96 protein-coding genes and 1 pseudogene are annotated in these 99,192 nt (G+C 26.6%); 65 read left to right on the forward strand and 32 right to left on the reverse strand.

The features are described 5' to 3' along the window. The 10 genes and pseudogenes from KMP12_RS02390 to ptsP form a co-directional block, all read left to right on the forward strand. A pseudogene (locus KMP12_RS02390) lies at positions 1 to 461 on the forward strand (hypothetical protein); the annotation flags it as partial. A gap of 69 nt (positions 462 to 530) precedes the next feature. After that, positions 531 to 1,817, forward strand: a complete 1,287-nt coding sequence (asnS, locus tag KMP12_RS02395) for an asparagine--tRNA ligase (protein WP_215756145.1) — start codon at positions 531 to 533, stop codon at positions 1,815 to 1,817. A 1-nt stretch (position 1,818) separates the two neighbouring features. After that, entirely contained in the window at positions 1,819 to 2,343 is a 525-nt protein-coding gene (locus tag KMP12_RS02400; RefSeq protein WP_215756146.1) for a DnaD domain protein, read from the forward strand. Next, positions 2,324 to 2,980 (forward strand): endonuclease III, encoded by a 657-nt coding sequence (nth, locus tag KMP12_RS02405; protein WP_215756147.1) that lies wholly within the window; start codon positions 2,324 to 2,326, stop codon positions 2,978 to 2,980. The genes KMP12_RS02400 and nth overlap by 20 nt, the downstream gene beginning before the upstream one ends. After that, positions 2,977 to 3,426 carry a signal peptidase II gene (gene lspA, locus KMP12_RS02410; RefSeq protein WP_252344671.1) on the forward strand — a complete coding sequence of 150 codons (450 nt, stop codon included), beginning with the start codon at positions 2,977 to 2,979 and terminating at the stop codon, positions 3,424 to 3,426. The genes nth and lspA overlap by 4 nt, the downstream gene beginning before the upstream one ends. Before the next feature lie 89 nt (positions 3,427 to 3,515). Next, entirely contained in the window at positions 3,516 to 4,094 is a 579-nt protein-coding gene (gene ruvA / locus KMP12_RS02415) for a Holliday junction branch migration protein RuvA (RefSeq protein ID WP_215756148.1), read from the forward strand. 24 nt (positions 4,095 to 4,118) lie between these two features. Continuing rightward, on the forward strand, positions 4,119 to 5,120 hold the full coding sequence (gene ruvB, locus KMP12_RS02420) for a Holliday junction branch migration DNA helicase RuvB (RefSeq protein ID WP_215756149.1): 1,002 nt from the start codon (positions 4,119 to 4,121) through the stop codon (positions 5,118 to 5,120). Then, positions 5,117 to 5,863 (forward strand): epoxyqueuosine reductase QueH, encoded by a 747-nt coding sequence (locus tag KMP12_RS02425; protein ID WP_215756150.1) that lies wholly within the window; start codon positions 5,117 to 5,119, stop codon positions 5,861 to 5,863. The genes ruvB and KMP12_RS02425 overlap by 4 nt, the downstream gene beginning before the upstream one ends. A gap of 274 nt (positions 5,864 to 6,137) precedes the next feature. After that, positions 6,138 to 6,401 (forward strand): phosphocarrier protein HPr, encoded by a 264-nt coding sequence (locus KMP12_RS02430; RefSeq protein WP_215756151.1) that lies wholly within the window; start codon positions 6,138 to 6,140, stop codon positions 6,399 to 6,401. A 1-nt stretch (position 6,402) separates the two neighbouring features. Further along, positions 6,403 to 8,115, forward strand: coding sequence for a phosphoenolpyruvate--protein phosphotransferase (gene ptsP, locus KMP12_RS02435; RefSeq protein ID WP_215756152.1), 1,713 nt, complete (start codon positions 6,403 to 6,405; stop codon positions 8,113 to 8,115). 27 nt (positions 8,116 to 8,142) lie between these two features. Here ptsP and KMP12_RS02440 read toward each other — a convergent pair whose 3' ends face one another. Beyond that, the gene (locus tag KMP12_RS02440) at positions 8,143 to 8,589 is read right to left on the reverse strand and encodes a nucleoside 2-deoxyribosyltransferase (RefSeq protein ID WP_215756153.1); all 447 of its coding nucleotides are present in this window, start codon (positions 8,587 to 8,589) and stop codon (positions 8,143 to 8,145) included. Positions 8,590 to 8,721: 132 nt separating this feature from the next. On the opposite strand from KMP12_RS02440, the gene phnC reads away from it, so the two are divergent. The 23 genes from phnC (at position 8,722) to KMP12_RS02555 (ending at position 34,693) form a co-directional block, all read left to right on the forward strand. After that, a complete protein-coding gene (gene phnC / locus KMP12_RS02445; RefSeq protein WP_215756154.1) occupies positions 8,722 to 9,459 on the forward strand; it encodes a phosphonate ABC transporter ATP-binding protein in 738 nt (245 codons plus the stop codon). Beyond that, positions 9,434 to 10,990: a PhnE/PtxC family ABC transporter permease gene (locus KMP12_RS02450; RefSeq protein ID WP_215756155.1), complete on the forward strand. Its 1,557-nt coding sequence runs from the start codon at positions 9,434 to 9,436 to the stop codon at positions 10,988 to 10,990. Before phnC ends, KMP12_RS02450 begins: the two co-directional genes overlap by 26 nt. A 9-nt stretch (positions 10,991 to 10,999) precedes the next feature. Next, complete coding sequence (rimM, locus tag KMP12_RS02455; protein WP_215756156.1) at positions 11,000 to 11,509, forward strand: ribosome maturation factor RimM; 510 nt, start codon at positions 11,000 to 11,002, stop codon at positions 11,507 to 11,509. Further along, the gene (trmD, locus tag KMP12_RS02460; RefSeq protein WP_215756157.1) at positions 11,509 to 12,237 is read left to right on the forward strand and encodes a tRNA (guanosine(37)-N1)-methyltransferase TrmD; all 729 of its coding nucleotides are present in this window, start codon (positions 11,509 to 11,511) and stop codon (positions 12,235 to 12,237) included. Before rimM ends, trmD begins: the two co-directional genes overlap by 1 nt. Positions 12,238 to 12,319: 82 nt before the next feature. After that, entirely contained in the window at positions 12,320 to 13,522 is a 1,203-nt protein-coding gene (gene rpsA, locus KMP12_RS02465) for a 30S ribosomal protein S1 (protein ID WP_215756158.1), read from the forward strand. Positions 13,523 to 13,609: 87 nt separating this feature from the next. Beyond that, positions 13,610 to 14,929, forward strand: a complete 1,320-nt coding sequence (gene der, locus KMP12_RS02470; protein ID WP_215756159.1) for a ribosome biogenesis GTPase Der — start codon at positions 13,610 to 13,612, stop codon at positions 14,927 to 14,929. An 84-nt stretch (positions 14,930 to 15,013) separates the two neighbouring features. Beyond that, the gene (locus KMP12_RS02475; protein WP_215756233.1) at positions 15,014 to 16,027 is read left to right on the forward strand and encodes an NAD(P)H-dependent glycerol-3-phosphate dehydrogenase; all 1,014 of its coding nucleotides are present in this window, start codon (positions 15,014 to 15,016) and stop codon (positions 16,025 to 16,027) included. A 110-nt stretch (positions 16,028 to 16,137) separates the two neighbouring features. Continuing rightward, complete coding sequence (locus KMP12_RS02480) at positions 16,138 to 16,410, forward strand: HU family DNA-binding protein (protein WP_215756160.1); 273 nt, start codon at positions 16,138 to 16,140, stop codon at positions 16,408 to 16,410. Positions 16,411 to 16,465: 55 nt separating this feature from the next. Further along, on the forward strand, positions 16,466 to 17,026 hold the full coding sequence (folE, locus tag KMP12_RS02485; protein ID WP_215756161.1) for a GTP cyclohydrolase I FolE: 561 nt from the start codon (positions 16,466 to 16,468) through the stop codon (positions 17,024 to 17,026). 14 nt (positions 17,027 to 17,040) lie between these two features. Then, positions 17,041 to 17,244 (forward strand): trp RNA-binding attenuation protein MtrB, encoded by a 204-nt coding sequence (gene mtrB, locus KMP12_RS02490; protein WP_215756162.1) that lies wholly within the window; start codon positions 17,041 to 17,043, stop codon positions 17,242 to 17,244. A 97-nt stretch (positions 17,245 to 17,341) separates the two neighbouring features. Next, positions 17,342 to 17,617, forward strand: coding sequence for a GroES family chaperonin (locus KMP12_RS02495; protein WP_215756163.1), 276 nt, complete (start codon positions 17,342 to 17,344; stop codon positions 17,615 to 17,617). Between the two features lie 14 nt (positions 17,618 to 17,631). Continuing rightward, complete coding sequence (gene groL, locus KMP12_RS02500) at positions 17,632 to 19,239, forward strand: chaperonin GroEL (protein WP_215756164.1); 1,608 nt, start codon at positions 17,632 to 17,634, stop codon at positions 19,237 to 19,239. A gap of 124 nt (positions 19,240 to 19,363) precedes the next feature. Continuing rightward, a complete protein-coding gene (gene uvrA, locus KMP12_RS02505) occupies positions 19,364 to 22,189 on the forward strand; it encodes an excinuclease ABC subunit UvrA (RefSeq protein WP_215756165.1) in 2,826 nt (941 codons plus the stop codon). 112 nt (positions 22,190 to 22,301) lie between these two features. Next, a complete protein-coding gene (locus KMP12_RS02510; RefSeq protein WP_215756166.1) occupies positions 22,302 to 22,664 on the forward strand; it encodes an Asp23/Gls24 family envelope stress response protein in 363 nt (120 codons plus the stop codon). Between the two features lie 10 nt (positions 22,665 to 22,674). Beyond that, on the forward strand, positions 22,675 to 24,330 hold the full coding sequence (locus tag KMP12_RS02515; protein WP_253195974.1) for a DAK2 domain-containing protein: 1,656 nt from the start codon (positions 22,675 to 22,677) through the stop codon (positions 24,328 to 24,330). Positions 24,331 to 24,391: 61 nt separating this feature from the next. After that, positions 24,392 to 24,925 carry a CvpA family protein gene (locus KMP12_RS02520; protein ID WP_215756167.1) on the forward strand — a complete coding sequence of 178 codons (534 nt, stop codon included), beginning with the start codon at positions 24,392 to 24,394 and terminating at the stop codon, positions 24,923 to 24,925. A 42-nt stretch (positions 24,926 to 24,967) separates the two neighbouring features. Continuing rightward, on the forward strand, positions 24,968 to 27,301 hold the full coding sequence (locus KMP12_RS02525) for an endonuclease MutS2 (protein WP_215756168.1): 2,334 nt from the start codon (positions 24,968 to 24,970) through the stop codon (positions 27,299 to 27,301). Positions 27,302 to 27,347: 46 nt separating this feature from the next. Then, positions 27,348 to 27,656 carry a thioredoxin gene (gene trxA, locus KMP12_RS02530; protein ID WP_215756169.1) on the forward strand — a complete coding sequence of 103 codons (309 nt, stop codon included), beginning with the start codon at positions 27,348 to 27,350 and terminating at the stop codon, positions 27,654 to 27,656. A gap of 131 nt (positions 27,657 to 27,787) precedes the next feature. Further along, entirely contained in the window at positions 27,788 to 28,741 is a 954-nt protein-coding gene (locus KMP12_RS02535; protein WP_215756170.1) for a ribose-phosphate diphosphokinase, read from the forward strand. A 330-nt stretch (positions 28,742 to 29,071) separates the two neighbouring features. Beyond that, entirely contained in the window at positions 29,072 to 29,629 is a 558-nt protein-coding gene (gene pth / locus KMP12_RS02540) for an aminoacyl-tRNA hydrolase (RefSeq protein WP_215756171.1), read from the forward strand. A 10-nt stretch (positions 29,630 to 29,639) separates the two neighbouring features. Beyond that, complete coding sequence (gene mfd, locus KMP12_RS02545; RefSeq protein WP_252344673.1) at positions 29,640 to 33,200, forward strand: transcription-repair coupling factor; 3,561 nt, start codon at positions 29,640 to 29,642, stop codon at positions 33,198 to 33,200. Next, the gene (locus KMP12_RS02550; protein WP_215756172.1) at positions 33,193 to 33,768 is read left to right on the forward strand and encodes a DNA-3-methyladenine glycosylase I; all 576 of its coding nucleotides are present in this window, start codon (positions 33,193 to 33,195) and stop codon (positions 33,766 to 33,768) included. Before mfd ends, KMP12_RS02550 begins: the two co-directional genes overlap by 8 nt. A gap of 148 nt (positions 33,769 to 33,916) precedes the next feature. Further along, positions 33,917 to 34,693, forward strand: a complete 777-nt coding sequence (locus KMP12_RS02555; RefSeq protein ID WP_215756173.1) for a formate/nitrite transporter family protein — start codon at positions 33,917 to 33,919, stop codon at positions 34,691 to 34,693. Positions 34,694 to 34,927: 234 nt separating this feature from the next. Here KMP12_RS02555 and KMP12_RS02560 read toward each other — a convergent pair whose 3' ends face one another. Continuing rightward, complete coding sequence (locus KMP12_RS02560; RefSeq protein ID WP_215756174.1) at positions 34,928 to 35,311, reverse strand: rhodanese-like domain-containing protein; 384 nt, start codon at positions 35,309 to 35,311, stop codon at positions 34,928 to 34,930. Positions 35,312 to 35,404: 93 nt separating this feature from the next. Here KMP12_RS02560 and KMP12_RS02565 point away from each other — a divergent pair, with 93 nt between their 5' ends. From KMP12_RS02565 to KMP12_RS02575, 3 genes are read left to right on the forward strand one after another with little or no spacing between them, the layout of a single operon-like run. After that, a complete protein-coding gene (locus KMP12_RS02565) occupies positions 35,405 to 36,163 on the forward strand; it encodes a TrmH family RNA methyltransferase (protein ID WP_252344674.1) in 759 nt (252 codons plus the stop codon). A gap of 58 nt (positions 36,164 to 36,221) precedes the next feature. Then, positions 36,222 to 37,172 (forward strand): magnesium/cobalt transporter CorA, encoded by a 951-nt coding sequence (gene corA, locus KMP12_RS02570; RefSeq protein WP_215756175.1) that lies wholly within the window; start codon positions 36,222 to 36,224, stop codon positions 37,170 to 37,172. A gap of 12 nt (positions 37,173 to 37,184) precedes the next feature. After that, on the forward strand, positions 37,185 to 37,391 hold the full coding sequence (locus tag KMP12_RS02575) for a DUF1146 family protein (RefSeq protein WP_215756176.1): 207 nt from the start codon (positions 37,185 to 37,187) through the stop codon (positions 37,389 to 37,391). Positions 37,392 to 37,528: 137 nt separating this feature from the next. Here the strand turns inward: KMP12_RS02575 and KMP12_RS02580 are convergent, their stop codons facing one another. Then, positions 37,529 to 37,951, reverse strand: coding sequence for a S24 family peptidase (locus KMP12_RS02580; RefSeq protein ID WP_252344675.1), 423 nt, complete (start codon positions 37,949 to 37,951; stop codon positions 37,529 to 37,531). Between the two features lie 365 nt (positions 37,952 to 38,316). On the opposite strand from KMP12_RS02580, the gene gpmA reads away from it, so the two are divergent. The 26 genes from gpmA (at position 38,317) to xerS (ending at position 69,672) form a co-directional block, all read left to right on the forward strand. Next, entirely contained in the window at positions 38,317 to 39,003 is a 687-nt protein-coding gene (gene gpmA / locus KMP12_RS02585; RefSeq protein WP_215756177.1) for a 2,3-diphosphoglycerate-dependent phosphoglycerate mutase, read from the forward strand. 100 nt (positions 39,004 to 39,103) lie between these two features. Continuing rightward, positions 39,104 to 39,262, forward strand: coding sequence for a hypothetical protein (locus KMP12_RS02590; RefSeq protein WP_215756178.1), 159 nt, complete (start codon positions 39,104 to 39,106; stop codon positions 39,260 to 39,262). A gap of 514 nt (positions 39,263 to 39,776) precedes the next feature. After that, the gene (gene fmt / locus KMP12_RS02595; RefSeq protein ID WP_215756179.1) at positions 39,777 to 40,736 is read left to right on the forward strand and encodes a methionyl-tRNA formyltransferase; all 960 of its coding nucleotides are present in this window, start codon (positions 39,777 to 39,779) and stop codon (positions 40,734 to 40,736) included. Next, the gene (gene rsmB, locus KMP12_RS02600; RefSeq protein ID WP_215756180.1) at positions 40,729 to 42,054 is read left to right on the forward strand and encodes a 16S rRNA (cytosine(967)-C(5))-methyltransferase RsmB; all 1,326 of its coding nucleotides are present in this window, start codon (positions 40,729 to 40,731) and stop codon (positions 42,052 to 42,054) included. Before fmt ends, rsmB begins: the two co-directional genes overlap by 8 nt. Beyond that, complete coding sequence (gene rlmN, locus KMP12_RS02605; protein ID WP_215756181.1) at positions 42,054 to 43,187, forward strand: dual-specificity RNA methyltransferase RlmN; 1,134 nt, start codon at positions 42,054 to 42,056, stop codon at positions 43,185 to 43,187. The genes rsmB and rlmN overlap by 1 nt, the downstream gene beginning before the upstream one ends. After that, a complete protein-coding gene (locus KMP12_RS02610; RefSeq protein ID WP_215756182.1) occupies positions 43,165 to 43,911 on the forward strand; it encodes a protein phosphatase 2C domain-containing protein in 747 nt (248 codons plus the stop codon). The genes rlmN and KMP12_RS02610 overlap by 23 nt, the downstream gene beginning before the upstream one ends. Next, the gene (gene pknB, locus KMP12_RS02615) at positions 43,901 to 45,817 is read left to right on the forward strand and encodes a Stk1 family PASTA domain-containing Ser/Thr kinase (RefSeq protein ID WP_215756183.1); all 1,917 of its coding nucleotides are present in this window, start codon (positions 43,901 to 43,903) and stop codon (positions 45,815 to 45,817) included. Before KMP12_RS02610 ends, pknB begins: the two co-directional genes overlap by 11 nt. A gap of 60 nt (positions 45,818 to 45,877) precedes the next feature. Continuing rightward, positions 45,878 to 47,644 (forward strand): excinuclease ABC subunit UvrC, encoded by a 1,767-nt coding sequence (uvrC, locus tag KMP12_RS02620; protein WP_215756184.1) that lies wholly within the window; start codon positions 45,878 to 45,880, stop codon positions 47,642 to 47,644. 116 nt (positions 47,645 to 47,760) lie between these two features. Continuing rightward, positions 47,761 to 48,945 carry an acetate/propionate family kinase gene (locus KMP12_RS02625; protein WP_215756185.1) on the forward strand — a complete coding sequence of 395 codons (1,185 nt, stop codon included), beginning with the start codon at positions 47,761 to 47,763 and terminating at the stop codon, positions 48,943 to 48,945. A gap of 173 nt (positions 48,946 to 49,118) precedes the next feature. After that, complete coding sequence (sufC, locus tag KMP12_RS02630) at positions 49,119 to 49,859, forward strand: Fe-S cluster assembly ATPase SufC (RefSeq protein ID WP_215756186.1); 741 nt, start codon at positions 49,119 to 49,121, stop codon at positions 49,857 to 49,859. A 1-nt stretch (position 49,860) separates the two neighbouring features. After that, positions 49,861 to 51,153, forward strand: coding sequence for a Fe-S cluster assembly protein SufD (sufD, locus tag KMP12_RS02635; protein WP_215756187.1), 1,293 nt, complete (start codon positions 49,861 to 49,863; stop codon positions 51,151 to 51,153). Then, on the forward strand, positions 51,153 to 52,382 hold the full coding sequence (locus tag KMP12_RS02640) for an aminotransferase class V-fold PLP-dependent enzyme (RefSeq protein ID WP_215756188.1): 1,230 nt from the start codon (positions 51,153 to 51,155) through the stop codon (positions 52,380 to 52,382). Before sufD ends, KMP12_RS02640 begins: the two co-directional genes overlap by 1 nt. Beyond that, entirely contained in the window at positions 52,369 to 52,809 is a 441-nt protein-coding gene (sufU, locus tag KMP12_RS02645; RefSeq protein WP_215756189.1) for a Fe-S cluster assembly sulfur transfer protein SufU, read from the forward strand. The genes KMP12_RS02640 and sufU overlap by 14 nt, the downstream gene beginning before the upstream one ends. Positions 52,810 to 52,819: 10 nt before the next feature. Then, entirely contained in the window at positions 52,820 to 54,199 is a 1,380-nt protein-coding gene (gene sufB / locus KMP12_RS02650) for a Fe-S cluster assembly protein SufB (RefSeq protein WP_215756237.1), read from the forward strand. Positions 54,200 to 54,307: 108 nt separating this feature from the next. Further along, positions 54,308 to 55,222: a fumarylacetoacetate hydrolase family protein gene (locus KMP12_RS02655; RefSeq protein ID WP_215756190.1), complete on the forward strand. Its 915-nt coding sequence runs from the start codon at positions 54,308 to 54,310 to the stop codon at positions 55,220 to 55,222. A 14-nt stretch (positions 55,223 to 55,236) separates the two neighbouring features. Next, on the forward strand, positions 55,237 to 56,322 hold the full coding sequence (recA, locus tag KMP12_RS02660) for a recombinase RecA (RefSeq protein WP_215756191.1): 1,086 nt from the start codon (positions 55,237 to 55,239) through the stop codon (positions 56,320 to 56,322). 196 nt (positions 56,323 to 56,518) lie between these two features. Continuing rightward, entirely contained in the window at positions 56,519 to 58,693 is a 2,175-nt protein-coding gene (locus KMP12_RS02665; protein ID WP_215756192.1) for an ATP-dependent helicase, read from the forward strand. Between the two features lie 3 nt (positions 58,694 to 58,696). Continuing rightward, positions 58,697 to 60,682, forward strand: coding sequence for an NAD-dependent DNA ligase LigA (gene ligA / locus KMP12_RS02670; RefSeq protein WP_215756193.1), 1,986 nt, complete (start codon positions 58,697 to 58,699; stop codon positions 60,680 to 60,682). Between the two features lie 5 nt (positions 60,683 to 60,687). Next, positions 60,688 to 60,969: a LapA family protein gene (locus KMP12_RS02675; protein ID WP_215756194.1), complete on the forward strand. Its 282-nt coding sequence runs from the start codon at positions 60,688 to 60,690 to the stop codon at positions 60,967 to 60,969. 18 nt (positions 60,970 to 60,987) lie between these two features. After that, positions 60,988 to 63,240 (forward strand): single-stranded-DNA-specific exonuclease RecJ, encoded by a 2,253-nt coding sequence (gene recJ / locus KMP12_RS02680; protein ID WP_215756195.1) that lies wholly within the window; start codon positions 60,988 to 60,990, stop codon positions 63,238 to 63,240. A gap of 105 nt (positions 63,241 to 63,345) precedes the next feature. Further along, entirely contained in the window at positions 63,346 to 63,858 is a 513-nt protein-coding gene (locus tag KMP12_RS02685; RefSeq protein ID WP_215756196.1) for an adenine phosphoribosyltransferase, read from the forward strand. A 16-nt stretch (positions 63,859 to 63,874) separates the two neighbouring features. Beyond that, positions 63,875 to 66,742 (forward strand): insulinase family protein, encoded by a 2,868-nt coding sequence (locus KMP12_RS02690; protein ID WP_215756197.1) that lies wholly within the window; start codon positions 63,875 to 63,877, stop codon positions 66,740 to 66,742. A gap of 20 nt (positions 66,743 to 66,762) precedes the next feature. After that, positions 66,763 to 67,407 (forward strand): tRNA (guanosine(46)-N7)-methyltransferase TrmB, encoded by a 645-nt coding sequence (gene trmB / locus KMP12_RS02695; RefSeq protein ID WP_215756198.1) that lies wholly within the window; start codon positions 66,763 to 66,765, stop codon positions 67,405 to 67,407. A 63-nt stretch (positions 67,408 to 67,470) separates the two neighbouring features. Continuing rightward, the gene (efp, locus tag KMP12_RS02700) at positions 67,471 to 68,028 is read left to right on the forward strand and encodes an elongation factor P (RefSeq protein WP_215756199.1); all 558 of its coding nucleotides are present in this window, start codon (positions 67,471 to 67,473) and stop codon (positions 68,026 to 68,028) included. A gap of 198 nt (positions 68,029 to 68,226) precedes the next feature. Further along, positions 68,227 to 68,415: a 50S ribosomal protein L28 gene (gene rpmB, locus KMP12_RS02705; protein ID WP_215756200.1), complete on the forward strand. Its 189-nt coding sequence runs from the start codon at positions 68,227 to 68,229 to the stop codon at positions 68,413 to 68,415. A 210-nt stretch (positions 68,416 to 68,625) separates the two neighbouring features. Further along, the gene (gene xerS, locus KMP12_RS02710; protein WP_215756201.1) at positions 68,626 to 69,672 is read left to right on the forward strand and encodes a tyrosine recombinase XerS; all 1,047 of its coding nucleotides are present in this window, start codon (positions 68,626 to 68,628) and stop codon (positions 69,670 to 69,672) included. A 193-nt stretch (positions 69,673 to 69,865) separates the two neighbouring features. On the opposite strand, the gene pgsA is transcribed toward xerS, so the two are convergent. The 29 genes from pgsA to rny all read right to left on the reverse strand — a co-directional run bounded on the left by pgsA (position 69,866) and on the right by rny (position 96,912). Continuing rightward, complete coding sequence (gene pgsA / locus KMP12_RS02715) at positions 69,866 to 70,441, reverse strand: CDP-diacylglycerol--glycerol-3-phosphate 3-phosphatidyltransferase (protein WP_215756202.1); 576 nt, start codon at positions 70,439 to 70,441, stop codon at positions 69,866 to 69,868. 108 nt (positions 70,442 to 70,549) lie between these two features. After that, the gene (locus tag KMP12_RS02720) at positions 70,550 to 72,760 is read right to left on the reverse strand and encodes a DNA translocase FtsK (RefSeq protein WP_371821651.1); all 2,211 of its coding nucleotides are present in this window, start codon (positions 72,758 to 72,760) and stop codon (positions 70,550 to 70,552) included. Positions 72,761 to 72,764: 4 nt separating this feature from the next. Beyond that, positions 72,765 to 72,986: a ferredoxin gene (locus KMP12_RS02725; protein WP_215756203.1), complete on the reverse strand. Its 222-nt coding sequence runs from the start codon at positions 72,984 to 72,986 to the stop codon at positions 72,765 to 72,767. A 2-nt stretch (positions 72,987 to 72,988) separates the two neighbouring features. Further along, positions 72,989 to 73,564: an RdgB/HAM1 family non-canonical purine NTP pyrophosphatase gene (gene rdgB, locus KMP12_RS02730; protein WP_215756204.1), complete on the reverse strand. Its 576-nt coding sequence runs from the start codon at positions 73,562 to 73,564 to the stop codon at positions 72,989 to 72,991. Between the two features lie 14 nt (positions 73,565 to 73,578). Next, a complete protein-coding gene (gene racE, locus KMP12_RS02735; RefSeq protein ID WP_215756205.1) occupies positions 73,579 to 74,370 on the reverse strand; it encodes a glutamate racemase in 792 nt (263 codons plus the stop codon). Further along, positions 74,363 to 75,118: a DNA repair protein RecO gene (gene recO / locus KMP12_RS02740; RefSeq protein WP_215756206.1), complete on the reverse strand. Its 756-nt coding sequence runs from the start codon at positions 75,116 to 75,118 to the stop codon at positions 74,363 to 74,365. The genes racE and recO overlap by 8 nt, the downstream gene beginning before the upstream one ends. Next, a complete protein-coding gene (gene era, locus KMP12_RS02745) occupies positions 75,102 to 76,010 on the reverse strand; it encodes a GTPase Era (RefSeq protein ID WP_215756207.1) in 909 nt (302 codons plus the stop codon). Before era ends, recO begins: the two co-directional genes overlap by 17 nt. Positions 76,011 to 76,022: 12 nt before the next feature. Continuing rightward, complete coding sequence (ybeY, locus tag KMP12_RS02750; protein ID WP_215756208.1) at positions 76,023 to 76,493, reverse strand: rRNA maturation RNase YbeY; 471 nt, start codon at positions 76,491 to 76,493, stop codon at positions 76,023 to 76,025. 103 nt (positions 76,494 to 76,596) lie between these two features. After that, positions 76,597 to 78,246: a formate--tetrahydrofolate ligase gene (locus KMP12_RS02755; protein ID WP_215756209.1), complete on the reverse strand. Its 1,650-nt coding sequence runs from the start codon at positions 78,244 to 78,246 to the stop codon at positions 76,597 to 76,599. Positions 78,247 to 78,268: 22 nt separating this feature from the next. After that, on the reverse strand, positions 78,269 to 78,742 hold the full coding sequence (gene trmL / locus KMP12_RS02760) for a tRNA (uridine(34)/cytosine(34)/5-carboxymethylaminomethyluridine(34)-2'-O)-methyltransferase TrmL (protein WP_215756210.1): 474 nt from the start codon (positions 78,740 to 78,742) through the stop codon (positions 78,269 to 78,271). A 6-nt stretch (positions 78,743 to 78,748) separates the two neighbouring features. Further along, the gene (ffh, locus tag KMP12_RS02765; protein ID WP_215756211.1) at positions 78,749 to 80,101 is read right to left on the reverse strand and encodes a signal recognition particle protein; all 1,353 of its coding nucleotides are present in this window, start codon (positions 80,099 to 80,101) and stop codon (positions 78,749 to 78,751) included. A gap of 10 nt (positions 80,102 to 80,111) precedes the next feature. Then, positions 80,112 to 80,435: a YlxM family DNA-binding protein gene (gene ylxM / locus KMP12_RS02770; protein ID WP_215756212.1), complete on the reverse strand. Its 324-nt coding sequence runs from the start codon at positions 80,433 to 80,435 to the stop codon at positions 80,112 to 80,114. A gap of 121 nt (positions 80,436 to 80,556) precedes the next feature. After that, complete coding sequence (locus KMP12_RS02775) at positions 80,557 to 82,158, reverse strand: ABC-F family ATP-binding cassette domain-containing protein (RefSeq protein ID WP_215756213.1); 1,602 nt, start codon at positions 82,156 to 82,158, stop codon at positions 80,557 to 80,559. After that, complete coding sequence (gene rbfA, locus KMP12_RS02780) at positions 82,158 to 82,508, reverse strand: 30S ribosome-binding factor RbfA (RefSeq protein ID WP_215756214.1); 351 nt, start codon at positions 82,506 to 82,508, stop codon at positions 82,158 to 82,160. The genes KMP12_RS02775 and rbfA overlap by 1 nt, the downstream gene beginning before the upstream one ends. Before the next feature lie 11 nt (positions 82,509 to 82,519). Continuing rightward, positions 82,520 to 84,649, reverse strand: coding sequence for a translation initiation factor IF-2 (infB, locus tag KMP12_RS02785; RefSeq protein WP_215756215.1), 2,130 nt, complete (start codon positions 84,647 to 84,649; stop codon positions 82,520 to 82,522). After that, positions 84,636 to 84,965: a L7Ae/L30e/S12e/Gadd45 family ribosomal protein gene (locus KMP12_RS02790; protein WP_215756216.1), complete on the reverse strand. Its 330-nt coding sequence runs from the start codon at positions 84,963 to 84,965 to the stop codon at positions 84,636 to 84,638. The genes infB and KMP12_RS02790 overlap by 14 nt, the downstream gene beginning before the upstream one ends. After that, complete coding sequence (rnpM, locus tag KMP12_RS02795; RefSeq protein WP_215756217.1) at positions 84,965 to 85,252, reverse strand: RNase P modulator RnpM; 288 nt, start codon at positions 85,250 to 85,252, stop codon at positions 84,965 to 84,967. The genes KMP12_RS02790 and rnpM overlap by 1 nt, the downstream gene beginning before the upstream one ends. A 12-nt stretch (positions 85,253 to 85,264) precedes the next feature. Further along, entirely contained in the window at positions 85,265 to 86,299 is a 1,035-nt protein-coding gene (gene nusA, locus KMP12_RS02800) for a transcription termination factor NusA (RefSeq protein WP_215756218.1), read from the reverse strand. 28 nt (positions 86,300 to 86,327) lie between these two features. Next, entirely contained in the window at positions 86,328 to 86,792 is a 465-nt protein-coding gene (rimP, locus tag KMP12_RS02805) for a ribosome maturation factor RimP (RefSeq protein WP_215756219.1), read from the reverse strand. Positions 86,793 to 86,906: 114 nt separating this feature from the next. Continuing rightward, a complete protein-coding gene (locus tag KMP12_RS07495; protein WP_252344676.1) occupies positions 86,907 to 87,056 on the reverse strand; it encodes a hypothetical protein in 150 nt (49 codons plus the stop codon). 172 nt (positions 87,057 to 87,228) lie between these two features. Next, the gene (gene rsmI, locus KMP12_RS02815) at positions 87,229 to 88,059 is read right to left on the reverse strand and encodes a 16S rRNA (cytidine(1402)-2'-O)-methyltransferase (protein ID WP_215756221.1); all 831 of its coding nucleotides are present in this window, start codon (positions 88,057 to 88,059) and stop codon (positions 87,229 to 87,231) included. Between the two features lie 4 nt (positions 88,060 to 88,063). Continuing rightward, positions 88,064 to 88,369 carry a GIY-YIG nuclease family protein gene (locus KMP12_RS02820; RefSeq protein ID WP_215756222.1) on the reverse strand — a complete coding sequence of 102 codons (306 nt, stop codon included), beginning with the start codon at positions 88,367 to 88,369 and terminating at the stop codon, positions 88,064 to 88,066. Continuing rightward, on the reverse strand, positions 88,362 to 89,096 hold the full coding sequence (locus KMP12_RS02825) for a tRNA1(Val) (adenine(37)-N6)-methyltransferase (RefSeq protein ID WP_215756223.1): 735 nt from the start codon (positions 89,094 to 89,096) through the stop codon (positions 88,362 to 88,364). Before KMP12_RS02825 ends, KMP12_RS02820 begins: the two co-directional genes overlap by 8 nt. Before the next feature lies 1 nt (position 89,097). Beyond that, positions 89,098 to 89,907 carry a DNA polymerase III subunit delta' gene (locus KMP12_RS02830; protein ID WP_215756224.1) on the reverse strand — a complete coding sequence of 270 codons (810 nt, stop codon included), beginning with the start codon at positions 89,905 to 89,907 and terminating at the stop codon, positions 89,098 to 89,100. Further along, positions 89,892 to 90,518 carry a dTMP kinase gene (gene tmk, locus KMP12_RS02835; protein ID WP_215756225.1) on the reverse strand — a complete coding sequence of 209 codons (627 nt, stop codon included), beginning with the start codon at positions 90,516 to 90,518 and terminating at the stop codon, positions 89,892 to 89,894. Before tmk ends, KMP12_RS02830 begins: the two co-directional genes overlap by 16 nt. 55 nt (positions 90,519 to 90,573) lie before the next feature. Beyond that, entirely contained in the window at positions 90,574 to 91,227 is a 654-nt protein-coding gene (gene fsa / locus KMP12_RS02840; RefSeq protein WP_215756226.1) for a fructose-6-phosphate aldolase, read from the reverse strand. 556 nt (positions 91,228 to 91,783) lie between these two features. Then, on the reverse strand, positions 91,784 to 93,136 hold the full coding sequence (gene gorA / locus KMP12_RS02845) for a glutathione-disulfide reductase (protein WP_215756227.1): 1,353 nt from the start codon (positions 93,134 to 93,136) through the stop codon (positions 91,784 to 91,786). A 23-nt stretch (positions 93,137 to 93,159) separates the two neighbouring features. Then, positions 93,160 to 95,262, reverse strand: a complete 2,103-nt coding sequence (locus KMP12_RS02850; protein ID WP_215756228.1) for a DNA topoisomerase 3 — start codon at positions 95,260 to 95,262, stop codon at positions 93,160 to 93,162. 99 nt (positions 95,263 to 95,361) lie between these two features. After that, positions 95,362 to 96,912 carry a ribonuclease Y gene (gene rny / locus KMP12_RS02855; protein WP_215756239.1) on the reverse strand — a complete coding sequence of 517 codons (1,551 nt, stop codon included), beginning with the start codon at positions 96,910 to 96,912 and terminating at the stop codon, positions 95,362 to 95,364. A gap of 251 nt (positions 96,913 to 97,163) precedes the next feature. Here rny and rplK point away from each other — a divergent pair, with 251 nt between their 5' ends. The 3 genes from rplK to KMP12_RS02870 form a co-directional block, all read left to right on the forward strand. Next, the gene (rplK, locus tag KMP12_RS02860) at positions 97,164 to 97,589 is read left to right on the forward strand and encodes a 50S ribosomal protein L11 (protein WP_215756229.1); all 426 of its coding nucleotides are present in this window, start codon (positions 97,164 to 97,166) and stop codon (positions 97,587 to 97,589) included. Between the two features lie 12 nt (positions 97,590 to 97,601). After that, positions 97,602 to 98,294 (forward strand): 50S ribosomal protein L1, encoded by a 693-nt coding sequence (gene rplA, locus KMP12_RS02865; protein WP_215756230.1) that lies wholly within the window; start codon positions 97,602 to 97,604, stop codon positions 98,292 to 98,294. Positions 98,295 to 98,515: 221 nt separating this feature from the next. Then, positions 98,516 to 99,192: restriction endonuclease subunit S (locus KMP12_RS02870; protein ID WP_215756231.1), on the forward strand; the 677-nt coding region annotated here is incomplete at its 3' end.

The raw sequence follows: 99,192 nt of genomic DNA on the forward strand, positions 1-99,192 counted from the left end.
TATATTTTATTTTAAATTTTTCTAATATGGGATATTATAAATTTGAAATAATAAATAATCCTAATTCTTTTTATTTAAAATATAATAACCTAAAAAAAGAAAAATTAATCATAAATAAATTTTATAACAAAAAAATATACTTTATAAAAAATACAGATAATATATTAAAAATAAAAAAAATAAATAGTGTAAAAGAAATAGCAAATTCAAAAAACTTTTCTAGAAAAAAATTATATGTATTTAATAATGAAATTAGTAAAGATATTGCTTATTCTTTTAGGAATAAAAAAAGTAGTGTTAGATACAAAAATTATTCTTATTATAGTAGTTTCCATGATTTATATAAAGATTTAGAAAAAAATACTAATTTAGACTATATATGTTATGCTGATAATTCTATAATATACTATAAAAAATATATAGAAAATTTATTTGATGAAATATATGAAATAAATAATTGAAAATATTAATTGTAATTTAAAATTTGATATATTATAATTAATTTAGTTTACAAAGAAGGAGAAAATGTTGTGAATATCAATAATTTGAATGAAAAAATTGGTGAAGAAGTAAAACTTGGTGCTTGGATAGCAAATAAAAGAAGTAGTGGTAAAATTGCTTTCTTCCAGTTGAGATACGGAGCTGGATTTATACAAGGAGTTGCTTTAAAAGAAACTTTAGGTGAGCAAAAATATCAAGAATTAAGACACTTAACACAAGAAACATCACTAGAAGTTACAGGAATAATTAAAGAAAATGTTAGAGAGTTATCAGGTATAGAGCTTGAAATATCTGATTTCAAAGTTATTAGTATTGCTACGGATTATCCTATAACTCCTAAAGAGCATGGTGTAGACTTTTTAGCAGATAGTCGCCACTTGTGGATTAGGTCTAAAAAGCAACACACTATTTTAAAAATAAGAAATCAAATTATAAAATCTACTTATGATTTTTTTGAAAAAGAAGGATTTTTAAAACTAGATCCACCTATTTTAACATCTTTAGCCCCAGAAGGAACAACAGAATTATTTAATACTAAATATTTTGAAGAAGAAGCATATCTTTCTCAATCTGGTCAGCTTTACATGGAGGCGTGTGCTATGTCATTTGGAAAAGTTTATTCTTTTGGTCCAACTTTTCGTGCTGAAAAATCTAAAACTCGTCGTCATTTAATAGAGTTTTGGATGATAGAACCTGAAATGGCATTTTGTAATCATGATGAAAGTTTACAAGTTCAAGAAAAATATGTTAATTATTTAATTAACGATGTTATTAACAAAAATGAAAAAGAATTAAAAATTTTAGGAAGAGATATTGAATCGCTTAAATCTGCAACTGGAGCCTTCCCTCGTATTAAGTATAAAGATGCGATAGCACTTTTAAAAGAAAACGGTTTTGATGATATAGAATATGGAGAAGATTTCGGCTCTCCTCATGAAACATTTATAGCTAATTCATATAAAAAGCCAGTTTTTATTACGCATTGGCCTAAAGATATAAAACCTTTTTATATGAAAGAAGACAAAGTAAATAAAGGAACTGTTCTTTGTGCCGATTTAATTGCACCTGAAGGATACGGAGAGATTATAGGTGGTTCTCAGCGTGAAGATAATTATGATGTCTTATTAGAAAATATAAAAAATCATAATTTGAATTTAGATGCTTATAGTTGGTATTTAGACTTGAGAAAATACGGTTCAGTAGAACATTCAGGATTTGGTCTTGGATTAGAAAGAACAGTTGCTTGGATTACTGGCAACGGTCATGTTCGAGAAACAATTCCATTCCCTAGATTGTTAAATAGGTTGTTACCATAAAATGCAAAATGTTGATTTTAAAGGATTGTTTGTTGAACAGGATTTTTTACTTAATTACTCTAAATACAATTTAACTAAAGAAGAAGCATTTTTCTTACTACAACTAAATTATATTTCTCAACAAGGAACAAGACAATTTAATGTTAAAAATTTTTCCGCAGAATTGTCAATTCCAGAAGAAGTTTTTATGAACAATATCCACAAGCTTTATTCTAAAAATATAGTTTCGCTTAGCTCTAATAAGTACATAGTTTTTAATATAGGTAGTCAAAATAAAAAATATTACACCTTGAAAGAACTTTGCTTACTAGCAGAAAAAATAGTTAATAAATTATTAACTTCAAAAGAAATGGATATTATTTCTTCTTGGATTGATAAAAAATTCACAAAAGAAGAAATAAATGAGGCATTTAGAATATCTAAAAATATTAGTTATGTAAATGGTATTTTGAATAATAAACCCGTAGAAATTAGCAAAGATTTAGATGAGGACGATATTTTAAATTATGACTGGCTCAATAAATAAGAAAGACAAACTAAAATTTTTTCAAGAATACTTAGATGAAATTTTTCCTGATGTTGATTGTGAATTAAACTTTTCTAATAATTTAGAACTTTTAATAGCAGTTTTATTGTCAGCCCAATGCAAAGATGAATATGTAAATAGAGCAACACCAGAATTATTTAATAGATTTAAAACCATAGATGATTATGCTGATGCAGATGTTGCTGAGATAGAAAACTATATAAAAACATTAGGTCTATACAAGGCAAAATCTAAAAATATAAAAAATATGGCTATAATGTTAAGAGAAGATTTTAACTATTCGATACCAAATGATTTAGAAAATTTAATAAAATTACCTGGTGTCGGAAGAAAAACAGCCAATGTTGTTATGTCAGTAGGATTTAATATTCCAGCAATAGCGGTTGATACTCATGTTGAGAGAGTGTCAAAAAGATTAAAATTTGCAAGAAAATCGGATTCTCCTTTACAAGTAGAATATAAGCTAATGAAATTATTTCCTAAAGATAAATGGAGTAAATTACATCATCAACTAATACATTTTGGGCGATATAAGTGCAAGGCAAAAAAACCAGAATGTAGTAGCTGTGAACTATATAAAATTTGTAGCTACAAAATAAATAGGAGAAAAGAATGATAATAGTAAGTATAATATCAATAATTTTAATTTTACTAGACCAAGTTTCTAAATATTTAATTTTAACAAAATTTAATTTAGGAGAAAGTGTAGAAATTATAAATAATTTTTTCTATATAACTTCACATAGAAATAGGGGAGCAGCTTGGGGAATATTAGAAAATAGTAGAATATTCTTTATATCAATTACTATAATATTTTTAATTAGTATATTTTATTATTTATTTAAAAATTTAAAAAAATTTAAAAAAATTGATTATATAATATTTTCTCTTATAGTAGGTGGAGCTATTGGTAATTTTATAGATAGAATTAGGACAGGAGAAGTTGTTGATTTTTTAGATTTTAATTTATTTGGTTATGATTTTCCAATTTTTAATTTTGCAGATACTTTTATATGTATAGGCGTTTTGTTATTAGCTATAAAAATTTATAATGAAGATTAAAATAGTTACGCAATTGCGTAACTATTTTTGTATTTAAAAAATAATATGTTATAATTTAAAAATGTAATATTTTAAATTAGGAGAAAGTAATGTACGCATATATAAAAGGTACTGTAACAGAAATAAGCCCCAAAAATATAATTTTAGAAAATAATTATATAGGATATGATATTTTAGTTCCTAATCCTTATGAGTATACTATATCTGAAGAAGTAACTATTTTTATCAGCCAACAAATACGTGAAGATTCAAATACACTATATGGATTTAAAACAAAAGAACAAAAGGAAGTTTTTTTACTTTTGTTAAAGGTAAAAGGCGTTGGTCCTAAAAGTGCTTTAGCTATTTTAGCTGGAGCAAAAAGTGATGAAATAATTGAAGCAATAGATAAATCTGATGTTAATTACATGACTAAATTTCCTGGTATAGGTAAAAAATCAGCTCAACAAATTATTTTAGATTTAAAAGGTAAAATTGATTTTATAAACGATAATAATTTCAATACAAATAAAAATCAAGAATTAATAGATGCAATTTTAGCCTTAGAAGCTTTAGGGTATAATAAAAAAGAATTATCAAAAATAGAAAAACAATTATCTTTATACGAATATAAAACAGCAGATGAATTTGTAAAACAAGGATTAAAATTATTAATAAGTGTTAAATAATATAATGAAAGGATAAATTTTGTAATGGATGATAGATTGCTTTCAAGTCAATCAAATACTTATGAAGAAGAAAATGAACAATCACTAAGACCAAAATTTTTAAAACAATATATAGGTCAAGATAAAATAAAAGAAAATCTTGAAATTTTTATAAAAGCGGCAAAAATTAGAAATGAAGTTTTAGACCATTGTTTAATTTATGGACCTCCAGGACTGGGTAAAACAACTTTAGCAACAGTAATAGCAAATGAAATGGAAGTAAATATTAAATACACATCTGGCCCTAGTATAGAAAAATCTGGCGACCTTGCAACAATATTAACAACATTAGAACCAGGAGATGTTTTATTTATTGATGAAATTCATAGAATAACTAGGTCAATAGAAGAAATTTTATATTCAGCAATGGAAGATTTTTATCTAGATATAGTTATAGGAAAAGGAGAAGACTCAAGAAGTGTCAGGATAGAATTACCTCCATTTACTTTAATAGGTGCAACTACTAGAGCTGGATCTTTGACTGCTCCTTTAAGAGATAGGTTTGGAGTCCACTGTCGATTAGAATTTTATAATAGTGATGATTTACAAAAAATATTAAAAAGAAGTGCCAATATATATGATTGCCAAATTGATGATATGAGTACCTATCAAATTGCTAAAAGGTCAAGAGGAACTCCTCGTATAGCAAATAGACTTTTAAAGAGGGTAAGAGATTTTGCACAAGTAAAAAATGAGGGAATTATCACAAAAGAATTAGCAATTAATTCATTAGATTTATTACAGGTAGATTCAAGTGGACTTGACAATATTGATTATAAAATACTTGAGTGTTTAGTAAAAAGATATGAAGGTAAACCAGTAGGACTAGAAACTATAGCGATAACTATTGGAGAAGAAAGTATAACGATAGAAGATGTTTATGAACCTTATTTGGTAAAAGAAGGATTTATTGAAAGAACTCTTAGAGGAAGAAAAGCAACTTTTAAAGCCTATAAACATTTAGGAGAAGAGGACAATTTTAAATGATAGATAGTAAACAATTTATAAATACAAGACATAAAAATCAAAAAATAAATTATGATAATGTTTTAAAAGAATTAATAAAAGAATGGGAAAGAAAAAATATAAGACCAAAATTATTAATACATTCATGTTGTGCACCATGTAGCACCTATGTTTTAGAATATTTATCAAAATTTTCGGATATTACAATATTTTTTTCAAATTCTAATATTCATCCCAAAGAAGAATATATTAAAAGAATGCTTGTTCAAAAAGATTTTATTGATAATTTTAATAAAAAAACAGGAAATAATGTTTCATTTATTTTTGATGAATACAAGCCAAGTAAATTTTTAAAGGCAGTAAGAGGTTATGAAGAAGAAAAAGAGGGTGGAGAAAGATGTCATATATGTTATGAAATGCGTTTAAACAGTACAGCAGAAAAAGCACAAGAATTAAATTTTGATTATTTTGCTTCAGCCCTTACTCTAAGTCCCAAAAAAAACGCACAAGTAATCAATGAAAGTGGCTACGAACTACAAGAAAAAATTTCTATATATTATCTACCATCTGATTTTAAAAAAAATAATGGTTATAAAAGGTCTATTGAAATGTGTGATGAATATAATATTTATAGACAATGTTATTGTGGTTGTGTGTTTGCAGCTATAAAGCAAGGAGTAGACTTAAAAGAAATTAATAAAAGTGCTAAAGCATTTAATGAAAATCATGAAAAATATCTTGAATACAAATCATTAATTAAGTAAAAAATATTTTTAAGTTTATAGAGTGTAAAATAATTATTTTGCATTCTATTTTAATTTTATTTTAAATACTTTAATATTTAAAATAAAATTTAATTATAAATAAAGGCTGGGATAATATTTTATAATATATATCTCGATAAAGATTTAAAATATATAAAAAATTACTTAAAAAAAATTATTTTTTCTTTTTATGACTTGTAAAAGACTTGTAAATATTAAAGGTATGTGCTATTATAATCATGTAAAATATATAATATATAAGGAGAATTTTATTATGTTACAAAGAGAATATAAAATTGTTGATGAAACAGGAATACACGCCAGACCAGCTACACTCTTGGTGCAAGCAGCTTCTAAATTTGAATCTAATATCGAATTAGAATTTAAAGGAAGAAGAGTTAATTTAAAATCAATAATGGGTGTTATGAGTCTTGGTGTTGGTAAAGATGCAGTTGTTACAATCTATGCTGATGGTTCAGATGAAGAAGTAGCACTGAATACTATTGAAGAAACATTGAAGAAAGAAGGATTAATATAGTATGTTACAATTAAAAGGTATTGCCGCATCACAAGGTATATCTTTTGCTAAAGCATACATCTTTGTTGAACCAAATTTAACAGTAATCGAAAGAAAAATTCAAGATACTGAAGAAGAAATTTCTCGTTTCGATGCAGCGATAGAATTATCAAAAAAAGAATTAGAAATAATTAGAGATAAAGCCTTGGTTAATCTTGGAGAAGATAAGGCGGCTATCTTTGAAGCCCATTTACTGATTTTAGATGACCCAGAATTTATGGGAACAGTTAGAACGGATATTGTTTCTAAAGAGATAAATGCAGAATATGCTTTAAAAGAAACTTCCGATATGTTTATTCATATGTTTGAATCGATGGATAATGATTATATGAGAGAACGTGCAGCCGATATAAGAGATGTTTCTAAGAGATTACTTGCTTATTTGTTGGGTGTTAATTTACCAAACCCAAGTTTAATTGAAGAAGAAGTTATTGTTATAGCCGAAGACTTAACTCCGTCTGATACTGCTCAATTAAATAGAAATTTTGTAAAAGGTTTTGCAACTAATATTGGAGGGCGCACATCTCATTCAGCTATAATGGCTCGTTCTTTAGAAATACCTGCAGTAGTAGGTACGGGAAATATAACGGAGCAAGTAAAGAATGGAGATTTTCTAATAATAGATGGTCTTAACGGAATAGTAGAAATTAATCCTTCAGAAGAATTAATTTCTAATTATAAAGTAAAAGAAACTGATTTTGAATCTAAAAAGGCAGAATGGGCTAAATTATTAAATGAAAAAACTGTTAGTAAAGATGATCATGAAGTAATTTTAGCTGCAAATATAGGAACTCCTGCTGACCTAGATGGTGTTAAAAATAACGGTGGCGAAGCTGTTGGTTTATACCGTACAGAATTTTTATACATGGGACGTGATTCACTGCCAACAGAAGAAGAACAATTTGAAGCCTATAAAGCAGTTTTAGAAGGAATGGGAGATAAACCTGTTGTTGTTCGTACTTTAGATATTGGCGGAGATAAGGAGTTACCTTATTTAGATTTACCTAAAGAGATGAATCCATTTTTAGGATATAGAGCCATAAGACTTTGTTTAGATAATACTGATTTATTTAGAACACAATTAAGAGCATTATTAAGAGCTTCGGTTTTTGGTAAACTGTGTTTAATGTTTCCTATGATTGCAACTGTTCAAGAATTCCGTAATGCAAAAGCACTATTCTTAGAAGAAAAAGAAAAATTGATTTCAGAAGGTGTAGGAGTAAGTGATGAAATTGAATTAGGAATAATGGTAGAGATACCATCAACAGCGGTTATTGCAGATTTATTTGCAAAAGAAGTTGATTTCTTCTCAATAGGAACTAATGACCTTGTTCAATATACTATGGCAGCTGATCGTATGAGTGAAAAAGTATCATACCTATACCAACCATACAATCCTGCAATTTTAAGATTAGTTAAAAGTGTGATAGAAGCCTCTCATAAAGAAGGTAAATGGACTGGAATGTGTGGAGAAATGGGAGGAGATCCTCTTGCAATTCCTTTACTTTTGGGAATGGGATTAGATGAATTTTCTATGTCAGCAACTTCAATCTTACAAGCAAGAAGTCAAATTAAAAATCTTGAAGTAACGAAAATGAAAGAACTAGCAGAAAAAGCAATTCAATGTTCTACTACCGAAGAAGTTTTAGATTTAGTAGAAGAATATACAAAATAAGAATATGGGAAAATATTTCCTATATTCTTATTTTTTAAATATATTTTCAATTTCTTTAAGAGCCTCTTCAAATGAAAAAACAATTTTTCCCTTTGTCAATATTCCTCCCAAAACATAATGATTAATTGCATAACTAGGTATAGAATATTTATTTGCAGATTTTAGTCTAATGTCAGAGTTAATTGCGATTATTTTTTTATTGTTAGCTATGGCAATACCTAATTCTACCATAACTCCACTATCTTCATTAGTTATATCTGCTAGAAAAATATCACAATTATTTACTGCTAATGTATCTACCTTAAATATTTCTTCAGGGCTTGGTAGTGATTGTTTATTTTCATTAAAAGGTTGTTCTATTGGATTAAATATTTCTAAATTATTTCCAAATTTTTCTTTTAATATCTTTCCTTCTTTTAATCTTTGCATAATTTCCGCTTCATTAAATAAAGCTCCAGCTAAATATAATTTCATAAATTCCTCCTAAAATATTTTCTAAGTAAATTATAATATTAATATTTATTTTTTACAATATTCGTAAATAAATTCAGTGTAAATTATTTAATTAAATGTTATAATATATTTTAAGATTTTGGAGGTGTTTTTTTGAATAAAAATAAACTAATTGTTAAAAATTTATCAGTTAATTATAATAATAAAAAAGTTTTAAACAACTTGAATTTTAATGTTACTGAGGGTGATTTTGTTGTAATTTTAGGAAAAAGTGGAGCAGGGAAAACTACACTTCTAAGATGTATTAATAAATTAAATAATTTTACAGGTTATATAAGTATTGATGAAATAAATATAAATACTTTAAATAATCGTAACTTAAATGAAATTAGAAAAAAAATAGCTTTTATATTTCAAGATTATAACATCTTAGATAATTTATATACCATAGAAAATGTTATGCTTCCATTTTTATCAGATAAAAATATTGTAGAAATCTTGTTTAATATTTATAAAAAAGATGAGTACAATTTAGCCTTAAAATATTTAGACAAGGTTGGCTTAACAAATGAAGCATTTATAAAATCTAAATATCTATCTGGAGGTCAAAAACAAAGAGTGGCCATAGCAAAAGCTATATGTCAAAAACCATCAATATTATTAGCGGACGAACCTGTTAGTAGTTTAGATATAAAAAATACGGAAGAAATTATGAATTTATTTGCAACTTTGAATAATAAAAAAAATATGACTATTCTTATGAATTTACATGATGTAGAGATAGCTAAAAAATATAGTCATAAAATAATAGGTATTAAATCTGGAAATATTTTATTTTATAAAAATACTGAGGATGTAACTGATAATGAAATTACAGAATTATATAGATAAGAAAAAAACAAATTATATTAAAATTACTTCTTTTTTTGCTATAACACTAATTACAATTATAAGTTTTTTTGATTTTAATAATTTTGTTAATAGTTTATTAAGACTTAATAGTTTTTTTTCTAAACTTTATCCTATGGATTTATATTTTGTATCAGCTATTTATGAGCCAATACTTAATACTATACTCATAGCTTTGCTATCTACAATATTGGGTGTTGCTACAACCTTATTACTACTTCCATTACAAAATAATTTGCTTTATGAAAACAAAACAATACCAAAAATAACTTCTGCAATTTTTTCTATTTTTAGAACTATTCCATCATTAATCATCGCCTCTATATTGGTTAGTGTTTTTAGTGTTGGGAATTTTAGTGGATTCTTATGCTTATACATAATAAGCATCTTAATATCTTCAAAAATTTTAAAAGAATATTCAGAAGAAATTAATAAAAAACATATAGATTCTTTAGTTAGTTTAGGATTTGGTCGCTTTAAAATTTATAAGGTTGGCATTTTTGAAAATTTAAAACCTAATATTTTAAGTGTATTTTTTTTAGTTTTAGAATCTAATATAAGAGGTGCAAGTATTTTAGGTCTTGTAGGTGCTGGAGGAATAGGTCAATTGCTATGGAAAGAATTGAATCATCTCAGATATGATAGGGTTTCTTTAATAATTTTAATTTTAATTTTAATAATAGTTTTAATAGACTTAATTAGCTATTTATTTAGAAGTAAAAAATTTAATTTTGTAAATAAAAATAATTATTATAGAAGAAATATTCAAATAAATTTTATTTTTCTTCTAATTTTATTTATAAGTATATATTTAAGTACAAATTACTTAAATATAGGTTTAGATAGAATAAAAATTGGACTAGTAAATTTAAAAAATATGTTATTTGGATTATTACAACCAGATTTTTCATATTTGATAAAAGCTTTACGAGCTTTGTTGGATAGTTTTATAGTCGCTTTTTCTTCAACAGCTTTGGCTGCAACTACAACAGTATTGATAACTTATTTTTATGTAGCAAGATTATCAAACATATTTTCTTCCTTGATTTTTAAAATTATAATAAATATATTCAGAACAATACCGCCAATAATTGTAGCAATAATATTTTTTAGGGGATTTGGGCCTGGTTATTTAAGTAGTTTTTTTGCACTTTATTTTTACACAGTAGGAATAATGACTAAAATGTTTGGAGAAGTCTTAGAAAATATTGATAACAATATTTTTCTGTCGATTAAAAGTATGGGAATATCAAAATTTTCAGGTTATAAAAATATTATATTAAAAGGCTGCTTCCCAGAATTTTTATCAATATATCTGTATAGGTTTGAAATGAATATAAAAAATTCAACTATTTTAGGTATGGTAGGTGCTGGAGGCATAGGTCAATTACTTATAAATAATATAGAATTTAGGAATTGGAATAAAACTTCAACAATATTAATTGTACTTTGCTTATCTATTATTATTGTTGAAAATTTATCAAATATAATAAGAGAAAGGATAAAAACATAGAAGTAAATAATGAGATTAAAAGTAGGGAAAATAGTAAATACACATGCCTTGAAAGGAGAATTAAAAATAATATCTAGCAGTGACTTTATAGAGAATAGATTAAAGCCGGGTTCTAAGTTAGTAATAACAAAGAGTAATCAAACTATAAAAGAGGTAGTAGTAGAAGTAGCAAGAGAACACAAGGGAGCTTATCTAGTTAAATTTGAAGGAATTAATAGTATAGAAGAAGCAGAAAAATTTAAAAACTTACAACTAAAAATAGATGAGGAATTTTTAGAAGATTTAGAAGATGGCGAATATTATTTTTATGAAATAATAGGCTGTAAAGTTTATCGAGATGATAATAATGAAATAGGAGAAATCATTGAAATATTGCAAACAGGAGCAAATGATGTTTGGGTTGTTAGTAATAATTTAGGAAAAGAATATTTAATTCCTTATATTGATGATGTTGTTAAAGAAATTGATATAAATAATAAAAAAATTTTTATAGAAGTAATGGAAGGGCTATTAGATTAATGAAAATAGATATTTTAACTCTTTTTCCTGATATGTTTGACAGTCTTAACCATTCAATTTTAGGAAGAGCAAAAAATAAAAATATATTAGAAATTAATACTCTTGATTTTAGAAATTATGCAAATAATAAACACAAACAGGTAGATGATTATCCTTTTGGGGGAGGAGAAGGAATGGTTTTAAAACCAGAACCAATATTTAATGCTGTTGAAAGTTTAAATAAATCAAAAAACAGTAGAATAATATTACTTTGCCCTCAAGGAGATAGGTTTGACCAAAAAAAAGCAGAAGAATTATCAAAAGAAGAACATTTGATTTTTATTTGTGGACATTATGAAGGGTATGATGAAAGAATAAGAGAATTTTTAGTTACAGATGAATTATCTATTGGAGATTTTATTTTAACTGGAGGAGAATTAGCTGCAATGACTATGATAGACAGTATATCACGATTAATTCCAAATGTGTTAGGGAAAGAAGAATCACATAAAAATGATTCATTTTCTACTGGTTTATTAGAATATCCTCAGTACACAAGACCACAAAATTTTAAAGGGATGGAAGTTCCAGAAATATTATTATCTGGGCACCATAAAAATATTGAAAAATATAGAATGTATGAAAGTCTTAAAAGAACATATCTAAGAAGACCTGATTTATTAAAAAATTATAGATTAGATGAAGATCAGATAAAAATGCTTGAAGAAATAAAAAAATATAAGCAATAAAATGCTAAAATTAGTGACATTATAATTAATTTATTGTATAATATATTTTAGTATTGGAGTAACAGGAGGACAAAGAAGTAACATGACGGCTTCATTTGAGGAATTATTAAATAGTACAGAAATGTTAAAGAAAGGTGATAGAGTAAGAGGAACTATATATAGGATAGATGCTGATAAGGCTTATGTTGATGTAAAAGGGGCTCAATATGACTGTGTTATATTAAAAAATCAAGTTTCTAGAAAATTTGTTCAAGAAATAGCAGAAGTTCTTTCAGTTGGTCAAGAAGTAGAGACTATTGTAACAGGTGTAAGAATAGATAGAGAAAAAAGAGAAGAAGAAGTTCCAGGAATTATATATCTTTCAAGAAAAGCTATTGAAAATCAAGAATATAAAAAATTACTTGAATTAAATTGGGAAGAAATAATTGAAAAATTTGAAAAAGGTGAATTTGTTAATGCTGAAATATCAGCATTAACAAAAGGTGGATTAATCTCAAACTTAAAAGGTATAAGAGCATTTGTACCAGCTTCACTAATAGATACTAAATTCACTAAAAACTTATCAAATCATTTAAACAAAGAATATACTTTTAAAATTGAAGTAGTTGATAAGTCAAAAGGAAGAATAATTTTAAATAGAAAAGTTATTTTAGAAGAAGAAAAAACTAAAAAATTAGACAAGATATTTTCAGAAATAAATGTTGGAGATGTTTTAGAAGGAAAAGTTAGAAGAATTACTAACTTTGGTGTATTTGTAAATATTGGAGAAATAGACGGTTTAGTTCATATTTCAGAAATTTCACATACTAGATTTGAAAATATAACTGACGTGCTAAATATCGGCGACACTGTAAAAGTTATTGTTATAGATTTAGATAGAGAAAATGTTAAAGTAGCTTTATCAATAAAAGCATTATTACCTACACAATGGGAAATTGCTCGTGCAAATATTTCAGTTGGAGATGCTTTAGAAGGAAAAGTTAGAAACATTACTGATTTTGGTGTTTTTGTAGAAGTTGCTTCAGGTGTAGAAGGCTTGGTACATATATCTCAAATTTCACATGAAAGAGTAGAAAAAGTTTCTAACGTTCTAAAACAAGATGATATTGTTAAAGTAAAAGTATTAGATGTTGACTTTGATAAAGAAAGATTATCTTTATCAATAAAAGCACTACAAGAAAAACCTGTTAAAGTAGAAGATAAAGAAGAAGAATTTGATACTACTTATCTAAAAACAGAAGATACAGAATATAGTTTAGCTGATAAATTTAATGTTTTGCAATAATTCATTAATAAATAAAATTAATAGTAATAGATTAATCCTACTCTATTACTATTATTTTTTGTTAATATTAGAATAGGAGGTAAAATTATGACAAAACCAACAGTTGCAATAATAGGAAGACCAAATGTGGGGAAATCTACAATTTTTAATAGAATTATAGGTGATAGACTTTCTATAGTTGAAGACGTGGCAGGCGTAACTAGAGATAGGATATATTCTAAGGCTGAATGGTTAAACTATTCTTTCTTTTTAATAGATACAGGAGGAATAGAAATAGAAAATAAACCTTTCCAAAAACAAATTAGGGCTCAAGCTGAACTAGCTATTGACGAAGCAGACCTTATAATATTTTTAACAAATGGTAGAGATGGGATAACCCCTGATGACGAAGAAGTTGCAAAATTATTATATAAAACAGATAAGCCAGTAATTTTAGCAGTAAACAAAATTGATAATTTTGATATGAACTATATGATTTATGACTTTTATTCTTTAGGTTTTGGTGACCCATATCCAATATCTGGTTCGCATGGTTTAGGGTTGGGTGATTTACTAGATGCTGTTTGTAAAATTCTTTATAAAAATAATTTGAATATGGAAGAAGATGAAGAAGATAATAAAATAAGATTTTCACTTATAGGAAGACCAAATGTCGGAAAATCAAGTTTAATAAATGCTATACTAGGTAAAGATAGAGTTATCGCTTCAGAAATAGCAGGAACAACAAGAGATGCCATTGATAGTGATTTTAAATATAATGGTGAAGAATATGTAGTAATTGATACTGCTGGAATTAGAAAAAGAGGAAAAGTATATGAATCATGTGAAAAATATTCAGTTCTTAGGTCTTTAAAAGCTATTGAAAGGTCAGATATCGTCTTGGTTGTCATAAATGCAGAAGAAGGAATAATCGAGCAAGACAAAAAAATAGCAGGTTACGCTCACGAATCTGGTAAGGGAGTAATAATAGTTGTAAATAAATGGGATGCTATAAAAAAAGATGATAAAACAATGAAAGAATTTGAGGAAAAGATTAGAGATAATTTCTCTTATTTAGACTATGCAAAAATAATTTTTGTTTCTGCAAAAACAAAACAAAGAGTATTTAATTTATTTTCATTAATAAAAGAATCTTATGAAAATCGACACAGAAGAATACAATCATCAACATTAAATGAAGTAGTTGTAGATGCTGTAACTATGAATCCTACTCCGCAAGATAAGGGCAAAAGATTAAATATATTTTATGCTTCTCAAGTTGCTATTAATCCACCTACTTTTGTATTTTTTGTCAATTATCCTGAATTAATGCATTTCTCATACGAGAGATTCCTTGAAAATAGGATAAGAGACGCTTTCTGTTTTGAAGGGACACCAATAAAATTATTAACAAGAAAAAGAAATTAAAATCAATAACTTAATATTTTTAGTGAATTAAGATTAAAAATTTGCTATAATATTTTTAGATTATATTATTAAGTTGGGAGCAAAATAATGAAAGTTTCAGTAATAGGTTCTGGAAGTTGGGGTACTGCTTTATCCCAAGCTATAATCGATAATAATCACGAATGCTTAATTTATTCTCGTGATAAAAATACAGAAAATGAAATTAATATACATAATACAAATAAAAGATATCTTAAAAATATAAAATTACCAGCTTCTCTTAAAGCAAGCTCAAACATTAAAGAAGTAGTTGAGTTTGGTGAAGTGATTGTTGTTGCAGTTCCAACAAAAGCAATGAGAGAAATTTGCAAGCAAATTAACAAATATTTAAATAATCCAAAATATATAATTCACGTTTCAAAAGGATTAGAAATTGAAACCAATTATAGAATGTCTGAAGTTATAAAAGAAGTTATAGATAAAAATAAGCTAAAAGGAGTTGGAGTTTTAAGTGGTCCTTCTCATGCTGAAGAATTAATATTAAGACATCCAACAGTAGTTGCCATAGCCTCAAGTGATAAAAATTTAACTTCCTTAGCTCAAAAAATATTTCAAAATGAATATTTTAGAATATATGTAAATGAAGATACAGTGGGTGTTGAAATCGGAGGAGCCTTAAAAAATATAATAGCTGTTGGTTGTGGAATAATTGATGGTTTGAATTTAGGAGATAATGCTAAAGCCGCACTGCTAACAAGAGGTTTAATAGAAATAACAAGAATGGGGAAAAAACTTGGCGCTAAAGAATTAACGTTTTTAGGTTTAAGTGGAATAGGAGATCTTGTTGTAACTTGTACCTCTAAACACTCTCGAAATTACAATTGTGGCTTATTAATAGGTAGAGGTTTTTCACTAGAAGAAGCTATTAAAAAATTAGATATGGTAGCAGAGGGAGTTTTAACTACAAAAGTTTGTTACCTTTTATCAAAAAAATATGATGTCTATATGCCTATAACAGAAAATATTTATAAAGTCTTATATGAAGGGCTTGACGTTAAAGAATGTTCAAAAAATTTAATGTCAGGAATTACTTCTTTAGAATTAAATAAATTCGAATAAAAATTTGTAATATTTTAAAATAAAGACTTGCTAAAATAATATTATTGTGGTAATATTTAATAAGTAAAATGGCAAGCACCATTATATCAATACATGGAGGATATTTATTAATGAATAAATCGGAATTAATCGCAAAAGTTGCTGAAAAATCAGGATTGCAAAAAAAACAAGTTGCTGTAGCTATTGAAGCTTTTGTATCTACGGTAGAAGAAACTTTAGCAAAGGGTGAAAAAATTCAAATTATTGGATTTGGTAACTTTGAAGTTAGAGAAAGAGCAGCTCGTAAAGGTCGCAACCCACAAACTAATGAAGTTATAGAGATAGCACCAAGCAAAGCACCTGCATTTAAAGCAGGTAAATCACTTAAAGACGCTGTAAAATAATAAAATTAAAGTTACTAATATTTTTATTGGTAACTTTTTTTATAAGGAGATTGATTTGAAAAAGAAAGAAGAATCAATAAAATTAATAAAAAAACTTCTTGAAAATATAGGAGAAGATACTGAAAGAGCTGGACTGTTAGATACTCCTAAAAGATGTATAAATATGTATGAAGAATTATTATCACACACAGGAGTAGACCCAAAATTAGAAATAAATACTTTTTTTGAATCTGATAATGATGAAGCAATTTTAGTTAAAGATATAGGTTTTTACTCTTTATGCGAGCATCACATGTTACCATTTTTTGGTGTTTGCCACATAGCCTATATACCCAACAATAAAAAAATAACGGGCTTAAGTAAATTAGCAAGATTAGTAGAAAGTGCAAGCAAAAGATTGCAAATACAAGAAGATATGACTCTTATGATTGCAAATGCAATAGAAGAACAATTAAAGCCTAAAGGCGTATATGTTATAATAGAAGCAGAGCATATGTGTATGGCAATGAGGGGTATAAAAAAAATAGGTTCTAAGACAGTTACAAGTAAAAAAACAGGAATTTTTAAAGAAAATTTATCTTTAACTAAAGATATAGAGTATAAAATAAAATTATAAACTGGTAATTTAAAATGGAAAAATTTAATTATATTATTATAAGAGCAGAAGAAAATAATGTTAAAGTAATTACAAAAAAAGTTAATAATGAAGAAATTTTAGAAATTATTAACAAGGGAGAAGTTTTATTGTTGAACTTACAAGAAAACATAGTGAATTTTAAAATTTCAGGAAAAGCTAGAATAATATCTAACTTAGACCCAATTATTTCAGATTAATGCATTGCATAGACAATGCTTTTTTGTTTTCTGTTAAATTGACTTTTTAAAATAATTGATTTATTATATTATTTATGAAAATCTAAAGGAGAAAATTATGATAAAACCAATATTTGACAATGTTATATTAAAAAAATTTGAAGAAGAAGAAAAAACACAGAATGGAATTATAGTGTCGTTTCAAAAAAATTCACAAGTTAATATAGGAGAAGTTTTTGCAATAGGTGAAGCGAGTGTTTTATCGGTAGAAAACGGAGGAGAATTAAAAATAGGAGATAAAGTAATATTTTCAGATAATTTTAAAGAAGTTGATTATAAAAACGAAAAATATTATGTATTAAACGAAGAAGAATTATTAGCAATAATAGAATAATTTAGAGGTGAAGAATGGTTAAAGAAATAAAATTTTCAGAAGATGCTCGTCAAAGTATGAAAAAAGGTGTAGATAAATTAGCTAATACAGTTAAAATAACATTGGGACCAAAAGGAAGAAATGTTGTTTTAGATAAAAAATTCGGAACACCTTTAATAACAAATGATGGTGTATCAATAGCAAAAGAAATTGAATTAGAAGATCCCTATGAAAATATGGGGGCAAAATTAGTAGCAGAAGTAGCTAATAAAACAAATGAAATTGCTGGTGATGGAACTACTACGGCTACAATTTTGGCACAGGCTATGATAACAGAAGGGTTAAAAAATGTTACTGCTGGTGCAAATCCGATTGGTATAAGAAAAGGAATGGAAATAGCTGTAAAAGCAGCAGTAAAAAAATTAAAAGAAATAAGTGTTATTGTAGACTCCAAAGAAAAAATAGCCCAAGTTGCATCTATATCATCAGCAGATGAAGAAATAGGAAAATATATTTCAGATGCAATGGAAAAAGTTGGTACTGATGGCGTGATAACTATAGAAGAATCTCAAAGCTTAGAAACTACTTTAGAAATTGTAGAAGGTATGAAATTTGATAGGGGTTATATTTCTCCTTACATGGTTACAGATACAGAAAAAATGATTGCAAATTTAGAAAATCCATATATATTAGTAACCGATAAAAAAATTAATAATATTTCAGAAATATTACCTGTATTGGAAGATGTAGTGCAAGCCGCCAAACCTATGTTGATAATTGCTGATGATTTTGAAACTGAAGCTACTCAACAATTAGTTGTAAATAAATTAAGAGGAGTTTTTAATGTTATAGCTGTAAAAGCACCTGGCTTTGGTGAGCGTAGGAAAGCTATATTAGAAGATATTGCTATTTTAACAGGAGCAACTCTAATAACTGCTGATTTAGGTTTAGAACTTAAAGATACAAATATTAATATGCTAGGAAAATCAAATAAAGTTACAGTTACAAAAGATAGCACCGTAATTGTAGACGGTAAAGGTGATAAAGATAAAATTATTGCTCGTACAGAACAAATTAAATCTTTATACAAAACTTCAAATTCTGAATTTGATAAGGAAAAATATCAAGAAAGATTATCTAAATTATCTGGAGGAGTGGCAATAATAAAAGTTGGAGCCGCAACAGAAACAGAATTAAAAGAAAGAAAGTTGAGAATAGAAGATGCTTTAAATGCAACTAAGGCTGCTGTTGAAGAAGGTATAGTTGCTGGAGGAGGAACAGCCTTAGTTCAAATTATTACAGAATTAGAAAAATTATCAGAAAATGGTGATATTCAAACGGGTATAAATATTATAAAAAAATCTCTTGAAACACCAGTAAGGCAAATAGCAGAAAATGCTGGAGTAGAAAGTAGTATAATTGTTTCAAAACTAAAAAATTCAGAAGTTGGTTTTGGTTACAATGCAGCAACAGAAGAATGGGTTGATATGATAAAAGCAGGAATAGTTGACCCAACTAAAGTAACACGTTCAGCATTACAAAATGCAGCAAGTGTAGCAAGTTTATTCTTATCAACAGAAGCAGTGGTAGCGGATATTACTAAAGAAGATAATACTTTACCTCCTCAAATGCCTATGGTTTAATAAATAAAACAACTAGAGATAATTCTTTAGTTGTTTTTATATTTTTTAAACTAATATTTTATTAAATAATAAAAAATAGTGTATAATTAAATAAAATTTTATTAAAATAGATAGGAATTTTGAAATGAAAAAAGATAAGATAATTATTCAAGGAGCAAGAGAAAATAATTTAAAAAATATAGATTTAGAAATTCCAAGAGACAAATTTGTAGTAATAACAGGAGTTAGTGGAAGCGGGAAAAGTTCTCTTGCCTTTGATACTATATATGCAGAGGGACAAAGAAGATATGTAGAAAGTCTTAGTGCCTATGCCAGACAATTTTTAGGTAATATAGAAAAACCAGATGTAGATTTAATGGAAGGATTATCGCCAGCTATTTCTATAAATCAAAAAACAACTTCAAAAAATCCTAGGTCAACAGTAGCAACAGTTACGGAAATTTATGATTATTTAAGATTATTATATTCAAGAATAGGAGAAATATACTGTCCTAATCATAAAGAAAAAATTTCTAGTAGTTCTATTAGTGAAATAGTAGATGCAGTAATTAAATTACCAGAAAAAACTAGAATACAGATTATTGCTCCTATTATAAAAGAGCAAAAAGGAACTCACAAAAAATTAATAGAAAAATTAATTAAAGAAGGCTATGTTAGATTTAAAATAGATTCTGAAAATTATGAATCTGACGACATACCAGAATTAGAAAAAAATAAAAAACATAGTATCAGTGTAGTAGTTGATAGAATAATAATAAAAGAAAATATAAAAGGTAGACTAGAAGATTCTTTAGAAAGTTCTTTAAATTTATCTAATAATGGTTTAGTAAAAATAGAAGATATAACTAATAATAAAGTATATTTATATTCTACAAAACACAGTTGTAAATATTGTGATTTTTCTTTAGGAGATTTAGAGCCTAGAATATTCTCTTTCAATAATCCCCAAGGTGCTTGTGCTGAATGTGATGGTTTAGGTATGCACGAAACTGTCGATACAAAAAAAATTATTGGTTATGATTTGTCAATAGAAAATGGAGCAATAAAAATATTTAATAATGCTACTTCTGTTTACTATCCAACTTTAATAGAATGTGTGTGTAAAACATTTCAAATAAATATGACTATTCCTTTTAAAGATTTGCCTGATGAGCATAAAGATATATTATTTTACGGAAATAAAGAAAAAGAAGTTACCCATAAATATACTAATGATGAAGGAATTACTAAAACTAGAGTTATATATTTTGAAGGTTTAACGAATACAGTATATAGAAGATATACAATGGGAATGACAAGAGCTTCTAGGGAAGCAATGGCTAAGTATATAAAAGAAGACACATGTAAAAGTTGTAAGGGTAAAAGATTAAAACCAGAAATACTTTCAGTATATGTAGACAATAAAAATATTGCTGATATTTGTGAAATGTCAATTAAAGATAGCTATAAATTTTTTACAACTATAAATCTTAGTGAGAAAGATTACAAAATAGCTAATTTAGTATTAAAAGAAATTATAGCAAGATTGCAATTTTTAAATGATGTAGGATTAGATTATCTTACATTAAATAGGTCGTCTGGAACTTTGTCAGGAGGAGAAGCACAGAGAATAAGACTTGCAACACAGATAGGTTCAAAACTTATGGGTGTAACATATATATTAGATGAACCTTCTATTGGTTTACATCAAAAAGATAATGAAAAATTAATTTCTACTATGAAGTCCATGAGAGATTTGGGAAATACTGTCTTAGTAGTTGAGCATGATGAGGATACCATGCTATCTTGCGATTATATTATAGATATAGGTCCAAAAGCTGGAGAGTTCGGAGGAGAAGTAGTTGCTATAGGAAGTCCAAAAGATATAATGAAAAATAAAAATTCTATTACAGGAGACTACTTATCTCGCAGAAAAAAAATAGAAGTACCAGAAAATAGAAGAGCAGGTAATGGAAATTATATAGAAATAAAAAATGCAAAAAAAAATAATTTAAAAAATATTTCTGCTAAATTTCCTCTAGGAAAATTTATCGGTGTAACTGGAGTATCGGGTTCTGGAAAATCTACTTTAGTTAATGAAATTCTATTTAAGTCTGTTAAAAATATTTTAAATAAGGAAGAAATAAAAAAAGAATTTGTTAAAGAAGTAAATGGCGTAAAGGAAAATATTGATAAAGTAATCGACATAGACCAAAGTCCAATTGGTAGAACGCCTAGAAGTAATCCAGCAACATATATTGGAGTTTTTGATGATATAAGAGATTTATATGCCACTACCAATGAAGCAAAATTAAGAGGATACAAAAAAGGTAGATTTAGTTTTAATGTAAAAGGTGGAAGATGTGAAGCCTGCACAGGAGATGGTATTTTAAAAATTGAAATGCACTTTTTACCAGATGTGTATGTACCTTGTGAAGTTTGTAATGGAAAAAGATATAATAGGGAAACTTTAGAAGTTAAATATAAGGGAAAAACCATATCTGATGTTTTAGATATGACAGTAAAAGAAGCCTACGAATTTTTCTCAAATATACCTAAAATAAAAAATAAAATTGAAACAATGTTAGAAGTAGGTTTAGATTATATAAGATTGGGTCAAAGTGCCACAACACTTTCTGGAGGAGAAGCTCAGCGTGTTAAATTAGCAAGTGAATTATATAAAAAATCTACTGGTAAAACACTGTATATTTTAGATGAACCAACAACTGGATTGCATATTCATGATATTAGTAAATTAATTAATATAATAAATAAACTTGTTGACAGTGGGAATACAGTGATAGTAATCGAACATAATTTAGATGTGATAAAATGTTGTGATTATTTAATAGATTTAGGCCCAGACGGAGGAGTCAATGGAGGAAATATTTTAGCACAATGCACACCAGAAAAATTAGTTGATGTTTCTAATAGTTATACAGGTGAATTTTTGAAAAAATTATTAAAATAATATAATTAGTATATTTATTTGATTACTATTCACTTGTAATTTACTAATAAAAATTGTATAATTTTACGTATGCCGATACATAAATTGTGTTACTATTTTAGGAGGAACAAATATGGCAATTGAAATTAAAAATAATTTAGGAACTATACTAATTAATGATGAAGTTATTTCATCTGTTGCTGGTGGAGCTGCTGTTAGCTGCTACGGAATAGTAGGTATGGCTAGTAAAAATCAAGTAAAAGATGGTATTACTGATATATTAGGTAAAGAAAATTATTCAAAAGGAATAATTATCAATAGAAGTGAAAATAAACTAGAAGTTGATATGTATATTATTGTTATGTATGGTACAAAAATATCTGTAATTGCAAACAATGTTCAATCAACAGTAAAATATCAAATCGAAAAAACACTTGGAATAAAAATAGATGCTATAAATATTCATATCCAAGGAATAAAAGTTGTGGAAAAATAGGGGGGGTAAAGTGAAAAAGATTAATGGACTAAATTTTGCACAAATGATTGATTTAGGTGCAAAAAACTTATCAAAAAATGCAGAAAAAATTAATGCACTGAATGTTTTCCCAGTACCAGACGGAGATACTGGAACTAATATGAATTTATCTATGACTTCTGGGGCTTTAGAAGCTAAAAATAATATTACAGAAAACATAGGAAAACTTGGTAAAGCATTCTCAAAAGGTTTACTAATGGGAGCAAGAGGGAACTCTGGTGTTATTTTATCACAATTATTTAGAGGTTTATCGCAACATATTGAAGAAAAAGATGAAATAGATGCTCAAGAATTTGCTGAAGCAATAAAAAATGGTGTTAATATTGCTTATAAGGCTGTTATGAAACCAGTAGAAGGTACTATACTTACAGTTGCAAGAGAATCTGCTGATGCTGGACTACTATCTGCTAAAAACACTAATTCTATTATAGAAGTAATGGAAAGTATTTTAAATGCAGCACAAATTTCCTTACAAAATACCCCTGAATTATTACCAATATTAAAAGAAGTAGGAGTTGTTGATTCAGGCGGTCAAGGTTTAGTATGTGTATATCAAGGTTTTTTAGCTGCCCTAAAAGGTGAAGAAATTGAAGGATTAGATAGTGTTAAAACTGACATTGTTAATATGAAATTTGAAGATGACCATGCTAGCATGGACTTTATGTCGCCAGAAGATATAGTATACGGGTTTTGTACAGAATTTACTGTAAGATTGGATAAAAATAAAAAAGAATTTAATGAAGAAAAATTTAGAGAAGATTTAAGTCAATTTGGAGATTCTTTATTAGTTATTGCAGATAATGAATTTGCCAAAACTCACATTCATACTGAAAGACCAGGTGATGTTTTTAACTATGGTCAAGAATATGGTGAATTAATTAAAATAAAATCTGAAAATATGAGAGAACAACATAGAGAAGTTCTTAGAAAACAAGAAGCAGTAAATCAAAAAAATCTGTCAAAAGAAAAAGTAAAATATGCTAATATTGCCGTTTCTATGGGTTCAGGACTTAGCGAATTGTTCAAATCATTAGGAGTTTCTTACATAGTTGAAGGTGGACAAACAATGAATCCATCAACAGAAGATATGATAAAAGCTATTGCTTCTGTTAATGCTGAAAATATTTATATTTTCCCAAATAACAAAAATATACAATTAGCTGCAAAACAAGCTGCAGATTTAGTAGAAGAAAATATTTATGTTATCGAAAGTAAAACTGCACCACAAGGAATATCTGCCCTTATGGTATTTAATCCTGACGCAGAGCCTGAACAAAACTTCCAAAATATGCAAAGTGTTTTATCTTCTGTTAAGACATTAGAAGTTACTTATGCTGTTAGAGATACTAATATAGATGGTATAGAAATTAAAGAATCACAATATATGGGCATATTAAATGGTAAAATTAAATGTTCTTATGAAGATATAAGAAAAACTATTTCAGAATTACTAGAAAAATCAATAGATGAAGATTCTGAAATAATAACTCTTTATTTAGGTCAAGACAGTACAGAAGAAACAACAGACTTTATTGAAAATTTAATAGAAGATAAGTATTCTAGTTTAGAATTAGAAATAGTAAAATCACAACAACCAGTATATCCATATATTATAGGAATAGAATAAAAATTTGGTGTTAATCATAAAATTTGATTAACACCAATTAATTTATAAAGGAGATATTTTCATGATAGATATAATAATAATTTTATTATTATTTTTAGGATTTTATGTAGGTTATAAAAGAGGTTTATTAAAAACTTTATTTAGTATTATAAGTTCAATATTAAGTTATGCCATATCTTTTATATTAAGTAGTAGATTAGCTTTTTTACTTGTTGAATTTATTCCCTTAAAAGAAAAATTAAACTATAATAATTCTAATTTACCTAACTTAAACATATCTGAAGCCTACTATAAAGTTATAATATTTTTTATTGTATTTTTTCTTATAAAATACATACTAAGAGTAATATTTAGAACTCTTAATGTAATTACAAAAATACCTATTATTAAGGTTACAAATAAAATATTTGGTGGTCTTTTAGGATTTTTAGAAATATACATAATAATTTTTGTCTTTATATATCTTATATATGTACTACCGTTAAATGAAGAATTAAGAAATATGCTATCTTCATCAGTATTAGCAAACAATATTTTTGAAAAAACACCTATTTTATCAAAAATGTTATTAGAAAACTTTTTTTATTATAAGTAAATAGTTTATAATAAAATTAATTAATAAGGGGAGGACTAGATATTGCAAACCTCAATAAAAAAAAAGATTAATTTAGATTTAATTTTAGATGATGCAGAAAACTATTGTTTTTCAGATTTATCAGTTAATAGATTTAAAAATATAGAGTATGTAAATTCTTTTAAAGATTTGATTTTACTTCACAAAGAAAATGAAGAAGTAGAAGAATTGTGGATTAAGCACAAGGATACTTTTAAGTTAAAAATATATGATTATTTCGAGAGTTTGAAAAAAGCAAAAAAAGAAAGTCTTTTGTATGAAAAAGAATTATTTTATATTTTATTTAATTTATTAACATACAGAAGATTTAAAAATAAATTTGAAGAAATAAAAAGATTGGATAATAAAGAATATTATCATCTTTCAAATTATGTTTCTAACATAGCAAATTTTGATTTTTTAATAGACTACTTAAATAAAATTATTGATGAAGATGGGTACATACGACCAACTGCTTCAGAAGAATTAAAAAATATAAAAGATAATATAAAGAAATTACAGTTAAAATCAGATAAGTTATTAAAAGATATTATTAAATCAAATATTAATAAGTTATCTGAAGCCATAGTTACTAAAAGAAATGATAGAGATGTTATCCTAGTAAAACCAGAATATAAAAATGATTTTGGTGGTATAATTCATGACCAATCAGCTTCTGGAAACACATTTTATGTTGAACCCAAGGAAAATGTAATAATAAATAATGAAATAAGTATTTTAAAAAGAAAAGAAAAAGAAGAGATACAAAAAATTTTAAAAGAAGCTACAAAAGAAATAGGAATTTATGCAAATGATTTGAATATATCTCTTAAAAATTTTGCTAATATTGAATTTATATTTTCAAAAATTAATTTTTCTGTATCAAAAGGATTTATTAAACCTTTAGTAGAAGATAAACAAAAAATATTTCTTAAAAATACTTATAACCCACTTATCCCAAAAGATGAAGTTGTAAAAAATAATGTTATCTTAGACAATAAAGAAAATTCATTAATTATAACAGGGCCGAATACTGGTGGAAAAACTGTAATATTAAAAACTGTTAGTTTGTGTGTAGCTTTAACTCATTTAGGTTTATACATTCCTGCTGATATAGGTTCTAAAATAGGTTATTATGAAAATATATTTATTGATATTGGAGATAACCAGTCAATAGAAAATAATTTATCTACTTTTTCATCACACATGACTAATATCATAGATATATTAAATAAAGTTAATAATAAAAGTTTAGTTTTGTTGGATGAGTTATGCTCGGGAACAGACCCAAGTGAAGGAGCTGTTTTATCTATGGCTCTTTTAAATAAATTTAAAGAAAAAGAAGCTACGGTTTTATGTACGACCCACTATCCTGAAATAAAAGATTACTGTTTCAAATCTAATTATTATAAAAATTCTTCTTTAGAATTTGATTTTGAAAATTTGAAACCTACATATAAATTTATTATAGGACTACCCGGAAAATCAAATGCCATAAATATTTCTTATAAATTAGGTTTAAGTCAGGATATAGTTTCACAAGCAAGTATTTATTTGAATAAAACAGAAAAAGAAAATTCTATACTTATAGACCAACTTGCAGAAAATATTAAAGAATATGACAGTAAAATTAATAAAATAAATTCTAAACTAAAAAAAGTGGAAGAAATAAAAGAAAGCTTGAAAGAAAATTTATTAAATTTTTATAAGTATAGAGATAGTTTATACGAAAAAACTTATCAAGACTTGAATTATGAAATTGAAAATCGTAAAGCTGATATTTTAAATATATATAAAAACTTTAAAACTAAATCAGAAAGTATTAAACAACATGAAATTAATGAGATTATTGATGAAGTAAATTCTTATAAACTAAGGACAGAAAGTAATAAGTTTAATAAGGTATTAGAAAAAGATACTACTGATATTAAAGTAGGAGATGATGTTTTAGTAATAAGATATAATCAAAGAGCTAGTGTATTAGCTATTAAGGATAATATATTAAATATAAAATTAGGTTCTTTAAAATTATTAGTAAAAAGAGATGAAGTAAAATATATAGAAAAAGAATTAAATATTAGAGAACAAAAATTCATTAAAAATAATATTAGTAACGTTTCTTTAGATATTAATGTTATAGGAAAAAATACAGAAGAAGCCATAGCAGAAATTGAAAATTATATTGATAAAGTTCTTCTAATAGGCTATGATTCTTTTTCTATAATTCACGGTGTTGGAGCAGGAATTTTAAAAAGAAATATAGCAGAGTATTTAAAAAAAAATAGATTTGTTTATAGTTACCGTAGTGGAAATCAGGCAGAAGGTGGTTTAGGAGTCACAATAGTTGAAATGAAATAAATATAGGAGTAGTATATAGATATATTAATTTTAAGGAGTAATAAAAATGAGAGAAATTAATGATAAAGAATTTTATGAATTAACAAAAAATGATTCAGTAGCATTGGTTGATTTTTGGGCACCATGGTGTGGTCCTTGTAAAATGTTAGCTCCGGTTTTAGAAGAATTGGATGCGGAATTAGGAAATATTGATTTCTTAAAAATAAATATTGATGACAATCAAGAAGCAGCAGGTCAACATGGAATTATGTCTATTCCTACATTACTTGTTATGAAAAATGGAGAAGTTTTAGAAGAATTAACTGGTTTTAAACCAAAAGAAGATTTAAAATCAATCTTAGAAAAATATAATTAAGATAATAAAATGTGTATCATAAAATATGATGCACATTTTTTATAATTTTATATAGAAAAGAAAATTCTTTTATGATAAAATAGATTGAGGTACTTATGTATATAATATATTATTTATCAAGGAGAATAAAAATGCTTATTGAAGAAAAACCACTTATGTTGTTTTCATTAGATTCTAATTTACCATTAGCAGAAAAAGTTGCCGCTTCTTTAGGGATAAAGTTGAGTAAGTGTAGCGTTAAAAAATTCAGCGATGGAGAAGTTTCAATAAATATCGAAGAAAGTGTAAGAGGAAGTGAAGTTTTCGTTATTCAGTCTACGAGTAATCCTGTAAACGAAAGTTTAGTAACTTTATTAATAATGATTGATGCCTTAAAGAGAGCTTCTGTTGAAACAATAAATGTTGTCATACCTTATTACGCTTATGCAAGACAAGATAGAAAAGCAAGAAGTAGAGAACCTATTACAGCTAAATTAGTAGCAAATTTATTAGAAACTGCTGGTGCTGATAGAGTAGTTGCCCTTGACTTACACGCTTTACAAATTCAAGGATTTTTCGATATACCTGTTGACCATTTAATGTGTGTTCCGATTATTGCTAATTATTTTAAAAATAAACTACCAAACATGGAAGATGTAGTAGTTGTTTCTCCTGACCATGGTGGAGTTACGAGAGCAAGAAAATTAGCTGACATGTTAAATACTCCAATAGCTATAATAGATAAACGTAGACCAAAACCTAATGTTGCAGAAGTAATGAATATAGTAGGGAATATAGAAGGAAAAACTTGTATATTAATTGATGACATTATAGACACTGCCGGTACTATTACATTAGGGGCAAAAGCACTTATTGAAAAAGGGGCTAAAGAAGTTTATGCAAGTTGCTCTCACGCAGTGTTAAGTGGTCCAGCACTAGAAAGAATAAAAAATTCTCCGATAAAAGAATTAGTTTACGCTAATACAATAAATATTCCAGAAGAGAAAAAATTAGATAATATGATTCCTCTTTGTGTAGGTGAATTAATAGGAAAAGCTATTTATAGAATTCATCATAATGAACCTGTAAGTGTTCTTTTTGAATAATAAAAAATCAAAAGACAACTATTTTTAGTTGTCTTTTTTTTGTAATAAATTTTCAAACAAATAATTTTATTTATAAAATTTTTCAAATTTAGTAAATAAATACCTTTAAAACTTAAATTTATAAAATGAAATAATTTGACTTAATCTAAAAAAGATATTATCATTAATACAAGAATATTTAAACCTATAAAGAGTTTAAAATCTTAATTTAAGATAAATATTTTTTAAATTTTTGTATGAATTTAAAATTAAAAACAGTGAATTTAATTTTTTAATAATAAAAAAGACAACTGGTCTTAGTTGTCTTTTTTGGTGTTTAAGGAGAAATAGATGAAATTAATAGTAGGATTAGGAAATCCAGGAAAAAATTATGAAAATACTAGACATAATGTAGGCTTTATGATTGTCGATGAATTTGCTAAAAAAAATAATTTGAATTTTGATAAAAGTAAATTTAATTCAGATTATGCTGTTGGTTTTATTAATAATGAAAAATATTTATTGGTAAAACCTAAGACTTATATGAATTTATCAGGTGAAGCAGTTAGAAAATTTTATGATTATTTTAATTTAGAAATTGAAGATGTTTTAATAATATATGATGATTTAGATACTAAAACAGCTAATTTCAGATTAAGAAATAGGGGAAGTAGTGGAGGGCATAATGGCATAAAAAGTATAATGACCCATCTTAATACTGATAAATTTAATAGATTAAAGATAGGTATAGACAGACCTAAGGAAAAAATTAGTGTAATTAATTATGTTTTGGGTAAATTTTCAAAAGAAGAATTATTAGAAATAAATAAAATATATTCTAAATGCAATAATTGTATTGAAGATTTTTCAAATTTATCATTTACAGAACTAATGAATAAATATAATTAGGAGTAATATTTTGTTAAATAGATTATTAGAAATTACAAAATTTCAAGATGAAAATTTATACAAGGATATTGAATATTATGGAAATAATATATCAACAAAAATTTTGTTAATATATAGAAAATTTTTACAGGAAAATAAAAGTATAGTTCTTATAACGCACTCAAAAAAAGAAGCAGAAACTTTTCAAGAAAAATTATTATATTTTACTCAAGATGTTTTTATATATCCAGAAATAGATATTTTAAAAAGGTTTGCAAATAAAAGTAATGATTTAGAAAATATTTCTTTAAATATTCTAGCAAATCTAAAAAATAATAAAAAGATGATATTAATTTTAACGGCGTCTTCTCTTTTTAGAACTATAAAAAACCCTAAAGAATTTTTTAACAATAATTTGTCTATTTCATTAGATAATTATATAGAATTTAGTAATTTTCCTAAATTATTAATTAATATGGGCTATAAAAAATCATATATTGTAGAAAATATTGGAGATTTTTCTGTTAGAGGAAGTATTATTGATATTTATAGTCCGCTTCAAAATAAGCCAATAAGATTAGATTTTTTTGATGAAGATTTGGATACAATAAAAGAATTTGACCTAGAAACTCAAAAATCAGAAAAAGAAATAAAGTCTGTAAATATTTATCCAACAAGTGATTTTTTCTTAACCCAGCAAGAAAAAGAAAAAATAGTTGATGTTCTGAGTAAAGAATTAAATAACAAAAAATTAGAAGACTTAGATAATTTTAAAGATATTAAATATTATTTAGAAAATAAAATTAATTTATTTAAAGAAAGTTCAATATTCGATGGTTTAGAAAGTTTTTCTAATTATATATATGATGATGTAGTCTATTCTATATATGATTATTTAGACAATAATATAATTATCTATGATAACTTTTTAAAAATTAAGGAAAAAATTAATAGTTTAAAAGAATATTTTACGGTTAATTTTTCTGAAATAAGTGATAATTATATTTTTCAAAATATTATAGACTATGAAGGCTTTAATAAATTTTTAAATTCTAAGGCTAATAAAATATACCTATCCACATTAAAATCAAGGGAAAATTTTATAGATAAATACTATAATATATCGGTTCAAGACTTAGCATATTTTTCAAATAGTGATTACTTAATAAGTGAACTAAGAGAAAAATTAAAAAATAAGTATGAAATTGTAATAGCAATAAAAAATGAAAAGCAAAAAGAATATATAGAAAAAGTATTAATAGAAAATAACTTGATAGATGAAGTATTTTTGGGAATAAAAGCTGGAAAAATCCATATAGAAAAAACAAATTATGACTTAAAAGGTTTTGAAAGTGAAAAAAACAAATTTTTATTAATCACACCTACCGAAATATTTAGAGAAAATGTTAAAAAGAAAAAAAGATTATCATTCAAATACACAAATTCAGAAAAAATAAGAAATTACCAAGAACTAAATATAGGTGATTATATAGTTCATATTCATCATGGTATCGGAATATATCAAGGAATTGAAAATATAGAAGTCAATGGTATTAATAAAGATTATTTAAAAGTTGTATATGACGGTGGGGATAAAATTTATGTAGATATAGAAAACATGAAATATATTCAAAAATACACCTCATCTGCTGATGATAAAAACCCTTTACTTAATAAATTGGGTACAAAAAAATGGAATCAAGTTAAAAATCGTGTAAAAAAAGAAATTGAAGATATATCAGACGAATTAATAAAACTATATATTGCTAGGGAACTTAATAAGGGCTATGCCTTTAGTCAAGACGGTCTAATGCAAAAAGAATTTGAAAATAACTTTATGTTTAATGCTACCCATGACCAAGAAATAGCAACCGCAGAAATTAAAAAAGATATGGAAAAATCAAGACCCATGGATAGATTGCTATGCGGGGATGTCGGTTTTGGTAAAACAGAAGTAGCCATGCGTGTAGCCTTTAAAGCTATAATGGATAATAAGCAAGTTGCCGTTTTAGTTCCTACAACGCTATTAGCTAATCAGCATTATGAAACTTTTGTTGATAGATTTTCTAATTTTCCTATAAATATTGAAGTTGTTACAAGATTTACCAGCCAAAATAAAATAAATGAAATTTCTAAAAAATTATTATCTGGCAATGTTGATATCATAATTGGAACTCATAAATTATTAAATGATAAATTTAAATACAAAGATTTAGGATTATTAGTAATTGATGAAGAACAACGTTTTGGAGTTAAGCATAAAGAAAAAATAAAACACATAAAAAACACAATAGACGTTTTAACGCTTAGTGCCACACCAATACCTAGAACTTTACACATGAGTTTGGTAGGTATAAGAGATATTTCAATAATAGAAACTCCACCTTTAAATAGGCAACCAATTCAAACTTTTGTGATGAGTGAAAATCCTAAAATAATTAGAGAAGCCGTACTTAATGAAGTTGAAAGAGGTGGACAAATATTCTATGTTTATAACAGAGTTGAAGATATTGAAAATAAATATTTTGAACTAAAAAAATTACTGCCAGAAGTAAATATAGCTTATGCACATGGTAGAATGACCAAACAAGAACTAGAATATGTTATGACAGATATTATAAACAAAGAATATGATATGCTCATAACAACGACTATTATAGAAACTGGTATAGATATTTCTAATGTGAATACTTTAATAATAGAAGATGCTGACAGGTTTGGACTTAGTCAACTATATCAGATAAGAGGACGAGTAGGTAGAAGTAGCAGGGAATCCTATGCTTATTTTATGTATAAAGCCTTTAAATCATTAACGGAAAATTCCGAAAAAAGATTAGCTGCAATAAAAAATTTCACATCTTTGGGAAGTGGCTTTAAGATAGCCATGCAAGATTTATCCATAAGAGGTGCTGGCAATGTTTTGGGTGGTAAGCAACATGGATTTATAGATTCTGTGGGGTATACCTTGTATTCACAAATGTTAGAAAAAGAAATAATTAATAAAAAAGAAATTTTAGAACCGATTTTAGAAGAAGATAGTACTAAAGAAATAGAATATTACCAAAATATTTTAAAAGAGAAAAAATTACATAAAAATAATGAATTATTTGATATTCCAGAAGAACAATTAGAAATAAAATTAAATATTGATGCCTATCTTCCTAAAGAATACATAAATAATGACGCGGATAAATTATGTTTTTATAAATCTTTAATTAATGCAGATACTGAAAATCTTATTTATGATATAGTAGACGAAATGATTGACAGATTTTCTGAATTTGGCAAAGAGGTAGAAAATTTAATTGATATTAGTATTCTAAGAATAATAGCTAAAACTATTAAAATAGAAAGTATCAAAGAAGTAGCCAATAATGTAGTAATTACTTTTAAACCTGAAATTTTAAATCAACTAAATGGAAAGAAATTTTTTGAATTAATGCAAAAATATCCAGAAGCTAAAATTATTGTAAAAAATACATTAATTATAAATATAGAAAATAAATTACATAATGATTTATTAGTAAAAAAAATAATTAAATTATTAAAAGATATTTCACCTAGCTTATCGAAAGGAAATAATCATGAATAAAAAAAGATGTACTTGGGCTAAAACAGATATAGATATTAAATATCACGACAAAGAGTGGGGAAGAGTAGTAAATGATGATAGAATGTTATTTGAATTACTAATATTAGAAGGAATGCAAGCAGGGTTGAGTTGGAATATTGTATTAAAAAAGAGGGAAGAATTAAGAAAGGCATTTGATAATTTTAATTATAATATTTGTGCAAAATATGAAGATGGCTACTTAGAAAAACAACTTACTAATGACAAAATAATAAGAAGCAAATTAAAAATATACAGTATAAGAAAAAACGCCCTAGCCTTTATAAAAGTTCAAAAAGAATTTGGTTCATTTTTTAATTATATGTGGTCTTTTACTAATTATAAACAAATAAATAATATTAACTTAACAGCTTCTGATGTAGCTAGTAAATCAGAACTATCATCTCTAATTAGTAAAGATTTGAAAAGAAGAGAATTTACTTTTGTTGGAGAAACCATAATATATAGTTACTTGCAAGCCATAGGTATTATTAACGACCATTTATTTGATTGTTATTGCTATGAGAAGTGTAAAATTAACAACATATAATTGTAATATAATATTTAATTCTATAAAATTAATCGTATGTCTAAACTAATAATTTCATCTTATAAAAATGTACCATTACAATATTGAAATTGTTTTTACTGTATTGTATAATGTTAGTAAATAAATTTTTAATAAGGAGTAATATAGTATGTCTAAATTGTATTTAGAGCCGTATGAAATATATGCATATTCAGCAGAAAAAGGTAAAACTAAAGCAAATGCTGATTTATTATATAAAATAATATTAGGCTTTTTAGGTGGAGCATTTATAAGTGTAGGTTACCTAGCTTACATAAGAATAGCTGGAACTTTCCCTCATGAGTGGGGAGGGTTTGGTGCTTTTATAGGAGCAGCTGTTTTCCCAGTGGGTCTAGCCTGTATTCTAATTGGTGGTGGAGAATTAATAACGAGTAATATGATGGCTGTCGGTGCCGCTTATTTTTCTAAAAAAATCCCCTTATCTAAATTAATTAATAACTATGTAATTATTACTCTAGCTAATATTGTTGGTAGTTTATTTGTAGCCTACTTTTTTGGTCATATAGTTGGTCTTACTGAAGGAGTAGTTTTAGAAAAAACTATTCATACAGCAGAAGCAAAAATCACAGCAACATCAATTCAAATGATTATTTCTGGTATAGGTTGTAACTGGCTAGTTAGTATGGGAGCATGGCTTTCATTTTGTGCTAAAGATGTTACAGGTAAAATTTTAGGTGCATGGTTTCCTGTAATGACTTTTGTTGCAATAGGATTTCAGCACGTTGTAGCTAATATGTTCGTAATCCCAGCAGCTATGTTTGCAGGAGCAGATATAACATTTATAGAATTTTTAAAAAATATGGTTTTTGTTTGGATAGGAAATGTTTTAGGAGGTACTGTCTTAGTAGCTGGTATGTACTACCTAGCTTACGCAAGAAAAAAATAAATTTTATATATTAAGAAATTAACATAAAATTTATTTAATATAAAACCTTATAAAAAAATTAATTATATAAATAATAAATACAAAAAATTTAATCTGGATAAAAATCTGCACTAATTTTTTTACAATAATATAACAAATTATTATTTTTTATTTTAATTATTAAATTTAGGATTCATAAACTATTTATTCGACATGCTCTAAAGATAAAAAAATAAAACTAGGACTTCCCTAATTTTATTTTTTTGTTTTTAAATTTTCTTCCCATGCTTGAAGTCCATTTTTCAACATATAAATATTTGTATATCCATATTTTTTAAGAGCTAGTGCAGCTCTTGGGGCAACAGTTCCATTTTTATCACATAGATAGATAGGTTTATCTTTTAATAATGATGAATATTTGAAAGAAAGTTGCGACAGGGGAATATTTCTTGCTCCGTTAATGTGGGCATATTGAAATTCATCTTTTTCCCTCACATCTACAAGTTGAACACTCCTAATATTTTTTTTAAATTCAATATATGGCAATTTTGTTACTGCTTTAGAAACTCTTAAATAATTATAGCCACCAACTATTGCAAAAATTAAGATAATTATTAGCAAACTAATTAAAAATTGCATAACATCCTCCTTTAAAATATGATATAATGGATAAGATAAATTATAGCATATTAATAAAAAATTTACAATAAGAGTAATATTAGGAGAACAATTTTGAAAATTACTTCATTAAATAATAAAAAAATAAAAGAAATATTGAAACTGAAAAATATAAAACAAATAAAAAAAAGCAAAAAATATCTTGTTGAGGGATTACATTTAGTTGAAGAAGCTATTAAAAGTAATAGTATAGAAGAAGTATTTATATCAGAAAATTTTTCTAAAAATATAGATTTTAACAATAATATTAAAGTTACTATAATTGAAGATGATATCAGAAAACAATTAGGAGAAACTGTAAATAATCAGGGGATTTTTGCAGTTTGTAAGATAGAAGAAAAAGAATTAGATATAAAAAAATATAAAAATATAGTTATTCTTGATAAAATTCAAGACCCTGGTAATTTAGGAACAATAATTAGAACGGCAGATGCTTTTTCATTTGATTGTGTAATTTTAGGAAAAGAAACAACAAGTTTATACTCACAAAAAGTTATAAGAAGTATGCAGGGCAGTCATTTTCACATTGACTGTTTTGAAAATGTTGATATCTTATCTTTTCTATCAGAAATGAAGGATTTTGATATATTTGCTACTTCTTTAGATGATAGTAGTAAATTTTTAGAAGGAATTTCTAAAATAAATGATAAGTATGCCATAATTTTAGGTAACGAAGCAAATGGTGTTTCTAGTGAAATACTTTCTAAGGTTACGAATAAGATAAAAATAAAAATGGATGGACAGGCTGAAAGTTTAAATGTAGGAGTATCTTCTGCAATAATAATGCACTATATAAAAAATATTATAAAATAATTTTACTATTAATTTTTTATGTGATATTATAAATTTATGTTAATTTGGAGGTGAAATCATGATAAAAATTGTCGCATTAGATAAACAAGGAAATTTAGTTACAGACCTTCCTTTAGAAGATGTAAGAAATGAAAATATTTCGTGGTATTGGGTTGATTTCAACTCCCCGACAAAAAAAGAGATTGACCTTTTAACAACATTTTTTAAATTTCATGAACTTTTGGTTGAAGACTGTTTAACACTTTTAGAAAGACCAAAAATAGAAATTACAAGACAACAAATATTTTTAGTATCTCATGTTTTAAGAAATATTGATACTGAATATGAAACATTAAATATGTTTATCGGTAAAAATTATATAGTTACTTTCCACTTATCACATATTAGGTACATTAGCAAGGTAACATCTAAAGTATTATTTAAGGGAAAAGATTATACACCTTTACACATAATGCACATGCTTATATCAGAAATAGTAGAAGGATATAGTCCTTTAATATCTAAAATAGAAAATAGGTTAGATGAATTGGAAGAGAGCGATGCTCATACTAAGGGCAGTAAAATAATGAATGAGGTGTTTGACTTAAGAAGTGATTTGTTAAAATTACGCAGAGGATTGCTACCAATGAGAGAATTAATACATAGGTTCTTAGTATCTCGCAGGGTAGAAATGACAGAAAATGATAGAAAATATTTTCATGATATATATGACGAACTAGTTCAACAAACAGAAATAGTAGAAGCAAGTCGTGAATTAGCAAGTGATATTAGGGAAAATTATATGACTTACAACTCATTCAGGTCAAATAATATAATGATGACACTTACCGTAATATCTACAATTTTTCTTCCCTTAACCTTCTTAGCGGGTGTTTATGGAATGAATTTTACCAATATGCCAGAATTAAATACAAAATATGGCTATTACATTCTTTGGCTAATAATGTTTATTATAGCTGGTGGAATGCTTTGGTACTTCAAGAGAAAAGGTTGGTTCGATATGTTTTAGGTGGGTGCAAGAATGAATATTGTAAAACTTTTTATTTTATTTATTTTTATTTTAACTGTTAATAAAATTTTATTAAAAATTAATTACGAGAAAATATTTAAAAAAAATAGCAGTAATGAAATATTTATTATTAATATGCTATTATCAATTATAATAGGTTATTTATTGTATATGTCATTTTTTGAAATATATAATTTATCCACAAACTTAGTTAAATAAAAAAAGATTTCACTTAATTGTTGAAATCTTTTTTATTAAAATATTTTTTAAAAACTTCTATATACCCACAGATTCTCCTATAATCATTACATTTCTAGTAATAATAGGTTCTTAATTAGAATTGCAGGCTTGTAAAACTACATGGTCTTGTTTTTTATAAATACAATATCTCCATCAAAAATTCCAGCGTCAATCATACTATCTCCCTTAACTCTTAGAGCAACAAATTCAGCTCTTGTTGCTTGGTCAACATACATATAATCTTCTAAATTTTCTTCTGCATAAACACCATCACCAGAACATATTGTTCCAATAAGAGGAATTTTTGAAATATTATTATAGATATCATCATCTGCTACTTCATAATAATTAGTTTTATTATTAAAATTTTCATCAGAGTAGCCAAGTAGCCACATAGCATCAACATTTAAACAGTCAGCAATTTTATTTATTTTATCTTGTTTGGGTAGATATTTTCCTTTTAACCAATCACTGATTGATGATAGAGTTATATTTGTTAAACGTACCAATTCAACTTGTTTAATATTTGATGTTTTCATAGCACATTTTAATATTTTAATAAATAAATCTTTGTTAATAATATTACCTCTATACAAATATATTTAAAATTATAAAATAAACTTTTAAAAAATCAAGTTTTCTTAATTTTTATACTTGATTTACGGATTACCGTATGTCAAAATATAAATACGAGAAACTTAACGGAGATTGTAAATATGTTTATATATTGGCTAGTAATGATTATAATAATAGTGAAAATTAGAATATTTTTTCAAAACAATAAGATAAAAATAGAGAAAAAAGTAAATAAAAGAAATATTAGAAAAATAAAATCTGTTTATAATATTGAAAAAATACCTACTAAAGTATATAATTATTATATGAATTTATAGGAGGATTTTAAATGAAATTAGTTTTAACAAGACATGGAGAAAGCCAATGGAATTTAGAAAATAAATTTACAGGTTGGGTTGATGTTGATATTACGGAAAAAGGACAAGCAGAAGCTGTATCAGGTGGAAAAAAACTTAAAGAATTAGGTTTAGAATTTGATGTTGCCTATACTTCTTACCAAAAAAGAGCCATAAAAACACTTAACATCATACTTGAAGAAATGGATCAATTATGGATACCAGTAAATAAGAGCTGGAGACTTAATGAAAGACATTATGGTGGATTACAGGGTTTAAATAAGGCAGAAACAGCTGAAAAATACGGAGATGAGCAAGTTCATATCTGGAGAAGAAGTTTCGATGTGGCACCACCACAAGTTACAGAAAGTGATGAAAATTATCCTGGTAATGAAAAAAGATATGCTGATATTCCTAAAGAAGAGTTGCCTACTGGAGAGAGTTTACAACTTACTATTGATAGAGTATTACCTTACTGGGAAAGCACTATTTCAAAAGATATTAAAGATGGGAAAAATGTTATAATTTCTGCTCACGGAAATAGTTTAAGAGCACTTATTAAATATTTACTAAAAATTTCAGATGAGAAGATATTAGACTTAAATCTTCCAACGGGAACTCCACTAATTTTTGAAATTGATGAGAATTTAGAAATTATTTCAGCTCCTGAATTATTCTAATAATATGAAAAAATTAATAAGTTTCTTACTATTATTCTCATTTGTTTTTATCTTACAAGATCGTAGTTTAACAAGTAAAGATAATATAAATTACTCATAATTGAATAATATTATTGATAATGTAAAGATTGACAGTTTAACTAAGCTAGATTTTGAAACAAAAGAGCAAAAAATGATTTTTCATATTAATGAAGATTTAATAAATGAAGATGATTTTAAAAATTTATTGTCTACTTTTAATATTAAAGGAAATTATTGATTTTACGCTTTTTTAGAAGATAATTTTTCAAAAATAATAAAAAAAAATAGAATTTATATCTATTAATGAAAATAAATTTTTAGTTGATTTATCAAAACCTGATACTCTTATTAGTGATATAAAAATTAATAAATATTCGAATGAATTTTTTAAAAATAAAATAAATAAATTTTCTGATAATATTATTAAATTTAATGATATAGTTGGTAGACTTTAAATTGATTTTAAAACAGCAAAAATTGATGAAAACAGAATTAATGATTTCTATATTATTTCAGAAAACTTGAATAGTCAAATAGCAAATTTAAAAGAATTAAATTCTGAAAATCTCGATAAAAAAGATATTGAGTTAATTTTGGATAAGATAGCCAGAGATATAATTAAATTGTAAATAAATATAAAATACCAAATTTTAAAATGAATTTGGTATTTTTCTTTTTATAAGAGCATTTTTTGATTTTTTTTTAATAGCATAGTATAATTGTTATGATTAAATTTTAGGAGAATATTTGTAATGAAAAATAAAAAAATAGTATTTATGGGAACACCTAATTTTTCAGTTCCAATACTGAAAATGTTGATAAATGATTTTGGTGTCAATTTAGTAATAACACAACCAGATAAAAAAATAGGAAGAAAAAAAATATTAACTCCTTCTCCTGTAAAAGTATTAGCAGAAGAACATAATATAAAAGTTTTACAACCTATTAATATTAGCCATGATGAAGAAGTATTTAATGAATTAAAACTTTTAAATCCAGATATTATAATAACCGCTGCCTATGGACAATTAATACCAGAAAAAATTTTAAATTTACCTGAATATAAGTGTGTCAATGTTCATGGTTCTTTACTTCCAGAACTTAGAGGCGGCGCTCCTATACAATATTCTATTTTAAAAGATTTTAAAGAAACTGGAGTTACAATAATGTATATGGAGAAAAGTTTAGATTCTGGTGATATGATTTCTAAAGCATCTTTTCCTATATTAGATAGCGACAACTACCAAAGTGTTCATGATAAAATGTCATTACTTGGAAGAGACTTATTAAAAGAAACATTACCAAATATTTTTTCAAAAAATATAAATCCAGTAAAACAAGACCATAGTCAAGCAACTTTTGCCCCTAATATCAGTCGCAAAGATGAACAAATAAATTGGAATGAAAATGCTAGAACTATCTTCAATAAAATTCGAGCTTTTGACCCAGCACCTGGCGCTTTTACTTATTTAGATAAAGATATATTTAAAATTTGGAAGGCACAAGAAGTTTTTGATATTGAAAATAACGACAAATCTGTTGGAACTATAATAAAACAAGAAAATAACGCATTATTCATAAAATGTGGAGATAATACTGTATTAAAATTATTAGAAGTTCAAATGTCGGGTAAAAAAAGAGTGGATATTAAATCTTTCTTATCAAATAAAAAAGATTATTTGGGAATAAGACTTGGTGATTTGAATGAATAAAAAATCTTCCAGAGAATCAGCCTATGAAGTCTTATATGAAATTATCTTAAATGACGCATACAGTAATATAAGTTTAAATAAATTTTTTTCAAAATACTCATTAGAAAATAAGGATAAAAGATATATTACGGAAGTAGTCTATGGAACAATAAAAAATAAAATTTATTTAGAATACATATTAAATAAATACTCTAAAACTCGAATAAAATCAAAAATTAAAGTTTTATTACTAATGGCTATATATCAACTAATATTTATGGATAAAACTCCAAATTTTGCCATAGTAAATGAAATTGTAAATATATCAAAAAAAATTGGTGGTACTTATACTAGCAAATTTGTAAATGGAATTTTAAGAAATATTGCTCAAAATTTTTCTGAAGATAACTTGCAATTTGAAAACGAAGAAGAAAAATTTTGTATAGAAAATTCATGTCCAAAAGAATTATATGATATTTTGACCAAACAATACGGTTTAGAAAAAGGACAAAGCATAATAAAATCTTTCATTTATAAAACTAAGAATAGTATAAGAATTAATAAAAGAAAAACAAATATTGAAGAAGTGATAAAATATTTTTCTAGTAAAAAAATAGAAGTTAAGCGAAGTAAAATTTCAACAGACTGCCTTGTAGTTGATAAATTAACAATGAATGATGAAAAATTTTTAGCAGGTGAATATATTATTCAAGATGAAGCTAGTGCCCTTGTAGCACACACAATCAATGAAGATAAAAGTAAAAATTATAATATTTTAGATGTTTGTGCTGCCCCTGGGGGAAAAAGTCTTCATGTAGCTACTGAATATTTTAATTCTAATTTAATTTCATGTGATAAATATATACATAAACTAAAATTAATTGAAGATAATGTAAAAAAACTAGGCATAAATAATATAAAAATACTAGAACAAGACGCTACAATATATAATTCTCAATTTAAAGAAAAGTTTGATATAATAATATGTGATGTACCTTGTTCTGGAATTGGTGTTATAAAAAATAAACCAGAAATAAAATATAAAATAAATGATAACTATATAAATGATATATCGCAATTACAGCTTAAAATACTGGAAAATAGTATAAAATATCTAAAAAAAAATGGAATAATTATTTATTCTACATGTGCAATAGACAAGAGAGAAAATGAATACAATATAGATAAATTTTTAGAAAAAAATAAAAATTTTAAATTAGAAAAAATTACTACGGATAGTATTGTAAAAGAGTACAAAACAGGAATGATTTCTATTTTACCAGATGAGTATAATTGTGATGGATTTTTTATATGTAAAATGAGGAAGTTGGGGGATTAATGTTAATTACTGAATTAAAAAATTATAAAAAAAGTAGATGGCTAAAAGATTTTGAAAAAATGTCTATCTATTCTCTAAAATTAGAGCAATTGGAAAAATATTTAGTATCTATTGGAGAGAAGAAATTTAGGGCTAAACAAATATATGATTGGCTTTATAAAAAAAGAATAAATAGTTTTTTTGAAATGAGAAATATACCAAAATCATTACAAGAAAAATTAGATAGTGAATTTGATATAACTACACTAAAAACTCTTATAAAGCAAGAATCAAAAGACGGAACTATTAAATTTTTATTTGAATTACAGGACAAATACACAATAGAAAGCGTCCTTATGAGAAATAAATATGGTAATTCCTTATGTGTTACTACTCAGGTTGGTTGTAGAATAGGTTGTACATTCTGTGCCTCAACTTTGGGAGGGCTTAAAAGAAATCTTGAAGCAGGTGAGATTGTTACTCAAGTTTTAAAAGTTCAGCAAGAGTTAGACAAGGTAGGAGAACGTATTTCTAGTATAGTTATAATGGGTATAGGTGAACCTTTTGAAAATTATGATGAAATGATGGATTTTATTAGAATAGTAAATAGTGATGAGTCATTTAATATTGGAGCTAGGCATATTACAGTTTCTACATCTGGAATAGTACCTAAGATTTATGATTTTGCTAATGAGAATATTCAAATTAATTTTGCAGTTTCCCTACACGCACCTACAAATGAATTAAGAAGTAGAATAATGCCTGTTAATAGAGCCTATAATATAAATAAATTAATGGCATCATTAAAGTATTATCAAAAAATTACTAACCGTCGTATAACCTTTGAATATGGTTTGATGGGCTTGGTCAATGACCAAGCAAAACATGCAGAAAAATTAGCAGAAATAATAAAAGATTTAAACTGTCATGTTAATTTAATTCCTATCAATTATGTTCCAGAAAGAAATTATGTCAGAACTAGCAAATCGGATATTTTTAATTTTGAAAAAATATTAAAAAGAAATAAAGTAAATGTTACAATAAGAAGAACACAGGGTGATGATATAGATGCAGCCTGTGGTCAATTAAGAGCAAAAGAAAGAAAAGACGAGGTTAAGGGAGGAATTCCAGATGCCAGTAGTATATTCGTATAGTTATAATAAGGGCTTAAAAAAGAAAAAAAATGAAGATGCTATTAATGTTGTAAAAAATAAACAGGGCAACATTATAAGTATTATTTGTGATGGAGTCAGTAGTCATAAAGATTCTGCATTTTCTAGTGATTATATAGTTAATAATTTCTCTAAAAAGTGGAAAAAAACTAAATTTGATCACTATGACACAATGAAAAATTGGGTTATTGATAATATTAAATTACTTAATTTGGATATTATAAAAAAATCAGCAGAAACAAATAAAAAAATGGCAACAACTTTGTTAGTTACAGTAGTTTTCGAAGAACAAATCCTTGTTGCTAATGTGGGAGATAGTTTAGCTTTTGGAATAAATAATAATAGAATTACAGAAATGTTAAGTAAAGATGATTCTTTTGTTGGTGTATTATTAGAAGCTGGTGTCATTACTGAAGAAGAAGCTAAAGTTCACCCAAAGAGACACGCACTTACACAAGCTATTGGTATATCAGAAAATATAAATATACACATAAGAGAAGAAGAATTAAAATTTGATTATATACTTAGTTGTTCGGACGGCTTGACAACTATGCTTACAGAAGAAGAAATTACAGATATATTAATGAATGATGATTTATCAGTAGCAGTAAATAACCTTATTAGCGAAGCAAATAATAAGGGAGGAATTGATAATATATCTATTTCTGTATTTAAAGTATTGAGAGGAGATAATGATGATAAATAATACAATATGCAACAGATATAAAATTATTTCTCACTTAGGTACAGGAGGAATGGCAACAGTTTGGCTTGCAGAGGATACAATTTTAAATAGAAAAGTTGCTGTAAAAACATTTAAAATTGATTCTAATGATGAAGAAGCTATTAAAAGATTTAATAGGGAAGCAAATGCTGTAACTACTTTATATCATAATAATATAGTTTCTATATATGATGTAGAAAATGAGGATAATTTTTATTATTTAATTTTAGAATATGTAGAAGGAATGACACTAAAAGATTATATGATTAAAAATCCTAATATTCCTTTAGATACTGCTATACATATAATGAAACAAATAGCAGAAGGTTTATCTCACGCCCACAAAAACGGAATTATCCATAGGGATATAAAACCACAAAATATTTTAATGGATAAAAATTTAACTTGTAAAATAACTGATTTTGGAATATCAAGAGCATATGGAGATACAACTCTGACGCAAACAAATCAAATGTTAGGTACTGTTTATTACTTATCTCCTGAACAAGCAAGAGGAAATGTAGCCACTGCACAAAGCGATATATACTCACTTGGAATTTTAATGTTTGAACTACTTACAGGAAAAATTCCTTTTAAGGGGGAATCCGCTGTTGCTATTGCCTTAAAACATTTGCAAGAAGATATACCTAATATTGATAAATATAGAAGTGATATACCTAAGAGCGTTAAAAATATTATCATTAAAGCTACTATGAAAAATCCAAACGAAAGATATATTAGTTCAAAAGAATTATCCGAAGACTTAAAAACTTGTTTAAACTACGAAAGATTAAACGAAACTTTATACACTGGGTTTTCAGCACTAAATAATAAAAATGATGATAATTACGAAAGAACAGTTATTCAAACTTATTCTAATTCTGAGTTTTATAATAATTATAATGAACCTAAAGAAAAAAATAATGCTTATAAAAAAGTTTATATAAAAAATGAAGATGAACTAGAAAAGAAAAAGAAATCATCTATATTAAAAATTTTTATTGCAATATTTTTAATAATTTCAGCAATAGGCATAACAGCATATTCATATAATTATTATATGAATGTATCTAGGGTATCTGTTCCCGACCTTAAAAACTTGACTCTAGAAGAAGCAAAAAGTCAAATATTAAAGGCAGAATTAGTCGTTGGAGAAATTACTGAAGTTGCTAATGATAATGTAAAAGAAAATACTGTAATAAGTAGCGACCCTTCAAATGGAAAAAAAGTTGCAAAGGGTAGTGTCATCAATTTAAAAGTATCTTCAGGTAAAAATACAATAGATATGCCAAATTATTTAGGAATGACAGAATTACAAGTTAGAAATGCAATAGAAAAATTAGGATTTAAAAATGTTACTTATGAAAAAGCAAATTCTGACGAATATGAAGAAGGCAAAGTAATGTATCAGAGTATAGATTCTGGTAAAAAAGTTAATCCAAAAGATACATCATTAGTTATAAAAATTTCAACTGGTGCTAAAGAAATACTGATACCTAATTTTATCGGTAAAACTTTGAATGAAACATATTCTCTAGCAGAAAAATTAGGAGTAAAAATTAGAGTATCCGCCAATGAATATAGCTCTGAATATAAAGAAAATACTATTATTAGCCAATCACAGTCTGAAAATTCAAAATTAAAAAAAGGTGATGAAATTTCTGTAGTAGTATCTAAGGGAGAAAATCCAGCAACATCTAATGTAACAGTAACTAACTTTGTTGAAAAAGATGTAGAAAGTTTGAAAACTTGGGCTGAAAAAAATGATTTAATATTAAAAATAACTTATCAAGAATCAAATATTCCTTCTGGTACAGTTATTTCTCAAAGCCCTAAAAATGGAACAATTAAAAAAGGGTCATCAATTTCGGTTACAGTTGCTAGATAAAAAATAAGTAAAAAAAGATAAAGTTAATTATTAACTTTATCTTTTTTATAAGGACATAATATGAATGAAATAATTAATAAAAAATTAGAATTATTACCAGATAAACCTGGTTGCTACATCTACAAAGATGATTTGGATAATATAATATATGTAGGAAAGGCAAAAAATTTAAAAAATAGAGTTAGAAGTTATTTTAATGGAACTCATAACAAAAAAACTCAACTTCTTATTAATAAGATAAATGATATGGAATTTATCATAGTTAATTCTGAAAAAGAGGCTTTAATTTTAGAAAATAATTTAATAAAAAAACATAAACCTTACTACAATATAAAACTTAAAGATGATAAGTCTTATCCCTACTTAGTTATAACTAATGAAAGTCATCCTAGAATAATGTTGACAAGAAAATACAAAAAAAATTCAAAAAATATTTATTTTGGACCCTATGTGAATATAAGATATGCTAATAATTTAAAAGAAATTATTGATAAAATATACCCCTTAAGAAAATGCAATCCGGTAGAAAAAAGACCCTGCATGTATTATCAAATTCGTGAATGCTTAGGCCCATGTGCTAAAAATTTAACTAAGAATGACTATAAAGAAAATATAAATAATATTAAAATATTTTTAAATGGAGATACAAGAAAAGTTTTAGATATTTTAAATGAAAAAATGAATACTTATGTTAATAATTTAGAATTTGAATTGGCAGCCAAAACACATGAGTATATAAAATCAATTAATGTATCGCTAGAAAAACAAACTATAGCTTCTAATACACATATAGACAGAGATTACATAGGTTATTTCTATGATGATAATTATATTTGTATTCAAATTTTTCTGGCAAGATTTGGTGGAATTATTGAAAGGAAAATTGAATATTTTGATTTATATGATAATCCAGAAGAAATATTATCTTCTTATCTAAATCAATATTATAGTTTTAATAAAAAACCTAAAGAACTCTATATAGAAACTAATAATACTGATTTTTTAGAAAAATTATTAGATGTAAAAGTAATTTCTCCTCAAAAAGGAAATAATAAAAAAATTATTGATACAGTAAAAAACAATGCTGAATTTTATTTGAAAAATGAAATTATTATTGAAGAGGAAAAAGAGAAACAAAATTTACAAATACTAGATGAATTAGCACAAAAAATAGGTGTTAATAGCATAAATAATATAGATGCTTTTGATAATTCTAATATAATGGGGCAGAGTGCTGTTTCTGTAAAAGTTAATTTTGTAAATGGTAAAAAAAATACATACGGTTATCGAAAATTTAGAATAAATAATTCAAACATAGATGATGTAGCTACAATGAAAGAAGTATTATTAAAATGCTATAATGAAAATAATTTAAAACCAGATTTAATTATAGTAGATGGCAGTAAAAATCATGTTGTAGCTGCTGTTGAAATTATTCATCAAAAATTAAATTTAGATATAAAAATTATAGGTTTGGTAAAAAATAATAGACACATTACAGAATATATAATTACTGACGATTTTGAAGTTATTAATCTTGCTAAAAACTCAGATTACTATCTATTTTTAAAAAGAATACAAGATGAAGTCCATAGATTTGCTATAACTTATCATCGAAGTTTACGAACAAAAAATATGTTTAATAGTCCACTAGATAGTATTAAGGGGATAGGAAAGACTAGAAAAAAATTATTATTAGAAAAATTTTCTAGTTTGAATGAAATATTATTATCTGAAGATAGCAAATTAATTGCTTTGGGAATACCGAAAGCAACAGTAACTGAATTAAAAAAGGAATTAGCTTTAAAAATTAAAAACCAAGAATAATATTTATACGATAGCAATAAAAAAGCTAACATTTTTTTTGAAAACTATTGAATTTATTTTAAAATAGTGAGATAATGAAAAATAAATATTTTATACTTAAGGAGATATTTTATATTATGACAAAAATATTGGCTATTAATTCAGGAAGTTCATCTTTAAAATTTCAATTATTTAAAATGCCAGAAGAAAAAGTTATTGCAAAAGGTCTTGTAGAAAGAATAGGGATAGAAAATGGAATATTCACTATCGAATTTAATGGAGAGAAAATTAAAGACGAATTAGATATACCGAACCATAACTTTGCAATAGAAAGATTAGTCAACAAATTGACAGAAATGAAAATAGTTGAGAAAGTAGAAGAAATAGAGGGTGTTGGACACCGTGTAGTTCATGGTGGAGAATTTTTTGACTCTTCAGTTTTAGTAACAGATGAAGTTTTAAAACAATTAGACTCAATACAAGATTTAGCACCTTTACATAATCCAGCTAATATTATGGGAGTAAAAGCATTTCAAAAAGTGCTTCCCGGGGTGCCAAACGTCTTAACATTTGACACTGCATTCCACCAATCAATGCCTAAATCAACATATATGTATGCAGTACCGAGAGAATATTATGAAAAATATGGCGTTCGTAAATACGGAGCTCACGGAACTAGCCATAGATATATAGCTCAAATGGTAGCAGAAGTTACTGATAAAAAAGTAGAAGAACTTAAAACAATTTCATGCCACATAGGAAATGGTGCGTCAATCTGTGCAATTAAAGAAGGAAAATCACTTGATACATCAATGGGATTCACACCACTTTCAGGTTTAGTTATGGGAACTAGAACTGGAGATATAGACCCAGCTACTATTCCTTATATTTCATTAAAAACAGGTTTAGATTTAAAAGAAATAATCCATGTATTTAATAATGAATCTGGATTAAAAGGTTTGTCAGGAGTATCTTCTGACTTGCGTGATGTAGAAGATATTAGATATACAAATGCTAATGCAGCTGAAGCAATTGATATTTATATAAGTAGAATTAAAGAATATGTTGGCTCTTATGCTGCAATTATGAACGGAGTAGACGTGATAGTATTTACTGCAGGTGTTGGCGAAAATGCTGCTTGGGTTCGTGAAGAAGTATTAGAAGGATTATCTTTCTTAGGAATAGAAGTTGATAAAGAAGCAAATAATGTTCGTGGAAAAATTGCTGAAATAACAAAACCTACTTCTAAAGTTAGAGCTTTCGTTATTCCTACAAATGAAGAATTAATGATTTCAAGAGATACATTTGAATTATCAAAATAAAAATCAATAAAGTATAAAAATGTAATATTTAGTGTGTAAAAATTCACACTAAATATTTTTTTATTAAACCCTATTTACTATGTAGTGTTTATAATTTTTTGTGCAAAACATTAGGAATATAAATTTTCTTTTGTTATAATTTATACTGTTAAAAAATCTAAAGGAGAAAATACATGTCTGTACTTGATATAAAAAATTTAGAAGTTTCTATACATAATAAGAAAATTTTAAAAGGTTTGAATTTAAAAATTAATTCTGGAGAAATTCATGCAATCATGGGACCTAATGGAGCTGGGAAATCAACACTAGCTTCTGCGATAATGGGACATCCAAAGTATGAAGTTGACGGTGGTAGTGTCTTACTTGATAATGAAGAAATACTTGAAATGGAAGTTGACGAAAGAGCAAAAGCTGGTTTGTTTTTAGCTATGCAATACCCTTCAGAAATTCCTGGAGTACCTACTTCAGAATTTATTAAATCTGCAATTAATGTTCACAGAGAAGACAATATTCCAGTTATGGAATATATCAAAAAATTAGATAAAACAATGGAATTTTTGGATATGGATTTAAACATGTCACAACGTTATGTTAATGATGGTTTTTCTGGTGGAGAGAAAAAACGTAATGAAATTTTACAAATGATGATGTTAGAACCTAAATTTGCTATTTTAGATGAAATAGATTCAGGTTTGGATATTGACGCTTTAAAAGTTGTATCTAAGGGTGTAAACGAAATGCGTGGAGAAAATTTTGCTTGCTTAATCATCACTCATTATCAAAGATTACTAGATTATATAATTCCTGATTTCGTTCATGTTTTAATGGACGGTAAAATTGTTAAATCGGGTGGTCCTGAATTAGCTTTACGCTTGGAAAAAGAAGGTTACGACTGGTTAAAAGAAGAGGTCTAAAATGGATAAAAACAAATTAAAAATTAGCACCAAATCATTAAGAAATATTTCAGACAATACTAAAGAAGCAGAGTGGTATCATTTACTTAGAAAAAAAGCTATGTATGAAAATTACTCTTTAAATTTTCCTAAATTAGAATCAATGAATTTAGAAGAGTGGTCATTACTAGATTTTAATATTAATAACTTCTTTAACGAAACAGAAAATAATTTTAACAAAGACGACTATGCAGAAGAAATTGATTTTAATGACGAAAGTATAATTATTATTCAAAAAAATAATAAATTAGCTTACTTAAACATTCCAGAAGTATATAAAAATAAAATATTAGTTCAAAATATATTTGAAGCTATAAATGATAATAAAAACTTCAAAAATATTTTTGCTCAGATAACTAGACCTAACAAGGATAAACTAACATCTCTACACTATTTATTACTAAATTCTGGTATTTATGTAGAAGTATTTGCTAATGAAATAGATATACCACTTCAATATTATGTTATAACAGAAAATGATTATTCATTATTTAATCACGTTACAATAAATATTAAAAATAATTCTAACTTAAATTTTGTTGAAAATTATATATCTAAAAACAATAAAAAAGCATTCAATATAATTTCAGAAGTTTTAGTCGGTGAAAATTCTAATATAAACTACACTTCTATAACAAACTTTGAAGAAAATGCTAGAGGAACAATATTAAGAAACGGTGAAACAGGAAGAAACGCTACATTAAATTGGAATGTTGCCGCTATGGATAGTGCAGATGTTTACCAAGATAATACGACTAATATTTTAGGAGATGGTGCAGAAAGTAATCTTAAAATAGTAACTCTAGGTAGTGGCAATCAAAAACTTTACTTTAATAGTGAGTTGGTAAATCAAGGTCTTAATACTAACGGAGACATTTTACAACATGGAGTATTGTTAGATTCTTCTCATGTAGTATTTAATGGAATAGGATTTATCGTCAAAGGAGCTACTGGTTCAAATGCTTATCAAAGTTCCAGATTGTTATCATTATCAGAAAATGCAAAATCAGATGCAAATCCAATGCTATTAATTGATGAAAATGATGTTGCAGCAGGGCATGGAGCATCTTTAGGTAAGATTGACGAAGAACAAATATATTATCTGAAAAGTAGGGGGCTTTCTGAAAAAGAAGCTAGCAGATTACTTGTTCATGGTTTCCTATCACCAGTAATTGAACAATTAAGTTTAGAAAAAGTTAAAAATAAAACTACACAATTAATTGATAAAAAAATTACAAAGCGGGTGAGTAAGTAATGAATATAGAGAATATCAGAAAAGAATTTCCTATATTAAATAAAGAAATCAATGAAAATAAAATAATATTTTTTGATAATGCTGCCACTACACAAAAACCAAAGTGTGTTGTGGATAAAATAGTAGATTTTTATAGTAATTATAATTCTAATATTCATCGTTCAGTATACACACTAGGGACAGAAGCAGAAGATTTATATTATAAATCAAAAGAAACAGTTAGAAGATTTATTAATGCTAAGTATCAAGAAGAAATTATTTATACAAGTGGCACAACAGAAAGTATTAATAATTTAGCCAGAATGTTAGAAAATAATATTGCTAGTGATGATGAAATTATTATAAGTTCAATAGAACATCATGCTAATTTTATACCATGGCAAGAATTGTGTAACCGAACAGGTGCAAAACTTAATATCTTAGAAGTTAATGAAAATTACGAAATTGAAGTAGAAGAACTGGAAAAATTATTGACTGAAAAAACTAAAATAGTTTCAATAACTTATGCTTCTAACGTCTTAGGTAACATTTCACCAGTAGAAAAAATTGGTAACTTATTAGAAGATAAAAATATATTTTATATTATTGACGCAGCCCAAGCAGTACCTCATCTGTCTGTTGATGTACAAAAAATAAAATGTGATTTTTTAGTTTTTTCTGGTCATAAAATGCTAGCTCCTACTGGTATAGGAGTTTTATACGGTAAGAAAAAACATTTAGAAAATTTAGCACCAGCTAAATTTGGTGGAGGAATGATTAGTATAGTAGAAGATTTTTCTTCAACTTGGGCAGATATACCAAATAAATATGAAGCGGGTACGCCACTTTTAGAACAAGCAGTAGGGCTTATGGCTGCAATAGACTATATTGAAAAAATAGGCATTGACAATATTGAAAAATATACAAAAGAACTTACTAAATATCTATATAAAAATTTATCTGAAATAGATGGTATCACAATATATGGAACTAAGAATATAAATAATAGGGTATCCCTTATTTCATTCAATTTAGATTCTATACACCCTCATGACATAGCTTCATTTTTAGATACAAAAGGAATATGTGTTCGTGCAGGACATCAGTGTACACAACCATTATTAAATAGATTAAACACTTTTTCAGTAGTCAGAGCAAGCTTATATTTCTATAATACAATTAGTGAGATTGATATATTCATACAGACTTTAAAAGAAATAAAGGAGTTTTTCAATAATGAGCTTTCTTAATTTGCAAGATATCTATAAACAAGTCATCTTAGACCATAGTAAATATCCTCATAATATGGGAGAGTTGAATACTGATTATAAACTTGAAATGCTTAACCCTTCATGTGGTGATAAAATTACAATATACATGAATATAGAAAACTACACAATAAAAGATATTAAATTTGTTGGTAGTGGCTGTTCAATCTCGATAGCTTCTGCATCTATGTTGACAGATGAATTAAGGGGTGCAACATTAGATGAAGCTAACAATAAAATAAATAATTTTTTAAATATGATAATGGGCAAAGAATATGATAATCATATATTAGAAGATAGTAATTCATTAGAAAATATATCCAAATTACCAGCAAGAGTAAAATGTGCTACTCTTGCTTGGAAAATTTCAGAAAAAATAATAAATAAGGAGCGTGATAATTTTGAATAAAAATGAAGCAATGTTTACCGATTATAAATATGGTTTTTCTGATGTTGATATTTCCATTTTTAAAACAGAAAAAGGATTAACAAAAGAAATAGTAGAAACAATATCTAAGAAGAAAAATGAACCTAAGTGGATGTTAGATTATAGATTAAACGCGCTAAAAGAATTTTATCGTTTACCTATGCCAACATGGGGTGGAGATTTATCAGAAATAGATTTTGAAGATATGACCTACTATGTAAAACCCTCAGAAAAAACTGAGCGAAGCTGGGATGAAGTACCGAATGAGATTAAAAAAACTTTTGAAAGATTAGGAATACCAGAAGCAGAACAAAAATATTTAGCAGGAGTTTCTGCTCAATATGAATCAGAAGTAGTTTATCATAATATGCACAAAAAATTTGAAGAATTAGGTATTATATTTGAAGATACAGATACAGCTTTGAAAAATCATGAAGAACTGTTTAAAAAATATTTTTCAAAATGCGTAGAATCAAATGATAATAAATTTTCTGCTTTAAATTCTGCTGTTTGGTCTGGAGGTTCTTTTATTTACTGCCCTCCTAATGTTTCCATAGAAGCACCACTACAAGCATATTTTAGAATTAATACAGAAAAAATGGGGCAGTTTGAACGTACCTTAATAATAATAGATGAAAATTCATCTATAAATTATGTAGAGGGCTGTACAGCTCCAACTTATTCTGCAAGTTCTTTACATGCTGCAGTTGTAGAAATATTTGTCAAAAAAAATGCAAGATTTAGATATACAACTATACAAAATTGGTCTACTAATGTTTACAACTTAGTAACTAAGAGAGCCATTGTAGAGGAAAATGCAACAATGGAATGGGTTGACGGAAATCTAGGTTCTAAATTAACAATGAAATATCCTGCTTGCGTGCTTGTAGGAGAGGGAGCTAGCGGTAATACACTTTCTATTGCCCTAGCAAGTGAAGGACAAGTTCTTGATGCTGGTTGTAAAATGATTCATTTAGCACCTAGAACATCATCTTCTGTTGTTTCTAAATCTATGTCAAGAAAAGGTGGAAAAGTTAATTATAGAGGTTGGATTAATTTTGGAAAAAATTCTGAGAGTTCTCGTTCAAATATAGAATGTGATACTTTAATTTTAGATGAATTTTCAACATCAGATACAATACCTTACAATATTATCAAAAATTCAAATGTTTCTTTGGAACATGAAGCAAAAGTTTCAAAAGTTTCAGAAGAACAACTTTTCTATTTAATGAGTAGAGGCTTAGATGAAACGCAAGCTACAGAAATGATAGTAATGGGCTTTATCGAACCATTTACAAAAGAATTACCAATGGAATATGCAGTTGAATTAAATAGATTAATTTCTTTCGAAATGGAAGGTTCAATAGGATAATAAATGAATAGTTGATTTTTTTTATCAACTATTCATTTATTTATAGCCTTAATACTATATATATGATATAATTTATTAAAATGAAACGATTTTATAAGGAGGTAAAAGATGAAATTTTTATCTTTTAAGCATAAGGAACTTGAATTATATGGTGTAAAAGTTAAAAGAGAAGAAAAGGCTTGGAATTTAATAGAAATTTTAAAAGATTTTGATAAAGATGATTTTATACCTGCAACTCTACGAGAAGCAATAGAAGTTTATGGAGTTAATTTTATAGAAAAAGTTAGAAATATTATTTCTATTGTGGAAAAACGTGAAGATGCAGAAAAATATAAAATTAATCTTAATGATATTATATGGAGGGCACCTATCACACGTACTCCTAAAAATATATTTTGTGTAGGTCATAATTATCCATCTCTTATTAAAGAAATAAAAAATGTAAATATCAAAACTCCAAAAGATGTTGTTATTTTTACAAAAGCTGCTACAACTATATCTGCAAATAATGAAGTTATACCCTCTCATAAAGATTTAACTAAACAACTTGACTATGAGGGAGAGTTAGCTATTGTTATTGCTAAAAATTCTAGAAATATATTAAAACCTCTAGCCTTAGATTATGTTTTTGGTTATACAATAATGAATGATATTACTGCCCACGATATGCAATATAAACACGGTCAATTTTTCTTAGGAAAATCTTTGGAAAAATCTGCAGCATTGGGACCTTATTTAGTTACAAAAGATGAAGTTCGTTCACCAGAATCTATGAATATAGTAACTAAGGTAAATGGAGAGATTAGACAAAATGCTTCTACATCAGAAATGTTATTTAGAATTGATGACTTATTAGCTGAGATAAGCAAAATTATCCCATTGGAAGCTGGTGATATAATAGCTACTGGGACACCAGCAGGTATAGGTTCTGCAATGACACCACAGCAATTTTTAAAAACAGGTGATGAAATAAAAATAACTATAGACGGTATAGGAACACTAACAAATATTATTGGTGACTAAAAAGGAGAATACTGATGGTTAAAGAAAAAAAAACAAAAGATAGTTCAGAGAGTTTAAGTAGAGAAGAAGCTTTAGCTAGAGCTATCAAAGAAATTGAAAAAAATTATGGTAAAGGCGCTATAATGGATTTAGAGGGTAACACTTCTGTTAAAGTAGAAGCTGTTTCTTCTGGTTCTCTTGCAATAGACAAAGCCTTAGGAATTGGTGGTTACCCTAGAGGAAGAATTATTGAAATATTTGGCCCAGAGTCTTCAGGTAAAACTACTGTAGCTTTACACGCCATAGCCGAAGTTCAAAAACAAGGAGGAGTTGCAGCCTTTATTGATGCAGAGAATGCTTTAGACCCTGAATATGCAAAAGCACTAGGAGTTAATTTTACTAAAGGAAGATTTTTCTTATCACAACCAGACTCAGGAGAGCAAGCTCTTGATATAACAGAAAAACTTGTTCAATCAGGAGCTATTGACATAGTAGTAATTGACTCTGTTGCAGCTCTAGTACCAAGAACTGAGATTGAAGGAGAAATTGGTGATGCACATATAGGTTTACAAGCTAGACTGATGTCTCAAGCACTAAGAAAATTAACAAGTATTATAAACAAATCAAATGTTATAGCAATTTTTATAAATCAACTTAGAGAAAAAGTAGGAGTAATATATGGAAATCCTGAAGTTACAACAGGAGGTAGAGCCCTTAAATTTTACTCTACTATAAGAATGGAAGTAAGAAAAGGCGACCAAATAAAAGAAGGTTCAGACGTCTTAGGTAATAGAACTAAAATTAAAATTTTAAAAAATAAAGTTGCTCCTCCATTTAAGCTAGCAGAAGTAGATATAATGTACGGAGAAGGAATTTCCCCTGTTGGTGAAACTCTTGATATAGCTGCTGAATATGATATTATAAAAAAAGCAGGTTCATGGTACTCTTATCAAGGTGAAAAACTTGGACAAGGTAGAGAAGCATCTAAAAAAGTATTAAAAGAAAATAAAGAATTGTATGATGAAATATATGCAAAAATAAGACAAGTTTTCTTAAACGGAAGTAATCACGAAGAAAAAAATACTCAATCAGGAGAAGAAATTTTAGAAAATAATGAATAAAAAAATATTTAAATTAGTTATTTGGCTTATGATATTTTCAATATTAGCAAGTGGATTTATAGCCAGTATATATATGTTTCTATAAAAAATAAAACTCATTAATTTGAGTTTTATTTTTTTTTCAAAAGTGCTATGAAGCAAAAAAATCTTATTTATGATAAAATATTAAAGAACAACTAACTTTTAGGAGAATTTTATGACTAAACTTATCGAAAATATGAATGAAAATCAAAAAAAGGCAATATTGACGACAGAAGGACCTTTAATGATAATTGCAGGTGCTGGTAGTGGTAAAACAAGAGTTATTACCCAAAGAATAGCTTATTTAATATACGAGAAAAAAGTATACGAAAATAATATATTAGCCATAACATTCACTAATAAAGCTGCAAAAGAAATGAAAGAACGTATTTATAATATAGTAGGCGAAACTTCTAAATATATTTGGATAAATACTTTCCACTCTATGTGTGTTAGAATTTTAAGAGAACATATTGAAAATTTAGGTTATAATAAAAATTTTACTATATTAGATTCCAGTGAACAAAAGTCAATAATAAAAAATATATTAAAAAATCTTAATTATTCAGAAAATGACTATGAACCAAAATCTATATTAAAGATTATATCAAATTCAAAAAATGAATATAAAAAAGCAAAAGATGTAGCAGAAGCTTCAAGATTTGGTTTCATGAAAGTAGTAGCTGAAGTTTATTCTGAATATGAAAAATATCTAAAAAAAAATGCTGTTCTTGATTTTGATGATTTACTTATAAAAGTAATAGAATTATTTGAAAAATATCCAGAAATATTAGCAATATATCAAAATAAATTTAAGTATATCCATGTAGACGAATATCAAGATACTAATTTAATTCAGTATAAATTAATTACCATGCTAGCAGCTTTACATAATAATATTTGTATAGTGGGTGATGATGACCAAAGTATCTATTCTTGGAGAGGTGCGTGTATAGATAATATAAAGAACTTTGAAAAAGACTTTAAAAATGTAGAAGTTGTATTTTTAGACCAAAATTATAGGTCAAATTCTATTATTTTAACAGCTGCTAATTCAGTAATTAAAAATAATGTAGATAGAAAAGATAAAAATTTATGGTCTGAAAATAAGGGTGGCTCAAAAATTAATTTATATCATGCCTTTAATGATTTAGATGAAGCTGAAAATATATCAAGAAAAATTAAATCATTAGTAAAAACAGGTAAAGAATATAAAGATATAGCTATTTTATATAGGGCAAACTACTTATCAAGAACTTTGGAAAATTTATTACTTACTAACTCTATACCATATAAAATTATAGGTTCGTTAAAATTCTTACAAAGACAGGAAGTAAAAGATTTACTATCTTATATTAATGTTCTTGTAAATAATAATGATGAATTAAGCTTGAGAAGAATTATTAATGTTCCTAGAAGAGGAATAGGCCAAGGTGCTTTAGAAAAAATAGAAAATTATATGGCAATTAATAACACTACTATGTATAATACTTTGGCTAATATAGAAAAAGTAGGCTTATCTAAAAAATCTGTTAAAGACTTACAATCCTTGTATAATACATTTGAAAAATATTCTGATGGTGATAATTTTTCTATTGACCAAATAATAATGGGTATTTATGTTGATAGTGGTTATGAAGAAATGCTTAAAAATTCTAAAGATGAGTATTCTGAAAGTAGAATGGAAAATATTTCAGAATTAGTTACATCTGCTAAGGAATACTCAGAAATAAATAACAATATTATGGATTATATAACAGAAATGTCTTTAGCCTCTGATTCTGATGACGAAAATTTAGATAATGCTGTTACCTTATCTACTATACACGCTTCAAAAGGACTAGAATACGATACAGTATTTATAGTAGCACTTGAAGAAAATATTTTCCCATCTGTTATGAATAGTGATGACTTAACTGATGAACAAAATAAAATGGAAGAAGAAAGAAGACTAGCTTATGTAGCTATAACTAGGGCTAAAAATAATTTATACCTATCTAATGCAAATCGTCGTATGCAATTTGGAAATACAAAATTTAATGAAATATCAAGATTTATAAAAGAAATACCCGAAGATCTATTATTAGAAGAAAGAAGTCTGCAATTATCAAGTTTAAATAAAATAAATTCTGATAATAATAATATTACATACATAAGTAAATACAGTCCGAAAATAAAAGAAAAAAAATTATCAAAAGCATATAATTTTAATATATATGATAAAGTATCTCATAAAAAATTTGGAAAAGGAATTGTAAAAAATATTATAGAAGATAGCATAATTATAAAATTTGAAGAATATGGAGAAAAAACTTTATTACTTGAATATGCAAATTTAATTAAGGAGTAAATAATGAGTAGTAATGAGATAAAACAAGAAATCTACAACTTAGTAGACCTATTAAATAAATATTCATATAAATATTATGTAGAAGATATATCAGAAATAACTGATACTCAGTATGATTTACTTTACAAAAAATTAGAAAAATTAGAAGAGGATTTTCCTGAATTAATATTAAAAAATTCTCCAACTCAAAGGGTGGGCGATGTTACACTAAGTGAATTTTCAAAAGTTAGACATACTACTCCTATGTTGAGTTTATCAAATACTTTTTCTAAAGAAGAACTTAAAGATTTTGATAATAGAATAAAAAGTACATTAAATATAAAATATTTAACCTATATTTGTGAATTAAAAATAGACGGTTTAGCAGTTTCAATTACTTATAAAAATGGAGATTTAGTTTCTGCAGCAACTAGAGGTGATGGTACAATAGGAGAAGATGTTACAGAAAATATAAAGACAATATTTTCAATTCCTAAAGAATTAAATTCAAAAGTTGATATAGAGGTAAGAGGAGAGGTATATCTACCAAGAAAATCTTTTGAAATTTTAAACAAAAAAAGATTGGAAAATAAGGAACCAGTCTTTGCCAATCCTAGAAATGCAGCTTCTGGTTCTATTAGACAGCTAGATTCAAAAATTACGGCACAAAGAAAATTATCAGCATTTATTTATAGTATGGTTAATTCTAATGAAAGTACTCAAGAAGATAACTTGATAAATTCTAAAAAATATGGCTTACCAGTAAATGAAAATTATAAAATTTGTAACAATATTAATGAAGTAATTGAATATATCGAATATTGGGATAAAAACAAGGCTAATCTGCCTTACGATATAGATGGTATAGTTATAAAAGTAAATGATGTTTCTTATCAAGAAAAACTAGGCTATACACAAAAAAGTCCTAAGTGGGCTACTTCTTTTAAATTTCCAGAAGAAGAATTAGCTACTAAATTATTAGATATAGAATTAAGTGTAGGTAGAACTGGAGTAGTTACACCGGTTGCAATATTAGAACCTCTAACTATATCGGGGTCAACAGTTTCAAAAGCTACTTTACATAATAAAGATGTAATCGAAGAATTAGAAATTTGTATAGGAGATACTGTTGTTGTTAAAAAAGCAGGAGAAATTATACCTAAAATCACCAAAGTTATAAAGGAACTTCGTCTCCCTAACAGCAAACCCTATAAATTTCCTGACTATTGTCCTTCATGTAATTCAAAATTAATATGGGAAAAAGAAAATCCTTTTGTTAAATGCGAAAATTTTGACTGCAAGGAACAAACTATTAAAAAAATTATTCATTTTGCGAGTAGAGATGCTTTGAATATTGAAGGTTTAGGAGATAAACAAATAATTTCTCTATATGAAAATAAAATAATATCTGGCATTATAGACTTATATAGTCTAAATAAAGAAAATTTATTAAATATGGATAGAATGGGAGAAAAATCCGCTACAAATCTTTTAAATTCTATTGAAAATTCAAAAATATCTTCTTTAGATAAAGTTATTTATGCTTTAGGAATTTTAAACGTTGGAAAAAAAGCAGCTAATATAATAGCAAAAAAATACGAAAATTTAACAAATTTAAAAGAAGCAAAATTAGAAGAATTAATAGAATTAGAAGATATAGGTCATATAACTGCTTTATCAGTCATAGAATTTTTAAGTTATAAAAAAAATACAGATTTAATAGATAATTTGATTGAAATTGGTATAAATCCTACACATTTACATCAGGATAAAAAAGAAAATATTTTTACAAATAAAGTAGTAGTTCTTACTGGAAAACTTACAAAATTAACAAGAAACGAATCAAAATCATACTTAGAAAATTTCGGAGCCAAAGTTACTAGTTCTGTTACATCAAAAACAGATTATTTAATTTGTGGTGAAAAAACTGGTTCAAAATTAGAAAAAGCTAATGAATTAAATATAAAAATACTTACTGAAGAAGACTTTATAAATATTATGAAAGGATAGTGGATATGATAAATAAAAAAAATAAAATACCCTATAAATTATTTTTTATAGTAGTTTTTATCGTAGCGTTCTTAACTTTTTTAATTATGAATTATAACCCTGTTTCTATCACTTTTATTTTCTTTACAGTAAAAATTCCCCTAACAATACTATTTTTTATTTTAACATTTCTCGGTATAATTTCATCTCATATTTATTGGAAAAATAAATATTCAAAATTAAAACAAAAGCTAGAAAGAACAGAAAAATTACTTTTCAAAAAAGAAGAATTAGAAGAAAAAATATAATAGATGAGGACTTTGATAATGGGTTTGAAATTTAATTGGGTAAGCCCAAGTTATTCTGAAGAAGAAATAAAAAATTTAAAAAATACTTATAATTTAACGGATATGCAAGCTAAATTTCTTTTAGCAAGAAATATAAAAAAAGTAAATCAAATTAAAGAATACTTAATTGGCGACTACGATGAGGGCTTTGACCCATTTTTAATGAGTGATATGCAAATCGCAGTTGAAAGAATACACAAAGCTATTGAAAATGAAGAAAAAATTTTAGTTTATGGCGATTATGATGCAGATGGTATAACTTCTACTGTACTTTTATTAGAAACTTTATTATCTTTGGGAGCTAATGCTTCGTCATACATACCCAATAGATTTACAGAGGGATATGGTCCTAATAAAGAAGCATTTAAAAATATTATAGAATCTGGAATTAGCCTTATAATAACTGTAGATAATGGAATAGCTGGTATTGAAGAAGTTGATTATGCTAATTCTATTGGTTGTGATGTTATTATTACAGACCACCATAAGATACAAGATAGGCTTCCCAACGCTTACGCTATAATTCATCCAGAACATCCAGACTTTAATTATCCATTTGGCAAATTAGCAGGTGTAGGAGTTGCTTTTAAGTTAGCTCATGCACTTTTAGACATATATCCGGATTTTCTCTTAGACTTAGTAGCCATAGGCACTGTTGCTGATTTAGTTCCAATAGTTTCAGAAAATAGATTTTTTGTAAAACAAGGCTTAAATCTACTAAATGAAGATACAAGAATAGGACTAAAATTTTTATTGGATATTTCTAATCATTATGGAAACATTGATGAAGATACTATATCTTTTATTATAGCACCTAGATTAAATTCTATAGGTAGAATTTCTAGTGCTAGAGACGGTTTACTACTATTATCAACTGATGATAATAATACAGCTTATGAATTAGCTAAAAAAGTTGATAGCTTCAATATAGAAAGAAAAAAAATTACAGAAGATATTGTAAATGATATTAATAAAAAAATAAAAAATGATAAAAGAAATCTACTTGTTATCTATGAAGAAGGTTATCACGAAGGTGTTTTGGGGATAGTAGCGTCAAATATTTCAGAAAAATATAAAAAACCTGTTTTAGTTATGAATAGAGATAATAATAAATTAAAGGGGTCTGCTAGAAGTATCTATAACTTTAATATATATGAGGCTATGAACAAAATAAACACAATGTTTACTGCATTCGGCGGACATAGCATGGCAGCAGGCTTTTCAACATCAGTAGAATTTATAGATGAAATAGATAAGTCACTAAACGAAGAATACAATAATTATTTAAGTAATTTTGACTTTAAATTAGAAAAAAATGTTGATTTAAAAATAGACTATAATAATATTAGTTATCAATTAATAAATGAATTAGATAAATTTAAACCTTTTGGAATGAATTTTGAAAAACCAGTAATTGTGGTTGAAAATATCAATGTTTTAGAGAAAATTGAATTTGGAGCTAATAATCAGTATTTAAAACTATTAATTGGTAATAATAATAATAAAATTGAATGTATAAGTTTTAAAGATAATGAAATTTTTAAAGAAATAAATTCAGGCGACATAATTAATATTATGTTTAATTTGAATAAAAATTATTTTAACGGAAGAACAAAATTACAAATAAATTTAATAGATATTGAGAAAAAAGATTATATTTTTAGAAATTTAACAAATAATAATTTAGACTTTAATTCTTTTCCAAAAAATGAATTGAAAATTTCTAGAAATTATAATGATACGATTAATAATTACTATCTATACAAAGATTTACATAAAATAAATCAAAATTTTGATATTATAAATATACTTGAACTACCCAACAATAAACAATTTATTTTTGATTTATTAAATTTAAATCCGAAAAAAGTAAATATATGTTGCTTAGAAGGAGAAGCTAAATATAAAAAATATAGAATAGATAAGGAAAAATTAATAAAATTTTACAATATAATTTTAAAAATTAAAACTCTTAATCTAAATACTAAAGAAAGTATTAGCAAAATGATAAACTTATTAGAAACCAATATTGCTAGTTTAAAAATTATGATACAAATTTTTATAGAACTAAATCTAATAAAATTAGATAAAAATATAATTTATTTACTATCTGATAATACAGATGTAGATTTAAAAATTTCTAAAACATATAATGCAATGATAGAAAGATTTGAAATAGAAAAATTATTATTAGAAGAAGATATATCAACAATAAATAATTATTTTATGTAAAATTAAATAATAAAATAAGATTTTAAAAATTATTTTGCCATTTATTTATTAATATAGTATAATTTAATAGTTAAAATCATAAGTTTTATATTAGGAGAAGGACAAATGAACTTAGAAAAATATATATCAATAGTAGAAAACTGGCCAAAGGAAGGGATTAGTTTTAAAGATATTACAACTCTTATGGCAGACGGAGAAGCCTATAAATATGCAACGGATAAAATTGTAGAATATGCCAGAGAAAAAAAAGTTGATGTTATTGTAGGCCCAGAAGCTAGAGGATTTATTATTGGTTGCCCTGTAGCTTATGCTCTTGGTATAGGATTTATACCAGTAAGAAAACCAAATAAATTACCTAGAGAAGTAATCAGCTATGAATATGATTTAGAGTATGGAAGCAACACACTTACTATGCATAAAGATGCAATTAAACCAGGGCAAAGAGTTTTAATTACAGATGATTTGTTGGCCACTGGTGGGACAATAGAGGCAACTATTAAATTAGTAGAAAAATTAGGAGGAATTGTAGTAGGAATTGCCTTTTTAATAGAGTTAGACGGTCTAAACGGTTTTGACAAATTAAAAGACTATGATGTTTTAACTTTATTAACAATGTAATCACTAGCAAAATATTATGAAATTCAATTTAATTAAAAAAAAATATTTAAAAGATATAGACACTACTGCGTTTGTCTATGAACATAAAAAAACAAAAGCAAGATTAATATTTTTCAATAATAATGATGAAAATAAATCTTTTAGCATTACATTTAAAACTATACCAAATAGTGATAATGGTATATTTCATATTTTAGAACATTCTGTACTTTGTGGTTCAAAAAAATATCCCGTTAAAGAACCTTTTGTAGAACTTATAAAGGGTTCTTTTAATACATTCATAAATGCAATGACCTTCGCTGATAAAACAATGTACCCCGTATCTTCAAAAAATGATGAAGATTTGAAAATACTCATGGATATTTATCTGGATGCTGTATTTAACCCTCAATTATTAGAAAATGACAAAATTTTAAAACAAGAGGGATGGCATTATCACTTAGAAAACAAGGATGATAAACTTGAATTTAAAGGTGTAGTTTATAATGAAATGAAAGGCGCATATTCTTCTGTTGATGAAATAATTGATATGCACATTACAGAACAATTATATAGTGATACTCCTTATAAATATTCTTATGGAGGTAAACCAGAAAAAATTGTTGAACTAACACAAGAAGAATTTATAAATACATATAAATATTGTTATCACCCAAGTAATTCATACATTTTCTTATATGGAAATTTAAACATTGAAGATTATTTAGAAAAAATAGACTTATACTTAGCTAATTACGAATTTAAAGATTATAGTAATTATTTGATTAATGAACAAAAAAACTTTATTGAAAAACCAGTAGAAAAAACTTATTATACTGAATATCCAAAAGATAAAAATTATGTTACTATAAACTTTTTAATAGGGTCTAATTTAGAAAATAATTTAATAAATAGTATAAATGTAATAGATGAAATATTACTAGGAAACAATAATACAAATTTTAGAAAATATTTTATTGATAAAGGAATATGTGAAGATTTATATGGATATATGCAAAGAGATAAGGCAGAAGTAGCATATTCTATTATTTTTAAAAATGTAAAAGATGAATATGTAGGTAAGATAGAATTTTTATACAAAGACGCTTTACAAAAAGAATTAAAAAATAAATTTAATAAAGAACAAATTCAATCTATCATAAATAAAAATATCTTTACAATAAAAGAAGAAGTCAATAAAACCAGTTCTCCAAAAGGGGTAAGCTACGCTATAAGAGCCTTGAAAAATTGGTTGTATGGTAATGACCCTTTGGAACTATTTGATTATGATAAAACAATAAAATTCTTAGAAAAAAATTTACAAGATGAAAAATATGAATACATAGCCAATAAATTTTTATTAGAAAACAATAAAAAATCTATTATAAAAATATTAGCAACTAATAATAAAGAAGAAGAACAATCATTAAAAGCTTATAAAAATTCTCTATCAGAAGAAGCTATTAGTAAAATTATTTCTGATACAAAATCCTTAGTTAAGTGGCAAAATACAGAAGACGACAAAGAAGCTCTCGACAAAATAAAGAGTGTTGATGCTAAATCTGTAACTATAAAAAATCCATTTAAGCCTACATTTTTTAATGAAGTTAATGCTATTAAATATGCACATTACGACATTAAGACTTCAAATATAGTTTATTCTAAGTTTATTTTTGATATTACTAATCTTAGTAGAGAAGAATTAAATTATGCGGCATTGCTAACTCATTTACTATTTAAGATAAATACTAAAAATAAAACAGAATTAGAAGTAAATACAGAAATAGATACTTATTTAGGGGATATTAATTCTAGTATTAGTATTATGCAAGATGAAAAATCAGCTGATATAAAAATAAAATTTGTAGTTTTTGCTAAAAACTTAGTAACCAATTCAAACAAATTAGCGAATATTTTATTAGAAAATACACTTAATTATGATTTTTCAAATAAACAAAATATTTCAAATGTTTTATTAGAATTTAAACTAAACTTAGAAACTCAACTAAAAGAATATGGTCATACTTTTGTAAATAGAAGAATAGCTAGCTATATGAGTTTAAAAAATATGTTATTTGAACAAATAAATGGTTATGATTTTTATATTTTTATTAGTAATGTACTTAAAAATATTAACGAAGATTTCGATAATACATATAATAATTTGACAAATATAGCAGAAAAAATATTTAATAAAAATAATTTAATTATAAGTACAACTTGCTCTAAAGAAGATAATATCATTTTTAATGAACATATTTCAAATTATGTAAACTTTTTAAAAGAAGATGCAATTTTAGCTAACACGTCTAAAATTAATTTTGAAAAAAAAGAAAAAAATTATTCAGAAGCATTTTACTTTAATACTCTAGTTCAGTATGTTGGTATGGGCTTTGATGAATTTGAAAATTATTCAGGTAGTCTTTTAGTTTTAAGACATATAATTAATTTTGATTATTTATGGAATAATGTTAGAGTTAAAGGTGGAGCTTATGGGTCTGGCATTAATATAAATAAATTTAAAGAACTGTCTTTTTGGTCATATAGAGACCCTAATTTTGAAAATACTTTAAATGTGTATAAAAATACTGCCGACTATATAAAAAATCTAAATTTAAACGATAAAGAATTAAATAAATATATAATAGGAACGCTGAATAGTTTTAATCAATTAATGTCACCTATTGAAAAATCTACTTTTTCTCTAAATCATTATATTAATAATTATGATTACAAAGAATTTGATAAAATCGTAGAAGAAATAAAATCTACTACTTTAGAAGATTTAATAAAATTAGCAAAAATATTTGACAGTAATAATAAAAATTATATATGTGTTCTTACTACAAAAGAAAAAGCAACAGCTAATAGTGAGTTGTTTTCTAAAATTATAGAAATAAATTAATGAAAGGATAATTAATAATTATGAGAGTTAGAAACAAATCAAATGCACTACCTAGATTAGAAAATAATCCTTTTGTTTTTATTGAACCAAAAAATAATAAAAATAAGTGGAAAGATATTTTTAAAAATAATAGTCCTATTCACTTAGAAGTAGGGACAGGTAAGGGGAAATTCATATTTAATCTAGCAAAAAAATTTCCTGAAATTAACTTTATTGCTTTAGAAACACAACCAACTGTATTAAGTTTTCTTTTGGATAAAATAGAAGAAGAGGAAATTTCTAATCTAAGATTACTACTAGCAGATGCTAATAATTTAACAGAATATTTCGGAAAAGAAGAAATTGACAAACTATATCTTAATTTTTCTGACCCTTGGCCTAAAAAAAGACACGAAAAGAGAAGGCTAACCTTTAAAACTTTTCTTACTCAATATTCAGAAATTTTAAATAAGGAAAAAAGAATTGCTCAAAAAACTGATAATATGAATTTATTTGAATATAGTTTATTTAGTTATTCAAATTTTGGGTTCACTATTGATAAAATTTCACTCGATTTAACGAATAGTAAATATGAAAGTGATAATGTACATACAGAGTACGAAGATAAATTTATAACTAAGGGCAATAAAATATATTATGTAGAAGTAGTAAAAACAATTATATAAGTGTTGATTTTTACAATAAATTTAATTATAATTATTAAGTAATAAACTTAAAGGAGCAATAAAATGATTTCAGTTAATGATTTTAAAACAGGTATTACTATTGAAGTAGACGGTAATATTTGGAAAGTATTAGAATTTCAACATGTTAAACCAGGTAAAGGTGCTGCCTTTGTACGATCTAAATTAAGAAATCTAAGAACTGGGGCTGTTAATGATAAAACATTTAGAGCTGGTGAAAAAGTTGCAAAAGCTTTAATTACTAACGAAAAAATGTCATATCTTTATGCTACAGGTGATAATTATATTTTCATGAACAATGAAACATACGAACAAATTGAAATTCCAGAATCCAATATTAAATATGAACTAAATTTCTTAAAAGAAAATATGGAAGTTTCTATTCTTATGTATGGTAGCGAAATTCTTGGAGTTGATTTACCAACTACGGTAGAATTAGAAGTTACACAAACAGAACCAGGAGTTAAAGGAGATACAGCTACTGGTGCTACTAAATCTGCTACTGTCGAAACAGGATATACTTTACAAGTCCCTCTATTTGTAAAAGAGGGAGATGTTTTAGTAATAAATACATCTGAAGGATATTATGTATCTCGAGCATAAACAAGGATTGATTAATCCTTCTTTTTATTATTTTTAGGTGATTAATTTCATCTTGAAATAATAATTTTGACAATACCAGAAGTTTTTTTATTAAAATTAAGAAAAATTATTGTTATATTTAATAATATGTGCTATACTGATAACTGTGTATGTAGTAAATGTTATGAATAAACTATTTCCAAAAAGGAGGATTAATTCATGGCAAAAGTTTGTTACGTTACTGGGCGTAAAGCACGTTCAGGAAATACTCGTTCACATGCAATGAACGCTACAAAAAGAAGATTTAAAGCTAACTTACAAAAAGTAACTATTTTAGTTGACGGAGAACCTAAAAAAGTTTGGGTTTCTGCCCGTGCTTTAAAATCTGGAAAAGTGCAACGTGTATAATTAAACACAAGACTAACTTTAAACTATCTAAGATTTCTTAGATAGTTTTTTACTTTGCTTTCATTTGAAGCTATAAGAAATGCTAAATTAAGTCAAGATAAATAATCTTGGCTTTTTATTTTGAATATTATATAAATTTATAGTATGATATAATTATTCGCATAATACATATTATATGTATAAATGAAAAAGATAAAGGTGGAGAAAACAATGAACCAAAAAGATTATTATAAAAAAAAAATAAATAATAATATAAAAAATTTTCCAGAATATATAGAAGATTTTTTTGATACTTTCTATGACATTTTATCACCTCTAACTCTACATCGCTATTTAGAAACTTATCATTCATTTTTAAATTGGTTAATAACTGAATGTATTTCTGAAGCTGATAATATTAAATCGGTAAAAATATCTACCTTAGAAAATTTATCAAAAAAAGAAATGGAATCATATTTCAAAAAATTAGCTCGTGAAGAAATAAATGGAAAATATCGTTCTCAAACTACAATAAATAATTATAAAGCCGCCATGCGTTCATTATATAAATTTTTAACAATTACCAGTGAAAATGAATTAGGAAAATCCTACTTTGAAAGAAATGTAATGTTAAAAATTCCTATTAACAGAGTAAAAGAAACATTATCATCTAGGTCAAAAAAAATATCAGAAAAAATATTTTTAGATTCTCAAGATGATGAATTTTTAAATTATATAGAATTTGAATATGAAAAAACTTTATCTAAACATGCCAAAACATTCTTTTTAAGAGATAAAAATCGAGATATAGCTATTTTAACTTTATTTTTAAGAAGCGGTATTAGGGTTAACGAACTAGCTAATTTAAAAATTAAAGATATTGACTTTAAAAATTCTGAAATTAATGTAATTAGAAAAGGTGGAAAATACGACACTGTAATAATTACAGATTCTGCTATTAAAAAAATTAAAAATTACTTAACTACTCTACCTTTAGAATTAGGTAGGGAAGATAATTTGTTTGTAACTAAAAATAAAAAAGGTATCTCTATTAGAAGCATACAAAAATTAGTTATGAAATATACTGAAAGTTATAATATACCTATGTCCCCTCATAAATTAAGGCATAGCTACGGTACTAAACTTGCCCAAAAAACAAATGGAAATATACCAATAATAATGACACAAATGGGTCATTCAAGTAGCGAAACTTCCATTCTATATATAAACGAATCAAAGAAAATAATTAAAAAATCCATTGAAAAATTAGATGAATAATTTATATAAAGATTTCTTCATTTAAAATACAATTAATAAAATAAAAATAATAAATTATACTTACTTTACCAAAAAATATAAGTATAATTTATTATTTTTTATTTCTAAAATTATTTTTAAAAATTATCTTATATAGTAAAATAAAAAATATTTAGTGCAGATTTTTTTATTCACACTAAATATTATATTTTCATTATTTAAAAACATGTATAGAATTTTTAAAATATTCTATTCCAGATAATATAGTTAAAATTACAGATATCCATAAAATTATATTATCTAAAGCTATTCCTAAGTTATTAAAAATAGGATTCCCCAGTAAAATAAGTATTATTGCTACAAGTTGAGTTATAGTTTTTAATTTACCTAACAAACCAGCTGCTATTACCTCCCCTTGTTCAACTGCTAACATTCTTAAACCAGTAACAGCAAATTCTCTAGCAATAACACAAACAACCATCCAACTAGGTATCATAGCTAGTTCTACCATTACAATAAAGGCACTTCCTACCAATAATTTATCAGCTAACGGGTCTAAAAATTTACCAATATTAGTAACTAAGTTATATTTTCTAGCCAGATATCCATCTAAAAAATCTGTAATTGAAGCGAATATAAATATTATTGCTGCTATAAATATATTATAACTTATACTTCTTCCTCCTAATATTGTAACTTTACCACTTATATTGAAGAGTAAGAAGAAGATAAATACTGGTATTAAAATTGTTCTAAAAAATGTTATTTTATTTGGTAAATTTGTTCCCATAATATACAACTTTATCCTTACACTAATTTTTAATAATTTATCTTTGAAATTTTATTTGATTCATACTTTAATTGATTATACCATAAATATTTTTATTCAACAACTTAACTATTGATTATTTTCTGCAAATTCTGGTTCTAAAAATACTTTTCTTGGCTTGCTTCCATCAGCAGCTCCTATATAGCCGTCTTCTTCTAGGGTCTCTATGATTCTTGCCGCCCTATTATATCCAATTTTGAATCTTCTTTGCAATAATGAAGCTGAAGCCTTTTGAGTTTTTGCTATGAAAAGTAATACTTCTTTATATAGAGGGTCTACTTCATCAGACTTTCCTGCTTCTCTTAATGAATTTTCTGATGGTTTCATGCTAGGGTCGTAATCAGTTTTAGACTGATTTTTTATAAAGTCTACAATATTTTCTACTTCTAAATCAGATAAAAAAGCTCCTTGCAATCTCACAGGCTTGCTAGATTCTGCTGATTGAAATAGCATATCCCCCCTTCCTAGTAAAGTTTCTGCCCCTGCTTTATCTAAGATAGTTCTTGAATCTATACTAGAACTTACAGCAAAAGAAATACGAGATGGTATATTTGATTTTATTACTCCAGTTATAACGTCAACCGATGGTCTTTGGGTAGCTATTATTAAATGTATACCAGCAGCCCTTGCCATTTGAGTTATTCTAGCAATTGACTCTTCTACTTCTTTTGAAGCAACTAGCATTAAATCTGCTAATTCATCAATAATAATAACTATGTATGGTAATTCTTTATATTCTTCATCTTCTTGTGCTATTTTGTTATAACCCTCAATATTTTTAACTCTGGCAATAGAAAATTCTTTGTATCTTCTTTCCATTTCTAAAACTACCTTATATAAAACATCAGCAGCTTTTAAAGGATTAGTTACTACTGGCGTTAACAGATGTGGTATCCCATCATAAATAGATAATTCTACCATTTTTGGATCAATCATTATCAATTTAACCTTATCTGGTTTATTTTTTAATAAAATACTTGTTATAATGGTATTTATACAAACAGACTTACCACTACCAGTAGACCCTGCAACTAAAAGATGGGGCATCTTATCCAATCTTGCAAAAATAGATTCTCCAGAAACATCTTTTCCTAAAGTAACCGATAAGGGGGAAGCGTCATTTCCATTAACAAAAACTTCTTTCATGGTTACCAACTGATTAACACTATTGGGTATTTCAATTCCTATTAGAGATTTGCCAGGTATCGGTGCTTCAATTCTAACATCTTTAGCTGCTAAATTTAAGGAAATATCATTACTCAAATTAATTATTTTACTAACCTTGGTACCAGGAGTCGGCATAATTTGAAATTGAGTTATTGATGGACCTACTATAGCTTTTACAATTTTTACCTCTACTCCAAAATTTTTAAATGTATTTTTTAAAATCTTAGATTTATTAACTATATCTTCTTTTGAAATTTTTTTATTCTCTACTGGGTCTTTTAACAATGAAAGCGGCGGTAAAGTATAATGTTCATAATCATTTACTGCTTCATAATTTAATTTTTCTTCTTTTTTAGAAGTATTATAATTATTATCTTTTAAATTATCCTCTTTTATTAAGTCCTCTTTTTTAAAATCATTTATTGATATTTCTAAATCAATATCTTTAATTTCATCATAATAAGTATTTATTTTATCAGCTTCATCTAATTCTTTGGTAAATTCAACTTCTTCGTTTTCTAAATATAAATTCTTTTTAGATGATATACTAGTTATCAAACTAGAAATTTTATCTGGGAATAATTTATTTATATACATTATTATGGTAAATATAAATAGAGATATAGCTAATATCAAGGCTCCATAATAAGATAATAAGTAAACTACTAGCTTACTTTGAAAATAAAAAATTTTTCCCCCTCCTAAAAAAGAATTATAGTTTTCAGAAACATAAAAATACGAAAATAAGTTATAATTACTAGATTTGTAAAAAAATAATTCTAATATTAAAGAAAATAAAAAAATAATAACTACTACATATATTTTATTATGTAAACTTTTTTTAAATATAGAAAATATTACGCTAGAGAAAACTATTAAATATAAAATATAGCTTGAACTACCTAATAAATATTTAATAAAATTATCAAAAGTTTGACCTAGCCAACCCATTCTTAAAGTTGTTATTGTAGTTATAGCAATAAGAACTATGTAAATAAAAAAATTATAAAAACTGGTATTATTTTCTTTGAAATTTAAAAATAACTTATAAACTGAAGTTGATTTTTTTTTTGATTTTATTTTTTTATTTTTTTTCAACCTATTTTTTGACAAAATATCACCTGCTTTCAATATTTTCTATAATTATAGATTCTGTGGGACATGAATCATAACATTCTAATAACAAAGATTTGAATTTATCATCTACTGTCTTTATCATCTTGTTGTTATCCAATTTGCAAAATGCAATACCGTCTTCATCACATTCATAAATTTCAGGGCAAATAGAATAGCAATTGCCACAAGATATACAAGTTTCTCTATTTACTTTAGTTCTCAAATTTATAAACTCCCTAAATAATCCACTAATTTATCAATAGCTTCTCTTCTGTGGCTTATACTATTTTTTTCTTCTGCTGAAATTTCTGCAAATGTTTTATTTAAACTATCAACAAAAAATATAGGGTCATAACCAAAGCCTTGAGTTCCTATTTTCTTTGTTAATATTTTCCCCTTACATTCACCTCTAAAACTTGCCCTTTTACCATCTGAATGAACAATACTTATAACACATACATATTTAGCTGGCGATTCTTTACCATTCAAATTTTTTAAAACTTGTTTAATATTGCTTTCATCTGTTTGCTCCTTAGAATATCTTGCAGAATAGACACCAGGTTCATTATTAAGTAATTCAACACAAAGACCACTATCATCTGCTATAGTATCTTTGCCAGAAAATTTAGAAACTATTTTGGCTTTTTTTAAAGAATTTTCTTCAAATGTTGGCATATCTTCTATAATTTCATCTTTAAAGCCTATATCATCTAATGTCAAAATTGTGTAATCTTTTAAGATATTTCTTATCTCCATTAATTTATGCTTGTTATTAGTTGCTAAAACTAATTCTTTTTTCATAAATTTCTCCTTATTTATAATTCAACCACTTCTATACAAATATTTTCATTTAACCATTTATTTGCTGTTTTTTTAAACTCATTACTATCCTTAGAAATAAAAAATTTATGGTCTTCTTTTTCTTTCTTATTGTGAATTTTTAAAAAAGTAAGAATCATACTTACTTCACGAGCAGTTTCTATTCCAGAAGATATAACTTTAATTTTATTCTTATAGTAACTTTCAATATCTTTTTGTAAAATTGGATAGTGAGTACAACCCAGTATTATTGTATCTATATCTAAGTTTTTAGTTTCAAGTAATTCATTATTTAATAACTTAAAAACCTTTTCTTTGTCATTATAATTCTCTTTTTCAACAAAAGAAACAAAAGTTATACAAGCCTTATTATGAACTATGATATTTTTATTTATATTATGAATTTCTTTTGTATATGCTTTTGACTTAGCTGTAAAATTTGTTCCTAAAACTAAAACTTTTTTATTATTTGTAGCTTGAATTGCTGTTCTTGCTCCTGGTTTAATAACTCCAATAATTGGAATATTATACTTTCCCTCTAAATAATCTAAAGATGCAGCAGTTGCAGTATTACAAGCTAAAACTATCATCTTAACATCTTTTGATATTAAAAATTTAACAGCTTTTTCTGTATATTTTAAAATTTCTTGCTGACTTTTATCACCGTAGGGACAATTTTTCACATCACCAAAAAAATATATAGTTTCATTAGGTAGTTGTCTTATTATTTCCTTAACAACTGTAATTCCCCCCACTCCACTATCAAAAACACCAATAGGTCTATTCATTATTTTTATCCCCTTCAAAAGAATTAAGAATACTCTCTAATTCTAAAATTTTATTATACGATTTTGTTTCTATACCTGAATACTCTTTAAGAATTATATTTATAAATCTAAATACTATATTAATTTCGCTATCATCTAAATGTATTTTTTCCAAAATATTTACAGAATTATTAGATAGAATATATATTAATTGTATTAATTTATTATCCAATTTAAAAAAACTATTATTACATTCTTCTACATCTATAAACATATTTTTTGAAAAAGAATATCCCGCATAATTTTTATTAGTTTTTAAATATTTAAATACAAATCCCTCATATTTTAAAAATAAAATTATAAAATAAATATTTGATAATTTTTCATCAATCTTATCTTCATTTATTAAATCAAGTAAATTATTAAGTAATTTATAAAAATAAGGATTTAATAATTGATTATATCCTATTATTTCTATTATATTTTTTATATAACTTGACTTTTTAATATCATAAATAATATTAGAAAAATAATTGTCTACGTCTAAATTTATTATTTTATTCATTCCACTTGTACGAAAAAATGAAGTTGTTACCAAAGTTGGAATAAACAATTTATTTTTTTTCTTATTCTTATTTACATTTTCATAAAAAAAACTTTCTACAAGCCCGTTTTCTGTAAATATATGTACTATTTCATGGTAATCTTTATAAGGAATTTTTTTTATTACAATACCTTTTAAGATAGCATTTTTAGCCAAAGACATCATCTCTATATCCTAGGTCTTTAATAAGATTTAGTTTTCTTCTCCAATTATCTATAACCTTTACCCAAAGTTCTAAAAATATTTTTTCTCCTAATAGCTCTTCAATATCCCGTCTTGCTAGCTGACCAATTTTTTTTATCATTTGTCCTTGCTTACCTATAATCATACCTTTTTGAGATTTTCTTTCTACTATTATAGAAGCAATAATTTGTTTTTTTAAATCTTTTTCTGATGATATTTTATCAATAACAACGGCTATTGAATGAGGTATTTCTTGACTTGTAAGTTGCAGAACTTTTTCCCTAATAAATTCTGAAATTATAAAATATTCTGGACTATCAGTAATAACATCGTCAGGATACATCTTAATGCTATAAGTTAAATATTTTTTAGTTACATCTAACAAATTATCAATGTTAATTGATTTTAAAGCTGATATGGGTATAATTTCAACAAAATCATGTAAATCTTTATAGAAATTTATTATTTTAAAAAGATTTTCTCTATCAATTAAGTCTATTTTATTTAATATTAAAAAAGTAGGAACATTAAGTTCTTTTATAATATTAATTATTCTTTCGTCGCCTCTGCCATATTCATCTAAAACATTAACTATAAGATACACTATTTCTGATTCTTTTATAGCACTATTAGCTAATTTCATCATATAGTCCCCAAGTTTATGTTTTGGTTTATGAATACCTGGAGTATCTATAAAAACAATTTGAGCATCATCATCAGTATATACACCATTAATAATATTTCTCGTAGTTTGTGGTTTGTCTGACATTATTGCTATTTTTTGATTTAGGATATTGTTAAGTAGTGTAGACTTCCCAGCGTTGGGACGACCTATTATTGTAATAAAACCTGTTTTTATTAAATTTTCATTCATAATCATCACTTTCTATCTAGTAAGTCCATATTTTTCTAAAATTTCTTTTTGCTTAGTAAACATTTCTATTTCATCTTCTTTTGTTGCATGGTCATAACCCAATAAGTGTAAAAATCCATGAACAGCTAAAAATCCTAACTCTCTTTCTAAAGAATGTTCATATTCTTTTGCTTGTTCTTTTGCTATTTCAAAACAAATTATAATATCACCTATGTAATTATCCTGTTCGCCACCAATAATTTCCAATTCATCTTCTACATCATCATTTAAGGCAAAAGAAATTACATCGGTTGGTCTATCAATTCCCCTATATTCCTTATTTATTTTGTGTATTTGTTCTATATCCACGATAGATAATGAAAATTCCGTTTTTGATTTATTTATATTTTCATAATCTGCAGCAATACCTAGTAATTCTACTAACATATTTTTAGTTTCAAACTCAAGTATATTAGAATCATCTATAATTTCTACAAAAGACATACATACTCCTTTTTTATAATAACTTATTGTAAATTATATTATACTTTAAAATAAAAATCCAATAGTAGTAAAAACAAAAGTTTTTACTACTATCAAATTCTTATTAAAATATATTTATAATGTTTTCTTGCTCATCAATATCTATTTTTATGGCATTTGGAATCTTAGGTAAACCAGGCATTGTTAGTATTTTATTTGTATAGACTACTATAAATCCTGCTCCTGATTTTAATTTTACATCTGTTATTTTAACTATAAAATCTGATGGTCGCCCTTTTATACTTGGGTCATCAGAAAGTGATAAAGGTGTTTTTGCCATACAGATAGGCAAATCAGAAAAGCCTAATTTATTAATATTATTAATTTCTTTTAAGGATTCTGCATTTACATCTATTCCGCTTGCTCCATAAATTTCTTTACATATTATTTCTATTTTTTCTAAAATAGTTTTTTCATCAGAATATAATAATTCAAATTTTTTATTATTATTTTCTACTGACTCAACTACTTTATTAGCCAAATCTTCTGCTCCCAAGCTTCCTTTAGCAAATACTTTTGTTTCTGATATTACAACATTATTTTCTTCTGCCCAAGCTTTAACAACTTCTAATTCGGCTTGTGTGTCAGTTGAGAAAACATTTAAAGCTACAACTACAGGTAAATTAAATTTATTTATATTTTCTATGTGTTTTTCCAAGTTTGGAAGTCCCTTTTTTATTGCTTCTAAATTTTCAAGAGTTAATTCATTTGCACTTATTCCTCCATGAAGTTTTAAGGCTCTAATAGTTGCTACAATTACCACAGCTTTTGGAACAATACCAGCTTTTCTACATTTAATATTTAAGAATTTTTCAGCCCCTAAATCAGCTCCAAATCCTGCTTCTGTTACTACATAATCGGCATATTTCATAGCTGTTTTTGTTGCAATAATAGAATTGCATCCATGAGCAATATTTGCAAAAGGTCCTCCATGAATAATAGCAGGATTATTTTCTAATGTTTGTACAATATTAGGTTTAATAGCATCTTTTAAAATTGCTGCTAATACTCCTTGAATTTCTAAATCTCCAACATATATAGGTTGGTTTTTTTTATTATAAGCCACAATTACATTTGAAAGTTTTTCTTTTAAATCTTTTAAATTTTCAGATAAACAAAGAATTGCCATAATTTCACTAGCAACAGTAATATCAAAATGGTCGCTTCTTTGTTGTCCATTATTAGCAGTAGCAACTTCAATATGACGTAAGGCTCTATCATTCATGTCTAAAGCACGATTAAATACAACCCTATCAATACCTAATTCATTACCCTGAAAAATATGATTATCAATTACAGCAGAAATAGTATTATTAGCTGTCGTAACTGCGTGCATATCTCCCGTAAAATGCAAATTAATATCTTCCATAGGAACTACCTGAGCATAACCTCCACCAGCAGCTCCACCCTTCATACCCAAAACTGGTCCCAAAGAAGGTTCTCTTAGTGCAACACAAGATTTTTTACCAATTCTATTTAATCCGTCAGATAAACCTATTGTAACTGTTGATTTACCCTCGCCACTAGCTGTAGGATTTATTGCAGTAACTAAAACAAGATTAGACTTTGGATTTGTAGACAATTTATCTATTTTAATTTTTGCCTTGTAATCCCCATAAAGAATTAACTCATCACGAGAAACTCCTAACTTTTCTGCTACCTTGCAAATTTTTTCTTTCTTACTTTCTATTGAAATTTGAAAATCTGTTTTCATCTATAAACTCTCCTATATAGTATTATAATATGTTTTTAAAATTTTGTTGCCTTAACGCCTCATATAATACCATTGCTACGGTATTAGATAAATTTAACGACCTTACTTTATCAGTAATAGGTATTCTTAAAGTTTTATTATAGTACTCTTCTCTAAAAGAAGCGGGTAAACCTTTAGTTTCCCTACCAAATATAAAATATAATTCTTCATTATTTTCATTAGAAAAATCAAAATTTGAATAAGTTTCACTTCCAAATTTTGTTATTAAAAAATAGTTTTTATCACTTGTATTCTTCAAAAAATCTTCTAAGCTATCCCATATAACTAAATCAAGATGCTCCCAATAGTCCAATCCTGCTCTTTTTAAATGTTTATCATCTATAGAAAAACCTAGGGGCATTATCAGGTGTAATCTAGCACCAGCTCCTACACATGTTCTTGCTACATTACCAGTATTAGCAGGTATCTCAGGTTGAAAAAGAACTATATTATTCATATATTATTAAAATGGTAAACTACCGCCAAAGAACTTACCTAATCCCTTTCTTTTATTTTTATTATTCATAAGACCGCCAAATTGCTTCATCATTTTTCTCATTTCATCAAATTGTTTTATTAATTTATGAACTTCAGAAATAGGTCTACCACTACCTTTGGCTATACGATTTCTCCTAGGAACATTTATTATATCTGGATTTTGTCTTTCTTCTACAGTCATTGATTGAATTATTGCTTCTATATATGTAAATTGTTTTTCATCAATTTTAGACATATCCAAGCCTTTTAATTTACCCATACCAGGAAGCATTCCCAGTATATCTTTTATAGAACCTAATTTTTTTATTTGATTTAATTGAGCTAAAAAATCTTCAAATGTGAATGTTTGATTTAACATTTTTTCTTGCATTTTTTTAGCTTCATTTTCATCAATACTGCTCTGGGCCTTTTCTATCAAAGTTAAGACATCACCCATACCCAAAATTCTTGATGCCATTCTTTCTGGATGAAAATCTTCTAAATCATTCATCTTTTCACCCATACCAACTAATTTTATAGGTTTATTAATAATTGATTTTATTGATAAAGCAGCACCACCACGAGTATCACCATCAAGTTTTGTTAAAACTATGCCACTTATTTCAAGTTCTTCATTAAAAGATTTAGCAATATTAACAGATTCTTGACCTATCATAGAATCGACTACTAATAATATTTCATCAGGATTAACATCTTCTTTTATTTCCCTTAATTCATTCATTAAAAGTTCATCAATATGCAATCTTCCCGCAGTATCTATAATAATATAGTTCAAATTATTATCTTCTGCATATTTCAGTCCTTCTTTAACTATTTCCAAAGGAGGCTTATCAACATAAAATACAGGAATATCAACTTGTTTACCTAATGTCTGTAATTGTTTTACGGCCGCTGGTCTATAAATATCTGCTGCAATTAATAGGGGTCTTTTTTTGTTATTTTTTTTCACTTTTAAGGCTAGCTTCCCAGCAGTAGTAGTTTTACCAGCACCCTGAAGACCTACCATCATTACAGTATTTATTTTTTTATTTTTTAATACTTCTTCTGTTTGTCCCCCAAGTAACTCTACTAACTCTTCATTTACAATTTTTACAATTTGCTGGGCAGGAGTAAGCGACTTCATTACTTCTACTCCAACAGCACGTTCGCTAATTTTTTTTACAAATTCTTTTACAACCTTAAAATTAACATCTGCTTCCAACAGTGCTAACCTTATTTCTCGCATCATTTCTTTAACATCAGATTCGCTTACTTTTCCCTTACCTCTTATTTTTGATATGGTAGCTTGTAATCTTTCTGACAAATTTTCAAATGCCATAATAAACCTCCTAACTCTCTAGTTTTATTAACTGATCTAGTAGATATGAAATATCCTCGTTGCCATTAATTTTTTTTATTTCCTTATAAAAAAATAATCTTTCATTACTAAGTTTTATTAAAGATAATTTTTCTTCAAAATTCTCTAAATCTAATATTATTCTTTTTATATTATTTGAAACAGCTTGTTTTGACACATTAAAATTTTCTGATATTTCGGTTAATGACAAATCATCAAAATAATAATTTTTTATATATTCTTTTTGTTTGTCATTTAATAATTCTGAATAAAAATCATACAGCTGAGAAACTCTTAATATTTTATCTATTTCCAAAATTTTCTCCTTTAATAATATTATCGTTTAATTTTATCACATTAAAAATAATTAGTAAATTTCTTTGTATTAATAAAAAATATTTAGTACAGATTTTATCCACACTAAATATTTTTATCATTTATTTTATTATTCCACTAAATTTTAAATAGGTTTCATAATCCATCTCTTTATTTACTACTCCACCATCTGGTAAAATTTCTATAACACGATTAGCGATCGTTTGAATAAATTCGTAATCATGAGATGTGAAAAATACCGAACCTTTGAAAGCAATAATTCCTTCATTGACAGCAGTAATAGATTCTAAATCAAGATGATTTGTTGGTTCGTCTAATAATATGACATTAGCCTTGGATAACATCATCTTAGACAGCATGCAACGCATTTTTTCTCCCCCAGAAAGAACATGGGCTCTTTTAAGTGCCTCTTCTCCAGAAAATAACATACGCCCTAAAAATGAACGAAGATATGATTCTGCTTCTTCCTCTGGTGAAGCGTATTGACGTAACCATTCAACTAAAGAAAGTTTAAGTCCTTCAAAGTAAAAAGTATTGTCTTTTGGCATATAAGACCTAGAAGTTGTAATTCCCCATTTTATATTTCCTTCATCAGCTTCTATCTCTTCTGCTAAAATTTTTAATAATGTAGTTTTGGCAACTTCATCACCTAATAGTATAACCTTGTCATTAGGATTTACAGTAAAACTAACATTTTTTAAAACTTCTTTCCCGTCTACAGTTTTTGAAAGATTATCAACTATAAGTAAATCATTTCCAATTTCTCTATCAGGGGTAAATCTAACATAAGGGTAGCGACGACTTGATGGTTTTATATCATCGAGTGTAATTTTATCCAACATTTTTTTTCTACTCGTTGCTTGTTTTGATTTAGAAGCATTAGCAGAAAAACGTGCAATAAATTCTTGTAATTCTTTGATTTTTTCTTCTTTTTTCTTGTTAGAATCTTCTAACATTCTTCTAGCTAGTTGACTTGATTGATACCAGAAATCATAATTTCCAACATATAATTGAATTTTTCCAAAATCTAAATCACAAATATGTGTACATATATTATTTAAAAAATGGCGGTCGTGGCTGACTACAATAACTGTATTTTCAAAATTTATTAAAAATTCTTCTAGCCACTGAATTGCACTTATATCAAGCCCGTTTGTAGGCTCGTCTAATAATAATACATCTGGATTTCCGAATAAGGCCTTAGCCAGCAATATTTTTACTTTCTGAGAGTTATCCAATTCACTCATTAAAGAATAATGAACAGTGCTAGAAATACCTAAACCTTCTAATAACTGAGCTGCATCACTTTCTGCATTCCAACCGTCCATTTCAGCAAACTCAGCTTCTAATTCTGCAGCAATAATACCGTCCTCTTCTGTAAAAGGGTCTTTCATATAAATTTCATTTTTTCTGTTCATAACGCCCCAAAGTTTTTCGTAACCCATCATGACTACATCGATTACTTTTTCTTCTTCATAATCAAAATGATTTTGACGCAAAACAGCTAATCTTTCTCCCTTACCAAGAGATACATGCCCTTGTTGAGAACCAATTTCTCCAGATAAGAGTTTTAAAAACGTAGTTTTACCTGCTCCATTAGCTCCAATAAGACCATAGCAATTACCATTTGTAAATTTTATATTCACATCCTCAAATAATTTCCTATCAGCAAAGCGAAGTCCTAAATTTGTAACTTGTAACATCATTTATCTCCTTTATTAAAACTAGCTATTAAATTTTCAATGTGTAAAGCATATTCACTACTTGTATCATAGGTAAAGATTAATTCTGGAAATTTTCTTATTTTAATTTTTTTTGCTACTTCTGATTTTACAAATCCCTTTATTTTACTCAGTGATTCTTTAACTTTTTGTTTTTCCTTATCATCACCAAATACTGTGTAATAAACTTTAGCTTGAGAGTAATCTCCTGTAAGCCTTACTTCAACTATTGTTACAAAACCTAAGTCATGATTTTTTACTTTGCTTGTAAGAACCTGTGTAATTTCTTTTTTTATTTGTTCACCTAGTCTATTAACTCTTAATTCTGACATACTAACCCTTTCTATCTTTTAACCTCTTCCATAACGAATACTTCAAATACATCACCCTCACGAATATCACTATAATTTTCTACCGTCATACCACATTCGTAACCTGCTTGAACCTCTTTAACGTCATCTTTAAAGCGACGTAATGTATCAATTTTACCTTCATATATTACTACACTATCACGAATAACACGAACCTTACCATCACGAGAAACTTTACCTTCTGTAACATAAGCTCCTGCGATTGTCCCAACTTTTGATACCCTTATTACTTGACGAACTTCTGCAAGACCGATAACTTTTTCTACAAATTCTGGGTCTAAAAGTCCTGTCATAGATGATTCGATTTCTTCAATAACTTTGTATATAATTGAGTGCAAACGAATATCAACCTCTGCATTTTGTGCCATTGCTTTTGCATTGTTATCAGGTCTAACATTAAATCCAATAACCACTGCATTAGAAGCAATAGCTAGAGTAATATCAGATTCATTTATCGCACCTACTCCTGTATGAATTATACGAATGTTAACTCCCTCCACATCAATTTTAGCAAGAGACATTGCTAGAGCCTCAACAGAACCTTGCACATCAGCTTTTATAATTATATTAAGGTCTTTCATCTCACCCTGTTTCATTTGTTCAAATAAGTTATCTAATGAAACTGCACTAGAATTTTGTCTTTGACTTTCTATATATTGCTGTTGACGAATTTCCCCTATTTGTCTAGCAGTTTTTTCATCACCAAAAACTACAAATCTATCACCAGCATTGGGAACTTCCTGTAGACCTGTAATTTCTACTGGTGTTGACGGTTTAGCACTTTGTATAGCTTTTGCCCTGTCATTAATCATTGCTCGTATCCTACCGTAGGTATTACCAACTACTATTGGGTCTCCAACATTAAGTGTTCCATTTTGCACAAGTAGGGTAGCAACAGCTCCTCTTCCCTTATCCAATTTTGCTTCAATAACAGTTCCAAGCCCAAGTCTATTTGGATTTGCCTTGATTTCTTGCATATCTGATACTAACAATACCATTTCTAACAAGTCATCAATCCCTTGCCCCTGTAAAGCTGATATTGGAACAAATATTGTATCACCACCCCAATCTTCTGGTGTTAAACCATATTCAGCTAATTCACCCATTACTTTATCTGGATTAGCTTGTGGCTTATCCATTTTATTCACAGCTACAATAATAGGTACTTCTGCCGCTTTAGCATGGTTAATTGCTTCTATTGTTTGTGGCATTACTCCGTCATCAGCAGCAACTACTAAAATTGTAATATCAGTTACTTTAGCTCCTCTTGCTCGCATTGTAGTAAAAGCTGCATGCCCAGGAGTATCTAAAAAAGTAATTTTTCTATCATTAACACGAACTTGATAGGCACCTATATGCTGAGTAATTCCTCCAGCTTCTCCAGCAGTTACCCTTGTATTTCTAATTGTATCAAGTAAAGTAGTTTTACCGTGGTCTACATGCCCCATAATTGTAACAATTGGAGGTCTTACCATGTTGTTTTTTTCGTCTTCTTCTACCTCAAAATAAACATCAAGGTCTTCCTTATTAATTTCAACTTCTTGTTGAATTTCCTTACCATAATCTATAGCAATTAATTCTATTTGCTCTAAAGTCAACGACTGATTAATATTAGCCATTATTTTTAATTCTATAAATAATTTTTTTATCAATTCTGTTGACGTGATTGATAAAGCAGAGGCTAGTTCGCCAACAGTCATCCCTTCTTTTACAAGAATAGTATCATCTGAAATATTATTCTCACTAGGAACCTCTATCATAGCTGGTTGTTGCTTATTACTTTTTTTATTTTTTTCTTTTTTTATCTTTTTCTTTTTATTTTTTTTATTATTTTTAAATAATTCCTTATCTACATTATTTTCTAAGATTTCAGAATTTCTTTTTTTATTTTTTTCTTCTTTTACTCTTTCTGTTTTGTCGTTTTTTTGATTTTTAACTTCTTCCTTTTTATTAAAAAGCTTTTCTAAAATTAAAAATCCTTCTTCTGTCAACATTGACATGTGATTACCAACTGCTATATTGGCATCTTTCAATGCTTTTATTATTTCTTTTGAAGATTTATCTACTTTTTTGGCATATTCATGTATTCTAATTTTTTCCATTATCGATACATCCTCCTTCTTCTCTTATTAACTCTTTTAATCTATTACTAAAACCCAAATCTGTAATACCAACTGCTACACGATTTTCTTTTCCTATCGCACGACTTAATTCCTCTATTGAAAATACAATGCAAGTATCAACTCTGTAATACTTTGTTTTATCCACTAGTTTTTTACAGGTATTTTTCCCACAGTCATTTGCTATTAATAATAATTTTATCTCACTATTTTTGATATTTTTTAATATTAAATCTTCTCCTGTTACTACTTTCCCAGCCTTACTCATTAGACCCATTAAATTTAATGCTTTTCTCATTATTTTTGAGGAATCAACTTTCTATAAATTAGTCGTATTACTTCAGCATATATTGGCTGCATTTCTTCCTGACTTGCTTCGAAAAATTTTTCTAATTTATTTTTTTTCTGTGCAGCTTCTACAACTTCTATATCAGCAACAACATAAGCTCCTCTTCCTGATTTTTTACCTGTATTGTCAACAGAGATTTCACCATCTTTATTTTTTACTATTCTAATAAGTTCTTTTTTAGGCAACATCTCATTAGTCAATATACATTTTCTTTGCGGAATTTTCTTTTTTTTCACAAGCAGGTCTCCTTAATCATTTTTCCTATTTATATCAATTTTCCAACCTGTTAATTTAGCGGCTAATCTAACATTTTGACCTTTTTTCCCAATCGCAAGTGATAATTGGTCTTCTGCTACTTCAACAGTTGCAATTTTATCTTCTTCATTAATACTTATATTAACAACTTTTGCTGGTGATAGAGAATTTATTATAAAATTCTTTATCTCTTTATCCCAAGGAACAATATCTATTTTTTCACCATTAATTTCTTTTAAAACGTTAGAAACTCTGACACCAGAAGAACCAACACAAGCACCAACAGGGTCAATATTTTTATCTTCAGAATAAACAGCTATCTTTGTTCTTTCCCCTGCTTCTCTTGAAACACTTTTTATTTCAACAAGACCGTCATAAATTTCAGGAACTTCTTGCTCGAATAAACGTTTTATAAAATCTGGATGAGCCCTTGAGGCTAAAACATAAGGTTTGCTTCCTTTTGTTGGATTTTCTACTTTGGATATATATACTTTTATAGGGCTTTGTGGTATATAAATTTCTCCTGGAACCCTTTCATTTTCTCCTAGAATAGCTTCAATTTTACCCAATTTAACATAAACATAGCGAGAATCTACCCTATCAACATAACCTGAGCGAATTTCACCTTCATATTCTATATATTCTTTAAACAATACTTCTTTTTCCGCATCACGCAATCTTTGCATTAAGGCCTGTTTTGCAGCTTGAGCACCAACTCTTCCAAAATCTTTAGGACAATCTGTTTCTTCGTATATATCTCCCACTTCATAAGCTGGATTAATTTTAAGGGCATCTTCTAGTGAAAATTCTATTCTATCGTCATATACTTCTTCTACGACATCTTTTCTTATAATAAATTTGTAATCACCAGTTGTTCTATTAAAGTCAACACGAACATTTTTAGAAGCATTAAAATTTTTTTTGTAGGCAGACAATAACGCCATTTCCACTGCTTCAATTAAAACATCTTTTGAGATACCTTTTTCTATTTCTATTAAATCTATTGCTTTAAGCAATGCCTTGCTCATCTTATTATTCTCCTTAATTATTCTATACTTATAATTTAACAGCCAACCTAATTTTAGCTATTTTTGCATAATCTATTTCTAATTTTTTAACTCTTGTTTTATCTTTGTATTCTATCAAAATATTTTCTTTATCTACAGCTAACAAATCTCCAAAAAATTCTTTTTGATTATTAATTTTTTCATAAGTTTTTAGACATACATATTTGCCAATAGATGAACTTATTTCTTCTAAGTTTCTTAATTCTCTTTCTATACCTGGAGAACTTACTTCTAAATAATATTTATCAGAAATAAAATCTTCCTTATCAAATTCCTCAGATAATAAATCACTTAATTTTACACAATCGTCAAGATTTAAGCCACCATCTTTATCAAAATATATTCTTAAAAAATATTCTGAACCCTCCTTAATATACTCAACATCATATAAATTATACTCTGTATCTCTTACTTTATTTAAGGCTATTTCCTTAGCCCTATCAACAATATTCATAATACACCTCTTTCTTATTCAACAAAAAGAGTGGAGAACTCAAATTCACCACTCTTTTTAGGTTAAATTTATTTATTTGTAAACATTCTATCACATAAAATATAGATTGTCAAATTATTTATATAACTCTTTTTTTAATATATTTACTATATTACTTATCTCTTGATTAATATTTTCATTATAAACTTCTTTTGATATCATACCATCATTATGAGCTTCGTTATAGCCCATAATTATAGAAATAGAATTTTTTATTCTATGCAATAAAATTTTTTGTTTTTCTTCTCTTTTATCTAATGAATTACTCTTTTTTAAAATAATATATAAATTAAAAATTAATAGTAGAGAAATGATTATATAAAATAAAAAATAATAGGCTACCTTAAAATATATAGCTAATAAACACAAAATAATTAAAGTATTTATTAAAATTAAACTATGTATATTTTTCATGATATAACTTATATACCTCTCTTTTATTCACACCGTATTTTTTTGATACAATCTTTAATGCTTCTGAAACTTTTATCCCCGATTCTACTAATTTTTCAATTTCAAACAATAAATTTTCAATTTCAACTTTTTCTTCATTTTTTTTATTCGGAGAAATTATTAATACAAACTCTCCTTTTTCTTTTATAGTATTAGAATTTAAAAAGTTTAAAATATTAATTGCCTTATCCGTTACTACTTGCTCATATATTTTTGTTAATTCTCGAGCTACCGAAATTATTCTATCTTCTTCAAAATCGACAATATGCTCTACCAAATTTTTTATTCTATGAGGTGATTCATAAATAATAGCTGTATATCCTTCATTCAAGATACTAGTTAATTTTTTCTTTAAATCTCCACTTTTTCTTGGGAGAAATCCATGAAAAACATAATTATAAGACTCTATCCCGCTAGCAATCAAGGCTGTAAGTCCAGCATTAGCCCCAGGAATTGCAACAACATCTACAAGATTTTCTTTACATTTTTTTATTAATATATAACCAGGGTCAGATACACAAGGCATACCTGCATCAGACACAAGAGATATGCTAGCACCATCCTTTAATAATCCTAATATCCTATCACTTGCAACTTCTTCATTATGCTCATGATAAGAAATTAATTTTTTATTTTTTATATTAAAATGATTTAATAATTTTTTTGTATTACGAGTATCTTCACATGCTATAATATCAGATTCTTCTAAAACCTTTAAAGCCCTTATACTTATATCGTCTAAATTTCCTATGGGAGTTGAAACTAAGTATAACATATACCTACCTACTTTCTTCATTTATGCCATTAATTATTTCTTGCTTTTCTAGGGTCATATTCTTACTTATATACAGACTTTTTTCTTTTTTACTAAGTTTTTTTAAAGCCATTTCCTTTTTTAAGGCCTCACTCTTATTATCAAACTCTTCAAAATATTTTAAAATTACTGGTCTTCTACCCTTGGTATATTTTGCCCCCTTTTTTAAATTGTGCTTTTTAATTCTTTCCTTTATATCCTTTGTATAGCCTATATAAAATGTATTATCTCTACATAATAAAATATATGAAAACTCTGATTTTTTATTCAATATAATACACCTTCTTCATTTCATCTGTATAAGTATTATCTTCATTATAAATATACATAGGCTGTTCTACTTTTATATCACTAACTTTTGACAAAGTCCCCTCTACTAAAACAATTTTTGAATTTTCACTAGTTTTTTTACTATACACAAACCTAATTCTTTTTATCCCCAAATTATAACTATGGCACTTATTTATAATATCCGCTATTCTGTAACTTCTGTGTACCATAAAAAATTTACCATTTTGCTTTAATGTATACTTTATAGCCTTTAGCACATCATCTAAATTACATAAAATTTCATGACGAGAAATACTATGATTTGTTTTATTTTTTATATTTGGCATATTTTCTACTGGAAAATAGGGAGGATTGCAAATAACATTATCAAAACTTGAACCCTTGAATAGCTTAGCTATGTTTTTAATATCCCCCCTAAGTACATTAATATTCTTTAAATTATTAATCCTAATATTTTTTTTAGCTAGTTTAACCAAATTTTCTTGTATTTCTAACATAGAAATATTGGCAGAACTCTTTTCTCTAAGTAAAATGGAAATAGCCCCACTACCACTACATAACTCCAAAATATTTTTATAAGGATTACTTCTAACATTAGCAAAATCAGCAAGTAAGAAGCTATCCGTTGACATTGAATAGTAGTCTTCTAACTGTATTATTTTAAAATTTTTAGAAAGTTTATCTACTCTTTCTTTTGTATTATTCATATTATTTTAAACTGCCCACATCTATATTTTCTTTTATCAAATCAAATAAAAAAGATTCTAAAACTAAGCTAGCATTGACATTAAGGCTAATATCACTCTTAGATTTTATGATAATTTCATAAAGTCTAAATAAATTAATATTTTCTTTAATATTATTCCTTATTTTTTCAATAGTTATATCTAAAAATAAATTTACATCTTCTTTACTTAAAATATTATCTAATAAATTAATTATAGCTAAATTCTTATTCTTAGAAAAATCTTTGTAGAATAAATTACTTAAATTTAATATTTTTTCATAATTATCTTCAAAACTTATTTTTTGTTCTTCTTTATTTCCCAGATTAATAACTTGACATCTGGATACTATTGTTTTTAAGCTAGCAGCCAAATTCAGGCTACTTAATATTGCGATTATATCATCTTCTGGTTCTTCTAAAAATTTTAAAAGTGAGTTTGCCGCCTGAGGTGTCAGTCTATCGACATCTTTTATCCAATATATTTTTTTACCAAAAGTTGATTTGATGCTTAATTTATTTTTCAAAAAATTAATTTCTTCTTTTTTTATCGAATTGTCAGATTCTATAATTAAAAAATCAATATAATTATTATTGTCTATCTGTTTACATACTTTACATTCATCACAATAATAAAAATTATTATTAAAATTATTTCTACAAAAAATAGACTTTACAAACCTTAAAATAGTATAAGAAATTACTTCTTCATTATTGCTAAAAAATAAATATGCATGAGATAATTTATCTGATTTTAAAATATTTTCAAAATACTTATCTATTGAATATTCCATCTATTTAATAATTCCTTAACCTTATTTATAACTTCAAATTTAACTTCTTCTATACTCTTATTAGCATTTACTCTTATAATTCTCTTTTCTTGCTGCAAAGCTAGCTTATCATAGCCTTTTTTCACATTAATATAAAAATCCTTTTTTTCATTATCTAAATTATTATTATCACTACGATTTGAAGCCCTAGATAAAGCCTCCTCTACATCAACATCAAAATAAAATGTTGCGTCTGGAGATAGGTTATCAATAGCAAAATTATTTATCACAAGAATATCCTCCTTACTCAGTCCTCTGCCGTAGGCTTGATAGGCTATTGAACTGTCTAAAAATCTATCGCACAATATTATTTTTCCTGCAGTAAGTTCAGGCAATAATTTATCCTTGATATGTTGTCTTCTGCTTGCTGCAAACAAAAGGGCTTCTGTTTTTGCATCAATATCTTCAAATAAGATTATACTTCTAATCTTTTCACTAATTTTAGTACCCCCAGGTTCTCTTGTAACAACAACCTCATAACCTTGTTTAAGTAAATATTCTCCTATAAATTTTATAATTGTAGTTTTTCCAGAACCATCAATTCCTTCAAAAGTTATAAATTTCCCTAACATAATATCTCCATTTATCTAAAAATTATACTCCACTATAAAATTAGTGGAGTATTCTTTATTTTCCAAATACTTTTAAGTAATCTTGTTTAAACAATTCTATTCCCTTATCAGTTAAAGGATGTTGTATTAACTGCCTAATAACTTTATATGGTATTGTAGCTATATCGCAACCTAATTTCGCACACTCCAAAACATGTATTGGATTTCTAACACTGGCTGCTATGATTTCACTCTCAATATTATTAACCTTAAATATTTCTACTATATCTGCTATTAAATTTAATCCGTCTTGACTAATATCATCTAATCTTCCTAAAAAAGGAGAAACATAAGTCGCTCCAGCTCTTGCAGCTAACAAGGCTTGTGTTGGTGTAAAGATAAGTGTAAGATTTGTTTTTATCCCTTCCTTAGACAAAATACTAGTCGCTTTTAAACCCTCCTCTGTCATAGGTATTTTAACTATCATATTAGGATGAATTTTCGCTATTTCCCTTGCTTCTTCCATAATATCTTCAGCTAGTTCTGTAGTAGCCTTAACTTCTCCACTTATTGGACCATCAACAATACTCGTTATTTCTTTAATAACATCTTCAAAATTTCTTCCTTCTTTAGCTATAAGAGATGGATTAGTTGTAACCCCACAAATTATTCCTAAATCATTTGCTATTCTAATTTCATCAACATTTGCTGTATCTATAAAAAATCTCATTACTTCACTCCATCATATTAATTTTACTTATAAAATAATATTATCACATGCTAAAAAAAAAATCAATCACAGCCTAATATCAACATAATAAAATTGTTTTTTTTTTATAATTATGTTAAAATTTATTAGTAAATTAGGAGGAAATCAAAAATTGGTAAAAAAATATATAAATCAAATTCCATATCTACTATTTATATTTATAGTTTTTGTAACCACTCCATCTTTTTATTATTTTTTTAATAACAAGGCCCAGTATTTAATAAATACGGTAATATTTATACTACCTATTATCATATTTCTGTTATCCTATTTCTACTCTTATAAAAATAATGATTTCAGTTTTTTATTTGCTATATTTATCCCCATATTTCATTTAATATTTTGTATAATCATTTTAAATTTTACTTTATATACTTATGTAATACTTTATATATTTTCTTGTTTCTGCGGTCAAGGAAGCGGAAAATGTATGTTGAAAATAATTAAATATATAAAAAATAAATAATTAAATTAAAAAAGATAAGATATTATCCAATATCTTATCTTTTTTGTAACTCTATCTCATTGTAACAAATTCTTCTGCCCCAGTAGGATGAATAGCCACCGTATTATCAAAATCTTTTTTTCTTGCCCCCATTTTTATTGCTACAGCAAAACCTTGAATCATTTCATCAACACCATATCCTATACCGTGTAAGCCTACAATTACTTCATCTTCTCCTAAGCAAACTAATTTCATTACACAAGCTTGTCTATGACTTGTAATAGCTGAATACATGGGAGTAAAAGAAGATTTATATACTTTAATCTTATCTTTACCATATTTTTCTATGGCTTTTTCTTCTGTAAGACCTACTGTACCTATTGCTGGGTGAGCAAATACCACTGTCGGAATATTTTCATAATCTAAATATTCTTCAGGCTTATTATTAAATAATCTTTCAGATAATCTTCTACCAGCCGCTACAGCTACTGGCGTAAGTTCTACACGACCCGTTACATCCCCCACTGCATATATTCCCTCAACATTTGTATTTTGGAACTTATCTACCCAAATATATCCAGCTTCATTTACTTTAACACCCGTTACTTCTAAATTCATATTTTCTGTTACTGCTTTTCTACCTATTGCCCAAATCAACAAATCAAATGTTTCCTTATTGCCATTTTCTAATTCTAAAGTTACTGAAGAATCATCATTTTTTATAACTTTTTTTGGCACAGCAAAAGTATGTAATTTTAAGCCTTCTTTTTCCATAATATCTTTTAAAGTTTCAACTATTAGTCCATCAAAACTTCTTAAAGGAGCGTGTTTACGAACAAAAAGATGAGTTTTGGCGCCTAAAGAATTAAATACTCCAGCTAATTCTACAGCAATATAACCAGCTCCGACTATACCTATACGTTTGGGAATAGATTTCAAACTGAAAACTTCATTTGAAGTTACTCCATATTCAGCCCCCTCAATTTTTGGAATGCTAGGTTTACCCCCAGTTGCAATTAAAATGTGTGCTGCCCTATATAATTGTCCATTAACTTCTACTGTTTTAGAATCTACAAACTTTGCAAAACCTTTTATAACATCTACCCTGTTATTTGACAAACCCTTATTATAAGAAGTGTGTATTCTACCTATATAAGCTGTTCTATTTTCAACTAATTTAGCAAAATCAAAATTTTCTAATTTCAAATCAAAACCATAATCTGCTGAATAATTATTAATAGTATCAGCTACCTGTGCAGCATACCACATAACTTTTTTGGGTACACAACCTACATTAACACAAGTTCCCCCTATATCCTTACCCTCTATCAAAAGACATTTTTTACCATAAGAAGCCGCCCTATTTATAGAAGCAATACCTCCACTTCCTCCACCGATTGAAATATAATCATACTCTTTTATCATAATTCACCTCTAACAAAATTTATTTAATTTATTTTTATAGCCTTTAAAATATCCTTTAAGGGCTTATTTTCTAAACTATCCTTATTCATATATTTTTTTATATCTTTAAAACTAGCCTTCTCTTTTTTATTATTTTTAATTTCTCTATCAACTTCTTTTTGTTTTATTGAAAAACCACATGAACACCTATAAGTCCCATTATCTCCATTACCAAATAATACCATTTTTTTATGACAATTTTTGCAACGTAAATTAGTAATTTTTGAAATAATTTTTATATTTTTACAACTTACATTGGAACACTTGAGTATTTTAGTGCCTTTTCTGTCTATTTCTAACATAAATTTACCACATTTGTCGCATTTTTTCCCAACCATATTATCATGTTTAAATTTATCTTCGCTACTTTTAATTTCAGAAATAATTTCATGAGTATATTTTTTCACACCCGATAAAAATTTTTCTTTGGATAATTTATTTTTAGATATATTGTCCAAATCTTTTTCCCAAGTTGCAGTCAAAGACGGACTTTTTAGTTTTTCCGGCACTAAATTAAGCAACTGTTTTGCCTTATTTGTTGTTTTGATTTGCTCCCTATCAGAAAAAAGATAATCGTTAGTAAATAACTTTTCTAAAATATCCGCCCTAGTCGCCACTGTTCCTATACCGTTTGTTTCTCTTAATATTTTCTTTTCACTCTCACTATCAACATAGTCAAAAGGATTTTCCATTGCATATATCAAACTTCCTTCTGTAAAATAAGAAGGAGGTGAAGTTTCTTTTTTCACATATACAAGAGAATCGATATTTAATTTTTTTATTTCTTTAATACTATCATCACTTTCTTTTTCAAAAATTTTATATCCCAGCTGCAATGTTTTCTTAGCAGTATTTGAAAAAATTTTATTTTTTATTTTAAATTCCCTGTGTATTTCTTCATACCTACAATCTTCTAATAAATTTTCAAGAAAACGCCTAGTTATTAGGTCATAAATCTTAATTTCCATATCAGACATAATATTATAATTAGGTCTTTCTTCCGTTGGAATAATAGCGTGATGTTCAGTAACCTTTTTATCATTAATCATTCTTCCAGCATTTATATTTCCACTTAAAATATTTTTAACTATACTTGAATAAGTCCCATAAGAAACTGCGTGAAGCCTATCTTTAATTGTTCCTTTCATATCGCTGGTTAAGTATCTAGAGTCAGTTCTAGGATAAGTCAAAATTTTATATTTTTCATAGAGAGTCTGGATAATATTAAGCGTTTCTTTCGGAGAAATTTTATACAAATTTGACGCCGTGTATTGAATATCGGTCAAATTGTAAAGTGGTTTGGGTGATGATTTTTTATTTTTACATTTACTAGTAATATTTTCTATTCTAAAATTTTTATAATTATTCACAAAATTACTAGCATCATCTAAATTATTATCAGAATTACCAGTAATAAATTTTACTCCGTCCACCACTGCTTCATATACATAATAATCTCTTGATTTAAAATTTTTTATTTTTTCTTCACGTTCAGCCACCATTTGCAAAGTTGGAGTTTGAACTCTCCCACAGTTTAAGGTCGCATTATATTTAAAAGTTAGAGCCTTAGAGGCATTAATCCCCACCAACCAATCTGCACTAGCTCTTGCAAGCCCAGAGTTATAAAGCCCCATATACTCTTTTCCATCCCTTAGATTTTTAAAGCCCTCTTTTATTGATTTGTCAGTAATTGACGAAATCCATAATCTTTTTATCGGTTTATTAGACCTAGCCTTTTCTATTATATGTCTAGCCAATACTTCCCCTTCACGCCCTGCATCTGTTGCAATTATTACTTCTTTTATATCTTTTCTATTAATCGCTTTTTCTATCACTTTATACTGCTTAAATGTTTTACCTATAATTTCAGTCTTCATTATCTTGGGTATCACGGGTAAACTATCCAAATTTATTTCTTTAAATTCCCTGTATTTATCCGGAGTTTGTAGGGCTACCAAATGCCCTAAAGCCCAAGTAACAACATATCTATCCCCCTCCAAACACCCATTAATATTCCTACTAGCCGATAAATTTTTTGCTATATCTCTTGCTACCGAAGGTTTTTCACATAATACTAAACTTTTCATAAACACCTCACAAAATTAATTTATACATATTATATATTTTTATTCCATAAATTTCTAGTATAAAAAAGATGATTAACCTAAGTTAATCATCTTCAATTATTATTTTGCAATCTTTACTGCTCGAACTTCTCGAATTACATTCACTTTTATATTGCCAGGATAGTGCATACTTTCTTCAATTTTATTCCTTACTTCTTTTGCAATCTTATAGGCTTTTGTGTCGTCTACTTCTTCAGGATTAACAATAACTCTTATTTCCCTACCCGCCTTAATAGCATAAGTTTTTTCAACCCCCCTATGCTCATTCGCAATTTCTTCAAGACCCTGAAGTCGTTTTATATATGCCTCTAAGGATTCTCTTCTAGCACCCGGTCTCGAAGCTGATAAAGCATCTGCCGTAGCAACCACCACCGATATCGGATCACTAGCTTCACAATCTCCATGATGAGAAGCTATCGCATTAATTACTATTGGATGCTCCTTATATTTATTAGCCAACATTACCCCAACTTCAACATGAGAACCCTCTACTTCATGGTCAACAGCCTTCCCTATATCATGAAGTAAGCCTGCCCGCCTTGCCATTTGAATATCCAGCCCCAATTCACCAGCTATTATACCTGAAATATAAGCAACCTCAATAGAATGCTGCAAACCATTTTGCCCATAGCTTGTTCTATACTTCATCTTACCTAATATCTTTATTAAATCAGGATGCATATTATGAATACCCAAATCAAATGTAGCCTGTTCTCCAACATCTCTAATATGCTGGTCAATATCTTTTCTAGCCCTATCAACAGCATCTTCTATCTTAGCTGGATGTATCCTCCCATCAGCAATCAACATATTAATAGCCGTTTTAGCAATTTCTCTTCTTATTGGGTCATAACCCGACAACAATACTGCTTCTGGAGTATCATCTATTATCAAATCAACACCAGTTAAAGTTTCTAAGGCTCTTATATTCCGCCCCTCTCTCCCAATAATTCTCCCTTTCATATCGTCAGAAGGCAAATCAACAACAGATACCGTATTTTCAGCTACAACTTCTGATGCAAATTTTTGCATAGATTGTATTATCAATTCTTTTGCACGCCTATCAGCAACATCCTTAGCTTCAGCTTCCCTATTTCTTATATAAACAGCTGTTTCCTTAGACATTTCTTCTTCTAATGATGAAATTATTTCTTCTCGAGCTTGTTCTTCAGTCAAGTTTGCAATTCTTTGCAACTCTTTTTCTTGTTGAACTTTCAACTCATTCAATTCTGCATTCTTATCTTCAACAATTTGAAGTTTCTCTTCTAATTTCAATTCCCTAGAACTAATTAATTCATCCTTTTTATTAACTAATTCTGTCTGTCTATCCAAAGAGGCTTCTTTTTGAATAAGTCTTTCTTCTTGTTTTTCTATATCTTGCTTTTTAAATTCTATTTCCTTATTAGCAATATTAACAATTTCTTTAGCCTCATTTTTAGCTATTAATAATTCCTTTTCAGAAATAAATTTAGCCTCTTTTTTAGCTTCATTAACTATATATTCAGCATCTCGCTTAGATAAAACTAATTTTTTTTGAATAGTATTTTTAGCAACAAAATATCCAGATATAATTCCAACAAGTAAAGTTGCAATTATGCTTCCATAAAACATTTGCAACCTCTCTTTAAATTTATTTATTGATTTGTAATTCATCGTGAATAATTATCACATACTAAATTCTACAATATTATCTAATAAAAGTCAATATAAGCAAATATTTTATTAATAAAATATAATAAAAGACTTGAATTATATATTTTCTTGTGTTAAAATTATCCAGTATTTAAAAAATACATAATGTTTGAGTGGGAGAACAATAAGAGTTCAAAGACCACATCACGAAAAATAATAGGAGGTTTATCGTGGCTAAAAAAATTATTAAATTAGTTAAGTTACAAGTTCCAGCAGGTAAAGCTAACCCTGCTCCCCCAGTAGGACCTGCATTAGGCCAAGCTGGAGTTAATATCATGGGATTCTGTAAAGAGTTTAACGCTCGTACACAAGACCAGGCAGGATTAGTTATTCCCGTAGTAATTTCTGTATATGAAGACCGCTCATTTACTTTTATTACTAAAACACCACCTGCTCCAGTATTACTGAAAAAAGCAGCTAAAATTGAAAAAGGTTCTTCAGTACCAAACAAAGACAAAGTTGCTACAGTAACTAAAGAGCAAGTTGAAGAAATAGCTAAACTGAAAATGGAAGACTTAAACGCTGCATCAGTTGAAGCAGCTGTTCGTATGATTGAAGGTACTGCACGTAGTATGGGTATCTTAGTAGCTGAATAGGAGGATAATAAAATGGCAAAAAAAGGTAAAAAATATCTTGAAGCGGCTAAACTGATAGATTCTTCTAAACTATATTCAGTACTAGAAGCAATCGAATTAGCTAAAAAAACTAGTCTTGTTAATTTTGACGCAACTGTCGAAGTAGCATTCCGTCTTGGAGTAGATACTCGTAAAAATGACCAACAAGTACGTGGAGCTGTAGTTTTACCAAAAGGAACTGGTAAAACTGCTAAAGTTTTAGTATTTGCTAAGGGTGATAAGGCTGCAGAAGCAGAAGCAGCCGGAGCTGATTATGTAGGACAAGGTGAATATATTACTAAAATCCAACAAGGTTGGTTTGATTTTGATGTAATTGTTGCTACTCCTGACATGATGGGCCAAGTTGGTAAAATCGGTCGTCTATTAGGACCTAAAGGCTTGATGCCTAACCCTAAAACAGGAACAGTTACTATGGACGTAACAAAAGCAGTAAACGAAATCAAGGCTGGTAAAGTTGAATACCGAGCTGAAAAAGCTGGTGTAGTTCACACACCAATCGGTAAAGTTTCATTCCCTACTGAAGACTTAGTAGAAAACTTTAAAGCTGTTCAAGAGGCTCTAGCAAAAGCTAAACCAGCAGCGGCTAAAGGAACTTATTTCAAATCTGTAGCAGTTACTTCAACTATGGGACCTGCTGCAAAAGTAGATACTGCAGAATTTAAATAAAAAACTAGAGGAAAATTCCTCTAGTTTTTTTATTTTTTATTATTTTTTGAACATTAAAAAATAACTATCAAAAGTTCTATTTTGATATCATTTTAATATTAGCCCTTTTTCCTTTGCTAAATACTTTTCAATAATAAATTCATGTGCTATATTATACTTAGCTCTAGTCGCTAAAATCAAATATTTAGGAAATAAAATGACAACCAAGGAATTAAGAAATAATGAAAAGATATAAAAAGTATAAGCAAGTAGATTTGCCCTGGTTAAGGGAAGTGCCTGAACATTGGGAGATTAAAAAGGTGAAATTTTATTTTGAAATTACACGAGGAAGAGTAATTTCAAAAGATGAATTAGACGAAAACGGTAAGTATCCTGTATTTTCCTCTCAAACTGAAAACAACGGAATTATGGGATATTTAAATACTTATGATTTTGATGAAGTAAATTGTATAACATGGACAACTGATGGAGAAAATGCAGGAACAACTTTTTTAAGAAGTGGTAAATATAATTGCACAAATATATGTGGTATTCTATTTATAAAAAAAGAAAAAATTGAAGAAATAAACTTAGGCTATTGTAATTATATTATTGGTTTAGGAAATAAACATACCCGAAGAAAAGATATTAATGGCTATAAAATAATGAATAATGAAATGAAAAGAAATATTATTCTTATACCTCCATTACAAGAACAAACTCAAATAGCCAACTTTCTTGATTGGAAGATAGGTGAAATAGATAGGTTGATAGAACTTGAGAAAAATAAAATTGAAAAGCTGGATGAGTTGTTGTTTAATAAATTAAATTCAATATATGATAACTTGAAAAATTATAATTTAGTAACATTAAAAAGAATTAGTAATGTGTATTCTGGAAAAGAAGTCGTAGATGAAAT

Origin of the sequence: Gemella sp. zg-1178, assembly GCF_018790995.1 — a bacterium.
In the GTDB taxonomy this organism is placed as follows: domain Bacteria; phylum Bacillota; class Bacilli; order Staphylococcales; family Gemellaceae; genus Gemelliphila.

Bases quoted from the DNA above. Each gene is read 5' to 3' on its own strand.
- KMP12_RS02400 (WP_215756146.1), top strand. From the start codon at position 1,819: ATGCAAAATGTTGATTTTAAAGGATTGTTTGTTGAACAGGATTTTTTA.
- nth (WP_215756147.1), top strand. From the start codon at position 2,324: ATGACTGGCTCAATAAATAAGAAAGACAAACTAAAATTTTTTCAAGAA.
- lspA (WP_252344671.1), top strand. From the start codon at position 2,977: ATGATAATAGTAAGTATAATATCAATAATTTTAATTTTACTAGACCAA.
- ruvA (WP_215756148.1), top strand. From the start codon at position 3,516: ATGTACGCATATATAAAAGGTACTGTAACAGAAATAAGCCCCAAAAAT.
- ruvB (WP_215756149.1), top strand. From the start codon at position 4,119: ATGGATGATAGATTGCTTTCAAGTCAATCAAATACTTATGAAGAAGAA.
- KMP12_RS02425 (WP_215756150.1), top strand. From the start codon at position 5,117: ATGATAGATAGTAAACAATTTATAAATACAAGACATAAAAATCAAAAA.
- KMP12_RS02430 (WP_215756151.1), top strand. From the start codon at position 6,138: ATGTTACAAAGAGAATATAAAATTGTTGATGAAACAGGAATACACGCC.
- ptsP (WP_215756152.1), top strand. From the start codon at position 6,403: ATGTTACAATTAAAAGGTATTGCCGCATCACAAGGTATATCTTTTGCT.
- KMP12_RS02440 (WP_215756153.1), bottom strand. From the start codon at position 8,589: ATGAAATTATATTTAGCTGGAGCTTTATTTAATGAAGCGGAAATTATG.
- KMP12_RS02450 (WP_215756155.1), top strand. From the start codon at position 9,434: ATGAAATTACAGAATTATATAGATAAGAAAAAAACAAATTATATTAAA.
- rimM (WP_215756156.1), top strand. From the start codon at position 11,000: ATGAGATTAAAAGTAGGGAAAATAGTAAATACACATGCCTTGAAAGGA.
- trmD (WP_215756157.1), top strand. From the start codon at position 11,509: ATGAAAATAGATATTTTAACTCTTTTTCCTGATATGTTTGACAGTCTT.
- rpsA (WP_215756158.1), top strand. From the start codon at position 12,320: ATGACGGCTTCATTTGAGGAATTATTAAATAGTACAGAAATGTTAAAG.
- der (WP_215756159.1), top strand. From the start codon at position 13,610: ATGACAAAACCAACAGTTGCAATAATAGGAAGACCAAATGTGGGGAAA.
- KMP12_RS02480 (WP_215756160.1), top strand. From the start codon at position 16,138: ATGAATAAATCGGAATTAATCGCAAAAGTTGCTGAAAAATCAGGATTG.
- mtrB (WP_215756162.1), top strand. From the start codon at position 17,041: ATGGAAAAATTTAATTATATTATTATAAGAGCAGAAGAAAATAATGTT.
- KMP12_RS02495 (WP_215756163.1), top strand. From the start codon at position 17,342: ATGATAAAACCAATATTTGACAATGTTATATTAAAAAAATTTGAAGAA.
- groL (WP_215756164.1), top strand. From the start codon at position 17,632: ATGGTTAAAGAAATAAAATTTTCAGAAGATGCTCGTCAAAGTATGAAA.
- uvrA (WP_215756165.1), top strand. From the start codon at position 19,364: ATGAAAAAAGATAAGATAATTATTCAAGGAGCAAGAGAAAATAATTTA.
- KMP12_RS02510 (WP_215756166.1), top strand. From the start codon at position 22,302: ATGGCAATTGAAATTAAAAATAATTTAGGAACTATACTAATTAATGAT.
- KMP12_RS02520 (WP_215756167.1), top strand. From the start codon at position 24,392: ATGATAGATATAATAATAATTTTATTATTATTTTTAGGATTTTATGTA.
- trxA (WP_215756169.1), top strand. From the start codon at position 27,348: ATGAGAGAAATTAATGATAAAGAATTTTATGAATTAACAAAAAATGAT.
- KMP12_RS02535 (WP_215756170.1), top strand. From the start codon at position 27,788: ATGCTTATTGAAGAAAAACCACTTATGTTGTTTTCATTAGATTCTAAT.
- pth (WP_215756171.1), top strand. From the start codon at position 29,072: ATGAAATTAATAGTAGGATTAGGAAATCCAGGAAAAAATTATGAAAAT.
- KMP12_RS02550 (WP_215756172.1), top strand. From the start codon at position 33,193: ATGAATAAAAAAAGATGTACTTGGGCTAAAACAGATATAGATATTAAA.
- KMP12_RS02555 (WP_215756173.1), top strand. From the start codon at position 33,917: ATGTCTAAATTGTATTTAGAGCCGTATGAAATATATGCATATTCAGCA.
- KMP12_RS02560 (WP_215756174.1), bottom strand. From the start codon at position 35,311: ATGCAATTTTTAATTAGTTTGCTAATAATTATCTTAATTTTTGCAATA.
- corA (WP_215756175.1), top strand. From the start codon at position 36,222: ATGATAAAAATTGTCGCATTAGATAAACAAGGAAATTTAGTTACAGAC.
- KMP12_RS02575 (WP_215756176.1), top strand. From the start codon at position 37,185: ATGAATATTGTAAAACTTTTTATTTTATTTATTTTTATTTTAACTGTT.
- KMP12_RS02580 (WP_252344675.1), bottom strand. From the start codon at position 37,951: ATGAAAACATCAAATATTAAACAAGTTGAATTGGTACGTTTAACAAAT.
- gpmA (WP_215756177.1), top strand. From the start codon at position 38,317: ATGAAATTAGTTTTAACAAGACATGGAGAAAGCCAATGGAATTTAGAA.
- fmt (WP_215756179.1), top strand. From the start codon at position 39,777: ATGAAAAATAAAAAAATAGTATTTATGGGAACACCTAATTTTTCAGTT.
- rsmB (WP_215756180.1), top strand. From the start codon at position 40,729: ATGAATAAAAAATCTTCCAGAGAATCAGCCTATGAAGTCTTATATGAA.
- rlmN (WP_215756181.1), top strand. From the start codon at position 42,054: ATGTTAATTACTGAATTAAAAAATTATAAAAAAAGTAGATGGCTAAAA.
- KMP12_RS02610 (WP_215756182.1), top strand. From the start codon at position 43,165: ATGCCAGTAGTATATTCGTATAGTTATAATAAGGGCTTAAAAAAGAAA.
- pknB (WP_215756183.1), top strand. From the start codon at position 43,901: ATGATAAATAATACAATATGCAACAGATATAAAATTATTTCTCACTTA.
- uvrC (WP_215756184.1), top strand. From the start codon at position 45,878: ATGAATGAAATAATTAATAAAAAATTAGAATTATTACCAGATAAACCT.
- KMP12_RS02625 (WP_215756185.1), top strand. From the start codon at position 47,761: ATGACAAAAATATTGGCTATTAATTCAGGAAGTTCATCTTTAAAATTT.
- sufC (WP_215756186.1), top strand. From the start codon at position 49,119: ATGTCTGTACTTGATATAAAAAATTTAGAAGTTTCTATACATAATAAG.
- sufD (WP_215756187.1), top strand. From the start codon at position 49,861: ATGGATAAAAACAAATTAAAAATTAGCACCAAATCATTAAGAAATATT.
- KMP12_RS02640 (WP_215756188.1), top strand. From the start codon at position 51,153: ATGAATATAGAGAATATCAGAAAAGAATTTCCTATATTAAATAAAGAA.
- sufU (WP_215756189.1), top strand. From the start codon at position 52,369: ATGAGCTTTCTTAATTTGCAAGATATCTATAAACAAGTCATCTTAGAC.
- sufB (WP_215756237.1), top strand. From the start codon at position 52,820: ATGTTTACCGATTATAAATATGGTTTTTCTGATGTTGATATTTCCATT.
- KMP12_RS02655 (WP_215756190.1), top strand. From the start codon at position 54,308: ATGAAATTTTTATCTTTTAAGCATAAGGAACTTGAATTATATGGTGTA.
- recA (WP_215756191.1), top strand. From the start codon at position 55,237: ATGGTTAAAGAAAAAAAAACAAAAGATAGTTCAGAGAGTTTAAGTAGA.
- KMP12_RS02665 (WP_215756192.1), top strand. From the start codon at position 56,519: ATGACTAAACTTATCGAAAATATGAATGAAAATCAAAAAAAGGCAATA.
- ligA (WP_215756193.1), top strand. From the start codon at position 58,697: ATGAGTAGTAATGAGATAAAACAAGAAATCTACAACTTAGTAGACCTA.
- KMP12_RS02675 (WP_215756194.1), top strand. From the start codon at position 60,688: ATGATAAATAAAAAAAATAAAATACCCTATAAATTATTTTTTATAGTA.
- recJ (WP_215756195.1), top strand. From the start codon at position 60,988: ATGGGTTTGAAATTTAATTGGGTAAGCCCAAGTTATTCTGAAGAAGAA.
- KMP12_RS02685 (WP_215756196.1), top strand. From the start codon at position 63,346: ATGAACTTAGAAAAATATATATCAATAGTAGAAAACTGGCCAAAGGAA.
- KMP12_RS02690 (WP_215756197.1), top strand. From the start codon at position 63,875: ATGAAATTCAATTTAATTAAAAAAAAATATTTAAAAGATATAGACACT.
- trmB (WP_215756198.1), top strand. From the start codon at position 66,763: ATGAGAGTTAGAAACAAATCAAATGCACTACCTAGATTAGAAAATAAT.
- efp (WP_215756199.1), top strand. From the start codon at position 67,471: ATGATTTCAGTTAATGATTTTAAAACAGGTATTACTATTGAAGTAGAC.
- rpmB (WP_215756200.1), top strand. From the start codon at position 68,227: ATGGCAAAAGTTTGTTACGTTACTGGGCGTAAAGCACGTTCAGGAAAT.
- xerS (WP_215756201.1), top strand. From the start codon at position 68,626: ATGAACCAAAAAGATTATTATAAAAAAAAAATAAATAATAATATAAAA.
- pgsA (WP_215756202.1), bottom strand. From the start codon at position 70,441: ATGGGAACAAATTTACCAAATAAAATAACATTTTTTAGAACAATTTTA.
- rdgB (WP_215756204.1), bottom strand. From the start codon at position 73,564: ATGAAAAAAGAATTAGTTTTAGCAACTAATAACAAGCATAAATTAATG.
- racE (WP_215756205.1), bottom strand. From the start codon at position 74,370: ATGAATAGACCTATTGGTGTTTTTGATAGTGGAGTGGGGGGAATTACA.
- recO (WP_215756206.1), bottom strand. From the start codon at position 75,118: ATGATGTCTTTGGCTAAAAATGCTATCTTAAAAGGTATTGTAATAAAA.
- era (WP_215756207.1), bottom strand. From the start codon at position 76,010: ATGAATGAAAATTTAATAAAAACAGGTTTTATTACAATAATAGGTCGT.
- ybeY (WP_215756208.1), bottom strand. From the start codon at position 76,493: ATGTCTTTTGTAGAAATTATAGATGATTCTAATATACTTGAGTTTGAA.
- KMP12_RS02755 (WP_215756209.1), bottom strand. From the start codon at position 78,246: ATGAAAACAGATTTTCAAATTTCAATAGAAAGTAAGAAAGAAAAAATT.
- trmL (WP_215756210.1), bottom strand. From the start codon at position 78,742: ATGAATAATATAGTTCTTTTTCAACCTGAGATACCTGCTAATACTGGT.
- ffh (WP_215756211.1), bottom strand. From the start codon at position 80,101: ATGGCATTTGAAAATTTGTCAGAAAGATTACAAGCTACCATATCAAAA.
- KMP12_RS02775 (WP_215756213.1), bottom strand. From the start codon at position 82,158: ATGTTACAAGTTACAAATTTAGGACTTCGCTTTGCTGATAGGAAATTA.
- rbfA (WP_215756214.1), bottom strand. From the start codon at position 82,508: ATGTCAGAATTAAGAGTTAATAGACTAGGTGAACAAATAAAAAAAGAA.
- infB (WP_215756215.1), bottom strand. From the start codon at position 84,649: ATGGAAAAAATTAGAATACATGAATATGCCAAAAAAGTAGATAAATCT.
- KMP12_RS02790 (WP_215756216.1), bottom strand. From the start codon at position 84,965: ATGAGAAAAGCATTAAATTTAATGGGTCTAATGAGTAAGGCTGGGAAA.
- nusA (WP_215756218.1), bottom strand. From the start codon at position 86,299: ATGAGCAAGGCATTGCTTAAAGCAATAGATTTAATAGAAATAGAAAAA.
- rimP (WP_215756219.1), bottom strand. From the start codon at position 86,792: ATGAATATTGTTGATAGGGCTAAGGAAATAGCCTTAAATAAAGTAAGA.
- rsmI (WP_215756221.1), bottom strand. From the start codon at position 88,059: ATGTTATACTTAGTTTCAACTCCCATAGGAAATTTAGACGATATAAGT.
- KMP12_RS02825 (WP_215756223.1), bottom strand. From the start codon at position 89,096: ATGAATAATACAAAAGAAAGAGTAGATAAACTTTCTAAAAATTTTAAA.
- KMP12_RS02830 (WP_215756224.1), bottom strand. From the start codon at position 89,907: ATGGAATATTCAATAGATAAGTATTTTGAAAATATTTTAAAATCAGAT.
- tmk (WP_215756225.1), bottom strand. From the start codon at position 90,518: ATGTTAGGGAAATTTATAACTTTTGAAGGAATTGATGGTTCTGGAAAA.
- fsa (WP_215756226.1), bottom strand. From the start codon at position 91,227: ATGAGATTTTTTATAGATACAGCAAATGTTGATGAAATTAGAATAGCA.
- gorA (WP_215756227.1), bottom strand. From the start codon at position 93,136: ATGATAAAAGAGTATGATTATATTTCAATCGGTGGAGGAAGTGGAGGT.
- KMP12_RS02850 (WP_215756228.1), bottom strand. From the start codon at position 95,262: ATGAAAAGTTTAGTATTATGTGAAAAACCTTCGGTAGCAAGAGATATA.
- rny (WP_215756239.1), bottom strand. From the start codon at position 96,912: ATGTTTTATGGAAGCATAATTGCAACTTTACTTGTTGGAATTATATCT.
- rplA (WP_215756230.1), top strand. From the start codon at position 97,602: ATGGCAAAAAAAGGTAAAAAATATCTTGAAGCGGCTAAACTGATAGAT.